We start from the raw sequence: 109,559 nt of genomic DNA, 5'->3' as shown, positions 1-109,559 counted from the left end.
GATACGTCGTGTGAGCAGGTCCGCTGGGCGGATCCTGCGAGCAAGTCGTACGAGGGGGAGTGGACTTGGGGGATGTACCGTTCCGGCGTGCTTGCCCGGCAGCCACCGGTGGTGACGCTCGGCGGCGTCGCGCCGGACGGCGTTCATCTCAGCGTGGCAGGGACGGCCCGCGGCCGCCACGTGAGGGCGTGAGGGGGGGCGCGGGACGGCGCGACGGCCGCGCGCCATGAGTGCGGACGAGGCCGGCCGGTGCGCCTCGGCGCCCGGGCCGGCGCCTTCGTGCCTGGGCCGGTAGCACCGTGTGCCTGTGCCTGCGCCTGTGCCTGTGCCTGGCGTCGCCGACCGGTCACTGTTGGTGGTGGTGCCACCGGGCGTCCAGCTCCGCCCACTCCTTCTCCCACTGGGCGTAGCGCCGGCGGTCCAGCAGCAGGATGCCGGCCTTCTCCGCGCCGAAGAACAGCAGTCCGGTACCGGAGGCGACCACGGTGCCGACCACGACGCTCTCGGCCAGGGTGTCCGCCGGGGTGCCGGGGTTCCGCACCAGCATCCCGTTCCGGTCCAGCCAGACGGACGTCCGGTCGCCGACGTGGACGCCGCTGGGCACGGTGGTCTCTCCCGTCCGCACGGTGTGGCCCGGGCCCGTCCAGCGCACGATGGTCCGCACCCGTCCACCGGCGCCGTTCCCGCTCTCGATGCTGATCTGGGTAGCGGGTTCCTTGGCGACCACGGCGGTGGCCGGGCGCCATTCGGCGCTCTCGCGGTGCGCCGCGGCGTCCACCGCACTGCCGGCCGCGACCCCTGCCGCAGGGGCAGCTACGGCGATGAGTACTCCCGTGGCCAGGACCAGCCAGGACTGGGCCACGTCCGTGCCCCGCCGGAGGGGACCGTGCCGCCATGGCGGACGGGGCTTCGCAAGAGGCATCACGCACCCCCTTCGCCTGCTCTACGAGCGTCCCACACCTGGGCGCCGGCTCCCACACCACAGCGGATCGCGGCAGTCGTCCGCCCTGCGGAAAGGGACGGAACGGCCGATCGTGGGAAGGGAACCGTACGGGGAGAGGAAGCCGTACGGGCGCGCCACCAGGCAAGCGGCGCCCGAGCAACGGGAGCCCGAGCGAGCGATCGGAGTGTCGAGAACATCCTGTCGAGTCTTCGAGTCTTCGAGTCTTCGAGTCTTCGAGTCTTCAGAAGTGGGATCCGTAGGGAAGCGTCGTGATCACCGCAGTGCGCCTGCCGAGGCGCCACGCCACGCGCTCGGCGAAGCCGGGGCCGTCACGGGAGCCGCCCAAGCCGCCGGCCGTGCCGCCGTCCCCTGCCTGGCGGCGCTGGCTGCTGCCGATCATCCTGCTGGTGGTGTTCATCCTGCTGCTCAGCCGGGCACACCAGCCGACGACCCACTCCCTCGCCTACAGCGCGTTCCTCGGCAAGGTGGACACCGGGAAGGTCAAGACGGTCGACATCGACGACAAGGGCGGCATCACCGGGAAGCTCAAGGACGGCCGGGAGTTCACCACCCGGATCCCCACCGCACTGGGCAACACCGGGCTGGAACAGGAGCTCCGCACCAAGAACGTCGACATCACCGCGTCCAGCAGCAGCGGGGGCGCCAGCTGGGTGGGACCGCTGGCCGCCCTGCTCCTGCCGCTGTTCCTCCTCGGCGCGCTGTTCCTATGGACCGGGCGGCAGGCCGCGCGCACCCTCAGCGGCGGGCTCAGCGGCATCGGCCGCTCCCGGGCCAAGATCATCGAGGCCGAGCGCCCGACCACCCGCTTCGACGACGTCGCCGGGTACGAGGGCGTCAAACAGGAGATCAGCGAGGTCGTGGACTTCCTGCGCCACCCGGAGCGGTATGCGGTGGTCGGCGCCAAGGGGCCGCGCGGGGTGCTCATGGTCGGGCCGCCCGGCACCGGCAAGACGCTGATCGCTCGGGCCGTCGCCGGTGAGGCCTCCGTACCGTTCCTGTCGGTGACCGGATCGGCCTTCGTGGAGATGTTCGTCGGCGTCGGTGCCTCCCGCGTCCGCGACCTCTTCGACGAGGCCCGCAAACGCGCGCCGTCGATCATCTTCATCGACGAGATCGACGCCGTCGGCAGCCGCCGCGGCGGTATCCGGCTGGGCGGCAACGACGAACGCGAGCAGACCCTCAACCAACTCCTGGCCGAGATGGACGGTTTCGACCAGAGCAGCGGCATCGTGGTGCTGGCCGCCACCAACCGCCCCGAGGCCCTCGACCCGGCGCTGCTGCGGCCCGGCCGCTTCGACCGGCACGTCACCGTCCCGCTGCCCAACCAGTCCGAACGGGCGGCGATCCTGGCCGTCCACGCCCGCGGCAAGAAATTCGCGCCCGACGTCGACTGGAACATCATCTCCCGCGCCACCCCCGGCTTCTCCGGCGCCGACCTCGCCAACCTCCTCAACGAGGCCGCGATCCACGCCGTCCGCGCCGGCGCCGCGGTCATCACCGCCGGGGACCTGGACAGTGCCCGGGACCGGGTGCTGCTGGGACGCCGCGAGACCTCCAACGCGCTGCTCCCGGAGGAGCGCCAGGCCGTCGCCGTCCACGAGTCGGGGCACGCCCTGGTGGCCGCGCTGTGCGAACACGCCGATCCGGTCGCCAAGGTGACGATCCTGCCCGCCGGTCCCGCGCTCGGCGCCACCGAGCAACTCCCGGAAGCCGAACGGCACCTCTACAGCGAGGGCTTTCTCACCGACCTGCTGACCGTCCGGCTCGGCGGCCGGGCCGCCGAACTCGTGGTCTTCGGCGAAGGCTCGACCGGCGCCGCGGACGACCTGGCCGGTGCCACCCAGATCGCCGGCCGCATGGTCCGCGACTTCGGCCTCTCTCCGGCCCTCGGTCCGGTCGGCTACGCGACCACCGGCACCGCACAACGGCTCGGCGAAGAGGCCCCCGGCGACTCTCTGCACCGCCCCTACTCCGAGCAGACCCAGCGCCTGATCGACGAGGAGGTCGCCCGCCTGGTCCGGCAGGCCGAACAGCGTGCCACCACCCTGCTCCGCGACCACCGCGCGGCCCTGGACCACCTCGCCGACCTGCTCACCACCCGCGAGACGGTCGACGGCTCGGTCGTCCTCGACGTCCTGCGGCAGCAGCCGGGGCTACCGCCCGCCGGTCACCCGGACTGACCTCCCGGGCCTCCCCGCGTTCCCCGGCCGGAGTGCGTGCTCATCCGAACGCCGTTGCCACGCCGGGCAGTTGCCGACCCGACCCGATCAGTCGCGTTCGGCGGCATGCTGCGTGCGGGCCCGCAGGAGCGCGGCGTCGAAGTCGCGCTGGGTGCCGTCGCACCAGTGCAGCAGATCGGCGAGGACGCACTGCAGGGTCTCGCCGGGGCTGCGGCGCCACCCCTCCGCGGACAGCGTGTACACCCGCAGGACCTCTTCGGCTCGTTGCACCGCTGTCTCGCGCCCATCCGCTCCGGTCATGGTCACCCTCTCGTTCGTCACCCAGAAAAAGTACAATGGATTGCAACTTTTTAGTAGAGTGCAACCAGGCAAGGGGCAATGACGGCAGGCGACCGGCCGCCCCGCAGGGCACCCACAGGAGGACAGGAACGATGGCGACGGCCTCGGGGGCGCTGCGGACGGTGACCGCCACGCAGTACGTCCAACCACTGCGGAGCGGCGGCTCCGTGCCAGGCATCGTCGAAGCCGACGACCTCGGGACGTACGTGGTCAAGTTCACCGGCTCGGCACAGGGCCGCAAGGCACTCGTCGCCGAGGTCATCGTGGGGGAACTGGCCCGCCGACTGGGGCTGCGCGTACCGGAGTTGGTCCTGGTGCGCTTCGATCCCGACGTGGCGCGGAACGAACCGCACGAGGAAGTGCAGGACCTGCTGCACGCCAGCGCCGGGCTCAACCTCGGCATGGACTACCTGCCGGGAGCCGTCGACTTCACCCCAGGCACCCTGGACGTCACCCCGTCCGAGGCCGCCGCCATCCTCTGGCTGGACGCCTTCACCGCCAACGTCGACCGGACCACGCACAGCCCCAACCTGGTCACCTGGCCGCCCGCCGGCCACCACCGGCCCCGCCTGTGGCTCATCGACCACGGCGCCGCGCTCGTCTTCCACCACCGCTGGCACACCGCGGCGGACGCGGTGGGAAAGGCGTACGACGTCCGGCACCACGCGCTCGGCCACGGCCGATCCGAACTGGCCGCGGCGGACGCCGCGTTCGGCCCACTGGTGACCGAGCGGCTGCTGCGCGAGGTCGTCTCCGCCGTGCCCGACGCCTGGCTCACCGGCGAACCCGGCTTCGCCTCCACCCAGGAGGTCCGCGACGCCTACGTCGCCCACCTCACCGCACGTGCACGGGACTCCGCCCGCTGGCTCCCGCCCGCGACGCCGTGACCGGAGCCCTGACGCTCACGCGACCACCGACCACCGACAAGCGGGCCTCCGGGCCGAACTGCGCCGTAGTGGCCGAGCGCTGGACCTGGCTGCGGATTTCGGCCGGGTGCTCTCTCCGCAAGTGGGGGACACTGCAAGGAGTTTGGGTCGGTGAGGTACCTCATTCAAGGCTCAGGGAATCGATTCTCCTTGAGCTGCGCGGGTGAATTGCCGAGCGTTCCTGGGCGCCGTGGGCAGAGGGGAGGTGCACATCCCTCGCGACACAAGGCAGGCCAGGATGAAGAACACCCGAATCTCCGTGATCGCGCTCCTCGTCGTCCTCGTGGTCGGTGCCGGAGTAGCCACCGCCCAAGAGGGCGGTCGCGGCACATCAGGCGCCAGACGTGCCCTCCAGGTGACCTACACCGAGATCGTCGGTCCCTCGGTATCGGTCCCGCCCGGAGAGGACCGCTCCACCGCAGCTTTCTGCCCGCCCGGCACATCTCCCACCGGGGGCGGCGGGGAGTTCGAAAGCAACCCCCTCCAGACCCATCTGTCCAGTACCGAAGCCGATATCAATTCCTGGACCGTAACGGGAGCCAACCTGGGGTCCGTCCCCGTCGATCTGCACGCCTTCGTCGTCTGCGCCACCGGCTAGGGCCCCGGCCGAGCCCGCACCGACCGAAGAGCGACCGGATGTTGACGGGCCGGGGCGGCTACGTGGCGTTCAGGGCAGTCCTGTCGATACGGTCGGGCTCCGCCGGTGGACGGGAGCGCCATGAGGATCGTCGTCATCAACCACGTCATCGCCAGCTATCGGCCCCACCGCCCGACCGGAACCCACCCCGGAAGACAGGGGATTCCGCGGTCCGCAGACTGCCGGCGACGTGTCCTCTCGGAGTCGGCCACCGCCAGAGGCAGCGCTCCAGTCATGCCCTGAGACGGTCCCGATGTCCCCGCCCGGCATCCGCATAGCGCAGCAACGCGCCCGTACCGCCACGGAGTTGGAGCAGCCAGGCCGGGACGAGGACCAGCTCCGCGCCCGTTCCCACGAGGGCGCGGGCGAGGGCGGCGTCCGCCTGTTCCCGGCGGACCGCCCGCACGCCGTACGACCGCAGTTCGCCCTCGGTCAGGGCGAGTTGGACCGGATCCGGCCCCACCCACAGGGGTAGCGATGCCGAGCGGTGGCGCTCGTTGAGGAACAGTGCCCTGACCTGGCCGCGCTGGAGCGCCGAGACGGTGTCCGGCAGTCCCTCGGTTGCCGCCCCACCGTGTGCCCGTTGAGTGAGGAAGGCCCCGACGAGGGCCTGGTCGTGCGCGGCCAGCCGCCCGCGGAACAGGCGGTCGAGCAGGTGCTCCAGCAGGCCCCGTCCGGGCCGCGGCGCGCCGCCGGCGTCGACCGCCGTGACCCGGTCGCGCAGTCGCGGGGGCAGCCGGCGGGTCAGGATGCCGCGTGCCCAGGTGTCACCGGTGAGGATCAGGGTCTCGGCGTCGAGCCGGTCCGCCTGCTCCGCCAGCCGCCGGCCGAGGCGGGCCGCCGCACGCGGCCAGTCGGCGATCGGGATCCGCTCGTCGAGGCGTTCGCCGGGCGTCACCTTCGTCAGCGGCCACCGGCCGGCCTCGGACTCGACGTGGACGGTTCCTTCGGCGTCCAGGAAGTGCCGTCCCGTGTAGTGCACATAGACGGCCAGGTACGGGATCTCCGGTGCGTGCTGGGCGATCAGCGGCATGGTGTCGGGCAGCGCCCCGAAACGGGCGGAATCCCGGCCCGGCGGTTCCGGAAGCTCGCCCTGGAGCACCAGGGTGCCGTGCGCGGTGAACAGGGCCTGGCCATGCGTCCCCGGTATCTCGGCGTCGCACCCCACCGTGCCGGCCACCGCCGTGATCGCACCGTCGTCGGCACCCTCGGTCACCAAGAGGTCCCGCAGCCGTCGCCACCGCAGCGCGAGGGCCGCATCCGGATCGCCGACGGCGCCGTCCCGCGAGGTGTCCACGTAGACGGACGCGAACGGGCCCGGTTGTCTGTAGAGCGGTTCGAGGAAGGTCAGTCGCATCGCCACCACCACGACGCCGCCAGCGCGGCACTCCCGCCCCTCACCTCCAGCATGCGCCCGCCCGGCCACCGCGAGCGAGAATCGAGAGGAGGGCATCCGTGCGCGTGCGGGCCCTCACCAGGGCCCGCACCCCGCCCCGAGCCGGAAGGTGAGCTCCCATGATGTATTGGTACGGCCACGATGGCGGTTGGGGATGGATCGCCGCCACGATCGGCATGATCCTGTTCTGGGCGTTGGTGATCACGGTCGGCATCCTGGTCTTCCGCGCCCTGACCCGCTCGGGCCGGTCCGGCGACGGCGAACAGAGCCACCGCCCCGCCAGTTGGAGCGCCGAGGCACCCCCGCCCGGCGGGCCGCCCGCCGCCGAACAGATCCTCGCCGAGCGCTACGCCCGCGGTGAGATCGAGGACGAGGAGTACCAGCGGCGACTGGACGTGCTCCGCTCCTCCGAGGGCGGCCCGGCTCGCCCCCACGCCGGTCCGGCCCAACCCCCGAGCGGCCCGCCGCCCCCGCAGGGCGGTGCGACGCAACCCCCGAGCGGTCCGGCGTATCCCCAGGGCGGTCCGCCGAGCCCGGGCACGCCACCGGGGCAGTGACCCAGCGCTTCCCCGTCGCCCGCTCCGCTCCTCAGTGCAGCTCCGCCTTGAGGATCACGATGATCAGGCCGAGCACGAGGTTGACGGCGCCCGAGGCCACCACCAGGCGGACCGAGGCACCGGCGCGGTGCGCGGCCCAGGTCGCCCAGCCGACCTGCTCGGTCACGGCGACGGCCAGCGCAAACCATGCGGTCGCCGCCAGGTCCAGCCCGAACAGCGGGCTGATCGCCACGGCGATTGCCGGTCCCACGGCTGCCTGCGCGATCGGCCACTCATGGCCGGCCACGTGCATGATCTGGGCCCAGGTCGGGTGGGGGTGCGCCTTGCAGGCCCGTGGCAGCGTGCGGACCATGGGGGTGAACGCGCGCGCGGCGCGGCACATCGGCCAGGGCCTCAGGCACCGCCCTTGGCGCCGCGGGGAACGGCGAAGGCGGTGAGCCGCGCGCAACCCGGCGCGAGACCGGCCCACCCGCCGGGCAGTGCCAGCACCGCGACCGCCGAGGTGGGGAACTTCTCACCGGCCCGCGCGAGCGCCTCGTCGTCACCTGCGCCGGCCAGCGAGAGGACCAGGTCCTGCACGCCCGGTTGGTGCCCGATCAACAGCACCGTCCGCCACCGTTCCGGGACCGCACGGACCACCTGGAGCAGTGCCTCCGCACCCGCCTGATAGACCCGCGGCTCGAAGACCACCTCAGGCGCCGCGGGCGCGGCAGGACGCGCAGCCGCCGGCCCGGACGCGCGAGCTGCCCGCGGGGCGTCCGCCGTACCGCCGGCGACGGCTGAGGCGGACGCACCGAGTTCCGCCGCGACCTTGTCCCACGTCTCGCGGGTGCGCTGGGCCGTCGAACAGATCACCAGGTCGGGGGCGCAGTGCTCCTGCCGCAGCCACCGCCCGGCCGCCAGGGCGTCCCGACGGCCCCGGCCCGCGAGCGGCCGTTCGTGATCGGGTACGTCCTCCGGCCAGGCCGACTTCGCGTGCCGGAGCACGATCAGGCGACGGGGGTGCACATCATCGGGAGCATTCATCGAAGAACCGACCTCAATCGAAGAGCCGACCGCATGTCACAGGACCACTGAGGATCACTGGATCACTCTCGGGCCGCCGGCGCCACCAGCAGGTCCGTCCGCCGTGCCGCGGACCGGCCCGCCGGAGTCCGCCGCGGAGGCATGCGGGGACGCTCTGCCGTCGTGTGTCACGTCTGCCCGCGGTGAAGTGGCCTGCCGCGCAAGGCGCTTGGGCGCCGGCGTGCGGCCCCTTTCACCTTCGTCGCTACCCCGTCGCACGACGTTCGTTCCCATGGCACCGGAGCGTCCCGCCGCTATGAGGCCGCCCGCCCGCGGACCGCAACTACGCGCGCCGGCGGGGAAAAACAGTGGCCCGGCCGCCTCCGCCCGGGAGAAGGTGCCTGCCGTTCCACGGCCGCCCGTGGGCCGGTCACGGGCGGCATCCAGGAGTTCCACGAGGAGAGGGGCACGGAAACGTGATGACTGGAGCGGCACCGACGGTGGGTGGCGAGGTGAGCGTCACGCTGACGAAAGCGGGGCGTACCAAGGTGCGCTACCCCTCGACCGTCGTGAGCGACGACGGCATACGCGCTGTGGTGCGGGCACGGTGGGCCAGGCCCACGGCCCGGGACTTCGGGTTCGTCCGTTTCGAGCCGGGCGACGTCTTCACCGAGCACTACTGGCGTGACCGCTGGTACGCGGTCAAGGAGGTGCGGGCCGCCGACGGCACGGTCAAGGGCTGGTACTGCGACGTGACGCGCCCTGCGCAGGTCGGTCCCGACGGCATCGTCGTCGAGGACCTGGACCTGGATCTGTGGCAGTCCGCGGACGGCAGACGCGTGCTCCGCCTGGACGAGGACGAGTTCGCGCAGAGCGGCATCGAGGAGCGCGACCCGGACGCGGCGGCCCAGGCATGGTCTGCCCTGGACACGCTCGAAGAACTCGCCCGTGCGGGGAACTTGCGCCACCTCTGCGCATGAGCAGCAGGGCCTGAGTCCTGCGTTCGCGCCGGCGCTGAAGCCTGTCCGGCGCCGGCCGCTGCCCCGTGTGCAGCCAGGCAACCGGCTCGACTTGCCGACCCGACCAGGTTGTGCCAGGCACCGTGCTGTCGTTGCCCGGGCCGGGGTGCGATTGCCGGGGCGGCAGGGCGGGATCAGAGTGGGAGGGAGGTGGAAGGCGTGGGCGCGTTCGCAACGGAGGCGTACCGCAATGACTGAGGCACTCTCCCGCCGGGAGCGCTTTCTCCTGGCACAGATCGAACAGGACCTGCGTGCGGAGGACGAGGTGTTGGACCACCGCCTGACGACGATGCGTTGGGACGCTCCGCCGCCGCAGGAACCACTGACCGCACAGCCCAACGGCCCCCCGGGCACCGGCACGCTGGGAGCCATGCTCCAGGGCCTGCTGGCCAAGGCCGCCACGGCCGTCACAGCCGTCGTGGTGTCGGCGTGCGGGTCGGTCTGGGGACTGGCACTTGCCTGCCTGGCCCGCATCGTCTGCCGGTGGTCGCGGCCCCGGAGCGTCCATGACTGGGGACCGGGCGACTGAACGCGCAGACACGCACGTGCGCCGTCGCCCGGTGATCGATCGTGCGGATACCGATGCCCGGCGATCGACTGCTGGTGATCGGGGCGGTGACCGGCGACCGATACGTGGTGTCCGGCGAGCAGCGGCTGGTGGGCGGGGTACGGCCCGGTCCGCAAGGCCACGGGAAAGGGAGCGACATGGAGATGTTTCCGACGCCGCCGTCGATCGAGGGGCTCACCGCGGTGGTGACAGGCGGGTCGCGGGGACTGGGCCTGCTCATGGCCCGCGAGCTGATGACCCGCGGTTGCGATGTCGTACTGCTCGCGCGTGATGGCGACGAGCTCCACCGGGCCGTCGGCCGGCTCACCCCGTGGAGCGCGGGGTCCGTGCGCTATGTCGTCTGCGACGTGCGGGACAAGGACGCGGTCCAGGAGCGCATCGACGAGATCGCCGCGGAGAACGAGCGCCTGGACATCGTCATCGCCAACGCCGGCATCATCCAGGTGGGACCGGCCGATTCCCTCGGCACGGAGGGGTTCCACGACGCGATGGACGCCATCTTCAACGGCACCCTCAACACCGCCTTCGCCGCCCTGCCCCATCTGCGACGGTCTCCCGCGGGCGGGAGACTGGCGCTGGTCGGCTCGGTGGGCGGACTGCTGGCGGTACCGCACCTGCTGCCGTACTCGTGCGCCAAGGCGGCGGTTGCCGCGCTGGCCGAAGGGCTGCATGCCGAGGAGTCGCCGCACGGTGTCACGGTGACCGGGATCCATCCCGGGCTGGTGCGGACGGGCTCGCACCTCCACGCCCGCTTCGGCGGCGACCGGCGGCGCGAGTACGCCTGGTTCCAGGCACTGGCCGGCGCGCCGGTGCTGTCCATGAACGCCGAACACGCGGCGGCACGCATCGTCTCCGCAGTGCAACGCCGAAGCCCCCGGATCGTCCTCACCCCGGTCGCCAAGCTCGGGGCACTGGCGCACGGCCTGGCGCCGGCCACCACGACCCGGGTGACCACGGCCGTGGGCCGGCTGCTGCCCAGCGGCGGCGGCCCCGGAACGGCCGAAGGGATCGAGGTCCAGGCGCAGGACCAGGCACCCACCCCCCGCTTCCGGGGCTGGCTGGGAGTGCTCAACGAACGGGCCGCCGACCGCTTCAACCAGCGCGGCCGCCACGACGGCACCGGAACCTGAAAGCCCACCGCCGACTCGTCGCGGCACGCCACGGCGACTCACCCCGACGCCCCGGCGCGTTGACGCGCTCACCTCACGGGACTGCGACAGCATGAGCGGCGTTCTCCCGGGCCCAGGGAGCGTCCGGGCGAGCGTCGTCGGCGAATCGGGGCGGAGTGGGGAGAGCGCGCGAGACCCGGTCGCAGCGACGGCTTCAAGGCCCTGCGGCCGGGTCTCCTTTCCAGCTTTGCATGCCTGGGCCGCCGCGACGACGAACGGACCGCGGCGCGGGCCGCAACAGCGGCGGCGACTCCACCGTGACCAGCCGGACACGGTTCGCGTCGGCTTCCCGACCCCTCACGGGCTTCACCGGCCAAGAGCCCGCCGCAGTTCCTCCTTGTTCATCGACGACCGGCCGTCGAGGTGGCGCCGCTTCGCCTCCTCGTACAACTGGTCCTTCGTCGGCCCCTCGGCGCCGCGGTGCGAGCGTGCGCCGCCGCGCTGCGAGGCGGACTTGGGGCCCTGGAGGGAGGCCCTGCTCGCCGTCCGGGACTCGCCGGCGCGGGCCCGTTCCTTGTTCACCGTCCGCGCGGCGATCTCCTTTGCACGCTCGGGGGACGCGCCCCGTCGCTCCGCGCTCTCCTTGATGTGCTCGTACTGGCGCTCGCGCTTCCTGCTCGAACCGGCGGGCATCACGACCTCCTCGCACTACCTGTGGTTGCACTGTCCTGGGCGGCGACATCGCCGGCGCCGATGGACGTCCGGGGCGCCGCCCTGCAACGGGCCGGCGCCGGTGTCGCTCGATGCGGTACGGGGCGACTGCGCCCCGCGCATGCCGGGCGTGCGCCGCCCGTATCAGTTCAGCGCCGATGAGGGGGCGGCGCTACCCCAAGCGGCCTGAGGAAGCGGTGGGGCGACCCCGGGGCCGGTCGGCGGGACGTGCGGGCATCCGCGGTTGTCCGACGCACAGGGCTGGACCGTCCGCAACGCGGGGCCGAACGCAGATGCGCGGCGACGGGCGCAGAGCGCCGCACGCGTCAACGAGGCGTCGACAGGACCTCGAAACCGCTCAGCTGCTCCGGCTGCTCGTCACGCACCTCCACGTGCGCCACCTCCGCGGCCGGCGGCCCCTGGTGTGCCCAGTCGACCATCCGCGCCACACCGTCCTCGGCGCCTTCGAAGACCGCCTCGACCTCCCCGCCGGGCAGGTTGCGCACCCACCCCGAGACGCCGTACCCAAGAGCGTTTTGGCGGCAGGAGTCCCTGAAGAAGACACCCTGCACCCGTCCCGACACGATCACGTGCTTCCGCACCATGGGCAGGACTGTAGAACAAGGGGCGCGGACCGGGGACGATCCCCGTCCCCGGCGCGCCCGCCCGGGCCAGGAGCCGCATGCGAGGGCGGTCCCGGCCCACGGCCCTTGGACGACGGTCCGTCAGGGCTGGGTGACGGCCCGCGTCACGTGCTTGCGGTACGTCGCGTCGAGATCGCGGACCTCGACGGAGGCGTGCACCGTCAGGCCCGCCACCGACGCCGTCGCCGTGTGGGTGCGCACCAGGTCCAGCGTCACCTCGCTCAGCGTGCTCTTGGCCTCCGCGGTACGGCCCGGCAGGATCGCGAAGTCGACGTGGATCAGGACCTGTTGGGGCTCGCCATGGGCGATGGCGATGTCGTCGATGCAACGGAACCGGGTCTTGCAGCTCTCGATGGTGATGCCGTCGACGGTCTTCGCGGCGAGCGCGTGCAGTTCGCGGGCGAAGCGTCGGCGGTCGAGGATCTCCCGCAGTGTGGCGTCGTAGTCGACGGTGATGTGCGGCATGTGGGGTCTCCTCCCCGGGGTGGAACGATGGGTGGATCGGGGCAGCCCAACGGTAACGGACCCCCGGTGTCGCTTTCGGGGTTCGGGCGGCGGCTGGGAAGGTGGGCCGATGCCCCCTACCGGTCGGCGGGGGAGGGGGCCGCGGGTGCCTCGGTCGCGGACGGTGCGGGTGTCCCGGCGGGCGCGGGTCTACCGGTCAGCCGCCGGAGCAGCGCCGGATTGGCGAGCATGATCGCGTTGCCGATGAGGATCAGCGCGACGCCCGCCAGATCCCGGGCCGTCCATGTGAACCTCTCGAAGACCGTGGACAGCAGCAGCGCCACGATGGGGAAGAGCACCATCGCGTACGCGGCGCGCTCGCCGCCGATCCTGCCGGGCAGCGTGAGATAGGCGCCGAAGCCCACCACCGACCCGAAGACCGCGAGAGAGAGCAGCGAACCGGTGTACGTCAGGGTGGGCCGGAACGGCGCCCCGTGGCCGAGGAACGCGGCGAACGGTGCCATCAACAGTGCCCCGTAGGCCATGGAGTAGCCGGTGCCCTGCACCACCGGGACGCCCACTGCCTGGGTCTTTCCGGAGACCACGTTGCCCAGGCAGAAGACCAGGGTGCCGAGCGTACTGCCCAGCCCGCGGGTGGGATTGTCGTGGCCGCAACGGCTTCCGAAGGGAGCGTGCGGGCTTCGACGAACCCCGGTATCAGTCCCGTTCGATGGTCGTCGGGTTGGGGAGCAGTGCCCATTGGTCGCCTTGTTGCGACAGGCGCATCAGCGTGAGTGCCTTCACCGGCAGTCTCTCGGTCCGTAGCGCGTGCAGGTCCGGGCTCGGGGGGAGATCCCGGGTGGCGGCCTCAAGGAGGGTGCCCAGCGTCGCGGCGTTCCCCGCCAGGGGGGCCAGCGCGCCTGTGATCAGGCAGCTGAGCACCTTGCGGCGGAGGACGGAGGGGTCGTCGTTGAGGAGTCGGCCGGTGAGCGGGGGCGCGGGGAGGCCGTGTCGGGCGAGTCGGGCCGGGCTGATCCGGATGTCGGCGAGGTCGCGGTAGACCAGTCGGCGGGGCCACCCGTCGGCGTCGAGGACCGCGAGGAGGTTCTGGCCGTGCGCTTCCAGGGCTATCCCCAGGGCGAGCAGGTCCAGGCAGACGCCGAGGGCCAGGCGCCCGAACTCGGTGCTCCGTGCCAGGCGTTCGCGAGGGGTGTGGGCCTGGAAGTACTGGGGCAGTTCGGCCACGGGGACCACCTGTTCCCCTGTCCCGGCGTACACATACGGTGACTGGCGCAGGACAGCGGCCAGGTCCGGTGTGCCCGCCCCCGCTGCGGCCAGTGTGCGTGCGATGTGCAGGCGGCCGTCCAGGCGGTCCGCGACGCGCTCGACGACCTCGCATGTGGCCAGGGCGCAGTCCACGGAGTAGGCGGACAGGTCCCGTACCGCGGAGGTGAGTTGTGTGCTCAGTGCGGTCTTGACGTGCGTCTGTGTGTCGAGGGCGAGGGTGCGGAGGGACAGCAGGGGATGGGCCTGCGGCCCGGGCAGCAGCGTCCGGCCGTTCAGTACGTGTGCGGCCTGCCATGGATGCACCGGGATCAGCGTGGCGTCTCCGTCCCGCAGTGGGGAAGGCCACGGGCCCCGCACCACCGCCCCCGTCACGGGCGCGAACCGCAAGGCCACCACCGGCCGGTGCTCGGGCGCGTAGGCCAGCTGCTCGGTGGCCGAGAAACCGGGTCGGGACCGGCAGCCGGGATGGTAGGGATGGCCGTCCGGCGACCGCTGTTCCCACTCCCAGGGCGCCACGGGCGGCCCGGCCGGACGAGGGGCCGTCCGGGACAGTGCCAGGGACGCGACGCTGTGGTCGAGCTCGGCGGCGAACCGCTCGCCGCCCGCCACGTGCAGCGCCGTCATCAGCCGGGCCGGATGGTCGTACGGGGTTCCGTCCAGTTGCAGGGCGGTGACCGCTGTTCCCGTCGCCCAGGGATCCGACGGCGGGCCGTGCAGCCGTCGCCCGTCCGCGAGGCGCAGGGTGACACCGTCGCTCCCGACGGCCCGGGTGGCGATCCAGGGCAGCGGTTCATGGACCAGCCCGCGCCACAGGCGGGCCAGCACCGCCGCCCGTGCTCCGGGAAGGGCGGCAAGGTACGCGGAGGTCAACTCGGGGCGAATGCTTGCCAGTTCCCTGGTGACATCCTGCTCGGCGGCTGTATGGCACACGCACGTGTCCTACCGCGCGCCAACCCGCCTCACACATACTGACGGGCGATGAACCCCTACGCCTGCGAAGCCGACGCACTGGCCGTGACGCCGCTGCTCAACTGCCTCCTGCGGGAAGCCGCCGTACTGGCCGGGGAACCGGTCGTCGCCGGCCGCGCCGTCCACCGCCTGTGCGCCACCGGCCGGATGCTGAGCGTCCGCACCGGCCACCGGCCCTCCGCACCCCGGCTCTGGACCGGCGGCGCCTGGCACCCCCTGCGCCATGCCGACCTCGTCGATCTCACCGTCCAGGAGATGCGTGCGGTCACCGGACGCGCCAACGCCGTTCTGGCCGCCGAGATGGCCGACAGCCGTAGGGCAGTTGAGGCCCTCCTTGCGGCGCGTGCCCGCCGCACCCCGCCCGAGAGCCTGTGGTTGCGCTCCGAACAGGCCCTGGTCATGGGCCACCCCTACCACCCCGCCCCCAAGGCCCGCAGCGGCGGCGGCCCGCCCGAGACCTGGTTGCGCTACACGCCCGAGACCCGTGCCCGTTTCCCCCTCGTCCTGCTCGGCATACGCGAGGACGCGGTGCTCGACGAGGGCGACACCCGCTGCCTGGACGCCCTGGGCCAGGCTCCTTTGGGCTTTCGGCTGCTGCCCGCCCACCCCTGGCAGCTCGATCTCACCCGGCACCTGCCCGCGGTGCGCGCCGCCTTCGCCGCGGGCCGTCTCGTCCGGCTGGGCCTCACCCCCTGGGCGGTCCAGGCCACGGCCTCGGTGCGCACGGTCCACGTGCCCGGGAGCCCCGAACGCCCCGGAGCGGTGGGGGACCTGTTCCTGAAGTTCAGCCTGGACGTGCAGATCACCAACGACATCCGGCGGATTCGGGGACACGAACTCAGCCAGGCGCGCCGCGTCGACCCGCAGGTCACCGCGGCCTTCCGGGATGTGGGCGGCCGTGCGGCATGGCTGAGTGAACGTGGGCATCGCACGGTTCGCGGTCTGGAGGAGACCTTCCCCGTCGTCGTGCGCGACGGCCTGGACGGTCATGTGGTCCCGGGAGCCACCGCCGTGCTGGTCGCCGCACTCACCGAGGGCTTCGACGGCAACCCCCTCGACCGCCTCACCGATCCGCTGCCGTGGTGGTCGGCCTATCTGGACTGTGTCGTGCCGCCGGTGTTGGACGCCTACGCCCGGCACGGCGTCGCGGTCGAGTGCCATGCGCAGAACACCCTTGTCGCCGTGGACTTGGACGGCACCCCCGTCCAGGCGGTCTTCCGGGACACCGAGGGCGCCAAGGTGCTCGCCGAGACACCCCGCGAAGCCGCCTGGCAGCGCCTGGTGTACTGCCTCGTCGTGAACAACCTGACCGAGATCGCGAACGCCCTCGTCCACCGCTTCCCCTGGGTTGCCGACGCGCTGTGGCTGGCGGCGCGGCAGAGGTTCCAGCAGTACGACAAGGAGCACGGCCTCCCGGAAGCCGGGGCGCTCCTCACCGCGGCGACGGTCCCCGGCAAGGCCAACCTGCTGTCCCGCTGGATCGACGCGGACGGTACCGATCCCCGCTATGTCTGTGTCCCCAACCCGCTGGCCTTGCCCCTCCGACTGCCAAAGACACCGCATGTCTCACGCCGCCGGTGACGCCGGTGCGACGGCCACCGCACGGGAACACCAGGGCAGTTCCCGTCGTACGCCGCGGCAGCAGGTCCGGTGACCGCTGCCCCGTCCCCTCCCACCCGCTCAGTCCCAGTCCCGCTCCAGTGCGTCCACGCTCGGTGTGGCTCGGCCGATCCGCAGCCGGGCCCGTGCCTTGTCCACCAGTGGGTACTTCTCCCGTTGGGCGCGCACCCTGCTGTTCAGTTCCTCGACCAGCCGCTCGGAACGCTTCTCCACGTCCAACTCGTCCAGGATCCGATCGATCTCGGCCAACAGCGCGCCGTGCAGCTGCCACTGGCGCGGATGCTTCTGCACCCCGTCCAGCAGCAGATGGGCCACCACCTCGCGACTGTCGCGGCTCGCGGCCAGCTCCTGCACCAGCCGCTCCTCCGCCTCCTGCGCGTTGGCGGTGACCTGGGTGGTGATGAGTACCGCGAAGCTCTCCACCGCCCGGGCCATGTGGGCGAAGAGCTCGTGCAGCGCGTCGGCGACCTCCGGCTCGAACAGCGGCTCGTCGGTCCGGGCCTTGGCCAGATCGGTCAGGGTGCGGCAGGTGGTGCGCAGTACCACCGCGGAGATCTCCAGGGCGTCCAGTCCGGTGCGCAGTACGACGCGGGAGAGCAGGCCCTCCTTGACGCGGGGGTTGAGCCGCAGGCTGTCCTCGGCCTGCCGCAGTTCCGCGTCCACCTGCACGATGTCGTGGTCCAGGCGCCGCGCCTCGTGCAGCCGTTCCGCCGCCTGTGCCACCGTCGTGTGGCCCTGCACCTGACGGCCCAGGCTCAGCAGCAGGTCGTGCATCCGTCCGGCGAGGCCCTCGATGGCCTCACTGGCGGGCTGCACCCACAGCGGCGGCACGAACAGCACGTTGAACAGCAGTCCCACGACGGCGCCGATGAGAGTCTCCAGCACCCGGTCCCAGGCCGTCGCCGCCACCCGTGTCGTGGTCACCCCCAGTACCAGCATCGCGCTGATCGCCACCTCCGGCACGAACTCGCCGGCCCGGACGAACCGTCCGATCACCAGCGACGCCAGGATGATCAGCCCCAGGCTCCACCAGGTCAGGCCCACCAGCGAGCTGAAACCGATGGCGATGACCACCCCCACCACCACCGAGTTCACCCTGCGCACGCTGGTGGTGAGTGTGGTGTAGAGGGTGACCTGGACGACGAGGAGTGCGGTGAGCGGTGCGGTCAAGGGCGCCGGCTCGCTGCTCAGCAGCAGGGCGACGACGTAGGAGATGACGGCGGCGATGGTGGAGCGCAGCGTCTGGGCGACCACCGGTTCGGTGTGCCGCCGGACGAGATCCAGCAAGGGGTCGGTAACGTCGCCCACTTTGTCCCCTTCTCCCGTTTTGCTCCGAAGGCAACATTAGGGCCTCGATCGGTATTCGCTTGCGCGGTCCGGCTGGCGTCCGCCGTCCTTCGTGACCTGGGTGGTGCGCCGTGCGCTGCAGCGTCGTGCACTCTCGCGCCGCCCGGCCCTGCTACGTCCCGCGTCGTCGGCGCCGTGTGTACGCCACCGATGGGTTGCCAGTTCCGCTTTGACGGTATTTCATGTATCTCGTCCCCCCTTCGCTTTGGTGCCCGGCAGGTTGATGAAGCCCTGGGGCCATGGCGACGGCGCCCCGACCCGGCCACCCTGGAAGGGCAGCGAGACGCCCGGCGGGACGCGTATCCCCGCCGCCGAATCCACCCGCGCCTCACACCGCTGCCCCGCACCCCTCAGGAGACCCGATGAAGTCCCTTCGCCTGCTCGGTATCGCGCTGCTCGGCCTCGCGCTGGCCACGGCCGTCGCGCGGCCGGTCGCTCCCACCGGCCAGCACGCCGAGGCCGCGGCCGTGGCCGCACACCACACCGTCAACGTCACGGGCGGGGACAGCGGCTGGGGCTAGCCCACGGATCGTGGCCGCCCCGAGACCGCCCACCCCGCGCCATCGGAGGAAAGGTGTCCGAGAAAAACCCCCTGCCCCCGGTTCTCCAGTCGTTCGTCGACGAGCTCGCGCTCTGCGTGGCCACACACGGGGACAAGGGGTCCGCCCTCTTGTGGACCGAGGCGGACGAACACCTCCTTCTCCTGTACCACGTATGGCTGTTGGACCGGATGTCGTCGATGCACGGCGTGCCCGTGTCCGGTGCGCCGGTCGCCGCCGGATCGGAGAGTGCGCGGCTCACCACCGCCCTCGGCCAGGTGCTCGGCCGCGCCGTGCGGGCGTACTACCACGTACTGCCCGCGGGCGGGGCCAGCGAACGGATCGGCTTCGGCGACGACGAAGCCACCCTGAGCGTGGCCGAGGGCGCCTGCCGGGTGCGTCTGTGGCCGATCACGGGCGAGGAGCAGGCGGCTCCGGACCTGCGGTTACGGGAGGGGCAGTCGCTCTTCGTGCCGGGCGGTCACGTCTACGCGGTGTCCGATGTGCACACGCCCACCGTCCTGATGGCGCTTGTCCTCGGCGAGCAGAACTGAGAGCTGGCCGGCGCGTGCCGGATGCGGCAGCCTGACGCGTCCGCCCTGCCGTGACGCGTCGTTCGGTTGCCGTGCCGGGCGCCATCTGCCCGCTTGACGCCGGTCCTCAGCTCCACCAGACGTGGAAGTCGGTGGGCAGCGACCTCAGCGCGGTCAACTCGGCCGCCAGGCCGGGCGCCGACGCCTCGATCCGTTCCCCGTCCACCAGCGGGGCGGAGCTGTAGATCTTGCGCAGCGAGAAGTCCCAACCTGGACGGTCCTTGGGGGCTCGTCCGGCGATGACGTGCAACCGGTGCGGTTCGTAGCGGATCATGGCGCTCTCCGCTCGCGTGGTGGCGCAGGAGTCGAACGCGGTCCACAGCTGCGGATCGGTGAGCCGGGCGAGTTCGGCCGGGGTGAGGGGGGTGTCGTCGAGCAGTTGGCGGGCCAGGCGGCGGACCACCGATACCGGGCCCACGTTGTCCCAGGAGGTGTGCAGCCGTGCCTCCGCGCAGACCAGGTCGACGAGCGTGGCGGCGGTGTCGCGGTCGGCCGACACCGCGCCGTCCTTGAGGTCGAGTCGGGCCAGTATGGCGGCGGGATCGGCGTCGAGACGGCCGGCGGCCCGGCCGCTGCGCACGTAGGAATCGAGATGGTCGAGATTCAGCAGGCCGGGGTGGCCGGTGAGCGGCGAGGGCGGCTGCCCGTCGAGGAGGGCGACGACGGCGCCGGCGTCGATGCCGTGCTTCTCCAGTACGGGCCGGACCGGGGCGGTCCGCACCGACTGCGCGCCGAGGGCGTGATGGTTGAGGCCGGCGGTGCCTTCGAAGGTGTGGCTCATCGGCAGGTGACCGATGTCGTGCAACAGCGCGGCGGCCCGGAGGAGTTCGTCCTCCGGGCGGAAGTGCGCGACCAGCGCGAGGACGCCGAGGGTGTGCTCAAGCCGGGAGTAGGACTGCAGGGTGCTGAGCGTCGAGGCCCCGCCGTGCGCGACGAAGTGCAGGCGCCGCAGCGGTCGGGTGCGCAGCAGGTCGACCTCCACGGGGTTCAGGCGGACGGAGATCCGCCACAGGGGGTCGGTGAACACCGGGGCCAGGCCCACGACATGGGTGGGGACGGGCGAGGCGGCGCCACCCCCGGAGTCCGGCAGCGATCTCTGATCCGTTCGGCTGTCCACCAGTTCACTTTAGGGTGGACGCAGGGCAGGCGGTCGCTGCGGTACAGCCCGGACGCCGGGGGCGGGCGGGTGGCTCAGGCGACGGCCTCGTCCGGGGCCGTTGCCTCCTGCGCGTTTTCCGGGGCGGTGTTGCGGTCTTCCGCCGTCGGGGGGTGCGGCCGCGGCTCGTCCGGGGAGAGCAACCCGCGGGCCGCCGCCGCCACTCCGGCCTGGAAGCGGCTCTCCGCCCCCAGCATCTGCATGATGTCGGCGATGTGCCGGCGCACCGTCCGCAGTGACATGCCCAGCCGTCGGGCGATCGTCTCGTCCTTCACCCCGGCCGCGAGCAGCCGCAGGATCGTCCGGTCGAGGTCCTTGGAGACGGATTCCAGGCCGTCGGCGGCGGCGTCGGAGAACGGCTGGGCCAGGGCCCAGGTCTGCTCGAAGAGGTCACACAGGAAGCGGACCACGGAGGGCTGCCGGATCGCTATCGCGCCCCAGGTGCCGCGGTGGTCGGGGAGGAAGGCCAGTTCCCGGTCGAAGATGATGGCCCGGCCGAAGAGTTGATGTGCGGTGCGGTATTCCGCGCCCATCGCGCCGACCGTCGCCACGTATGCCTGGCTGGGGCTGTTGAAGCGGGCGGTGTGGTGGTAGAGCGTGCGGATGGCGACGCCGCGCCGCAGCAGTTGGGTGTCCCGGGTCAGGGCCTCCTTGAGCACCTCGGGGCGCCGGGCCCCGCCGGGCTGGACGCTGAGCAGCTCCTCCCGGCACTCGTCGGCGGCCCGGTTCAGGGCCGCCCGCACCTCGGTGGGGCCGGGAATCGTGGACAGGTCCGCGCGTGCGCTCTCTAACCCGTTGCCGTAGTACTCGGCCAGCCGGGCGAACTGGTCGTGCACGGCACGTAGTTGAGTCTGCTGCTGATGGATGGATTCCTTCAGGCGGCCGGTGACGACGGCCGCCGCCAGGTGCGGATCGACGGCCCACAGCCGGCCGTCCTCCTCCGGGGCGGGCTGCACCAGTCCGAGGTCCACCAGCTTCTCCGCGGCCCGGTGGACCTGCGCCTCGGTCAGGTCCTCCTCCTGCGCCAACCGGGGTGCCGCCAGGCGGCCGTGCCGTGCCACCCACCGGTAGACGGCGATCTCCGCGGCGTCGAGCCGATGCCCGGTGGCGAGTACGCCATCACCGGTCTGCTGGCCCATTGCATGCTCCTCTTCCGTTGTCCCGCCGGCGCTATGGGACCCGCGGCCTCCCGCGCCCGTGCGCCCGTCCGTCCCCGGACCCGCGCCCGGCCCCACCGACATTTCGTGCGGAGCACCGGATCTTGACTATGCACAGCGTGGGTAATGCCTGTCCAAGACACGTTGAACATCACCCTCATAACCATTGGGCATGGGCGTGAGCTGGCCTCATGTCCGTGCGTCACGACGGGGCGGCGTCGGCCGGAGCCCGGACATGACGCGCGCCGTCCCTGGGCTCTGCGCGCTCCCGCGCTCCTGAATTCCTCAAACTTCCCTATTTCTCTTGCAGGTAGGGAAGGTTACGGTAATCGCATGAGCGATCGTTTCTACTCCGTGGAGCAGGTGGCGGCATGGCTGGAGCTGCATGTGCGCACCGTCCGCAACTACATCCGTGACGGGCGGCTCCCCGCGGTCCGGATCGGCAAGCAGTACCGCATCGCGCACGAGGACCTGGAGGCCTTCGCCGGCCGCCCGGTCCCCGCGCCCGACGGCGGGCCGGCCGAACGGCGGCGCCACAGCGAGGCGTCGAGCATCGTGGAGATCGAGGGCGTCGGTCCCGAGACGGCCGACCGCTTGAGCACGCTGCTGGTGGCCTCGGTCGCCGACCGCGGCCCGGGCGCCCGACCGCTGCGGATCGAGACGGTCTACGACAAGGACCGGGCCCGGATGAAGGTCGTCGTCCTGGGCGGACTGGCCGACACGGCCCGGCTGTTCGCCTACATCGAGGGGGTGCTCACATCATGAGTACGAGTACGAGTACGAGTACGAGTACGAGCGCGGGGACGGCGGCGGGGGCGAGTGCCCTCTACAAGTCCGAAGCCGGGGCGGCGCAGATCCTGGACCGCTACCGGGAGGTGTTGAGCGGCTGGCCGGTGCCGGCGGAGCAGGTGCGGGTGCCGACCCGGCACGGGGAGACCTTCGTCGTCGTCTCCGGGCCGGAAGACGCGCCGCCCGTGGTGCTGTTGCACGGCTCGGGAGCGAACGCGTCGATGTGGCGGGACGACGTCGCCTCGTGGTCCCGGCACTTCCGCACCTACGCCGTGGACGTCGTCGGCGAACCGGGCCTCAGCGCCCCCAACCGGCTGCCGCTCGCCTCCGATGCCCATGCGTGCTGGCTGGACGACGTGTTGGAAGGCCTCGGCGTCGGCGAGACGGCCGTGGTGGCGACCTCGCTCGGCGGGTGGCTGGCGCTGGACTACGCCAATCGCCGGCCGGAGCGGGTGACGCGGCTGGCGCTGCTGTGCCCCGGCGGCGTGGGCCGGCAGAAGACGGCGTGGATGTTCAAGGTGCTGCCGCTGCGGATGCTCGGGCGGAAGGGCATGCGGCGTTCGGCGCAGATCGGTACGGGCCTGGAGGCGCCCGAGTGGGCGGCCGTGCTCGACACCGTGGTCCTGACCTTCACGCACTTCCGGCCGCGTACGGAGCGGCTACCGGTCTTCTCCGACGAGGAGTTGGGACGGCTGGCCATGCCGGTGCTGGCGGTCGTCGGGGGCCGGGACGTCCTCTTCGACTCCGCGGGGACGGCGCGGCGCCTGCGGGCACAGGTGCCGCAGGCGACGGTGCACCTGCTGCCCGAGGAAGGGCACGCCCTGCCCGGCCAGACCGCAACCGTCCTGGAATTTCTGCGGAGTTGAGTGACCCGTCGGCGTGGGCCGGCCACCCCGCGCACGGGACTGGCGCGGCACACCCTGGGTACGGTTCCGCCGATGACCGTGCCGGTGCACTGGACGCTGCCGAGGCGGGTGGGCGACCGCAGCCCACCCGCCGCCGCTCGTGACGCCCACCGGACCGGCGCCACCACGCCGCGCCACCCCGACGCCCCGAGGAGCACGCATGAATCTCCGTGACGACGCCCGCGCCCTGACCGACGACCTGGTACGGCTGCGCCGCACCCTGCACCGCATCCCCGAGGTCGGCCTCCAACTGCCCCGCACCCAGGAGGCGGTACTGGCCGGACTGGACGGTCTGCCGCTCGAGGTGACCACCGGCGAGGGGCTCAGCTCGGTGACGGCGGTGCTGCGCGGCGGGGCTCCCGGGCCGGTCGTCCTGCTCCGCGGCGACATGGACGCCCTGCCGGTCGCCGAGCACACCGGCCTGGACTTCGCCGCCGACAACGGACGGATGCACGCCTGCGGCCACGACCTGCACACCACCATGCTCATCGGCGCCGCCAGACTGCTCGCCGCGCACCGCGAACGGCTCGCTGGCGACGTGGTCTTCATGTTCCAGCCCGGCGAGGAGGGCTTCGACGGCGCCCGGCATATGCTGACGGAGGGGCTGCTGGACGCGGCCGGTCGGCGGCCGGAGGCGGCGTACACCGTCCACGTGCTGTCCGCGGGGCTGCCCAGCGGCGTCTTCAAGACCCGCGGCGGCCCGGCGCTGGCCGCGGCCAGCACGCTGCGGGTGACCGTCCGGGGTGCCGGCGGACACGGGTCGATGCCGCACCGCGCCAAGGACCCGGTGCAGGCGGGCTGTGCGATGGTGACCGCGCTCCAGACCTGGATCACCCGCACCTTCGACGTCTTCGACCCGGTGGTCCTGACCGTCGGCACCTTCCACGCCGGCACCCAGAAGAACATCATCCCGGACACCGCGGCCTTCGAGGCGACCGTCCGCAGCTTCTCCGACGCCGCCCAGGCCCGGCTCAAGGACGGCACGGTGGAGGTGTGCCGGGGCATCGCCGCGGCGTACGGGGTCGAGGTGGACGCGGAGTTCGCCGAGCTGTACCCGGTGACCGTCAACGACCACACGGAGGCGGAGTTCGCGGCGCACACCGTCCGCGAGGCCCTCGGCGAGGAGCGCTTCGCCCCGCTGCCCCAGCCGCTGCACGGCTCGGAGGACTTCTCCCGGGTCCTGGACGAGGTCCCCGGCGCGATGCTCTTCCTCGGCGCCCCGCCGGCCGGCGCCGACCCCGAGCACAGCCCCAACAACCATTCCCCGCTCGCCGAGTTCGACGACGCGGTACTGGCGGACGGCACGGCGCTCTACGCGGAGCTGGCGGCCCGGCGGCTGGCACACCCCGCCCGGCCGTAGACGCGGCTACCCGCGGGGCTCGTGCCGAGCGGCGTGGGAGAGATGCGCGAGCACGCGGTCGGCCTCGTCCAGATGCGGCTCCCGGACGACGTAACGGGTGATGCCCCAGCGCCGCTCGTGGCCGGCCATGGCGGCCGCGATCTCCTGCACCGTTCCGACCCACGCATACGGCGAGGCCAACACCTCGGCCGTGGTGGTCTCGAAACGCTCGGCGATCCGATGTGCCGCACCCTGGGCGTCGTCGGTGATCTCCACTGTCTGGACCAGTGCCTCACGGCCGGGGGCGGCCACCCGGCCGGCGGCTCCTTCTTCGACGAGGGCCACCTGCCGGTCGATGTCCTCACCGCTCCACCGCGCCTCATGGCTGAACCCGTCGGGCAGCGTGCGCCCCAGTCCGCTCAGCGCCACGACGTCCGCATGCTCACCGGCCCACCGAAGCAGGGTCGAGTTGCCCCCGCCGAACGTGAAGGGCACCGGCTGCTGGATGGGCAGGGGAGCGGTGAGCCGGGCCTCGTACGCGCGCGCCTCGGGGCCGTCGAGAGTGACGGTCTCGCCCGCGAGGAGCGCACGGCTGGCCTCGGCCACGGCCACGAAGCGCCGCACGCGCCCGGCGACGTCGGGCCGCTCCCTTCCCAACATGGCCCATTCGGCCGGTGTGTGGCCTGCGCCCAGTCCCAGCCGCGCGCGTCCGCCGGAGAGCACGTCCAAGGTCGCGACGTCCGACGCGAGCAACAGCGGTTCGCGGACGCCGGCATGAGAGACATAGGTACCAAGACCGAGGCGCTCGGTGACCGCAGCGGCGGCGGCCAGAGCGACGAAGGGGGAGGCGACAGCGCCGGGATGATCGGCCGCGAGCAGCGCGTCGTATCCGGCCGCCTCCACACGAGAGGCCAACGCCGCCCAGGAAGCGGCATCGCGGGGCTTCGCCTGCACTGAAATGACGGGTATCGACATGGCCGCAAACTAGGCCCGCCAGAGGCCGGACGAAGGACGTTCCGCGGGAGGCGAACATCCCTCCGCCCCTGGCGTACCGACCAGCCGCAGCCCACAACGCCCGAACCGCCACGAAACCAAGGCTCCCACCGACGTCCATGACAATTGAGGGCTTCTTCCAACCTCTGCTCATGGCGCGTGCCGACTCTTGAAGCGGATGCCGTCCTGGTCCTCTGGTCTGCTGGGGGACGCCGCCTCGGAGCCCGGCACCCCACCCCGCCACCACCCCGGCATCCTCCACGTCAAGAACTCAGTAGCGAAGTCGAGCCATCGCAGGCGAACATGCACCGCATGACTGACCAACCCGCGCGGTGGACCGAGGCAACCGTCTACCCCGACATGTGGGCCGATCCGGACACGGACCCCCGCAACAGCAACGGCCCCAGTCCGGACGGGGAACTCGCCACACTGCACGACTGCCTGACGAACTACCGCATGACCCTGCGGATGAAGTGCGAGGGCCTGGACGCGGAGCAGTTGGCCCGCCGATCGGTTCCGCCGTCGACGATGTCACTGCTCGGCCTGATCCGGCACCTCGCCGAGACGGAACGGGACTGGCGCGACTGGATCAGCGACGGTGACCCGCAGCCGAAGCTGTACGGCAAGCGTGACGCCGACTTCGACGGAGCGGTCGCCGAACAGGCGGTGGTCGACGCCGCGTACGCCGATCTGGAGCGTGAGCAGGCCGCGACCGACGCCGCGCTGGCCGAGCACCCGGACCTGGGCGCGCGGGTGGGGAAGGACGGCATCGCGATTCGGGAGCTGATCGTGCACCGGATCGACGAGTACGCGCGCCACTGCGGGCATGCCGACCTGCTGCGCGAGTGCATCGACGGACGAGTGGGCCAGTAATCATCCCCCTCAGGCATGGACTTGGGATCCCGGCCCGACTCCGGCCGAAACCTCGGACGCGCCTGGACGCGATTCCACGGAACCGGTGCGGAGCCATGGCGGGCCCGCCAGGATGGGGCGGGTGACAGCTCCGACCCCAGACCTCTGGCACCACTACGGCCGCACCCGCGCCGCGCACGACCGCGCCGTCCCCGGGACCTTCTCCTGGAACTGGGCCCAGAACGGCGGCCCCGCCGCGGAAGTCCTCGGTGAGCTGGCGGGACGGGTCGTCGGCGACCTCGGTGCCGGGTCCGCCCGGCACGCCGCCCATCTGGCCGCCCACCACCAGCCCGCCAGGGTCGTCGCCCTCGACGCCTCACCGGCGCAGCACGCACTGGCCACCGACCTCTTCGGCCACCTCGCGCCGCGCCTGCGCCTGGTGGCGGCCGAAGCCGTGCCGTACTTGCACGGATCGGCCGACACCTACGACGTGCTGTACAGCGTCTTCGGCGCACTGGACTTCACCGACCCGCGCGAGCTGCTGCCGGCGGCAGCAGCCGCCCTGCGGCCCGGGGGCCGCCTGGTGTTCTCCACCCTCGCCCACTACCTCAACGGCGTGCCTGCCCAGGCCGACGTCGTACCCGCCGACATCCCGGCGCGGACACCGGAGGGAGCACCGACCACCATGCGCCGCTGGGTGCTCCAGGGACAGGTCTGGACGACGGCCCTGCACACGGCCGGGTTCACCCGGATCACCACCGACGTGCTGCCGTCCACCACCGAAGGTCCGCGCACCGCCGACACGCTACTGGTGACGGCGTTCCTGCGCTCCTGAGTGGCCGAAACCCCAGCACACGAACGGCCGTTGAAGTGCCATGGCGGCAGCAGCCAGTGCTGAGTAGTCGTCCGTAAGTGCGGCGCGGCCACCGTTGCTCCTGGCCACAAGCCAGGTTGCGCCAGCAGCAGCATCGCCCGGGGTATCTGGTCCGGTGTCCGGCCTTGCCCCGTCCCGTTTCCCGTTCGGAGCGCTCCTGGGCTCTTCTCGGCGTCGAGGTTCAGGCCCCTGTCGTCGGTCGCGGGGCTACGCTGACCCGATGATCGAGGACGGCGCCGCCGACAGGGGCAGTGTGACCACGGTGCGGCGGATCGGCGAGACGATCCGCCGGCCGGTCGGCGAGTGGACGCCTGCGGTGCATGCCTTGTTGACCCATCTGGAATCGGTGGGCTTCGCGCGGGCCCCGCGGGTCCACGGCACCGACGGCACCGACGAGGTGCTCTCGCTGCTGCACGGCGAACCGGCTTTCTCACCCTGGCCGTTGGCCCTGCGGTCGACCGTCGGAATCAGCGAACTGGGGTCCTGGCTGCGTGACTACCACGACGTCGTCCGGGACTTCCGGCCGCCGGCCGACGCACGGTGGCAGGGTCAGGAAGACGAGTGGCGGCCAGGCACGGTCATTCGGCACGGCGACCTGGGCCCGTGGAACTCCATCTGGAACGGCGACCACCTGTCCGGCTTCATCGACTGGGACTTCGCAGCGCCCGGCGAAGCCCTCGACGACCTCGCGCAGCTTGCCTGGTACGCCGTGCCGGTGCGGCCCGTCGAGCAGCAGCGAAGGGCACTGGGCGCCGGCGAGCACGCCTTGCGAAGTCGCCTCGACGCCCTGTGCGCGGCCTACGGGGCCCAACCGGCGGCAGTCCTCGACGCGTTGGATACCGTCCAGTCCCGCGAGGCTGCGCGCATCGAACGGCTCGGCCGGCGAGGCCGCCAGCCATGGGTGACGTTCCTCGCCCGCGGCGACGCGGCCGAGATGCTGGCCGAACAAGCCTGGCTCCGTTCGGAACGCGATGTTCTCCTCGGCGGTTCGGGCGGCTGAGCACGGCCGGTGGTGTCGGCGGCGTGCGGTGAGTCGGCGGGACTCCACTCGTCCTCGCAGGGATGATCCGCGCCGGTGCCCTGCCGCAGTGCGTGATCCTCAGGGGTTGCGCGTGGCGGGTGGTCGGGCGGGAGGCTGGTCGGATACCCGAGGGGAAGACGACCGACTGCTGTCGCGTCGGCTCGTGCGCTTGGGGCGGCCCAGGACGACTCCGGCCAGGATCAGGACCAGTCCGCCCAGTTGCTGCCCGGTCAGCACCTCCCCGGCGACCGCTGTGCCGAGCAGTACGCCCGTTACGGGGTTGAGCAGTCCGATCAGCCCGACTGTTCCCGCGGGCAGGTGCCGCAGCCCGGTGAACCAGGCGGTGAAGGCCAGTGCGGTGGCGATCAGGGCGACGTAGCCGAACGCGAGGACCGTCGGTGTGGAGAGTGGGGGCGGAGGGCCTTCCACTGCCGCCGCGACCGGGAGCAGGAACACACCCCCGGCGATGAGTTGCCAAGAGGTCGAGGCAAGAACATCGGCGCTACCGCTCCACCGCTTGGCCAGGATGTAGCCGAAGGACGACACCAGCATGGCGGCGGCCGAGGCGAGGACCCCCGGCACGCTCACCCCTTCCACCCCGGTGAGCACCATGAGGCAGACCCCGCCCAGTCCGATCGCGGCGCCGGCGAGGTGGGCGGCCCGGGGCCGCTCGGAGGCCAGGGGCCAGGCGATGAGCATCATCGTCAGTGGGGACATGGCCATGACGGTCGAGGCGACGCTCGTCGGAAGCAGTTGGGAGGCGGCGTAGACGAGTACGAAGAAGACGCTCATGTTGAGCAGTCCGAGCACCGCGGAGCGCCACCACCACGCACCGTGCGGCCGCTGCCGGCGCAGGGCCAGCAGGACCAGGCCGGCGGGCAGCGCCCGCAGGGCGGCCCCGTAGAGCGGGCGGTCGGCCGGCAGGAACTCGTGTGTGACGAAGTAGTTGGTTCCCCAGGCCACCGGCGCGATTGCGGTCAGCGCCACCCAGCGCATATTAGCTTCCATGGAAGCTAATATAACTTCCCCGGAAGCTATCATGGTGTCCATGGAGCACCGCCAACCACTGGACCGCGTGGCCCGCATTCAGGCCGACTGGCACCGCGAACGGCCCGACGTCGACGTCAGCCCGCAGGGAGTGATCGGCCGACTCCACCGCCTGGCTGGCCGGCTCACCGAGGAACTCTGTCTCGTCTACGGCCGCTACGGTCTCGGCGAGGGGGAGTTCGACGTCCTGTGCGCCCTGCGCCGCGCCGGCGAGCCCTACGAACGGGCGCCCGGCGAGCTCGCCGCGCACACCATGGTCACCACCGGCGCGATGACGAAGAGAATCGACCGCTTGGAGCGAGCCGGACTCGTCACTCGCCGCCGATCCGGCGACGACCAACGCGGCCGGATCGTGGCGCTCACCAAACCTGGGCGAGATCTGATCGACAGAGCCTTCACCGATCACATGCACAACGAACGCCACCTGTTGGACCTGCTGACGCCTGCCGAGGCCGAGTCGCTCGAGACGCTGCTCACCACCTGGCTCGCCCGCATGGAACATCCGCGCACCCCCGACGCCGAGTGATCTGCCGCCCTCCGGGCGAACCCTGATGGACTCCGCCATGGACATCCGACCGCGGCTGCAGCCCACGACCGGCCAGTTCACCGTCCCGATCGCCTGGGGGCGTTGCTCAGGGGGCACTTGTGAGGGGGCCGCCCCGGCGGGCGTTCGTGCGGGGAAAAGGCCCGCCGTGGCGAGCCGCTGAACTCCTGGCGGGCAGATCGGGATGTATGGAAGACGGTCCTGGGCCGCAATCCTCGGCCCGCCTACGCCTGTTCGGGGTAAAAGAACGACGCCTGATCGGTTAACGCCAGGCGGTGTCGGAAAGAGCGATAGCGTCCGCAGTCCTGACGTGGTAACGCTTTCTTCGGAGGAGCTGTGCGGAAATTCGCGATTCTAGCTGTGTCCGTTCTCGCGGCGGCCGGTTCTGTAACAGGATGCGCCTCCTCGTACAAGAATTCCTCCACCCAAGGGGATGCCGACCGGTCCGCATCGCGCTCCGGTGACGTCGCCGCCTCCCACGGTGAAACCCCCTCAGGGCCGGCTGCCAAGGTCCTCTTGAAGGGAGGGAAGAGCGGACACTGTATTCAACGGGCCGGTGAGCGGGCGCGTATGGCCGCCTGCGACAAGGAGAACGCTGACCAAAGACTCATGGTCGTGCCGTACTCCGGGTATCGCAAAATCCAGGTTGCCGGTAAGGACGTATGCATGGCCGCGGTCAGCGTTTTCAAGCGCGTGTCGGCGGTGCGCTTCAATAAATGCGCAAACGACGTCAGTCAGAAGTGGCAACGCACGGAAGCAAGAGCCTTGTGGAGTCGTAACGCGGCCGTGGTGGGTGGCAGTAAGTGGATCAAGGCCGGGCCCGCCTTCGTCGAGCTGGGACACGAAGCGCAGAGGTGGACAGGGGAGAAGTGGGGCTGATCCCCACGCATCTTCAGCCTCGCTGGGAGGCGACCAGGCTTCGGCGTGGCCGCGAGCCCGCGCTACTTGTGGCAGGGGCCCGGCCGAGGCGGTTGAACGCTGAGCCGCCCTTGCTTCCCGTGCGGCACGCCGTGGCCGAGGGCCCTCCCTGCAACCGTCCTCAGTGGTGCCAGGGCAGTTGAACCGGATGAGCGGGGATGCGTCCAGCCGCCAGTTCGGCCGCCAGCTCGGCCAGGCCGAAGGGATAGACGGTTTCGTCGGTGGCCGCCAGGTCGGCGAGGGGCCACCAGCGATACCCGGCGTGGTACTTGCTCTCGTCCGCGCCCTGCCCCGTCACATCGACCTGGTGGGTCGTGACACGAAGAGCGAAGAAGACGTCCCGGAAGATCCCTGCTGCCCATCCGACATCCGCGTATCCGGAGGTCTCCGCGACTGCCGGCCCCAGGGCCTCCGGCTCCACGGACAGGCCCGTCTCTTCGCGCAGCTCGCGGGCTGCCGCCTCGGCCAGGGTCTCCCCGTCCTCGACGCCACCGCCGGGCGTGCACCATCCGTGGCCGCTCTCGGGGGCGTCCGGATCCACGTGGAACTTCAGCATGAGCAGCCGGTCCAGCTCGTCGAGCAACAGAACGCGGGCGGAGACGCGGCGATAACTTTCCTGATCGGGCATGCCGGCAGCGTAATCGGGGCGAAGTCGTCAGGCTGTTGAGTTTCTCGGTCCGGGGAAGGGTCTTCTGGTTCGGCCTGGTCGTCGGGTTTCGTCGGTTCGTGCCCGCGGTGGTTGACGCCCTTGGGTCGGTGGTCCGCATGAGGCGGCCGGGATGCTTGCGCGGTTGTGCGGGGCCGGTCAGAGTGGCAGGGCGTGCTTGGTGTCCGATATTCCCGGTCTGTTGCTTTTGGTGGAGGCGTTCCGCATGGAGGAGTTCGAGCAGTGGGACATCGTCACCGGGGTGGGGCTGACCGCGCTCGGTGTCGCCGCCGGGCGGGCACTGGAGACCGAACGGCCCGACCGCCTGGTCAGCGACCCCTATGCCGAGGCTTTCGTGGCGGCGGCCGATCCGCCGATGCCGGTGCCGCGGCGGCTCGCCGACATCGCGGAACTCCCCGACGTCGCACGTGACATGTGGACCTCGCTGTCGTCGTACCTCGGTGTCCGCTCCCGGTTCTTCGACCGGTTCCTGACGACGGCGGCGGCCGGCGGTATTGCGCAGGTGGTGGTGGCCGCCGCCGGACTGGACACCCGGGCCTTCCGGCTGGACTGGCCGCCGGGCGTCGAGCTGTTCGAGATCGACCAGGCGCGGGTGCTGGAGTTCAAGGACGGTGTGCTCGGCGGACTCGGCGCCCGTCCCCGGTGCGCCCGGCACGTCGTCCCGGTCGATCTGCGGGACGACTGGCCGGTGGCGCTCCGGGACGCCGGATTCGACCGAGGGCGGGCGACCGTCTGGCTGGCCGAGGGGCTGCTGCCCTTCCTGCCCGCCGACGCCGAGCGGCTGCTCTTCGACCGCATCAGCCACCTGTCGGCGCCCGGCAGCCGGCTGGCCGTGGAACACCTGGCGCCGAGCGTCCGGCCGATCATCGAGGACCCGGAATACCGCGAGGCCGGGCGGCAACTCGGCGTCGACATCGTCGAGTTGTGGCACTTCGAGGGCAAGGAGGATCCCGGTCGGCCGCTCGCCGCCGCCGGTTGGGACGTGCGGTCGGTGACCGCGCCCGAGGTCGCGGTCCAGTACGGGCGGCAGCTCCACGGCCTGATGGGGCGCACCGTGGTGCACAGCCGCTTCGTCACCGCCGAGCGGTAGGGCCCGTCCGACGCGGTGGCGTGGACCGGCCCGTGGTCTCCGGTGCCGTGCGTCGCGACGGACCCGCTCGTCCCCGTACCAGGGGTACGGGGACGAGCGGGACCCCCAACGGGGCGGTGTGCAGTGCCAGATGTTCCCCGGCGGTGGCTGTCAGACCCGGGCGCCGGTGTCCCACCGGTCCCGGCGCGGTGCCGTGCGGCGGTTCGGGCGCGGTGCCGTACCGCCGCGCCGTTCCAGGACGACGGCCAGGGGGGTCGCGGTGAACACCGACGACCATGTGCCGACGACGATGCCGATCAGCAGCGCCAGGGCGAAGTCGGTGAGGGTGTCACCGCCCAGCGCGGCGAGTGCGGCCAGGATGAACACCGCTCCCATGCCGGTGTTGACGGTGCGTGGCACGGTGTGCAGCACCGCGAGGTTGGCGAGGTCGGGGAACGGGGTGCCGCGGGTGGTGCTGCGTAGTTCCCGGACACGGTCGAAGACCACCACCGTGTCGTTGACGGAGTAGCCGATCACGGTCAGCAGGGAGGCGAGGAAGACGCCGTCGACGGGTTTGCCGAGCCAGGCGAACACTCCGACGAGCACGATGACGTCGTGTGCCATGGCGACGACGGCCGAGAGGGCGAAGGCCCACCGGAAGCGCACAGCGAGATACACCAGCTGCGCGGCCAGGGCCAGGCCGAGGGCGAGCAGTGCGCCGTTGCGCAGTTCGCTGCCCAGGCTCGGGCCGATCAGTTCGTCCCGGACCTTCTCCGCTCCGTTGCCGAGCTTGTCGACGACGCGGTCCGCCGAGGCCAGTTGGTCGGCCGAGAGCCGTTCGGTGCGCACCGTCAGGCTGCGGTCGCCGGAGGTGGTGACCTGTGCCCGGTCGAGGCCGGCGGTGCCCAGTGCGCTGCGGGCGTGTTCGGCCTCGACCGGTCGGGAGGTGGTGTACTCGATCATGCGGCCGCCGGTGAACTCCACGCCGTAGTCGAGGCCGCGGACGGCGATGCCCGAGGCGGCGAGGAGCGTGGCGACGACGCTCAGCGCCAGCCAGCGGCGGCGGTGCCGCATCAGGTGGGGGCGGCGGTCGGTGAGCCAGGTGCGGACGCGGCCGAGGCCGGCCAGGCCGGTGAGGCGTGGGCGGCGGAGCACCGGGCCCCGGGTGACGGCGAACTCCGCCAGGACCCGGGTGATCAGCAGTGCGCTGATCATCGAAGCGCCCACTCCGACGCAGAGGGTGACGCCGAAGCCGCGTACCGGTCCGGAGGCGAAGGCGAACAGCAGCCCCGCGGCGAGCAGGGTGGTGACGTTGGAGTCGGCGATCGCGCTGAACGCGTTGCGGAAGCCGGCGGCCAGGGCGCTGCGCAGGGTGCGCGGACGTGCGCGGGGGCCGGCCGCGTACTCCTCTCTGGCGCGTTCAAAGACCAGCACGTTGGCGTCCACGGCCATGCCGATGGCCAGGACGAATCCGGCGAGGCCGGGGAGGGTGAGGGTGGCGCCCAGGGCCAGCAGTGCGGCGTAGGAGATCAGTGCGTAGCAGGCGAGGGCGAGTGTGGCGAGTGCGCCGAGCAGGCGGTAGACGACGGTGAGGAACACGGCCGTCAGGGCGATGCCGATGACTGCGGCCTGGGCGCTGGAGGTGATCGCGAGGGCGCCCAGGGTTGGGCCGACGGTGCGCTGTTCGACGACGTCCACCGGGACCGGCAGTGCGCCGCCGTTGATCAGCAGTGCCAGTTCCTGTGCCGTGTCCTGGTCGAAGCCGCCGGTGATCTGGGTGTTGCCGCCGGTGATGCCGATGCCGCAGGCGACGGACGATTCGACCGCCGGTGACGAGATGATCTTGCGGTCCAGGACGATGGCCGCGCGGCGGGCCGGATCGCCCGGTGCGGCGCAGGCCGCCTTGCCGGTCAGCTGGGCCCAGGCCCGTTCGCCGGTGTCGCGCAGTCCGAGTCCGACGGACCAGCCGGTGCCGCGCTCGGCGTCGAACTGGGCCTCGGCGCGGTGTACTTCGGCGCCGGTCAGGGCCGCGGGGCCGAGCCGAAGTGGGGTGCCGGAGTCGTCGGGGAGGACGGTGGCGCGGTCGGCGGGGGCGGTCTTGGCGTCGGGGGCGGTGCCCAGTACCGGGTGGACGGTGAGTTGGGCGGTGCGGCCGAGGACGGCTGCGGCCTCGTCGGGGTCGTGGACGCCGGGGAGTTCCACGACGATGCGGTGGTCGCCGGCGCGGGTGAGCTGCGGTTCGCTCACGCCGAGGGCGTCCACGCGGCGGCGGAGCACTTCCAGTGTGCGGTCGGTGGCGTCCCGGTCGGCGGTGGCGGTGGGGGAGTCGCGGGTTTCCAGGACGAGTTGGGTTCCGCCGCGCAGGTCGAGACCGAGCCGGATCGGCTGGGTCAGGGTGAGGAAGACGGACAGGGCAAGGATGGCGAGCGCGAGTAGCGCCCGCACCCTTGTGGCGCGGGTCAAGATGCCTCCAGCAGGCATGGGTGGGCCGCGGGTGCGGCCCGGTGGGATGGATGTGCGGTGGGGCTGGAGGCGGGGCGGGGCGCGGTCCCGGCACCGGCCGGCGTAGCTGAGCGAGTCGGCGGTGACGGTGGGGGGCGGAGCGTTGCGGGCTGTGCGGCGTGGTGGGCCCGCGGTGCGGAGGGTGGGGAGGGTGCCGGGTGGCGGGGTGTGGTGGGGGAGGTGGCGTGGTGTGGGGCAGGTGAGGTGGGGGAGGCCGTGGTCGGCGATGTCGTGGGGTGCGGTGGGGTGCGCCCGGGGCACGGTGAGCGGGGCGGCGGTGGCCGCCGTCGCGGCTGAGGTGAGCCCGGGGAGGACGAGGGCTATCGCGGCGAGGAGGGCGAGCAGCGCGGAGCGGCGCCGATTGGTGCCTGTCGCCACCGTCCTGTCTGCCCCTGCCCTGCGGGCGGCGACGGGAAGGTGACGGCAGAACTCAGCCATGTGAGCAGACACAGTACGCAAACCCTCCCTTACCGAAACTCTGCCATGCCCTCGCTTCCGGTGACCGGCCGGGCCCGTCCCCTCCCTACAGGCGACGTGGCCGGCTCGTATCCCGCGGCGGCTTCCCCAGGTCAACGCATCAAGCTGGCAAAGAAGTTGCAATACCGGGCAGTAGTCGACGGAAAGGTGGCCGAAAGATGTCGGTGCCGGAGGACTGGAGGGGACGCGGCCCCAGCAGCTGATCGAACTGCACGCGGATCGGCCGCCCGCCGCCCGCGTCTACGACGTCCTGCTCGGCGGCAAGACGAACTACCCGCGGACCGGGAGGCGGCCGACCGGACGCTCGCGGCGCTGCCGCGCGCCGCCACCCTCACACGCCAGAACCGCGCCTTCATGCACCGCGCTGCCCGCCATCGGGCGGCCGAGGCCGGCGTGCGCCAGTTCCTGGACATTGGCACCGGCATCCCGACCTCGCCCGACCTCCACGAGAGCGTGCAGTCGGACGGGAGCTGACGGACGCCCTGGCGCCCGGCAGCTGTCCGGCCCTGACCTACGTCAGCGAAGACTTCGAGCCGGACGCGCTCCAGGAGGTCTCGGACTCCTCCAAGGCCAAGGGCTCCCAAGTCGACGCGCACAGAAGGAACGAGGTGCTGCGCTTCTTCGACCGCTTCGACCGCTTCGACGGCTTCGACCTGGTCGATCCCGGCTGACGGTGGTCCACCGGTGGCGCCCGGACCCCGTGGAGCTGGGCGCCATCACCTGCTCCGACACGGACGTTCCGCTGTATGCCGGGGTCGGCCGCAAGGGCCGAGCTGCCCCGTGAACGCCGTTGCGTCGGCGGTCGGTTGGCGGGCCGGGTGTCAGTCGGCGGCCGGCAGTGCCGCCCACACCGCCTTGCCCGCGGCGGTCGGGGTGGTCCACCCCCATGACGAGCTGAGGCAGTCGATGATGTGCAGCCCGCGTCCGCTCTGGGCGAAGTGGTCGGCCTCCCGTATCACCGGGACGTCCGAGCTGTGGTCGCACACCGTGCACAGGACGAGGTCCCGGCAGCGCAGCAGCCCCAGCCAGAGGGGATGCGGGGTGGCGTCCCGGGGCTGTCCGGCGGGTCCGGTGAGCCCGTAGCGCAGGGCGTTGGACAACAGCTCGGTGACGACCAGCATGGCGTTGTCGGCGACGGGCTTGAGGTTCCAGCCGCTGAGGGTGGCGCCGGTGAACCGGCGTGCCTCCGAGGCTGCCTGGGCGTCCGCCACGAGGGCGCGGGCGGCCAGACCGTCGGGGCGGATGGCGCGGCCGTAGCCGAACGGGAGGAAGCGTGGGGCCTGGGCGAGCCAGTTGTTGAGCGACTGGCTGGGGAACGGGGCGGCAGTCGGTCCTGCCGTGCGGGTGATCATCACGAGCTCCGTGGCGCCTTTCAGACCTTCGTCACGAACGGGTGATCCACGACCACTATCCCTGGCCGCCGCTGGCGCTGCAAGTGCATCTGCAATTACATTCGAGTCAAACGTAATTGCATCGGTAAGTGCAGCCGCACGTGCGGCAGTTCCCGATGCCTGATGAGACGCCTGCGCGGCGAGCAAGGGAGTGGCGGGATGCAGCAGTTCGACAACGGTGTGTCCGCAGACCTGATCCAGGGTGCGGTCTGGAGGAAGAGTCAGCGCAGCGCCCCCGGCGGCGACTGCGTGGAGGTCGCGAAGCTCACCGACGGCGGCTTCGCCGTCCGCAACTCCCGCGACCCGCACGGGCCGGCGCTCGTCTACACCCGCGCCGAGATGGTCGCGTTCATCGGCGGCGCCAAAGACGGCGACTTCGACGCGATGGTGGGCTGAGTATGCCCCCGGGCGGGCTCGTCCCGGGGGCCCGCCCTGTGAGCCTGCCCACCCACCTCTCGTAAGTTGGCGCGTTTCTGTACCTGACGGCCGGTAAGTGGGACACTGGGTGTATCAACACTGTCGCTTACGGGAGTTGGGATGACCGCCATGATGCGGCCGGAAGGCGAGCTGTCGATAGCGCGCTACCTGCAGGAGCCGCAGGTGGGGCCCACCGCAGCGCGTATCGTGCTGGGCGCCCAGCTCCGGCGGCTGCGCACCGCCGCCGACATCTCACGCGAGGACGCGGGCCGCGCCATCCGCGGCTCACACGCCAAGATCACCCGGCTTGAACGGGGACAAGTCGGATTCAAGCGAGCGGATCTGGCCGATCTCCTGACGCTCTACCACGTGTTGGAACCGGAGCGCCGCGCCGAGTACTTCGAGCTGGCCGACCAGGCCAACTCGCCCGGCTGGTGGCACGAGTACAACGACGTCCTGGAGGACTGGTTCGAACTCCACCTCGGCCTGGAGGAAGCCGCCGCGCTGATCCGGACCTACCAGGTGCAGTTCCTGCCCGGACTGCTCCAGACCGAGGACTACGCCCGGGCCGTCACCCGCATCGGCTACCCCAACGCACCGCAGGAGAAGGTCGACCGCCTGGTCGCCCTGCGGATGAAGCGCCAGGAGCTGCTGACCCGACCCGAGGCCCCACGGCTGTGGGCGGTGGTGGACGAGGCCGTACTGCGCCGTCCCTTCGGTGGCACCGAGGTGATGCGCGCCCAGCTGCAACACCTCCTCAAGGCGACCGAGACGTTGAGCGTCACGCTGCAGATCGCACCGTTCAGCGTCGGCGCCAACGCCGCGGCCGGCGCCCCCTTCAGCATCCTCCGCTTCTCCGAACCCGAACTCCCCGACAAGGTCTACCTGGAACAGCTCACCAGCGCCCTGTACCTGGACAAGCAGGACTCGATCGACCAGTACTCGGCAGTGATGGACCGCTTGTGCACGGAGGCCAACACGCCGGCGCAGACGGCTGAGTTCCTGAAGGCGTTGCTCGACCAGATGGGCTGAGCCGGGCCGTCGGCCGTCGTGCCCCGCTACTTTCGGGCAGGACGGCCGGCGCGCCTGACGGAGGGCCGGGACAGCTGCCCGCACCGCTATGAGAGCGGTGCGGGCAGCTGTCCTTCGCGTAAGGGGCTGAGCGCCACGAGGCATGCCGTTCCTCCCATGGGTCATGGGGCGGGGGATGGGCACCGTGGACCACGAGAGTTGCGGTTCTGCCGTCTCCGCCGCGGGCCAGGGTCGGCAGATTTTTTGAAACCGGCACCGGCATACGCCGACCAACTGGCAAGGCCCGTAAAGGTCATGCCGGTAGCGGCAACCTGGGGGCGTCAGCGGTGATGCTACGTTTGGCGGTGCTGCCTTCCCGCTGGATCGTTGACGCCCGGGCAGGGGGAGCTCGTGGACGATTGGGGTTGGGATGCGTTTTGCTTTCTTCGGTTGGCTGTTACACCACATCAATGAATTCGGGTACAGCCACGGCGCCCTGCACGGAACGGTGGGGACGATAGCCCTGCTCCTGGCCGCAGGCGTACTCGGTGCTCTGCTCTACCGAATCGACGGTATCCGGCGCTTCCACTTCGCGGCGCCGACCATAGCGACCGTGCTTTTCGGCGCCGGGGTCGTGTGGCTCATGGTCAATTGACGGCCGGGTCATGCCGATGTGAGGGCGTCTCGGAGCACGGTCGTCCGGTGTCCTAAGTCGGCCCGGGGCCTTTACGTTTGCAGGTCGTGTGGGGTCGTTCCTTCGTCGAGTGCCCGTGAGGCGTCAGCGCGCGAAATCGGGCCTTTCCTGTGCGGGCAATGTCCGCATTGTTCGAAGCGGTGACAGGAAGTTGGGGACGGCGCTCAGCGTCATACCGGCTGCACCGATCCACAAGGTGCCTGACGCTCCGCATGCAGTGCCCAGGACTCCGCCCAGAAGTCCGCCGAGAGGTATGCCGCCCCAGGAGGCGAAGCGAGCCGTTGCGCTCACCCGGCCCAGCAGCCGATCCGGTGTCAGTGCCTGTTGGAAGCTTGACTGGGCCACCACGCGGACGACTCCGCCCAAGGAAAGGCCCGCGAGACCGGCCGCGGCCACGTACACACTCCAACCCGGTCGCGCCAACGGCATCAGGACGGTCAACGGGCAGGTGACCAGCGGCGCGAGACAGACGACCGGACCTTGCCCGACCCGCTTGGCGATCCTGGTCGCCAACAGTGCGCCCAGAAAGGCGCCACAGCCCATTCCCGACAGCACGAGGCCGACGCCGAAGGGCCGGAGGGCCATGTCCCGCTCCAGGAAGACCAGCAACATGGTCTGGTACATGACCAGGAAGAGGTTGAATATCGCGTCCGCCAGCATGATCGCCCGTAGGGCAGGGTGCTTGAGGACGAACGTCAGCCCTTCCTTGACCTCGCGCCCCAGTTGGGGATGTTCACTCGGTTGCGGTTTCGGCTCGCGCCTGCGGATGGTGGTGGTGAGCAGCCCTGACAGGGCCATCCCGGCCGAACTCGCCACAAGCGTTGCGGGCGCCCCGATCAAGCCGACCAGCGGCCCTGCAACCGTCGGCCCGCTGATGCTGGTCACCGAGCGTATCGCCGACAGTTTCGCGTTTCCTTCCACGAGATTGCCGCGTCCGACCACGTGCGGGAGATAGCTGACGTAGGCGACATCGAAGAAGACGGTCAGGATTCCATGGGCCAACGCGACCACGTAGAGCCACCAGATGGTGAGCAGGCCGGCGTGCCAGGCGATCGGTATCGTCAGGAGGGCCAGCGCGCGCACAAGATCAGTGCTGATCATCACCGACCGTTTCTGCATGCGATCCACCCACGCACCTGCCGGTAGCCCGACCAGGAGCGAGCCTGCCGTGGTCATCGCGGCCAGCAATCCGACCTGGAACTCGTCGGCGTTCAACGCTGCGAGGGCAACCAGGGGCAGGGCCAGAAAGAGGATGCGGTCGCCCAGCTGACCGAGCGCGGTGGCGGCAAACAGGCACCCGAAGTCCGGATCGCGCAGGAGTCCAAGCCGGGTGGGTGGTGACATGGGGGTCTCCTACTTCGGACAGGGAAGCCGTTCCACAGGCTTCTATGGATTCAGCGGATTCAGCGGCTACGGGCGATCGATTCCGAACTCGTAGACCATTTCCCGGCGGACGTCCGGGATGACGATGTCGGCTGTTTCCACCGGACGCCCGTCGGTGTCGTAGAGGGTCCGCTCGATGCGGAGTACCAGGTCCCCGATGCTGATCCCCAGGAGGTTCGCCTGGGCCTGAGTGGCACGACCCGGGCGCGGCACCTCGACCACGGTCTCGATGGCCACGCCGATGGAGCGCATGCGCTCGACCACCCCCTTGCCCGCCAGGGGACCCGTCTCGGGCAGCACGATGGGTGTTCCCGCCGTGATCGCCATCGGCTCCCAGGAGGTGGAAAGTTGGACGGGGTGCCCGTCGGTGAGGAACTCGTAGTGCGTGGTGACGCAGAGGTCTCCGGGGCTGATGGCGAGCCGCTCGGCGACCGCCTCGGGGGCGGGGATGCGCACCTGACTGTGGGCATCCCAGGCATCCGCCCTGCCCCGCTCCCGCGTGGCGGGGCAGGGGGACGAGCCTTCCCGGCGTTCGCGGTGCCGCGAGCGGACCAGTCTCAGGCGCTCGCGCGGGCTGCGGACGTAGGTGCCCGAGCCGGCGCGTCCTTCGAGGAGCCCGTCGATGATCAGACGGTCCATGGCCCTCTGCATGACGTTGCGCCCGACCCCGTACTCCTCGGCGAGGAGTGCCCGAGACGGCAGGCGCGCCCCGATCTCCCACTCTCCCGAGAGGATCCGTGCGCGCAGCACGTCGGCCACTGCGAGGTACGGCGCCTCTCGGGGCATGGGTGATCCTCCGGTGTTCTGTTCCGCGGCAGTTGGTCGTTCCCAGTGCGTTGGCAAGCTACTGCACCCGGTGAAAGCTGCTGGAGTAGCAATACGCTCGGCGGTCATGCCGTCTCGGGCGACGAGGCGGCGTTCTCGTTCCTGCTGGACGTCTCGTCGTGAGGGCGGAAGCGGTGTGTCGGGCACGTCACGTGAGGTGTGAGGGCGAGCAAGTGCGGGGCGGGCGCCGTCAGTTCTGCCCGATTACGGGCAGGAATGTGGACGTTCCGCGGGCGCAAACCTAGGGTGATCATTCGTGGTTGCGGCGGCGGTAATGGGGGCTTTTGCCCTGATGTGCCGATCGTCGCCGGACAGGCAACCCACACATCACCCGACGAGAAAGGGCACCTGTATGCGCTCCCTTCCCGCCAGTGCCGAGGCCGTGGTCTTCGACTGTGACGGCCTGCTGGTCGACACCGAAGCCTGTTGGACCGTCGTGGAAGCCGCTCTCTTCGCGGCGCATGGCCATCCCTTCGGTCCCGAACAGAAGGCCGTGGTCATCGGCCGCACCGTGGAGGCTGCCGGAGAGGCCATGGCCCGGTACTTCGGGCGTCCCGGGGCCGGTGCGGAACTCGCCGCCGAACTCCTCGAAGGGGCCCGCAAGGAGCTGGCCCGAGGTGCCGCAGCCCTTCCCGGGGCGGCGGAGCTGGTGCGTGCCTGCCGGGCGGCCGTCCCCGTCGCCGTGGCCAGCAACAGTCCCAGGGAACTGCTGGACGTGGCACTGTGGTCGGCCGGTCTCGCCGACTGCTTCACCCGGTCGTTCGCCGCCGACGAGGTGCGTTCCCCCAAGCCCGCACCGGAGCTCTACCTCACGGCGTGCGAGGCGCTCGGTGCGGACCCGGGGTCTTCCGTCGCGTTCGAGGATTCGGCGACGGGTGTCGCCGCGGCGCGTGCCGCCGGGCTCTATGTCGCGGTCGTGCCATCGCTGCCTGGGGCCGACCTCGACCACGACTGGCTGGGTGCGAGCCTGGCCGAACCCGAATTGCGGGGTTGGGCCGGAGGGTTGAGGCGTGGCGGTGTCTGCTGACCGCCCCCCTTCCGAGGGGGCTTCGTCGGGTGCTTGAGGCTGGTTGCCGTCCCCGGTGATCGGGGGCGGTGCGGATCGAGTATTGCAACGGTCGATCCAAAACGGCTAGGGTCGCGTCATGGCGCGACCACGGTTGTTCGACGAGGAGCGGGCCCTGGACGCGGCCATGCGCACGTTCTGGGAGAAGGGCTACGAGGCCACTTCCACCCAGGATCTGTGCGAGGCGACGGGGCTGGGGCGCAGCAGTGTCTACAACACGTTCAAGAGCAAGCACGACTTGTTCATGCGTGCGCTGGCCCACTACATCGACACCATGACGACCGCGCAGTTGGCCATCCTGGCGGACGCGCGGCTCAGTGCGGCGGACCGCATCCGTGCCCTGCTCGTCAGGATCGTGGAAAGTGACGCCGAATGTCGGGCGGGCGGGCGCAGCCTGGGCTGTCTGACGGTGAACACCACGGTCGAGCTGGCCGGCCGGGACGCCGGGGCGGCGGGGGTGCTTGAGCGCGACGCCGCCCGCCGGCTGGCGGCCCTGCGCGCGGTGGTCGAGGAGGGGCGGCGGGACGGCAGCATCACCTCGCCCCGGGATGCCGGGGCGCTGGCCCGCTTTGTCAACGCGGCCATCGCCGGTATGCGCGTCTCGGGCCAGGGTGGTGCCGACCGGGCCGCCCTGGAATCGATCGCCGAGGTCACCATGGACGCCCTGACCCGCTGACATGCGACGCCGCCCCGCGCGGCGTTCACGCATGCCCACGTTTTGAACTGATCAATACATAACCCGATCCAGGCACGCGCGGCACATCACGCCGGGCGGCGCCCCTCCCGAAGGAGACCGAACCGTGCCTCGTGCCGTATACGTCCTGGCACTCGGCATCTTCGCCATGGTGACCAGCGAATTCGCGGTCGCCGGGCTGATGCCGCAGATGGCTGACGGGCTGAACGCGACCATCCCGCAGATCGGCTACCTCATCACCGCCTTCGCGGTCGCCATGGCGGCCGGCGGACCGTTCCTGACCGTGGCACTGATGAAGTTCCCGCCGCGCACGGCCCTGTCGGTGCTGTTCGCCGTCTTCCTGGCGGGCAATGTGCTGGCCGCCACCGCGACCGGCTACGGCCTGATGATGGCCGCACGGATCATCACCGGCATCGCCTCCCAGGCATTCTTCGGCGTGAGCCTCTCGCTGTGCGCCCAACTCGCCCGCCCCGAGGTCCGCGGCCGCGCCGTCGCCGTCGCGCTGAACGGCCTGATGCTCGGCACCCTCCTCGGCCTGCCCCTCTCCACGCTCGTCGGCGAACGCCTCGGCTGGCGCGCGGCGTTCTGGACCGTCACCCTGATCACCGTGATCGCCGCACTGGCCACCCTGTTCGGCGTCCCGCGCATCGAGCGGGCCGAGGGCGTCGGCAGCTTCCGGGAGGAGGCCGGGGTCTTCAAGAAGCCCAAGCTGTGGCTGGTGCTGCCCACCAGCACGCTCATCATCGGCGCCACCTTCTCCGCCTTCAGCTACCTCAATCCCATCCTCACCGAGGTCACCGGCTTCTCCACCGGCAGCGTCCCCGTCCTGCTCATCGCCTACGGCGCCGCAACGGTCATCGGCAACAACATCGTGGGCCGCCTCGCCGACCGGCACAGCGTCCAGGTGCTCGCCGTCGGCCTCGTCCTCAACCTCGTCTTCCTCACCGGCTTCGCCGTCCTCGCCGACCTGCCCGCCCCGGCCGTCGTCTGCATGCTGGGCATCGGCCTGGTCGGCGTCACCATGAACCCGGCGATGGCGATCAGGGTCCAACGCGCCGGCAACGCGGGCCCGCTGGTCAACACCGTCCACACCTCGTTCATCACCCTCGGTGTCATCCTCGGCTCGTCCCTCGGCGCCGTCGCGATCGACACCTGGGGCCTGCGCGGCCCGCTGTGGCTCGGCGCGGTCATGGCCCTGGCCGGCTTGGCCACCGTCCTGCCCGACCTCCTCCGCCGCCCCGTCCCCGTGACGGTCCCTGCCCCCGTCCGGCCTGCCCCCGTCCGGCCTGCGCCGCAGGCGGCACCGGTCGACTGCTGACGCCCTGCTGAGACCGGACGCGGCGCGACCGACGGTGCCGCCTGACAACCGCGGGGCGAGGCAGCCGACTTGGCGCGGCGCCGCCCCGAGCGCGGTCGCGCCGCACCAGGATCGGCCCACTGTTCCCGCATCCTCCCCACCCCAGGTGACGTGGTGTTTTACAGTGGCTCAGTTCCGACGACTGGACCTGCGAGGTACTTGCGAACATGCCGACTTCCACGTTTGAGTTTCAGGTAGAGGCCCGTCAGCTGTTGCAGCTGATGATCCACTCGGTCTACTCGAACAAAGACGTCTTCCTGCGGGAGCTCGTCTCCAACGCCTCCGACGCGCTGGACAAGCTGCGCCTGGAGAAGCTGCGGGACGACGCGCTCGACGCCGATGTGTCCGAGCTGCACATCGAGATCGACGCCGACCAGGACGCCCGTACCCTGACCGTGCGGGACAACGGCATCGGGATGTCGTACGACGAGGTCGGGCAGCTCATCGGCACGATCGCCAACTCGGGCACCGCGAAGTTCCTCCAGGAGATGAAGGAGGCCCAGGACGCGGCCGGCGCGGAGGGGCTCATCGGCCAGTTCGGCGTCGGGTTCTACTCCGGCTTCATGGTGGCCGACGAGGTCACCGTGGTGACCCGGCGCGCCGGCGAGAGCCAGGGCACCCGCTGGGCCTCGCGCGGCGAGGGCACCTACACGCTGGAGACGGTCGACGACGCGCCCCAGGGCACGTCCGTCACGCTCCACCTCAAGCCCGCCGACCCGGAGAACCAACTCCACGACTACACCTCCCCGTGGAAGATCAAGGAGATCATCAAGCGGTACTCGGACTTCATCACCTGGCCCATCCGGATGGTGTCCGAGCCGCCTGCCGCAGCCGACGACAGCGACCAGGCACCCGAGCCCGAGACGCTCAACTCGATGAAGGCGCTGTGGGCGCGCTCCCGCGAGGAGGTGTCCGACGAGGAGTACCACGAGCTGTACAAGCACATCGGCCATGACTGGCGCGATCCGCTGGAGACCATCCGGCTCCAGGCGGAGGGCACCTTCGAGTACCAGGCGCTGCTGTTCCTCCCCGCCCACGCCCCCCACGACCTGTTCACACGGGACTTCCAGCGCGGTGTGCAGCTGTACGTCAAGCGCGTGTTCATCATGGACGACTGCGAGGCGCTGCTGCCGCCGTACCTGCGCTTCGTCAAGGGCGTCGTCGACGCGGCGGACCTCTCCCTCAACGTGTCCCGCGAGATCCTCCAGCAGGACCGCCAGATCGAGCGGATGCGGCGCCGCCTGACGAAGAAGGTCCTGTCCACGGTCAAGGAACTGATGACCAAGGACCAGGACCGCTACGCCACGTTCTGGCGGGAGTTCGGCACGGCCCTGAAGGAGGGACTGGTCACCGACTCCGAGAACCGCGAGACGATCCTCACCGTCGCGTCGTTCGCCAGCACCCACCACGACACCGAACCGACCACGCTCCAGCAGTACGTGGAACGGATGCGGGACGGACAGGACGACATCTACTACCTGACCGGCGAGTCCCGCCAGGCCATCGAGAACTCCCCGCACATGGAGGCGTTCCGGGACCGGGGCATCGAGGTGCTGCTGCTCACCGACCCCGTCGACGAGGTGTGGGTCGACGCCGTCGGCGAGTTCGACGGCAAGAAGCTGCGGTCCGTGGCCAAGGGCGAGATCGACCTCGACGCCAAGGACGAGGACACCTCCGACGACGAGCGGGAGAAGCAGACCGAGCAGTACGCCGAGCTGCTCGGCTGGATGAAGGAGCAACTGGACGGGGACATCAAGGAGGTGCGCCTGTCCTCCCGGCTCACCGTCTCCCCGGCCTGCATCGTCTCCGACGCACAGGACCTGACGGCGACCCTGGAGAACATGTACCGCGCGATGGGCCAGGAAGTTCCCCACGCCAAGCGCATCCTGGAGCTCAACCCCGAGCACCAGCTGGTCAAGGGCCTCAACCAGGCGTACAAGGAGCGCGAGGACCGCACGGAGCTCGCGGAGTCCGCCGAGCTCCTCCACAGCCTGGCGGTGCTCGCCGAGGGCGGCCAGCCCAAGGACCCGGCGCGGTTCGTCAAGCTGATGACGGACCGCCTGGAGCGCACCCTGTAAGCGGCTTCGCCGGGCGTCGGCGGCCTGTCCCTGGGACGGCGGCGCCGGTGGCGCCTTCGGGTTCGGTCTCTGACGTCGGTCTCCAAGACCTGGTGGTGTCTTGGAGGCCGACGTTGCTGTGTGGAGCGGGTGCTGTGGTGGGGGAGCCGGATGTGAAGTCCGCCGCGTGCCCCTCGGCTGCCTGGAAGCTGGGAGCGTCGTTCAGTCGCGCCACCTCGGCGAAGAGGCCGGTACCGGAAAACCGATTGCCGCTCCCGGGCCGAAACGGCTAGCTTCGCCGGGCCGTTGACCAGCCCGGCCGACGGCGCACCCCCGACGCCGTCACCTGCCGGGCCCACCGGCGATCACAGTGGGCGCAGACACCGCCCACCTCCTGCCCACCTGGAGGTGCCTTGTCCGTCCGCATGACCGCGCTGATCGACCCTGATGCCGGACCGTCCAGTCACCGCCTGGCATGGCTGGCATCCGGCGTCGACGGCGCCCCCGTCGAGTCGGCGTTCCTGCGCCTCTTCACCCGGCCCGGGCAGGACCACCTCGCCGAGTTGGAACTGCACGTCCATCCGGGGGAGCGGCGCAGGCACACCGGCTCCCTGCTCCTGCAGGCGGCGGTGGCCGCCGCGCGTGACGACGGCCGACGGTCTCTCATCACCCAGGCCCAGGCCCTTTGCGCCCGCCGGTGCGCGGTCACTACCGTCGCATCAGCGCGACAGACGCGTGATCTCGGGATGGGGAGGTTGATGAAGATGGCTGCCGTCGGCCCTCGTCAGCATGCCCTCATCCGGCCCGCGCGATAGCAGAGCGTGGCCCGGGTCGTTCCAACGACCAGGAGAGACACGTGTCTTCCGCTTCTTCCCCCGCCCACGCCGATGTGCTCACAGGCCGCCTCGTCCTTCGGACCTGGACACCGGGCGAGGCCGGCGCGGTCCGCGACGGCGCCCGGTCCAGGCACTGGGCGGACGACTTTCCCGCCGAAGGCGATCGTGTGGTCGCGGGCCTTCTCGACCAGCACCCCGCCTGGCTCGGCGCATACGGCCACCGACTGATCATCGAGCGCGAGAGCGCCTTGGTGGTGGGCTCGATCGGGCTGTTCTGGCCGCCCGACGAGGGCGTTCTAGGCAATCCCTCCGGGGCCCCGTCCCCGTGGCCACCGAGTACGGCGCCCGGGGCGCCGGCACATCCCGGGCCGCGGCCTGCTCTCCTCCTGTCCGGCCCTGCCGGGAGCCTGAACTCGCAGGGCGCACACACGAACCTCACTCAGAAAAGGATCTTCATCGATCATGCGTAGTACGTGGATCACCCGCGCTGAGACCAGCGCCGACATCCCCACCATCCGCGCGATCAACCTCGCCGCCTTTCCCACCGCGGAGGAGGCCGACCTCGTCGACGCCCTGCGCGCCGACCCGAGCGCCTGGCTGGACGGCCTGTCCCTCGTCGTGGCAGACCGGAACGGCAACCTCGTCGGTCACGCACTGCTGACCCGCTGCCACATCGGCGACATCCCGGCCCTGTGCCTGGGACCGGTCGCCGTCCGGCCCGAGCAGCAGAACCGCGGCGTCGGCTCGGCTGCCGTGCCGGCCGCCCTGACGGCCGCCAAGGCGGCGGGCGAGCGCTACGTCGTCGTCCTGGGGCATCCGACCTACTACCCCCGGTTCGGCTTCACGCGCGCCTCCGCCCATGGCATCGGCCTGACCATCGACGTCCCGGACGAGGCCCTGATGGCCCTCGCTCTCGACGCCGACCACCCGCTGCCCGGCGGCACCGTCCGCTACGCCGCACCGTTCGGCATCTGACCGTCCCCGCTGCGCGGGGGAAACCCCGCGCAGCGCTCCGCGTCACGCGCCTTCCGAACCGCCGCCTGGCGCCCGCACGTTGTCGCGAACAACCTCGGCACCGTCATCGCTGCCAGTCGGCGGCGTCGCCGTCGGGGGCCAGGCGCATCCAGGAGTGGAGGTACGCACGGTCCGTCCTGCCGGGTGGCAGGGCGGGTGCGAGGGCGCGCAGAACGCGGGCCGGGGCGTCCCCGGTGTAGTGCTCCAGCCGGGGTGTCGCCTTGAGCAGCAGGCGCCCGCCGGGGAGTTCGGTGACGGCGTGGAAGGCGCCGGAGGCGCGCAGGGCCTCGGGGCCGCCGACCCGGGCCGCCACCTCCGCCGAGCACAGGGTGCCCCACGCGTAGCCGCGCAGCGTGCGGTCGCTGTGCGGGACGGTGTCCTCGGGGGAGAGGTTCAGCATGCGTTCCAGGGCGGTGCCGAACGCCGGGTCCGCGTCGTCGGTGAGGTGCCCGTAGCCGGCGTTCAGCCGGACCGCCCAGTCACCGAGGAGGCCCAGCCACCGCTGCTGGACCTCCTCGGAGCCCGGCCAGGGCAGCAGCGCGGCCGGGGCCGAGGCGGCGAAGCGGGTCCATCCGGGGTGCTCGGGCGACCGGCGGAACTCGACGGACACGGCGTGCTCGTGGTCCACCGGGTGTCCGCGGGCGTCCAGCAGATGCATCAGGAGCAGGCACCTGTACGGCGCGGACGGCGTCGGGAGCGTCGACAGGAGCCGCTTCCAGGTCCGCCGCGAGTAGCGCGAGGGCCTCAACCCCGGTCCGTGCGGGGCGCGTTGCACCAGGAGTTGCGCGCACACCCCGTGCGGCCGGCCCCAGGACGCGTCCGGGTCGTTCTCGTCCGGTCCCTGCGCCGCGGGCTCGTCGGCGAGGCCGGCCTCGTACGCGGGGAACAGCTCCGCCCTGGCCTCGGTGAGCCAGGCGGCGGCCGACCGGGCGAAGCCCTCCGTCCGGTCGGTCCGGCAGTTCAGCTCCAGGGTCAGCTCACCGGTCATGCGCCCATTGCACCATCCCGCACCCGTCCGGTCAGAACACCGCCGCCAGGCCGCCGAGTACCGCGCCCCCGATGGCGTCCCCGATGCCGAGGGTCAGCGCGCCGATGACGACCGCGCCCACCACGACCCCTGCCCCGATGGCGACATCGCCCCAGTCCACGCCGGGCGCGTGCGGTGCCGGAGGGGGCTGTTGCGGTTGCGGTTTGGGCTTCGCCTCGGGGACGGGCTGCCGGACCGGCTGCGGCAGCGGCTCCGGTACGGGTGGCTTCCGCCGGGGGCGCTTGGGCCGTTTCTTGACGTAGACGATCGCGCCGTCGGTGTTGAAGTCCGGGGAGTAGACGTAGTGGAAGTCCCGGCCGTCCCTGGAGACATACGGCACCTGGCGCGTCCGCTCCATGGGATCCCCGGGCGCCGCGGACTGGCCGTACACCTTCCGGTACCAGGCCACGTAGTGGAGCACTTCGTCCTTGGCGAGCTGGTAGCCCTTGGCGACGCCCGAAAGGCCCGACTTCACCTCCCATATCAGGGCCCTGTTGTCGGTGTGGCGGTAGATGATGTCGACGTTGCCGTGGGTGCCCCTGTTCCCCGGCTTCACGGCCCCGGGGATCCTGAACTCGGGGTTGGACTGGACGCGGTTGCCCGCGCTGGGCCCGAACCGGCGCCTCATCTGGGTGGCGAGCTGGTTCCGGGCCGTGTCCCTGGCCAGGTTGTGCAGCGTCGTCTTGTCCCCGGTGGCGCCGGACGCGGCCCGGACCACGGCGGCCTGCACCGTGCCGCGTGCCTGGGTACGCGGTGAGGCGGCGGGCAGGGACGCGGGGACGCCCACCGCGGCGGTGGCGACCAGCAGTCCCAGCGGATCGGTGTGGTTCAGCGGGTCGTTGGCCGCGTAGGTGTAGGGGTGGTCCGCGTTGTCCGGGCCCATGTCCTGGACGGTGATCGGGTCGCGTGTGCCGAAGCGGCCCAGGCGGGTGTCGTACCACCGCGCCCTCAGATAGATCTCCGAACCGGTCGTCAGCTCGCCCCGGTAGCCGAAGCGCGGGAGCTCGGGGTCGGGGAGGTGGTGGCGGTGATCGCCGTGCCCGTGGTCGTGGTCGTCCTGGTGACGGTAGCGGTGCCGGTGGTCCTCGGGGGCGCCGAAGCTTGTGTACCGCTCCGCCTGTGCCCAGGCCCGGGTGCCGTGCGTGCGGATCGTCGACCCGGCGGAGTCCCGGTGGAAGGTCTCCGAGTCCTCCCTCCGGTTGGCGAACACCCGCCCGTAGCCGTAGGTGAAGTCCGCGTCGTAGCGGTCGGCGGGGCCGCCCCGTTCGGTGTCCGCGAGCGCCGGGTCGGCGCGCTGGGTGAGGATCTGCGGGATCCGGTCCCAACTCCACCGGTAGCGCACGGACGTGGTCCGCTCGGTCTCGTGCCGTTCGTCGACGTTGGCGAGGACGAGGAGGGTGAGCAGGCCGTCGCCGTTGTAGGTCGCCTCGGTCCGCTGGGCCGGCCGTACCCCGGTCCGCCGCACCTTCACCGCGCGTCCGAAACCGTCATAGGAGAGCGACCGCCGTTCGTCACCGGTGCGTTCCTCGGTGAGCCGGCCCGCGGAGTCGTAGGTGTAGTGGGTCCGCTGCCCGTGGGCCTCGGAGCGGATCAGCTGGTCGGCGTCGTCGTAGCGGTAGTGCGTGAGGTGTTCGCCGTGCCGGCGCAGCATGCGGTTGCCCACCGCGTCGTAGCGGAAGAAGAGGCGGTCGTGGTGGAGTTCGTGCCAGAAGCCGTTCTCCTCGCGCGGCAGGTGCGCCCACTCCGGCGGTGCGCCGTGGTCCCCGTGCTCCTCGTGGTGCCCGTCCTCGTCCTGATGCCCCCGCGGCGGCGCCCACGGCCAGTCGCGCCGGTGCCAGTGCCGCTGTCCGACCAGCTGCCCCAGGCGGTCGTAGCGGTAGGTGTGGAAGTGGTCGTCGTCGCGCCGGCTGAGGAGCCGGTCGTCCGGGTCGTAGGTGAACTCGCTGCGGTTGACCGGCCGTCCGTCGCGCACCGTCTCGAAGCGGGTGAGCTGCCCTTGGTCGTAGTGGTAGCGCCGGGCGTACCGTTCGGGGAACTGCTCGGTGAGCAGCCGTCCGTCGGGGTCGAGCGCATACGAGACGTGCCCGGCGCGCTCGTCGTGCAGTCCCACGAGCCTGCCGTTGAGGTTGTAGCGGTAGCGCACGTCCCGGCCGTCCGGATGGACGAGCCGCGTGCGCCGCCCGGTCCTGTCGTACTCGGCGGTGAAGACGGCTCCGTCGGGTCCGGTGACGCTCACGGTGTGCCCGGCCCGGTCGTAGACGTAGCGCGTGGTGCCGCTGCCGTCGGTCATGCTGGTGCAGCGTCCCAGCCTGTCGTGGGTGTAGGTGACTTTCGTGCCGTCGTCGGCCCGGTGTTCCACGCAGCGTTTCGCCGCGTCGTAGCGGAAGTGCTGGGCCTGGCCGTCCGGTTCGGTGACCTGGAGGAGGCTGCCGGCCTTGTCGTAGGCGCGGCGGGTGGTGCGGCCGAGCGGGTCGGTCTCGGTGATCAGCCGGCCGGCCTTGTCGTAGGTGTAGCGCGTGACGTTGCCGTTGGCGTCGGTGACGGAGATCAGCCGGCCGGCGCGGTCGTAGCCGTACTGGGTCTCGTCGCCCTCGCCGTTGACCACCGAGGTGAGGTTGCCGGTCGCGTCGTGGCGGAAGCAGGTGGTGATGCCGCTCGGCAGGGTCTCCGAGGTCTCCTCGCCGCGTTTGTCGTAGGTGTGCCGGGTCACCCAGCCGCGCGGGTCGACGGTGGCGACCTGATTGCCCGCCGCGTCGTACTCGGCACGGGTCGTCAGCCCGGCCGGAGTGGTCACCGCTGTGCGGCGGCCGAGGGCGTCGTAGGCATAGCGGGTGATCCCGCCCTCCGGGTCGACGACCTCGCGGACCAGGCCCCGCCCGTCGTGGCGCACGGTCAGCCGGTGGCCGTCCGGGTCGGTCGCGGCGGCCAGGCGGCCCGCGGCCGTCCACTCGTTGCTGCTCTCCGCGCCGTTGGGATCGGTGACCCTGACGGGCATCCCGGCCTTGTCGTAGGCGATGCGCCAGATGCCGCCCGGGGCGTCGGTGACCTGGGTGAGGCGACCGGCGGGGTCGTAGACGTTGCGGGTCTGTGCGCCGACGGCGTCGGTGACGGTGACGGGCAGGCCGCGCGCGTCGTACTCGACCCTGCTGGTGGCTCCGACAGGGTCCTTCTGCTCGGTGAGGTTGCCGTCGGCGTCGTAGCCGAACTCCGTGACCCCGCCTTCGGGATCGGTGATTTTGGTGATCCGGTCGAACGCGTCGTGCTCGTAGTGGGTCTCGGCGCCTTCGGGGTCGGTGATCCGGGTGAGGTTGGCGTCCTCGTCGTAGGCGTAGGCGGTGGTGTGGCCGGGGGCGTCGGTGACCGAGGCGCGGTTGCCCGCGTCGTCGTAGGTGTAGGTGGTGGTTCCGCCCGCGCCGTCGGTCTGCTCCAGGAGTTGTCCGCCCGGTGAATAGCGGTAGGCGGTACGGGTGTTGAGGGGGTCGTGGTGCTCGGTGATCCGTCCGTCGGCGTCGTGGGACCAGCGGGAGGTGTTTCCGTCGGGCGTGGTCAGTGCCGTCTGGTTGCCGCGCTCGTCGTAGGCGATGCGGGCGACCTGTCCGCCGGGGTCGGTGACGGTGATGAGGTTGCCGTGGCGGTCGTGCTCGTAGTGGGTGGTGAGGTGGTCGGGGTCGGTCTCGGAGGTGATGAGGCCGTTCTCCACGGTGCGTTCGGTGCGGGCGCCGCCGGGTTCGGTGACCGTGGTGGGGATGTGGCTGCCGCCGGTGTAGGTGTAGCGGGTGGGGTCGTCGGCGCCGGGTTCGGTTTCGGTCGTGACCCGGTCGTCGCCGTCGTAGCGGTAGCTGGTGACGGCGCCGGCGAAGTCGTGGGTCAGCAGGTTGTCGCGGGCGTCCCAGGTCTGGGTGAGCTCGCCGCCGGAGGGGGTGGTCGCGTGGATGAGGCGGCCGCGCTCGTCGTAGCCGAAGGCGGAGGTGTGTCCGGCCGGGTCCGTGACGGAGACCAGCCGGCCGTCGGTGTTCGCCCGGAAGACGGAGCGGGCGCCGGAGGGGCGGCGGGTGACGGTGGTGGTTCCCGTCGGATCGTCGTAGCCGAATTCGACGGTGCCTCCGGAGGCCGGCCGCTGACGGACCACCCGCCCCTGAGGGTCGTAGGTGTGGGTGAGGGTGGCGACGCCGTCGGCGTCGGTGACCTTCGCCAGCAGTCCCTCGGGCGTGTACGCGAGGCGGGTCACGCCACCGCCCGGAGCGGTCACGGTCGTGAGGACACCGCCGTCGCCGTGCGCGTAGGTGATCGTGCGGCCGTCGTCCGAGGTGACGGAGGCGAGGTACCCCTCCGCGTTGTAGGAGAGGGCGAGATGCCGGCCCAAGGAGTGCGAAACGCGCAGCAGCCTGCCCTCGTCGTCGTAGGCGAGGCCGACGCGGCGGTCTTCACGAGTGAGCTGCGCCAACCGCCCCGACGCGGTGTAGTGCCACCGCTCACCGGAGTTGTACCGCAGGGTGCGGCTGCCGTCCTCGGCCTGGATCAGATCGGCGGCGAGGTCCTGCGGGCGGATGAACCGGCCGCGTTCGTCCCGTGTGAAGACCAGCGTCCGGCCGTCGTCGTCGTGGAAGGCCACGGCGCCCTCCGGCCGGTCGGTCAGACGTGAGCTGAACGCGGCGGTCCAGCCGTGCCCGAGTGGACTCCCCACGGGGCCACGTGAGTTGTACGTCCGCCGCCAGTCCAGCAGGCCGAGCAGGGCCCCGGGAAACGCGAGGTCGACCGTCTCCTGGGTGTGGTTCCCGATGGCGGTGCTGACGCCCGATCCGGCGAATCCATAGCCGGGGTGTCTGCCGAGCAACTCGGCCAGGGGGCGGGTGACTTGGGCGGGCTCCGTCGGCTCTTCGGGATTCGGCATGAAGCTACTCCACCGTTGTGGGGCTCGGCTCGGCGGGCAGGCCCGCCCCGCAGCCTGAAGATGCGGTGGGCGCCCCCGTTCTCGTCCTCCTCTGCCCTATCACGGCCCTCTCGGGCCCGCCCAGGGGTGCGTCCAAGCGACCGTTGCGCCGGCGAAAGGTCTCGGCCATCGCCGATCGGTCATACTCGGTCGCGATAGGCGGAAATGGGGGCGTAGTGCATCGCCGCGCTGCTGAAGAGGTCCGTCACCCGCCCTCGGCCGCCTCGCGGGTCTCGTCCGACTACACGCTCAACCGGCTGGTCAGGAGGCCAAGTTGACTGATCGGGACGCTGAGTACTGCAACGGTGTTTGTCGTGACGGTTGGGCAGGCTGGTCGTTGACGTGAGTATGGGTGGGGACCTCGCTGATATCAGGGTGTGGGCCGGACGGATCACTCCCACGCTCCGTTGTCGGCTGCGGACATCACCCGGGCCCGCCCCGTCGTCATCCGTACGCACAATTCCGGGTCTGCGGGGAGGCCGGTGAGGTGGGGGAGAACGGAGTGAAGCCGGCCGAGGTCCTCATCATCGCGCGCCGCAGTGAATCGCTCCAGGACCCCCGGCGCGTCCAGTGCGGCCCGCAGCCGCTCGCGCAGCCCGTTCACGTAGGCGGCCTGGGCCTCAGGGCTGGCGTGCAGGGGCAGGTCGGCACGCACCTGCTCGCCCCGAACCAGGGCCCGCCTCGAAATCGGCGGTCTCTCCTGGATCGACCAACACCCTGCCGGCAACCCTCCGGCCAACCCACCTTCCCTCGATCCCTGAAATGACTTTTCCCTGTCGAACATTTAACGTGCATCCGGAGAGTGGACTTCGTTCACTGGTCGGTGAATTTTGGGATCTTTGGTGAAAGTCAATCGCTTTTCGTTCATTCCTGGATCGCGAAGGTGTAGGAAAGTAGTCCCGGAGTGTCTGTCGACGTAGAATCCGCTCTCTGATCTACCCTTGTTTTGGCAGGTCCCTGCGGGGAATTTGAGGTCAATCCACCATTCTCCTCCTGGGTGGGTTCGAGTGATTCGCCATTCGCCGCTGACCTCAGCTGATCCGCCTGTCGCAAGTAGCAGGTCCTGACAGCTGACTCCGGAGATGTCGACTCTGCCGTTAGGGGTAAACTTGCTGAGCCCTCCGCCCGTGCTGCGCCAGGTCCCGATCACTTCCTCATTGCGTACACGCTTGGCGTGGTTGTCGTCTTCGGTATCTGAGCACCCCGAGAGCGATGCCGCCAGGAAGACGCCGAGAAGAGTCGTGCGTACTGTTTTAGCGGATTTCAATTGACTCGCTCCAGGAGATGTTAAGTGGTGTCCTCTGTTGGCCGGATGGGAAGATTTCCCGCGCAAGGTCAAATGCCGCCTTCAGGGCGCCGTTTGGCTTTCCGGAGGCGTATCCGTCGCTCGTCGGATCGCGCATTCCTGACTCGCGGCGCAGGTTATCGGACACGGCAAATCGCACTCGGGCGCTACTGGCTCCAGGACTGAAGGCTTCCACCTTCGCCTGCAACGCGTACGAGCCAAGGACAGTAGACGACTGATTGTAATTACGCCCGTTACTCATCCGATGTTCGAACTCACGTTCACCTGATATCGCTATGGCGTCTTCCAGGATTTGAGCGAACTTGTCCGCCTGTCCAAGGTCCGACATTCTCCGGTCGTACGGTTTTGAGTCACCGATAGTCATATTCTTGAGATCCTTGGTCCCCAGTAGCCATCTCCCATAGTCCAGCCATCGTTGCCACGGCCGCGCCGTCGGCGTCGACGAGTCGGTAGGGCTCGTACCGGTCGCCGGTCGCCGGTCTCCGCCAGCCGACCCCACCGAGGAACGGTCAACCTCGGCAGATCCCGCTCGGGCACACGATCGTTCATCACGACCGCAGAACGTACTGGGCGACAAACTCACCTGTGCCCTGAACTGCACAATCAACCTGTTTCGTTCAGTCAACGGGGCGTCAGATGATCGCTCCTGCGACCTGACCCGGCCCAACGGGCACGGCTTGCCGAGATCCGCGACAACTTGATCGCCCGAATCGCCGAAGCCGAAACGGAAGGCTGGCTCGGCGAGGTCGAAGGTCTCCAGGTCAGCCTGGCTGGCGCCGAGGAGAAGTTCCGCCAGCTTGATCGGGGTCAGGGGCAGCATACGGCTGTGGACCTCGGCATCCCCACCACGCGTGGTGATCGATGAACCCGCGAAGGTCGGCTGCCGCATGGCCCTCAACCAAGATCGAGAACGAGTTCAAAGGAGCGTGTATCAAACGCCCTTCAGAACACGATCAAGTGCCGCCCGGCCTACAGGTCCCCAGTTCGGCTTGCCGCCCGGAAGGCCCCGATCTCCGTTCTGTCCCATGAGCATCAGGAAGAGGCACTTCAGAGCAGCCAGCCCGCGGGCGCGCCGGATCGCTGCCTTGTCTGCATGCGCGTATGTGTCGAAGAACCGTGAGGCCGCGCCCGCGGGTAGCAGCACCCATGCGGCGGCGAGGTCCCACGCCGGGTCGCCGGCGAACATGTCGCCGAAGTCGACGATGCCTGAGAGCGTTCCGTCCGAGACGACGACGTTCGCGGGATGGAGGTCGCCGTGCACCCACACCGGCGGGCCCTGCCACGCGTTGGCCGCAACAGCGTCGTCCCAGACGGCCCGGACGTCGGCAGCGACGTCGTCGGGGGCAACGGCCTGGAAGAAGTTCTCGAAGCCGTCCGTGCAGTTCCGGGGATGGGCACCGCGGTCCGTGGCGATCGGCGCCTCGGCGGGCGCCTCCACATGGAGCGCCCGGAGGAAACCCGCCAGTGTGTCGGCCGCGTGGGCGCCGCGGCTGATCGAGCCGTGGTCCAGCGGCTCGCCGGGAACCCACGTCATAACGGTCCAGTGCTTGGGGAAGCGCTCGGACGGTTCGCCGAATCGCACTGGGGTCGGCACCGGGAGCGGCAGGCGCGGGGCCAGGACGGGTAGCCACCGCCGCTCCTTGAGCTGGAGTTCAGGGGTGGGGTCCATGCGCTGCATCCGCACGGCCAACTCGTCCCCGAGGCGCCACATTTGGTTGCCCCAGCCGCCCGCCACCTCGCGGATGGCCAGCCCCGCAAGGTCTGGATGTTGCTCCTGCAGCAGGTCACGGACCAGGTCTGCGGTGATCTCGATCTCGGTGTCGGTCATGTGAAGTCACAGTACTGAGGCGGCAGGCGGAGCGGCTCTCGCTCTCCGGAACGTCTCGCTGTGATTCCTCTGGCATCACCAATTCGGTTCCGGCCTTGGGGCACAGTGGTACAGCGGTTAACCCTAAGCCGGTGGAGGGTGTCCCGGGCTGGGTAGGGTCCGGGCTGTGAATGAAGATCAGGAGATCCGCGCCCGCGCCGTGGACCTGGCCGCTCGCACGCTGGCGATGCTGTATCCGAACGACGAGTTGGCCAACCACCCGGCTGCCATCACGGACGACCTGCTGTCGTTGGCGCCGTAGGTGGCCTACTACATCAGGTCCGGCGAGTTCGACCGCCAGTCGCTGCTGAGGCACTGTCCCGCGCGCTCCAGCGCGGCCCTCATCTGTGGCCCCGAAACCCGCACCGGCCCGCGCCGCAGCCGGTCCAGCTCCGAGACCCGTGCCCCAGCCGGCATCGCCAGCAGCTCGTACAGTACGGCCCGCTGACCGGGCGTCAGCAGGCCGTGCAGCATCTCCCACAGCCGCTGGTTCGCCGCCTCCCGCACCCACGCCACCAGCCGGGCGAACCGGCTCACCCCCGGCAGCAGCACCCGCCGCTCTCGCAGCCAGCCCACCGCCGCGTCGAACAACGCCTTCGGTCCGTCCCCGGTCGTCCAGGCCCGCGAGTATAGCCACCCCACCAGCTCTTCCCGGACCTCGGCGAAGTCCCGCCAGCCGCCGTCCTGCTGGATCTCCCCGGCGTGCGAGCGGGCCGTGCCGTCGCGATCGCCGTACTCCGCCAGCACCGAGGCGTCCTCGATGTCCAGCTGCTCGGCCAGGTATTCCGCCACCTCTGCCGGCACCTGCCGCGGGTCCGGCATGAACCGTCCCAGGAAGCGCACCGTCGTCAGCTGCACCGCGAAGTCCAGCCGGTTGTGCGCCCGCCGCTTCGCCTGCACCTTCTCCCGGTCCGTGTCGTCCAGGAAGAAGAACCGCTCCAGCTCCGCCCGCGTCGGGGCGCCGTGGAATGCTTCGTACCGGGAGGCCTGCTCATTCGTCAGGAGCGCGACCGCCACCACGGCTCTCCGAAGATCGACAACATCGACCCGCGAAGGTTCGGGCCCGCGATCAACCCTGGTCAACGGCCTCCGGTAACCCGCCCGGCCTTAGCGCACGATCTGGCACGAATGTTCCTCAAGCCCCGTGCTCTCGCGGTCCGATCGGCCCGCGGGCCCGCGGGCCTGGGGAGCCGACGGGGCGAGGGGGCGCACAGCCGAGCCCGCGTTCGCGGTCAGCCTCCGTGGGCGGTGAGGGTGTAGCCCTCCGGGCCCTCGAAGGAGAACATCGGCCCGAAGGGGCTGTTCGCCATCGGGGTGAGGATCTTGATCCCGGCGGCGGCGAGTTGGTCGTGGAGCTGGTGAGCGTCGGAGGTCTGGAACCAGAGCACCGTGCCGAGGCCGGGCCGTGCGGCGTCGTCGAGGTCGATGCCCGGGAGGAGCGCGCGGACGGCGAACGGGGTCGGCTTGGTGTCGAACACGACCGCGTGCGGCGGTGAGACCGCCGCGCGGCGCAGGCCCAGATGCTGTTCGCAGAACGCCGCAGCCGCTTCCACATCGCGGACTTGCAGGGCGACGAAGTCGGGGCCGTCGATGGCGACAGGCATGGGTGTTTCCTCCATCTACATGTCAGGACTTTGACATGGGTGAAGGTAGGGGAGCCCGCGCGGCTATGTCAAAATGCTGACATGCAGGAGAAGACACCTACCGGGTCGCCAGACCCCACGGCGGACGTCACCCAGCACGTGGGGTACCTGATCAAACGGGCCCAGGCCGCCCTGCGCGGCGCCATGGACAAGGTGCTGCGCGCGCACGGGCTCACCGTGCCGCAATACGCCACTCTCGAACTCCTGGCCCTGCACCCCGGCATGTCCAACTCCGACCTCGCCCGGGCGACCTTCGTCACCCGGCAGTCCGGGAACGTCGTCCTGCGGGGTCTGCAGGAAGCGGGGCTGATCACCCGCCCCGCCACCGCCAACTACGGCCGCGCCCGCCCCACCCGCCTCACGGAGGAGGGTCACCGGCGCCTGGCCGAGGTCCAGGCCGCCGTCTACGCCATCGAACAGCGCATGGTCGAGGCGATCCCGTCGCAGCGCCTGCCCGCCCTCCTCGCCGACCTCGACTGCCTGGCGGCGGCCCTGGAGGAATGACCCGTCGACGGGCGGTGACGCAAGCCGTTGCGCTTGACCGAGGATCAGCTGTGGCGCCCGGTGACAGTGGTGAGCACCTGTTCCAGTCGCGTCGGGCTGGCCGCTCCGCGCGTGCGCCAGGCGATGAAGCCGTCCGGCCGTACCAGGAGGGCCTCGTCGTCGGCGAGATTCAGCGAGGACGCCACCTGTTCGTCCAGCAGGACCGTGTCGAGATCCATCCCCAGTGAGACGGCGACCGCGCGCGTCGCCCCGTGCCAGTCTCCGCCGGTCGGACCGGCCAGCACGGCGAAGCGGGATCGATTGAGGTCGAGGGTGGAGGCGGTCCCGTCGGCCAGCCATCGGTGGGGGAGCCGTGATCCCGGTGCCCCGTCGAGACTCGCCGCGAGGTCCTCGGTGGAAGGGAGTTCGACGACCGGATCGATCACCGCCGAGGAGGCGTAGCGGTATCCCATGGTGACCAGCGGAGCGTTCCAGGCACCGGCGGCACGGCGCTCCGCAACGGCCGTCGGGTCCCAGTGCATCCTCGGGTTTCCCCAACGTGCCAGGGCCTGACGGGTCACCAGTTCGGCGATCGCGTGGCGCTCCTGGTGGTAGCTGTCCAGCAGGCGGTTGCCTGCCTGGCCGGCCAGTGTCATGGCCAGTTTCCATGCCAGGTTGTGCGCGTCGGCGATGCCGGTGTTGAGGCCGAACGCGCCGAGCGGCGTGACGGCCCGCGCGGCGTCGCCGACCAGGAACGCCCGTCCGCGCCGGAACGCATCCGCCATCCGCGCGGTTGCCCGCCACGGCAGCACGCTGACGATCTCCACCGGCACGTCCGCCCCGATCGCCGTGCGGACCGCCTGCGCGCAGCGTTCCTCGGAGACGTCGTCCCATGGGTCAGGCAGGACGTGCAGGACCCAGCGCCGGTCGCCTACGGACAGCAGGACGCCCCTCGCGTCGGGGTGGTTGATCTGCGTCATCGGCGGCATCGGGCCGAAGCGGTCTTCGAGGTCGGCGTCGAACAGGATGTTCAGGGTGATGTCGCCTATCTCGCCCGGCCCGGTGGTGGTGATCCCGAGCGCGTCGCGCACGAGGCTGTTCACCCCGTCGGCGCCCACCAGGTAGTCGGCGTGGACGACACGTCCGTCGGACAGCGTCACCGACACCTGGTCCGCGTCCTGCTCCACCCCTGTCACCTCGACGCCGAATTCGACGGTCGCGCCGCGCTCGCGAGCGGCGGGAATGAGTACGGCGTCGATGCGGTGCTGCGGATAGTGGCCCCGTGGGGTTTCCGGCGAGAGGGCGAAGAAGGCGTCCCGCCCCGCAGGGGGCGGCGCCTGGCTGCGGTCGATCTCGGCGACCGTGCGTGCTTCGGCCCGCCACAGGGCGGTTGACGGGACGGCGGCCCCGGCCATCTCCTCGCGCAGCCCCACCTCGCGGAAGAACTCCAGCGTGCGCAGGGAGATCCCGAGCGCGCGAGGGTGGTTCGACGGTTTGGTCCGGCGCTCGACGACGAGTGACCGCACTCCGTGATGGCCGAGGAAGACGGCGGTGGCTAACCCGACCGTGCCGCCTCCGGCGATCACGACTGGAATCTCGGACATGGCAGTCCTCCTTCGGATTGGGAACAGTGTTCCCGACTTTGGGAACACTGTACTCCAGGCGTACGCTGTGCCGATGCCCTCTCGACCCCAGCCCGCGACCCTGATCTGGATGCGCGACCGCGAGCGGAACACCCGCCAGGCCCTCAGCGACGAGAAGATCGTGCGCTGCGCGATCCAACTCGCCGACGCCGAGGGCATCGACGCACTCTCGATGCGGCGCATCGCGGCCGAGTTGGGCACCGGTACCACCTCGCTGTACCGCCACATCGCCGGCAAGGACGAGCTGATCGAGCTGATGGTCGACGCGGTGTCCGGCGAGCAGCCGCTGCCGCAGCGGCCGGGCCGGGACTGGCGCGCCGAACTCGCCGACACGGCCCGCGGTTTCCGCGCCGCGCTGCTGCGCCACCCCTGGCTGGCCCAGCAGGCATCCCGCCGCCCGGCGCTCGGCCCCCGCGTCATCGCACGGTCCGATCACGCACTGGGGGTGGCGGGCAAGGCGACCGATGACGCCACCCTCGCCGGGATGATGGTCACCGCCGTCAACACCTACGTCCTGGGTTCGGTCTCCACGGAGTTGGCCGAGCTGGAGGCGCAGCGCAGTACGGGCATGACCGAGGACGAGTGGCGGTCGTCGGTCGGGGCCTATGTCCGGCAGGTGGTCGACTCCGGCCGCTACCCGCACTTCAACCGCCGGATCCTGGAAGCGGACGACCCCGGCGCCGAGGCCCGTTTCGAGTTCGGCCTCGACTGCCTGCTCACCGGCTTCGCGGCCGCACTGGAGCGCGGATAGCCGTTCGCAGCGACGTGGCTGACGCCTCGTCGCCCCGGCATGGTGCCTGTGCGCCCCGCGCTGAATTGGGTTGCGACGGGGCCTGCGGGCCGGTGAGGTACCTCCATGGAAGGTGCCGCCGAGCAGGCGCAACGGGCAGAGGCAGGAACAGGCCGCGCGATCACGGGCCGTACGGCGTCATGGCAGGGACCGGCGGTGCTCGTGGCCCTGATGCTGGCCGCCTTCACCTTCAACACCGCGGAGAACCTGCCGGTCGGCCTCCTGGAACTCATCTCCAAAAGCCTCCGGGTGTCACTGTCGGCCGTCGGCCTCCTGGTCACCGGTTACGGACTGACGGTCGCGGTCGCGTCGTTGCCACTCGCGCACCTCACCCGGGCCGTGCCCCGACGCCATGTGCTCACCGCCCTGTTGACCGTGCTCGTCGTGTCCAGTCTGGTGGCGGCGCTGGCAACCTCCTACGGGCTGCTGCTCGCGGCACGGCTGCTGACCGCGCTCGCCCAGACACTGTTCTGGGCCGTGATGGGGCCTGTCGCGGTGGGCCTGTTCGCGCGCGAGGTCCGCGGGCGGGTGGTGGGGGCGCTGTCCGTCGCCGGCTCACTCGCCCTCGTGCTCGGCGTTCCCGCCGGCACCTGGCTGGGCCGGCAGAGCGACTGGCAGGTGCCCCTCGCCATGCTGGCGGTTCTGGGACTCTTCTCCCTGGTCACGATCGCCGTTCTGCTGCCGACCTCGCCCGCGGAAGAAGAGCCCGCGGCCTATGGAAGCGGCCCCGACATCCGCCGGTTCGGGACGGTGCTGGCCACCGGAACCCTGTCCGCCACCGGGGCGTTCACGGGATACACCTACCTCGTGACGTTCCTCGGCGACGTGAGCGGGTTCTCGCCGAGCGCCGTCAGCGCCCTCTTCGTGGCGTTCGGAGTCGCTTGTCTGGCCGGGGTGAGCATCACCGGGGCGGTGCTGGACCGCTTTCCGCGCGCAGCGCTGACCACCGCCGTGGCCACGCAGGCGGCCGGCATGCTCGGCCTGTACGCGGCGGGCGCCCACCCGGTGGCGGCCGTGGTGTTCCTGGCGCTGATGGGCGGTGCACTGGGGCCGGTGTTCATGGCCACACAGAACGAGATGCTGAGGTGCGCACCCGGCCGCACGGACCTCGCACTCGCGGCCAACTCCGGTTGCTACAACGTCGGTATCGCGGCGGGCGCCGCGATCGGGGGAGTGATCCTGCCGCTGGCCGACGTGCGGGGCACCTTCCTCGCCGGCGGGCTGCTGACCGCCGGGGCATGCGCGGTGCTGATGGGTGGGCGGCTGCTGTGGCGCGGCCGTGGGCACGTCGCATAGCGCCGGCTGCGGCGTCGGCAACCCGCAGGGGCCGACGAAACGTCCACGGACCGAGCACAGTCGGCGCATCCGGGAGCGCGCCACCCGCACCCGTCGGCGACGGCGGCCTGGACCCGGCTGTCCGTCACTCGTCCCGACGCTGCCCCGTGCGCACAGCCGACGATCACGAGGTGGGCTGGGGGGAGACGGAGGGCGGCAGGTCGTTTCCGGGGGCGTGCCCGGGGCAGCATCGCCTGGTGGGCGACGTGATCTTGGGAGACGACAGCGCCGGCGAGGGCGGGACCATCCGCCCCGGTGAACCGGTGGGCGAGCGGGGGATTCCGGCGTTGCCACGGGCTGTGGCCGGCGTCGCCGCCGAGGCCGCGCGGTGCCTGGGGAAGGCGGTGGAGTTCGCCGTGCAGACCCAAAACGGTGACGGGGCCTGGTACGTCCCGTCCGAGCCGCGCATACTCGAAAACGCCGCCGTGGCCTGCTCCCTGGCGGGCGTGGAGCAGGCACGGGCTGCGCGCGAGCGGGCGGTCCGCTGGCTGGAGCATGCCGCCCCGCAGCAGCACGACGCGTTCGTCGCCGCCGCCGACCGCTGGCTCGTCGGCCTGCACCGTACGCCCGTCCCGGCCGCCTTCACCGCCCCGCCGTCGTGCGAAGGGCCGTACGCCCGGCGGGCGTTGTACCTCGACGCACTGGCCTGCGCGGCGGGCGCCCCCGGCGCGGACGCCCGTCGATTACTCGATCAGGCCCGTACCGCACTGGGCGCCGACCGCGGGCGCGGAGTCAAGCCGTGGCAGCGGGCGATGCTGCTTGCCTTCGAGGCCATCGCCTGCTCCGCCCTCGGCCTGCCGCTGCCCGCGTCCACCCTTCCCGAGCTGGCGCGGGCGCAGTCGCCGGACGGCTCGTTCTTCGGGATGCCGCTGGTCACGGGAGTGCTGCAGCTCGCCCTGACCCGGGTGGCCCCCGACCGCCGGATGACCCTCCGGTGCCGCGAGAGCCTGCTTGCGGCGCAGCATCCGGACGGTACGTGGCGCTTCTGCGTGAGCGAGATCTGGGACACCGGTCTGATGGTCCGCGCGCTCCGTGGGCACCCCCGCTTCGACACCGCCGCACTGCCTGCCGCCTCGGACTTCCTCGCCGCCGCCCAACGCCAGGACGGTGGTTGGGCCTGTACCGCCGTCCTCGACTCCGACAACGACACCACCGGCAACACCCTCCTCGCGCTGGCGGGCACCGGCCCGGCGGACCGGGTCCGCGCCGCCGCCACCCGCTACGCGCAGCGGCACCAGACACCCGAGGGCCTGTGGAACACCTGGGACTCCAGCGACGACAGTCCGGTCCCCGATGTCGTCGCCCACATGGTCGCCGGCATCCGCGCCGCCGAACTCCCCGGCATCGAACTCGCCCGTGCCGAACGATGGTTGTCCGCCCGCGCCACCGGCGACGGCTGGATATCCGACTGGTACATACCGCCCGCCTACGGCGCCGCCGAGATCGGCACGGCCGTCGACGCGCCGCCGGGAAGGAGCGCCGCGGCACGAGCGCTGCTGGCCTCCCAGCGGCCGGACGGCGGCTGGCCGCGCATCCCCGGCGAGCCGTACTCCAGCCCGACGGCCACCGGCCTGGCCCTCACCGCCCTGACCGCCCACCCCGCCGAAGACGTCGGCACGACCGACGCCGCCGTCGCCCACGGGCTCGGCTTCCTGGCCGACACCCAGAACGGCGACGGCACTTGGAGCGACCGTCCCGTCATGTACGGCCCGCGGCCCTTCCTGACCGTCTCCGGCGCCCAGGTCCACGCCCTCGTCGCCCGCGGACTGCGCGACGCGCTGGCGGCCGCCGGACACTCGGGCGGTGTGCGCCCATGACCGACCGACTCGCCGACGCCTGCGCCCTGGTGGCCGCCGCACAGCCCGCGGCGTGCATCTTCGACTTCGACGGCACCCTGGTCGATACCGGCACCCTCAACACCGACGCCGCCCGCGCGACCCTCACCGACCTCGGCCTGACGATCCCCGAACTGTGGCTGCGCGAGGCTCCGCTGGCCGACCTCACGGCCCTGCGCCGCCGGCTGCGGGCTGATCTGGGCGTGCCGCTGCCCTGCACGGACGCGGAGTTCGTGGACCGGGCCCGAGCCCACTGGCTCGCCCGGGCCGGCCTGGTCCGGCCGGTGGCCCACGTCGCGGCACTCGCACGGCACTTGGCATCGGTGTCCGTGCCCTTGGCCGTGGCCTCGGCCAACGACGGCCAGGTCGTCCGTGCCAGCCTCACCGCGGTCGGCCTCACCGACCTCTTCGACACCGTCATCGCCCGCGAACACGTCACCCGCCTCAAGCCGGCCCCCGAGGTCTACCGACTCGCCGCCGCGAGACTATCCGTCGCGCCCCACCGCTGCCTGGCGTTCGAGAACACCGACCAGGGCATCGCCGCCGCACATGCGGCCGGCGTCCCCGTCATCGACGTGCGCCACCGGGCCTGGACCGTGGACGAACCCTCAGGCGGCGGACGGGCCGGCGGCCCGATCGCCTGAGGCCGCACCGCGCGCCGCCGCCTGCGCCTGCGCATACGCAGGCGGCACCGCCGAAGCGATTCCCCTCACCGCATCGAGTCCAGGACGAGACGCAGATCGTCCAGCGTGGTCGACGGGTTGACCAGGGCGAGCCGGGTGCAGATCCGGCCCCGGTGACGCGTCGGGGTCACGAACGCCTGCTGCGTGTCCAGCAGGTGGCCGCTCCAGCGGGCGTAGTCGTCGGGGCGCCACCCGATGCGCTCGAAGGTCAGCACCGTCAGGTCGGGTTCGACCAGCAGGTCGAGGTGGTCTGCGCGCCGGATCAGGTCGGCGCCGGCCCGCGCGGTGGCCAGGCTGCGTTCGACGGCCTCGCGATAGGCGTCGGCACCGTGCGCCGCGAGGGAGAACCACAGCGGCAGCCCGCGGGCCCGGCGGGTGAGGTGGACGGCGTAATCGGAGGGGTTCCACTCGCCGTCGGCGGTGACGGCCTCAAGATAGCCGGCGTGCTGGGTGTGGGCCGTACGCGCCAGGCTCGGGTCGCGGTAGAGCAGCGCGCACGAGTCGAAGGGGCCGAAGAGCCACTTATGAGGGTCGACGATGAAGGAGTCGGCCTGCTCGATGCCGTCGTAGAGGTGGCGGACGGCCGGGGCGGCCAGGCCGGCGCCGCCGTAGGCGCCGTCGACGTGCAGCCACCAGCCGTTGTCGCGGGCGACCGCACCGATGCCGGCGATGTCGTCGACGATGCCGAGGTTGGTCGACCCGGCCGTGGCTACGACCGCGAAGACGCCGGCACGTCGATCCGGTGGGAGGCGGTCGACGGCGTCCCGCAGCGCGGTGCCGGTCATCCGGCCGCGCTCGTCACCCGGTACGAGGACGACGTCCACGTCCATGACCACGCGCAGGGCATAGGCGACCGAGGAGTGGGTCTCCTCGGTCACGCAGACCGCCCAGCGTCGCGGCAGGCCGGAGCGGTGCCTCCGGGCCGATTCGCGGGCGGCGACCAGGGCGGAGAGGTTGCCGAGGGTGCCGCCCTGGACGAAGGTGCCGCCTGCTGTGTCCGGCAGGCCGGCCAGGTCGGCGACCCAGCGCAGTGCCTGGTTCTCGGCGAAGGCGGCGCCCGCGCCTTCGAGCCACGAGCCGCCGTACACGCTCGACGCGCTGACGAGCATGTCGAACGCGGCCGCCAGCTTGGTCGGGGCGCCCGGTATGAAGGAGAGATAGCGCGGATGATCGACCGCGATGCACGCCGGCGCCAGCACCTCGGCCCACAGCCGCACCGCCTCGGGACCGCCCAGCCCCGCGGCCGTGATCGTCTTTCCCGCGACGGACTCCAACTGCTCCCAGGCAGCCGTGCCGCTCAACGGCGGCTCCGCGGCCAACCGTTCCACACACAGCTGCGCCAACTTCCGGACCGTCTCCTCGACGGCAGGGGTGTACTCATGCACGGGACATCCTCAAGGGCACGATCGGGTCCCCGCGTTCCGGCGCACAGGCCGAGCCTCCCCATCGGCGAGGTGCTCCGGTCTGCGCCGCCCCCGCGAGGTGCGGCTGACTGACGGATGCGGTGCGGCATCCGAGCCCCGGGCGTACGACCGAACGGACGGGCACTCGGCGCGCCCGCGCCTCAACTTTCCCGGGGCACCCAGACATTCCGCCATGCACCGAACGACCCCGTCCAGCGCGCATGCGCGGACGCAGCATCCGCGATCCACGGATGATCCACTTATGCTGGGCGCATGGATCTGCGCTGGATGCGCGTACTGGTCGAGCTGGCCGACCACGGCACGCTGCGGGCCGCCGCGGACGTCACCGGCTACAGCACCTCCGCCGTCTCCCAGCAACTCGCCGCCCTGCAACGCTCCCTGGGCGCCGTACTCGTCGAGCCCGTCGGCCGCACGCTCGCGCTCACCCCCGCCGGCCGCGCCTTCCTGCCCCACGCACGGACCCTCCTCGCCACGCTCGACACCGCCCGCGGCGACCTCACCTCCCAAGGCCCCCTGACCGGCCGGGTCCGCCTCGCCGGCCACGCCACCAGCCTCGCCCGCCACGTGATCCCGGCCGTCACCACCCTGCGGAAGCACCACCCCGGTCTGACCGTCACCATGGCGGAACGCGAACCCGCCGAGGTGCGGGAACTGCTCGACCGGGACGAGATCGACATCGGCGTCGTCTACGACCTCAGCCTCGTCCCGCGCACCATGCCCACCACCGCGTACCACCAGGTGCCGATGGAGCTCGCGGTCGCCGCCGGGGACGACCGGCCGGCCGAGGAGATCTTCGCCGACCCCGCGACGGACTGGATCACCAACTCCCGTTCCAGCGACGACGATCGACTGATCCGCCACGTCACCGCCCGCTACGACATCAGCCCACGGATCGCCCACCACGTCGACAGCCTCGACCTGGTCGTCCACCTCATCGCCGCCGGCCTCGGCACCGCCCTGGTCGCCGCCGACGGCCCACGCCGCCCCGACGTGCGCTACCTGTCCCTGGAGGGCCTCGCCGGCACCCGGCGCAGCTACGCCCTGACCCGCCCCGGCCGCGAGACATGGCACGCCAACACCGCCGTCATCAACACCCTCACCGCCGCAGCCCGCAACGCGGCACCACCCCCGACGGCAGGCAACTGCACCTGACGCCCCGCCCCCGGTCGCCGCTCACCACTCGCCGCCACGAGCAGGGGACTGAGCGCCATCCCCACCATCGACCGGCTCACCTTCAACGTCTCCAGCATCGAGACCGGTACTGATTCCCTTCCCACCGCCTTGCCGGCACCCGTGCGCGAGCGGAAGCATCAGACACGCTCAGCTGAAACCGCCCCGTCCGCTGGACGACCGGCCGCCCCACGGTTGGCAGTTCCACCCGCTCACCCAGCCAAGGTGCCTTGATGGAAGTACATCCGCCAGCCCGTCTCCGTCAGACGCCACAAGGAGCTTCGCCATGCCCGACGGCCCTGGCCGTCGGCGAAGTACGTCAGATGGACGACGCCTGGAGCAAGGGCGACTCCAGACATCTCGCTGACCTCGACCGGAGACTCCGCGGACACCGAGCCGTCACTGGTCACCGTGACGATCGAATCGACATCCCACCGGCGTCCGGAAGCCCCGATCTCGGTGAACTCCGGATCCAGAAGCTCCAGGACACGGGCCGGCGACGCCCGCACCTCGGGGTCGAGAAGCCGCATCTCCCCATCGATGGCCGCTCGCACGGCCCGCTCACTCTCCTCCGCCATGCGGGAACCCTACTGCCGGGCCGCCTCCTTGTGCTGCTCGGCGACTTCTACTGCGAACTGCTCACCCTCACGCCGTCCGCCCAGGTGACGCGGGAGTGGGGCGACCGTTACCGATCCGATTGGAGCCCTGTGTGACCACGGCAATCGACCTGCGCCACTACGGCCATGAGGACCTCCCCGACATCCGGCAGACTCTCCTCGACGTCCACGCCGACGCCTACGCCGACCGGATCCACGAGGAGTTCGTACAGCGATTCCCTTGGTTCGTTGGCCACTGGGGCGGACGTGAGGGGTTCGCGTGCGTCGTTGCGTATGAGGGGAATGAGCCGATCGGCTTCACCTACGGGGCGCCAGGCGAACCGGGCCGTGAGTGGTGGCGCGAGTGCCTGGCCGAGCCGCCGGCAGACCCGTCCACGTTTTCCGTCTCCGAGCTGATGGTCCGCCCGAAGTGGCGCAAGAAGGGCTGGGGAGAACGCCTCCACGCCGCCCTCCTCGGTGACCGACCGGAAGCCCTGGCCGTGCTCACCGTCGACACCAAACGGCCCCGGCTGCAAGCGCTGTACGAGAGCTGGGGGTACCGCAAGGTCGGCGAGCGCCAGCCCTTCCCCGACTCCCCGCTGTACGCGGTGATGCTCCGCCCCCTGCGCTGACCGGCGCGACCGCGGCGGCCCGTCCCACCCGGGGCGGACCGCCGCCCTCACGCCAGATTGATCAGGGCTGGCCGGCACGCCAGGCGCCGACACAGTGGAGCTTCGCGGAAAGCCCGAGGAGCGGGCGTCGGACCGGCCCGGTCCGACCGCGCGGGTGGAGTTCCTGAACCACTGCCGAGCCCTGCACCCGAGCCCGAGTACGGTTATGTCGCCCCCGAGGAACGGGCCGAGTTCGAGGAGCACTTCGACAAACGCAACGCTGAACTCGGCAACTGCGCTCGCCCGCTCGCCCCTACGGATCACCCTGCCGGCACGAACACGCCCGCCTCTCCGAACCGGCGACAGTCAGCTGAACGGCCGGGAGTGGAGAGCGCGATTCTTGGCTCGTGTCAGCGCCAGGAACTACTGTCGCCGGCATGGTCGAACACGATGCCCTCAGCGCCACCCGCGATGCCTACGACGCTGTCGCTCCCGAGTATGCGCAGCTGTTCCGCGCCGAGCTGCACGACAGGCCCCTGGATCGTGCGATGTTGGGCGCCTTCGCCGAGGCGGTGAGCGCGAGCGGCGACGGCCAGGTCGCGGACCTGGGATGTGGGCCTGGTCATATCACGTTCTACCTGGACGAGTTGGGGCTGGCGGTGTTCGGCGTCGATGCCTCTCCTGCGATGGTCGAGTCGGCTCGACAGGCCTATCCGGGTCTGCAGTTCGACGTGGGCTCGATGGCCGCGTTGAACATCGCCGACGGCGAGCTGGGCGGCGTACTCTCACGTTGGTCCATCATCCACACTCCGCCGCAAGAACTCCCCGCCGTCTTGGGGGAGTTCCACCGTGTGCTGGCGCCTGGCGGCCACCTCCTGATCGGCTTTTCCGCCAGCGATGATCCGTCTCACCCGACGCAGGTCTTCGATCACGCAGTCGCGCCGGCCTATCGGTGGTCGCCGGATCACCTCGCCGCGATGCTGCGCAAGTCCGGGTTGGCCGAGGTGGCCCGGATGGTTCGCGAGCCTCAGCCCACCGACCGACGGCAGTTCCAGGAGGTCCAACTGCTCGCCCGCAAAGCCTAAGGGGCGTCCCATAAATGATCTAGGGCGGGCTCGATGACCTGCGTTTTCGTCGTCATCCTGCGAGGGTCAGGTTGTGCAGGCGGGCGATGCCGAGCATGGCGTGGTGGACACCGTCGCCTTTGAGGCGGCAGTCGCGGAGGATCTTCCAGCTCTTCATGCGGGCGAAGGCATGCTCGACGCGGGCATGGACTTTGCGGTGGGAGGTGTTGTGTTCCTCTTTCCAGGCCGGGACTCCGGACTGGCCGCGTTCGCGGCGGTGCGGGATGACCAGGCCGGTTCCTCGGTAGCCGCCGTCCGCAATGACGGTGGTCTTGCCGACAGTGGCCTTGGCGCCGGACAGCTCCCACGCTGTGCAGTCGTTGCGGTTGCCGGGCAGAGGCCGGCCGACGGCGACGACGAGCCGGGTGTCGGCGTCGATGACGACCTGGCGGTTGGTGGAGTACCGGTATTTCTTCGACTGCTCGGCGACGGTGTGGTCGCGTGTGGGGACCAGGATGCCGTCGACGATCAGCACGGTGTCCTTGCGGAACCGCTTGCGTTGCTGGAGCGCGAGCGAGGGGCCGAGGCGGTCGACGATGCGGTCGGCAGCCGACTTCGACACCCCGAACAAGGGAGCGGGTTGACGCAGGGTGAGGTTAGTGCGCCAGCACGCGGCGACCAGCAGGACCCGGTCCTCCAGCGGCAGGCCCCAGGGCCGGCTTGCGGACCGGGTCCGCACCCTCGCGACGCACGGCGGTGATCAGCTTGCCGAACCGCCGCGGGCTCAGTCCGGTGAACGGGGCTATCCAGGGTGGCTCCGAAGCCGTGATCACGCCACACACAGCAAGATCATCTCACCCGTGACCAGCAGTTACAGGACAGCCCTTAGCCAGCCACACGAACTGGCCGTTCACCCCTCAGGCGTGCTCAGTCTTCGTCACCCTGGCCCATCTCGTCGTCATCGTCGTCATCATCATCCGCAGAGATGACCTGCTTGGAATGGGTCGAGGGAGCGATGTGCGAAACGGCAGCAGCCGCACCTGCTCCATGGAGTACGGCTGTCGTGACCAGGGCGGCGGCAGCAATTGCAGTGCGAATGCGCATGGAAATCTCCAAGGGTCGAAGCGGAACTACGTGCTGGAAACGTCCCCTGGCGGATGTCCTTCGATCCGTTCACGTAGGACAGTTAACCCAATCAGGCCCCGTTGCTTCACCTAACTGTCCGGCCGGGGCACCTGGGGCCGGACTGCACACCGAATCCTGACAACACCGAGGAAAGGTTCCGCATGGAGACCACCCCCACCACCTCCGAGCCGGCCGACCTTCCAGCCGGCGACGGGCAGCCCCGGCCGAGGCCGCGAACGGCCTGAGGAGCCGGCCCGGCCGGAGGAGCAGGGCGACGGCCAGGAGCTGGACGCCGACGCGCCGCGCGTGGAGCTGACGGCCGTACGGGCGGAGGCTGCCCGGTACCGCACCAAGGCGCGGGAGACGGCGGAGTCCCTGAAGGCGGCCCGTTCGCCGGAAGAGTTCCAAGCCGTGGCGGACCGGGCCACGGAGCTGCACCGGGAGCGCCTGGCCCGCCGCTACCACCTGCCGGACGCCCTGGCCGTCCGGATCACCGGGGTCGACGAGGGCGCCCACAACCTCGCCACCGGCCCGGACTCCCGCCCCGACCTGCTCCTGCGCCGCCGCGTCACGGCCCCAGGGCAGCCGGATGCGGCACAGCGCGAGATGCTGGCTCGGTTGAACGCGGGCGCCGCAGCTGTGCCGCACCTGCTCGATTCGGGCGAACGGTCCTTCGGCTTCTACCGCGGACCGCTCACCGCCGAACCGGCTCAACGACTGCCAGCCCCGGCCGACGGGCGCAGCCGCCTGGAATCGGCGGGGGAGGGACTGATCTACCTGGAGCTGCACGGCGTGTTCGACGCTGGCTACGCCGCAGCGTTCAGCCTGGGTCGCCAACTCTGCCTGGCAGATGCGGAGTTCCGTACCGCCTTGCTGGAATTCCGCAAGGCCGCCCGATCCGCGGCCCGGCGCCTCGCCACGCACGCCTCCGTCACGGGCCGAACCGCAACATCGCAGGACCCGCGCGGCCGCCAGGCGCGCGACGGGTTCGACCGACTGCTCACCGATGCAGGCGGCAGCCGGTTCCGCGCCACGTTGCAGGCCACGGGCGTGCAGAGGACGGCACGACGTGGCCCGCGGACCCGCGCCCAGGCGGCGCCGACGGTGGACGCTGCCGCGCTGCGCTCAACCCTGACCGATGCCGGGACCCTGGCCGTGCTGCGCGATGCGGTTGGCGACGAACTGGAGCCGATCGCCGCGTGGTTGGCACGCCTGCCCCTGCTGGAGATGATTCCCTTCACCCACCTCGTGCCGGATCCCGCGATGTTGCCGGTCGAGTCGTTGCGCTTCGCCTACACCGACCCGGCCTGGGTGCGGGCCGCGGTGGACGGCGCGCTGAGCGTCGGGGTCGGCCACGCGCTCGACGCGGATCTCAACGCACTGGCCGCCGAGGTCGCCGCGCCGCCGCCGTGCGCACTGCTGATGCGCTCGGACCTGGTCCCGCACTGGCCCAAGATCATCATGACCGCGTTTCTCGGCGAGCGTGTCGTCGAGCCGGTCCGCCGCATGGTCTACGGGCACGACGTACTGATGCTGCTCTACCCGTAGGTGATCGACACCTTCACCCTGGCCGAACCGCCCCAGGGCCTGCACTTCGGATTCAGCGACATCGGCACCGTCGAGCTGCGGCAGATCTCCGGGCCGGAGGTGGGAGCGCCGCTGGGCGAGTTCCCCGAGGAACCGACCGACGACCGGTTCGCACGGTTCCTGCGCCCGGGTGGGCACAACGTGCTGAACGTGGCCGGGTCGGGGGACGCGTTGCTGGCCGCCTTGGGAGAGGCACACGGTGACGTGGAGCTGAGTTCGGCGCAGTTCGCCCTGCAGATGATCAAGGCCCCCCAGTTCCAGGAGTTCGTGCGCCCGTGACGACCGCAGAGCAACGAGGCAGGACGATGAATCCGCTCACCACCTTGGTGGTTCCCGTGGAAGTGGCGGCCCTGGCCGTCAACGACCAGACCCGGATCACTGACGGCAGCTTCATCTGGCAGCGCTGGCAGGCCGACTTCGAGGAAAGCTCTGTGAGTTGAGCCTGCGGCGGCGGTTCGAGCAGGCCGTCGCGGTGATCGACGCGTACGGGGGAGCGGACGGGCCACTGGCCCTGGTGGGTTTCAGCATGAGCGGCCGGACGGTGGCCGATCTCGTCCGGCACTACGGGGATCGGGTGGCGGCGCTGGGGCAGTGTGCGCCCGCCGTGTACAGCGCCGAGGCGTGGGACGTGCCCTTCGAGGACGGGAACGGCCGGTTCAGCAGGATCATTCGGCAGCCGGACAGCTGGCGTGAGGCGCCCGCGCTTGAGGTGCTGCGGGCGTACGAGGGCCGGGCGGGCACCGACGCGGTGATCCCGCCCGCGGCGACCGAGTCCATACAGAACGCGCTGGCCGCGCGTGCCCAGTACACCCGGTTCGGCCTTCCGGAAGCGCAGCACCAGCTGGGGACGTGGTTCCGCGAACACGGCGACGACCGGCGGGAGTCCATGGAGGCGGTGCTGACCGGGCTCGACGGCCAGGGCCTGCGGCCACTGCGCGACCGGAAGCCCCCGAGGGCACCGAAGACGAAGAGGGCTTCCGGGGCGACGTGAGGGGTCAGGAGGCCGGCGTGGCCGAGGGCCATACGCCGAACCACTGTTCGGCGCCGTAGGCATGGAACCGCTCCACCTCGGTGAACCCCAGCTTTGCCGCCAGGCGCATCGAGCGTTCGTTGGCAGTCTGGGTGTACAGCACCACCGACTTGCCGGGATGCGCGTCGGCGAACCAGTCGAGTGCCGCTGCGCACGCCTCGGCGCCGTACCCACGTCCCCACACCTCCGGCACGAAGAGGTAGCCGAGCTCGGCCTCCCCGACATCCCGGCGGGCGTTCTCCGGACTCCCCGCGTCGTGCCGAACGAGCTTGATCATGCCGATCAACGCTCCGTCGAGATCGATCACGAAATGGCCAGGCCGATGTCCGGGTGTCTGGGGTATCTCGCGTTCGAGCTCATCTCGCGGGCGAGGGCCACCGAGGTAGGTATGCACCTCCGGTGAGGCGAGCAGCTCGATTGATGCCGCACGGTCTCGGGCTTCGGGCTCGCGGAGCACGAGCCGCTCGGTCCTGATCGGGGCAGACGGCCAAGCGACGGGTCCAAGCTCAGTCATGGCGGGCAACCTATCGCACGCCCACCGTGGGACACTCTCGTCGCCGCAACCCCGAAGAGATCGTGTCCACAGGGGAGTTGGCATCGTGCGCGTGATGTCGGCCATCTCTGCCCAGGGAGTCTCGTGTCAGACGTATCCATTCGCCTCGCAGGCATTGCCGACCGTCCGATAGTGGAACGGCTGTGGCTGATGTTCCGTCATGACCTGTCGGAGTTCCATGGTCTGCTGCCCAACGCCGACGGAACCTTCCGCAACGATCGACTCCACGCGGCCTTCTCTGATCCCGACTGGGCGCCGTACCTCCTGATGGTCGGTGACAGCCCTGCCGGCTTCGCGTTCGTACGCGGTGTGAGCGCCTCGACGCGCGTGCTGAACAGCTTTTTCGTGGTGCGGGGTGCACGGAGAACGGGGATCGGGCTGCGCGCTGTTCAGGAGATCGCGGTCAGGCACCCGGGTTCGTGGGAGGTTGCGTTTCAGGACGCCAACGCGGGTGCGGTGAACTTCTGGCGTCGCGTCGCCACGGAGATCGCCGGAGACGCATGGACGGAGGAACGCAGAAGGGTGCCAGGTCGGCCGGACCTGCCCCCTGACGTCTGGATCTCCTTCAGCACTCCCACGGGGACTTGCGACTGAGCACCGGAGCAGGGCAGCCGCCGAACACACTCGGCGGCACCGGCCAAGCCGGCCTGGCCTGGGCAACGCCATGGGGCACCGATCTGCCCCCCCGCATGCGGTTCACGTCGCCCTCGATTCCCCCGAGAAATGGCGGCAGTTGGCTACGCGAGCCGACCCGTGTCACCTCCGGCCCTGCGGGGCCTGCCGGAATGTCCGGTGACGCCGGCCCAGTCTGGGAGGCATGGTCTGGGCGAGTCCGCGCCCGGCGGCGATCAGGGGGCGTTGGACGCCCGCACCGAAGGTGAGGCGCCGAAAACCAGTGGAACAGCGCCGCTGTGCGTGATTACCGTGCTGCGGACCCAAGTTGTCCAGTCGAGGACGTGCCGTTGTACACCCTGTGAGACCTCCCGAGCGCTGATTCGTCGCGCGTCGCGCCTGTGCGCCGCGCTGCTTTTTGCTGCGGACTTCTCACTGAAACCGGTGTACTTCTGTGCTCACCAACTGGGTGGTCATGCCCACCTGCCTGCCTCTCGTGCTGCGTCGTTGCCACACGTGCGCGTCCGAACGCTTCCGGGCGAGCGGCAAATTCCGTGTCAACGCGAACCACAAGCTCATCGACGCCTGGCTCCTCATACTCTGCACCGCGTGCGGGGAGACGGCGAAGCTCACGGTCTTCGAGCGGATGCATGTGCGCTCCATACGGCCTGAGCTGCTGAACCGACTGCACGACAACGACCTCGGACTGGCAGCCGAGTTGCTCCAGGATTCGGTCGTGCGGCGCCGCAATCGCATCGCCCTCGACTGGGACAACGCCTGGCGCCTCGATACCGGTGGCACGGAACATCCGGACCGCGAGGTGATCGACGTTTCGGTCCGTTTCGCGGCGCGGATCCCCGTCCGGCCGGTGCGGCTGATCGCGGAAGGCTGCGGTCTGTCGCGGGCCGAGGTCGAGAGACTGATCACGAAGGGGAAGCTCGTGTCGGCGGTCCGGCTGAGCGGCAAGCTCTCCGGTGACTTCACCTTCACGCTCAAGCGCTGAGCCCTCGTCGGGGCCAGGGCCGGTCCGGCAAGATCCGCCGGACCGGCCCTGCCTGGTTCATCGCGGACTGCGGACTGCGGACTGCGGACTGCGGGCTGAGGCCCGGCCTTCGCCGTCCGTCGTAGGAACAGAACAGGCCGCCTCCACTGGTCCCGCGTTCACCGGCACCGCACGTCCTCGGCAAAGCCGAAGATCACTGCGGAACCGCGTCACGACGACGGGGTGTGGCTGCGGCCCGTGGCCCCTTCGCGTCCGAGAGGTGGTTGCAGGGCCTTGCGCTCGACTGGTCAAGCGCAAGGCCCACTGCCAACCAGAACCCCTACTGCGCCGGCCCGTTGCGGCGGTTGGAGCTGCGGCCGCCGGTGCCGGCGGCGCCGCCGTTGGCCCCGCCGGTCGACCCCCGGCGGCCGGAGCCGCGGGAGTTCTTGCCGGAGGTGGAACCGGCCGACGCGCCGGCCGCGGTCCGGCGGTCGGAACCGCGTCCGCCCGTGGCACCGGCACTGCCCGTACCCCGGCCGGATCCCGCCCGACGGGCAGAACCGCGGCCGCCGGTTGCGGACGTGCCGCCCGTCGCAGCCGTCCCGGCCGCCGGCCGGCGCTCCGAGCCGCGGCCGCCGGTCTTGGCGGCGGCAGCCGTCGCCGTTCCCGCCCCGCCACCGCCGCCGCTGCGGCGTCGGCGGCTGGACCGCCGGCCGGACTCGCTGCCGGACTTCTGGTTCGGGCGGGACGGTGTCGCCGGCTGGGGGACCTCGATGGTGACGGGCACGCCGGAAGGCTCGCGGGCGCCGGTGAGGGTGGTCAGCTCCTCGTCGCTCGACTTGATGCGGGCCGTACGGGGGCGGATGCCCGCGTCCGACATGAGCCGGTTGACCTCCCGCTTCTGTTCCGGCAGGACCAGCGTGACCACGCTGCCGGAGCCGCCGGCGCGGGCCGTGCGGCCGCCCCGGTGGAGGTAGTCCTTGTGGTCGCCGGGGGGATCGACGTTCACCACGAGGTCGAGGTCGTCGACGTGTATGCCCCGGGCCGCGACGTTCGTCGCCACCAGTGCGGTGACCTGGCCGTTCTTGAACTGCTCCAGGGTGCGGTTGCGCTGCGGCTGGGAGCGGCCGCCGTGCAGTGCCGCCGCGCGGACCCCGACGGACAGGAGCCGCTTGGTGAGCCGGTCGGCGGACCGCTTGGTGTCGAGGAAGAGGATGACCTGGCCGTCACGGGCCGCGATGCGCGTGGTGATGGCCTTCTTGTCGGTCTCGTCCTGGACGTGGAGCAGGTGGTGCTCCATGGTGGTCACCGCGCCGGCGGACGGGTCCACCGAGTGCACCACGGGGTCGGTCAGGAACCGCTGCACCAGACGGTCGATGTTGCGGTCGAGGGTGGCCGAGAAGAGCATGCGCTGACCGTCGGTCCGCACCTGCTGGATCAGCTTGGTGATCTGCGGCAGGAAGCCCATGTCGGTCATCTGGTCGGCTTCGTCCAGCACCGTGATGCGCACGTCGCCGAGGACGCAGTCCCCGCGTTCGACGAGGTCGTTGAGCCTGCCGGGGGTCGCCACGAGCACCTCGGCGCCGCGGCGGAGCGTACCGGCCTGCTTGGTGATGGACAGCCCGCCGACGACGGTGGCCAGCCGGAGGTTCACCGCCGTCGCGTAGGGGGTCAGCGCGTCCGTCACCTGCTGGGCGAGTTCGCGGGTGGGCACCAGCACCATGGCGAGGGGAGCCTTGGGCTCCGCGCGCAGTCCGGCGGTGCGGGCCAGGAGAGCCAGTCCGAACGCGAGGGTCTTGCCGGAACCGGTGCGACCCCGTCCCAGCAGGTCACGGCCGGCGAGCGAGTTGGGCAGCGTGGCGGCCTGGATGGGGAAGGGGGAGGTCACACCCTGCGCGGTGAGGGTCTTCAGCAGTCCCGCGGGCATGTCCAGGTCGGCGAAGTCCTCGACGGCGGGAAGTGCGGGTGTCGTGTTTTCCGGAAGCCGGAATTCCCTCGGGGACGAGGTGGAAGGGGTGGACGACGAGGCGCGCCGGTTGGACTTCTGGGGCCTGCGGGGCATGCAGATTTCTGCCTTTCTGTAAACAGCACAAACCGGGGTCCGCACCATGACGGTGCGGACCCCGGTGCGCGGACACGCGTCCGGCAATCAGGCGGCGACGATGTTCTCCGCCTGCGGGCCCTTCTGGCCCTGCGTGACGTCGAAGGAGACCCGCTGGCCCTCCTGCAGCTCACGGAAGCCCTGGGACTGAATGTTCGAGTAGTGCGCGAAGACGTCGGGGCCGCCGCCGTCCTGCTGAATGAAACCGAAACCCTTTTCGGCGTTGAACCACTTCACAGTGCCCTGTGCCATGACTTTCTCCTTCTGTAGGCAGAGGCCCCATCCGGAGATGCCGGAAAACAAATAACGCGCCTGACGAAGCATTCCCGTCAGGCGCACATAGGTTCATGGGTACCACAACTGCAACTCCGAAACCGTAGCACAGCTCAGGGGCCCGTGGTGGATCAACGACCTGCGCCGGGGCTCCGCAGAGCCTCTCGAAACGATCGCCTACGTTCGTCAGACCGGCGGCGACTCCGCGTGATGGCCGCGGGCAACGCCCTCGTCGACAGCTGCGGACGCGGACGTGGTGGCCGGCGACCCGGTCCGGGGCCGTCTGCCGGTCGTGACGATCCGGCCCGGGCGGGTGGCCGGCCCTCCAGCAACATCGCCGGTCTCTGTCTGCACGGGGATCGTGGCCGTGCGTGAGGGAATCCTCGACCATGCCGCGTCGATGTCCCCGGCCGGTAGCGCGCGGCTGTCTCAGCGGCGCATCGCCTCGATCACGCCGGCGAACTCGGCGTCGCCGTGGCCCGCGGTGATCGCTCGGTCCACGAGGCCCTTGATCGCGTGGAGCATGTCGGTGTCGATGTCGTGGCTCTGGGCGGCCTTGATGAGGTGGGCGAGCGCCGATGTGTGAATCGTGAGGACATCCGCGTCTTTGGAGTACTGCCCCGCGTCGATGTCCCCGGCCGTTCTCGCGGCGACGGACGGGAACTGGCCGAGAATGGCGTCCAGGTGCGGTGCGAGGTCCTCGGCCGGTATGCCTTCCCCGTCGGCCAGAGCGAAGTCGTGGACCATCCCGGCCAGGCCGGCGTAGTAGAGGCTCAGCAGTGCCACGTCGTAGGCCGTGGCCGTGCCGGCGTCGGGGCCGAGGCTCAGAGGTCCCGGTGCGAGGTCGCGGCCAGTGAGCCGAGGAGTGCGAGGGCCTCGCTGCTCGGTGAGGCGGGTTCGGCGTGGTAGACGACGAGTTCCTGGCCCGGGGCGGCGCGGACGTCGAAGGTCTGCATGGTCAGCGTCAGCGGTCCGACGTCGTGGTGCACGAAGCGTTTGCACTCCAGTGCCTTGCCCCGGGCGTCGTGGCGGGTCCACAGGTCGGTGAACTCGGGGCTGTCGTCGAGCAGTTCGGTCAGCACCTGCCGCACCCGCGGGTGGTCCGGGGCTGCTCCGTGGTTGAGTCGGAAGCCGGCGACGGAGTTGTGCGCGACCTCGCGCCAGTCGCGGTAGAAGGTGCGGGCGGCCGGGTCGGTGAACACGACGTGCATGAGGTTGCGCGAGTGGGCCCAGCCGCGGAAGAGGGCGTCGGCGATCGCGTTCGAGGCCAGGACGTCGTATGCGCGGTTGTAGACGATGGCCGGGTTGTGCGGCCAGGCGTCCATCAGGGCCAGCAGGCTCGGCTCGACCCGGTCCACCACGGCGGCGGCCCGGGACCGCGGGCCGAGGCCGGCGAGCCGGAAGAGGTGCAGGCGGCCGTCCTCGTCCAGCCGCAGGGCGGCGGCCAGGGCGTCGAGCACCTGCGCGGAGGGATTGCGCTCGCGCCCCTGCTCCAGGCGTACGTAGTAGTCGGCGCTGACTCCCGCGAGCAGGGCCACCTCCTCGCGCCGCAGCCCGGGCACCCGGCGGTGCCCCGTGACGGGGAGATTCGCCTGGGCCGGGGTGACGCCGGCGCGCCGGGTGGTGAGGTAGGCGCCGAGTTCTGAACGTGCCATGCCGCCATGCTAGATGCGGGCCCTCCCGCCTTCCTGGGTGCGCTGCACCCAGGAGGAGGCCGCCCTTCCTGCGGTGCTGCGGCCGGGCCAGTTTTGAGGGCATGACCACACAGCAACCAGGACGCGACGGGTCGGCCGGTCGCAAGGTCGTCCTTGTCACCGGCGCCAGCAGCGGCATCGGCGCGGCCGTCGCCGCGCGGCTCGTGGTCGACGGGCACCAGGTGGTGGCCGGGGCCCGCCGCACCGATCGGCTGCGGGCGCTGGCGGAGAGCACGGCCGAGGCGGCCGGCTGCTCCGGCGGCGGGCTGGAACCGGTCCGGCTGGACGTGACGGACCGCGCGGACGTCGCCGACTTCGTGCGGGCGGCCCGCGACCGTCACGGCCGGGTCGACGTGCTCGTCAACAACGCCGGCGTCATGCCCCTGTCGCGCCTGGACTCCCTGCTCGTCGACGAGTGGGACCGGATGCTCGACGTCAACGTCCGTGGCCTGCTGCACGGCATCGCCGCCGCGCTGCCGGTGTTCACCGCGCAGGGCTCGGGGCACTTCGTCACGATCGCGAGCACCGGTGCCCACGAGGTCGTGCCCACCGGCGCCGTCTACTGCGGCACCAAACACGCGGCCAGGGCGATCACCGAGGGCCTGCGCCAGGAGTCCGCCCCCTTCATCCGGGTCACGACCGTCTCGCCCGGCGTCGTCAGTTCCGAACTCGCCGACACCATCACCGATCCCGGCGCCGCCGAGGCCATGCGCGCCTACCGCGCCCATGCGATCGGGCCCGAAGTCATCGCCGGCGCCGTCTCCTACGCCCTCGCGCAGCCGCCCGACACCGACGTCAACGAGATCGTCGTCCGCCCCGTCCACCAGCGCTGACACCCATCGCAACGACCGGAGAGCCCAAGTCCATGACCATGACCACGACCCCGCACCGTCCTGCCGTCCCCGCCGCCTGGGACCTCACCGGGCGGGTCGCCGTCGTGACCGGAGCCGCCCGCGGCATCGGCCACGCCGCCGCCACGCTCCTGCGCGCCCGCGGCGCCCGCCTGGTCGTCACCGACCGGTCCGAGGCCGTCGAGGAACTCGCCGCGCAGGACCCCGACAACATCGCCGCGCTCGTCGGGGACGTCGCCGACGAGGAACTCGCCCGGGCCACAGCGGCCTTGGCGACCAGCCGCTTCGGCTCGCTCGACATCCTGGTCAACAACGCCGGCCGCACCCTGAACAAGCCGGTCACCGAGACATCCGTCGAGGACTTCGACGACATCCTGCGCGTCAACGCCCGCGGCAACTTCGTCCAGGCCCGCGAGGCGTTCCGCGTGATGGAGGCCGGTGGCGGCGGCGTGATCGTCTCGATCGCGTCCGTCTCGTCGCTCGTCGCCTTCGCCACGCAGACCGCCTACGCCGCGTCGAAGGGCGCCCTGGCCCAGATCACCCGGGTGTTGGCCATCGAGGGCGGCCCCAAGGGGATCCGTTCCAACGCCGTGCTCCCCGGGGTCATCGACACCGACATCATGGAAGGCGTCGTCGGCAACGGTCGCGAGATGCTCGCCTCGTTCGGCCCGGCCCATCCCGTCGGACGGATCGGGCGCCCCGACGAGGTCGCCGAAGCCGTCGCCTTTCTCGCCTCCGACGCGGCCTCCTTCGTCACCGGCGCGCTGCTGACCGTCGACGGGGGCTGGACCGCCCAGTGACGACCGGCCGACCGCGCCGCCCCCGTCGACGGGGCGAGGGCGGCGGCGGGCCGGTCCGGGGCAGGCATCTTCGCGCGGAGGTGTGGCCGGGGCGGTCCGAGCGGCAGGTGCGGGGTGGTTCAGGGGGAGAGGAGGGGGCCGAAGGTCTGCCGTGCGATGTCCTCGGCGGGTGCCTGGTCGACGGCGCGGCCGGGTACCTCGGGGTGGGACTCGGCCCAGGCGTGCGCGGAGGCGGCCGAGGTGAAGAAGTTCAGCGCGTCGCAGCATGCCGTGGCCGCGGGGCCGCCGCCGGGGCGTTGCCCGACGAACACCACCGCGTCCCCGGGCTCCCAAGTGGTGGTCCCGCCCCGGGTGGTGACGGTGACGGGCTCGCCGGTGACCGGGTCCGTGGAGGAGATCACCGCGTCCGCGTTCAGCATCGCGGGGATGCCGAGTGCGTCGATCGCGCACATCGACCACACCTGCGCACCGCCGTCGATCCGTACGCGGTGGCGGGTGGGCACGGCGGAGAAGGGGTAGGCGGCGCGGATCGTGCCGCTTTCGTCCAGGGTGAGGAAGTCCTCGGCGGCGAGTTCGGCGAGGACCTCCCGGGCCTCTCGGCCCGCCTGCGCGGCGACCGGTTCGAGCGCGTCGGGACCCGGGGCCGCCCCGGTGTCGGCGAAGTGCCGCAGGACCGCCTGGTGTACCGACCGCAGGCCCCGTTCGGCCGGTGCGCGGCGTCCTCGGCCGTCCCGGCCGACGACATCGAGGGCGTTCACCTCGCAGCAGCCCCCTGATACGACAGCCGCAGCCTCCGGCCGGCCCCCGGTGGCAAGTGCCTCGCGCAGCGCGGCCACGCTCGGGGCGCCGGCCACCGTGCCGTCCGCCTCCCGGTACAGCCGGCACGACACGCTCGGCACCGCACCGGCCGGTGCGAACGGGTCCACGCCGTCCACCAGGATCGTCGGCGAGCCGGTCATGCCGCGCGCGGCGGCCTGCTCCTGCTCGTGGATCTCCACCAGTTCCACTTCCGCCGGCCGGCCCGCCAGCGCCGCGGCGACCCGCTCCAGGGCCAGTGGGGCGTTGGGACACTCCGGAACGGTCAGTACCGTGATGTGCATCCTGCTCGTCCTTCCGACTCGTCGATCTGCTCGGAACGCTAGACCTTCCAGTGCACTGGAAGGTCAAGTCGTAGCCTGGAGGCATGCGCATCGGTGATCTCGCGGAGGCCAGCGGGCTGACCGCCAAGACTCTCCGCTTCTACGAGCAGGCCGGCCTGCTGCCCGCCCCGCCCCGCACGACCGGCGGCTACCGCGACTACCCCGATCACACCGTCGCCCGGCTCGCGTTCATCCGCGGCGCCCAGGGCGCCAGCCTCAGCCTCGCGGAGATCCGTTCCGTCCTCGTGCTGCGTGACGGCGGCCAGGCACCCTGCGCGCACGTCACCACGTTGATCGATCAGCGCCTCGGGGACATCGAGCGCCGTCTGGCGGAGCTGACCAAGACCCGTGAGGAGCTGCGCGGTCTGGCCCGGCGGGCCGCCGCCACCGACCCGGCCGGCTGCGCCGAGGACGACATCTGCACCATCCTCGTCCCGCCCGGCGCCTCGCACCCGTGATCTGTGGGGGAGTCCTTCGAGGGGCCCGGAGTCGATGGCACTCCAGCAGGGCAACGTGCGCTCCACGAAGGTGACTTGGGGTCGCGGTGGGGGGACTCAACGAGGTGCGGAAGTCCCGGCGTCCGGCGCCGGGGCCGCGCCTGCCGCGCCCTCGGTGGCGGCGATCGTCCGGCGCAGCAGGCTGCGCGCGGCCTGAAGGTCGGCGGCACGTCGGTCGAGGACGTTCAGCTGGTCGCGGAGGCTGGTGAGGACGCCGGGACAGGGGCGCAGCGTCGCCTCGTCGAAGGCGCAGGGCAGGACCTGGCGGATGACGCGGGTGGGGAGGCCGGCGGCGAGCAGGGCGCGGATGCGCCGCACCGTCTCCACCGTCCCCTCGTCGTAGTCGCGGTAGCCGTTGGCGCGGCGTTCTGAGTGGATCAGCCCCATGCGCTCGTAGTAGCGCAGCAGCCGCTCGCTGACTCCGGTACGACGCGACAGCTCCCCGATCAGCACCGATCCGCTCCCTCCGGTTTGACCTTCCCATGGTGTCAGGGAGCAACAGTGCACGGGTCGGCCGCATTCCGGGCCGCTCGTCGAGAGGGAGCGAAACTTGATCATCGATGCACACAGTCACGTCCACGACCCCGTCGAGGCGCATGTGGGGCTGCTGGACGAGGCCGGGGTCGACCGCGCCGTGCTGTTCGCCACCCGCCCACACCCGGAGCGGGCCGGTGACCTCGCCTCGCTGCGCCGGGAGATGGCGATCCTGGACGAGGCCATCGGGGGGCGGGCCGGCACCGTCGAGGGATATCGCGGCGCGTGGCGGGAGTTGGACGCCGCGCTCGCCGCGTGGCCGGAGCGGTTCATCGGCTTTCTGTCCGTACCGCTGGATCTGGCGCCGGAAGAGATCGCCGCGACGGTGGAACGCGAGGTCGTGGGGCGCGGGCTGCACGGGATCGGCGAGTTGACGCCGCCCCCGGGAGGGGCGGGGATGATCGAACCGGTGCTTCAGGCGGCGGCCGATCATGGTGGGCTGCCTGTGGTCGTGCACGGATTCGCCCCGACCACGGCGGACGATCTGAGGACGCTGTCGGTGCTTGCCGGCAGGTATCCGGCGGTCCCGTTGGTGGTCAGCCAGCTCGGCGGGCTGAACTGGATGCAGGCCGTCGAATTGGTGCGGGACACCCCGAACATGTACCTGGAGCTGTCCACGGCCAACATCGTCTTCGCCGTCCGGTTGGCCGTCAAGGAGATCCCGGAGCGGACCCTGTTCGGCTCGGACGCCCCCTACGGCGACCCGGTCCTCACCCGGGCGATGGTGGAGCGGGTCACCAGCCCGGGTGAGGTGCGCGACCGGGTGCTCGGCGGGACGATGGCCGCATTGGTCGGGCTCGGCTGACGCGGGCCGCACGCCCCAGGCACGCCCCGGACGGAGCGAGGCCGGTGAACGGCCCGGTGCTCAGGCCTTCTTGACCACGCTGGACTTGAGCTGCATGGCCCCGAAGCCGTCGATCTTGCAGTCGATGTCGTGGCCGTCCACGCCGTCGATCAGCCGGATGTTCCGCACCTTGGTGCCGGCCTTGATCCCCGAGGGGCTTCCCTTGACCTTGAGTGCCTTGACGACGATCACGGCGTCGCCGTCGTGCAGCACGTTGCCGACGGAGTCCTTGACGACCTGCTCACCGGCAGTGTCACCTTCCGTCGCGCTCTCCGCGGGGACCCATTCGTGGCCGCACTCGGGGCACACCACAAGGGCGTTCAATTCGTAGGTGTACTCGCAGGAACACTTCGGGCAAGGAGGGAGATTCTCGGTCATTTCCCCAGGCTAACCGGTGCCCGTCCCGGCGTACCAACGGCCGCCTGGACGGGTACGGTGGCTCGCCTGCTGACGCCGCCCTGGGGCAGAGGCGTGCCGTGAGCCGTCGGCGTCCTTCCGTGCGATGGCTCGCACTTATAGACTTGCAGAGTTTATTAATTCATGAGTTGCTGTGAACGCCAAATGTGCGCGTGTGGAGGGCTGAGTGGGCGGGTTCGCCGAGATGGTGCTGGAGCGAGTGCGTCAGGCACGGATCGCTGTCGCGGAGGCGCGCGCGGACGAGGACGCATACGCGGTGGCCGTGGCCGAGGACGAACTGGACGACGCGCTGCGGATCGCCCGTGGCCTCGGACTGGAGGACGAAGGCGAAGAGCCGGCTTGAGCGCGCGGGCAGCGGCATGCCCGTCGCGCCACCGACGCCCTCTTCGAGGGTGTCCGCGCGGCCCTCGTTCTGGGACCACACCGTTGGAGCGGACCGGCCGTCCGCTCCAACGGCCCATGGGGGAGGCGTGGTTCAGCGGCAGAGGGCCGCGTCCACGACGCTTTCGACGTGCTGTGTGGCTGCCTCGTCGGTCGGGATGCTGGTCACCGCGATGTTGGCGGCGCGGCCGTCTTCGGTGACGCCGCCCCGGGTCTCGTATCCTGGGATGTCGCCGCCGTGGCCCCAGTAGACACCGCCGCACGACAGCGGCCTGCTGATGAGCCCCAGGCCGTAGCCGGCGCCGCTGTCCCCTATGGGGACGGTGGTGCGCATCTGGGCGAGCTGGGCCGCCGGGAGGAGGCGGCCGGCCAGGAGCGCGCTGAAGAACTGGTCGAGGTCGGAGTTGGTGGAGATGATCTGGCCTGCGGCCCAGCCCGCGGAGGGGTCCAATTCCGTGAAGTCGCGCAGCGGTTGGCCCGCCGCTTCCCTGTGGTAGCCCTTGGGGTGGGGCTCTTTGATGGTCCTGTCACCGGGGGCGGGGAAGTAGGTGTGGCGCAGCTTGATGCGTTGGATGATGCGCCGGTCCATCTCCTCGGCGAGGGACCGGCCGGTGACCTTCTCGACGATCAGGCCGGCCAGCACGTAGTTGGTGTTGCTGTACGCGAACTTCGCGCCGGGGGCGAAGTCGGCCTTGTGCTGGAGGGCGATGCCCAGGAGCTCGCGGGGTGCGAAGTACCGGTGCTTGAGGACGGCGTCCTTGATGTAGGCCGAGTAGTCGGGGAGTCCGCTGGTGTGCTGGAGGAGCTGACGGATGGTGATGTGGCGTCCGTCGATCCCGTCCCCGCGGACCAGGCCCGGCAGATAGGTGTCGACCGGTTCGTCGAGGCCGATCTTCCCCTCGCCGACCAGTTGCAGCACGACCACCGCGGTGAACGTCTTGGTGTTGCTGCCGATCCGCACCTGGCCGTCCCTGGGCACCTTCGAACCGGTGGCCAGGTCGCCGACCCCCGCGGTGTAGGTACGGGTGCGGCCGTCGCGGTCCTTGACGCTCGCCAACGCGGCGGGCAGGCCATCGGAATGCACCAGCGTGTCCAGGCCCTGCTGGACGCTGTCCGGCTTGGTGGCAGCAGACGCGGCGGGCGGCGCCAGGGCGCCCATGGTCAGGATGCCGATGGCCGCGGCGGCCGCGGCCGGCACGGCTCGTCGCCGACCGCCCTGCTGCCACCGGGAAGAACGACGCCTCTGCCATTTCTGCTCATGCATAAGTCAACTCCTGTGGATTCATGGGGAAAACAGTGGTGTGGGCCGAGCCTCGGCGAGGCCGGCCGCTCGGGCGGTGCGCCGCGGCCGGGACAGTGCCGGTTGCGTCGCCGGCCGCCGGTCAGCCCTTGGTGAACTGCTGGTGGACGCACTGCGTGTACTGCCGGATGCTGTCGGGCCGGTAGCACGGCTGCGTGTTGTTGGCGTACCAGGCCATGAAGAGGGCGACCAGGACGGACACCGCGATCGCGATGAGCGAGGCCACCATGCCGGTGAGGGACATGCCCCAGCCGGTGCCGTTCCGTTTGGCCGTCCTCAGGGCGAAGACGCCCAGGATCAGGCCGATGACGCCGAACAGGCCGCCGACGAGGACCACCGAGGTGGTCAAGCCGATGAGGCCGAGCGTCATGGTGGCCACGGCCGGGCCGTTCCTACGGACCGGAGACTGCATGCCGTAGTCGGCGCGGGAACGGGGGTCTGCCCCAGCGGTCCACGTCGATGCCGCCTGAGTCGGCGTCGGCGTCGTCCGAGCTGACCCGGCCTCCGTCGGCGCCATGTGCTGCGGTGACGTCTCTGTCCCCTGGGTGTGCATCAGCCGTCCTCTCGTCAACTGGGCTGGGCACGATCATCGGTTCCGGGGGCTGGGGTACACATCGCGGGAAGGCGGGAAATGCTGCTCCCTCGATCGGGGGAGGCCGCCGGTGAGCTGCAGCAGCTAAAGGCTGTCCCAACCGTCCCCGGTGAACACGCCGACGCCTACCCCTGCCCGAGCGCATGACGCACGCCGCGCGGCGGTGGACCCCGTGCTTCCGGGGGTCGACCAGGCCGTCTCCACCGCACGGCGCCCCAACTCGGGCGGGTACTTCGTCTGGGCAGCCCTCACAGAGGCTCCCTTCTCATGGCCTGTCAGGCCATGTCCGGCAACCTTCCGCATCTCAGCGGAGCCTCACTTCTCCGCCTGGCACAACCGTCAACCAGGCGGCGGACACCACTGACACTGCGCGGCGGACCGCGTATTTAACGGCGGGAGGAAGTGCGCGGTACCGGGCCGCTCCAGCCCGGCCTAACTTGTCGCTGACAACCCACCGCACTTCAACGGAGAACCACATGAACGACCCCGGACAGTTCGAGCAGCTCTCGGTCCACCTCGATGACCTGGACCCCATGGGGGTGCTGCACAACTCCCGCTACGCCGCCCTCGCCGAGCGCGCGATCAACGCGTACTGGGCTCGGCTCGGCTGGTCCCCGGACGCCACGGTGTCGACGTTCCCCGACTTCTTCATGGCCGTCCGCGAGGTCAAGGTGGTCTTCCACCAGCCGATCACGGGAATGTGCGCGCCGGTCGTCCACTTCTGGATCGAGCGCGTGGGCACGACCAGCTGCGTGCACGGCTTCCGTATCCTCTCTGCCGACCGGTCGGTGGTGCACGCGGACGGCCATCGGGTGATCGTCAACCTTGATCCCAAGACCCTGCGTCCTGCCCCCTTCAGCAAGGAGTTGCGAGCCGCCGCCGGGCTCGGGCCGCACGCCGTTGAGAGCGCGGCGTGACAGAGCCTGTTCGGGACGACGGCAGGTACGGCCCATCGAGGGCCTCCGCCCGTCAGGACCTCCACCCGTCGGCCCGCATCGCGGGCACCAGCTCCGCGCGCCCCGCGATGCCCAACTTGCGGTAGGTACGCGTCAGATGCTGCTCGACCGTGCGCGGCGCCAGATGCAACCGGTCACAGATCCCCGCGTTCGTCAGCCCGCGGGCCGCCAGGTCGGCCACCGCCCGCTCACCGCGGGTCAAAGCGGTGACCGGCCTGGTGCCCGGCCGTCGCCCGTGGGCGCGCAGCGCTTCGCGGACCGCGGGGACGACCGACCCCCACCCGTTCTGCTCGGCGATCCGCAGTGACTCGGTCAGCGCGTCCGGTTCGTCGAGCGCCAGCAACGCCCACATCAGCGCCGCCCGGGCAGGGGTGCCCCGGGTGACGTCGACGGCCTCGCGTACCAGCGCCAAGTCCCCGTGGACGATGCCGGCCGTGCTCAGCGCGAGGCCCAGCGTGTGCGGGGCGCCCCAGCGGCGGGCCGGCCGCAGTTCCGCGTCGGCCAGCCGGTGCGCCTGCGCCGGGTCGCCCATCCTGTGCGCGGCCAGTGCTCCGATGGGCCGCCACGGTGCGATCAGCGGGTTGGCCACGGTCTTGGGCAGCAGCCGTCCACACATGAGCGCATCCGCGAGAGCCTCCTCCCACCGGTGCTGCGCCAGCCGCAGGGCGGCTCGCGTGACTGCCGCGATGAATTGGTCCGCCGCGCGGAGTTCACCGAGGGCCAGTGCCCCCAGCGCCGCTTCCGCCTCGTCGAGACGGCCGGCCGCGAGCAGTGCGCCCGCGACGTACCCGTTCGAGTACGGCAACGGTTTTCCGCTCCCGAGGGCGACCCCGGACGCCTCGAAGTCCCGGGCGGCGGACAGCGCGGCGTCGGTGTGACCGGTCAGCAACGCGCACGCGTACCGTACCCAGGCCGCGCCCCGCAGCACTTTCGGCCAGCCGCGGCGAGCCGCCAGCTGCTCCGCCCTCGCCGCCCAGGCCAGGGCCTCCTCGAAACGTTCGGCCACCAGCAGCCCCTGGACCGCCCCGAGATGGACGGACATGTCGGCCGCCTCGGGTTCACCGGAACCCCAGAAGAGCTCCAGCGCGTGCGTCGCCTGTGCGGCAGCGGCATCGGCATCGGCATCCGACATGATCTCCCCGGCGAGCTGGGCACGGGCCGCGGCAACGATCGCCCGACCGTGCGGGTGGCTGCCGGCCACAGCCTCCACCTGGTCGAGGAGCGCACGTACCGGGCTGTCGGACAACCAGCCCGTGCCCATCGACCGGGCGATCAGTGGCATGGCGGCGGCCAGATCATGCCCGGCCACCTCGTCGATGACGTTGCCCACAAGCTTCGTCCCGGCGATGAACCCCTCGGTGTTCAACGTGGCAAGGAGCAGATCGGAAGCCACCTGGGCGTAGAGATCCCCGCTGGTCAGGGGCAGCAACTCAGCCAGTATCTCCCGCGAGGCAGAGGCATCGTCGAAGACCAGGGCGGCACCGAGCCTGCCACGCAGCCGCAACCGCAGGTCGTCGGAGAGGCGGGGGGCGCTCAGCGCGTGCCGCAGCAAGGTGGCGGCCGATTCGAACGCGCCCATCCGGTGGGCGCTCTCCGCCGCTTCGCCCAGCACGTCGACCTGCCAACCCTCGCGGGGCGGCCCGGCCTGGAGCAGGTGGGCAGCGATCCGCTCGAGCTTGAGGAAGTGGCGGTGGCAGAGCTCCGCTGCCTTCGCATGCCAGGCACGGGCGCGCAGAGGATTGAGCGTGGCAGCCACCGCCGAAGCGACGATGGAGTGCACGAACACGACCCCGTCCTGTTCGTACTTCACCACGCGGCCGCGGAGCAGCGCGTCCAGGGCCGACATGGCTTGTTCCATCCCCAGCCCAGCTACCTCGACGGCCAGTTCCAGACGACCGTGATCACCGGTCACCGTCAGTGCCTGCGTCAGCTCCAGGGCGCCGCTCACGGTCCGCAGGCGGGACGCCGTGCGGTCGACGACAGCACGCGACGTCACCGTTGCCAGATACGGGATGCCGTCCCCGGTCGGGCGTACACCCTGTTCCCGGAGCACGGCCAGTGCCTCGTTGACCAGGAACGGATTGCCGCCGCTCGCCGCGTGGCAGGCTCGCGCGAATCCGTCGTCCACCTCGTCGTCGAAAACCTTCCCGGCCAGTTCCGCGACGTCGGCCGCTTCCAGGGGCGCCACCCATACCTGGCGCGCACGTGCGGTCAGTTCGGCGACGAGCGGCTCGCTGGTCGTACCGTCCAGGCGCTGCCCGGCCAGCACGGTGACCGCCAGTGTGCCGATCCGGGTCGCGACGTAGTTGAGGAAGCGCAACGAGGCGGCGTCGACCCATTGGAGGTCGTCGACGGCCAGCAGGACAGGCCCAGCCTCGGCGATCTCCCCGATTCTGGCGAAGAGTGCCTGAATCGCCTCGAACGGAGCCTCGGTACTCGTCTTCAGCATGGCTCCGTCGAGCTCCGGGAGCAGCTGCCGCGCGACACCGAAGGCGAACTCACGCTCCAGCGCACTGGCGTTGGCCCGCAAAACGTGGACCCCTGCGGCACGGCCGAGCTCACCGGCGTGCCGCAGCAACGTTGTCTTACCGATGCCCGCCTCGCCCGACAGAATGATCACCCTGCCATGGCCCCCGGCCAACTCCCCCATGGCGTCGGCCAGTACCTGGAGCTCTGAGGCTCGCCCCAAGGGCGTTTCCCCCATGCCCAGCATCCCCCGAACCTCCCCATTTGATCTCGCAACCGGCCAACCCTAACCCAGTGGGATACGGCTCCTTCCTTGGACCGACCACGCTGGACCGCCCAGCACGCGGTGAGGTGATGTGCGGAATAACGGGTCTCTCTCCCCGTTCCTCCCGCTCCCTTTCAGTGCCGTCCCGATCAGGCAGGAAGCCCACCGTGCGCAGCGCCCTCAGAATCTCCCGTTTCGTGACCGCTTTCGCCGGCGTGGGCCTCCATGTTGTCCTCTTCGGCGACAGGATCTCTGGATGCCACGGCCTGGACAGGCCAAGCCGGCGACGGATGAACGGCTGTCGGATCGGATCGCGATCGGGCTGCTGACGCGGACGTTTCAGGCGCGGGAGCGGGCAGCAGCGCCGGCCTCCTTCGACTGCAAGAGTCAGCCCGGGCGCGATCTCTCTGTCCCCTGGGTGTGCATCAGCCGTCCTCTCGTCAACTGGGCTGGGCGCGACCATGGGTTCCGGGGGCTGGGGTGCACCTCGTGGGAAGGCGGGAGATGCTGCTCCCTCGATCGGGGGAGGCCGCCGGTGAGCCGCCCGGTCATACTGGCGCTCATGATCAGGGGAATCCGGCCGTTGCTGCGCGGCTCCACGTATGCGGGTGTGCTGTTCGCCTCGTGCGGCGCGTTGGCGAGCCTTCCGCTGCTGCCGTTCGCCATGCTGCCGGCGCTGCTGTGGCGGTCCGCGCCCTATGGGGTGCAGGCCGTGCTGACCTTGCTGGTCTGGGCGGCACTGATCGGTGCGGTCGGACTGGCCCGCACCACGCGGCGGGTGCTGATCGCCTCCGCCCGTCGACTGCTGAGGGTGCCGTTGCCGGATCCTGCGGCCGGCCGCCGGTTCGCGAGCTCACCCGGCACGGGGCCGACTCCTACGGCACCGGCCCCCGCCGCGCCATCCGGCGCCGACCGCCTGCGCACTCCGCTCTGGCTGCTGCTGCACGTGGCACTGGGATGGATGGGGACGCTGGTGGGCGGTGTGCTGCTTCTCGCGGGCCTGACGCTGCCGGGGGGCTGGCTCGACAGCGAGGCGGGGCTGAGTCTGTTCGGCTGGTCGGTGCGGGTGGCGGGGGGCGGGTGGAGCTGGATGGTGGGGCTCGGCTGCCTGCTGCTGGCCGCGATGGTGTGCGTGGTGGTGACGAAGGCCCTGCGGTGGCTGGCGCCGAGGCTGCTGGGGCTGTCGGCGGCCGAGCGGCTCGCGCTGGCGGCCGAGCGGGAGCTGCTGCTGGCCGAACGCAACCGCCTGGCCCAGGAGTTGCACGACTCGATCGGGCACACGTTGACGGCGGCCACGATCCAGGCGGCGGTGGCAGGCGAGGTGCTCTCCGCCGACCCGGTGGCGGCCCGGACCGCCCTGCGCAGCATCGAGGAGTCGACCCGCGCCGCACTGGAGGACCTGGACTACGTGCTGGGCGTGCTGCGCGAGGAGGAGGCGGGGACGGCGCCGATCCGGACCCTGGCCGACCTGCCTGAACTGCTGGACCGGTTGCGGCATGCGGGCGCGGTGGTGGAGCCGGACCTGTCGGGCGAGTTGGCGCAGGTACAGGGGACACTTTCCCGGGCGGCGTACCGGATTCTGCAGGAGGGGCTGACGAACGCGTTGCGGCACGGGTCAGGCGGTCCGATCGAGGTCCGGGTGGCGGCGGCACCGGACGCACTGGAGCTCCGGGTGGTCAACCGGACCGGGACGGGCACCGGCAAGGGTGCCTTCCCGACGTCCGGGCACGGCCTGCCTGGCTTGGCCGAGCGCGTGCGGCTGCTGCACGGTGAGATCGAGGCGGGCCCGGACGGGCCCCAGCACTGGCGGTTGGCGGTCCGGCTGCCGGTGCGGGGGTCGGCGTGATCGGCTCCGAGGCGAGCGAAGCCGCCGCCACCAGCCCCACCAGCCCCACCGGCACCTCCGTCACACTCCTGATCGCGGACGACGACGAGGTGACCCGCAGCGGTCTGCGCATGTTGCTCGCGGCCCAGCCGGGGATCGCGGTGGTCGGGGAGGCCGCCGACGGCGTCGAGGCGGTCGAGCAGGCGCGGCTGCTGCGGCCGGACGTGGTCCTGATGGATGTGCGGATGCCGCGTCTCAACGGGATCGACGCCACCCGGCAGTTGCTGGCCGAGTCGGCCGAACCGCCGAAGGTCGTGGTGATCACCACCTTCGAGAACGACGGTTATGTCACCGCCGCGCTCAGCGCGGGGGCCAGCGGATTCGTGCTCAAGCGGCGTCCGGTACGGCAGATCGCGGAGGCGGTGCGGGTGGTGGCGGCCGGGGAGGCGATCCTCTTCCCCGCGGCGCTGCGCCGGATGGTCGCCGCCCGCCCGCTGGGTTCCGCGGAGGCGTTGCCGAAGGCGGCGCTGACGGGGCGGGAGGAGGAGGTGTTGCGGTTGATGGCCACCGGCCTGTCCAACCCGGAGATCGCGGCTGCGCTCACGGTGACTCTGGAGACGGTGAAGACGCATGTCGGGAACGTGCTGACCAAGCTCGGCGCGCAGAACCGCACCCACGCGGTGGTGATCGCGTACGAGTCCGGCCTGGTGGTGCCGGCGTTCGCCGGCTGATCCGGCCTGAGGTCGTCGTCGGGTGCACCGGGGGCAGACCAGCGGCCCCGGGAAGAGCCCGGGGCCGCTCGCTTCTGCCTGCTGACGGGGCGTCCGAGCAGCGGGCGGAGACTGGAAACGGAGCCCTCGTAGGCCACCGTGCCCGTGCCCAGCCCTACTCAGCAGTGGTTGGGGACGCCTCCTGTGTCGTTTCCCTTGAGGAGGCCGGCCCAGATGAACCTGCCGTCCGTGAGCTTGACCCACTTGTTGTTGGTGATCCCGTTGCGGGTGAGCTGCTCGCCTTCGAGCCAGCAGGCCGCGGAGAAGTGCTGCCCCTTCGCGACGGTCCCGACGGGGGGCGAGGACGTGTTGGCCTGCGCGCGGATGTTTCCTTGGACCCAGGCCGTCACACCGGTGTCGGCCCAGGCCGAGGGTGCCGCGGTGACGGCCAGTCCTGCGATCCCCGCGATGGCCAGCAGACCACCGGCCAGGCGGGCGGTAACTCGCGTCATAACTACCTCCGAGATGTCATCGATCGCCTTGCGCATGGTTCTCCCTTACGCGCCGTGAGGTCACGGCTTCGGCCTGCCGCGCCGCCGGCGGAAGGGGCTTCGACGAGCGGCAAGCTCTCCGCCGGTCACCTCGTACACGACTGGGAAGGGACGGCTGTATGACACCCGGCGCCAGATTCTTTTCTGATGCCCCATCAGTTATGGATTTCGGAGAATGGTCAGGAGAGGCGCACTCCCCGTCCCGTTCGGTCCGGGCGAGGCCGCCCCGGCCACGGGCCGCGTCCTGGACGGCGCCGTAGCGGGCGGTACGGCAGTGGCGCCGGCGGGCTCAGTCCTCTGGCAGCAGAGTGTGCAGTGGACGGGCAACTGCCTGCGCGGTGGGCCGGGTGAGGTGCAGGGCGGTGTGAAAGTGGCCGTCGGTCTCCTTGCCGCGAGGGTCGTCACCGGCCGCGGACACCGCGGCGATGGCGTACCGCTGTTCGTCGACGTCGGTGAAGCGCCGTTGCGGGTAGGTGCGGGAGGCGTCCTTCTCCGTGGTCAGGCCCAACAAGGCCAGACCGTCGGCGATGTGCTGGTAGGAGCCGGTACGCAACACGAAGGTGGCTATCCAGGGTGGGTCCTGCCTGCCTTCCAGCAGCGGGCGGAAGGTGCGGGTGGACAGGAAGCTCGCCCCGCCGGTCACGGTGATCAGGCGGGTGCCACGGGTGGCCCGGTACAACGCCGGGCTGGGCGCGGCGACTTCCAGATTCTCGACGAACCCCGCATCGAGCAGACCGGCCGCGCGACCGTAGGCGATGGCCGACGAGGCGATGTCAAGGCCGATGACGGGTACGGCGTCCGGACGGCGGCGCGCCGCATAGTACGTGCGGTCCGACTCGATGAGTTCGGCGGTCGTCAGGCGGGCGATCTGCGGTGAGGTGTAGTGCTCGTACAACTCCTCCAGCGTTACATGGTGGTTGAGCAAGGCGGCGTTGATGCCGTACGAGCAGCAGATGTCCAGGAGCGTGGCCCGCGGCCCGCCCTCCTGCTCGTCGGCCGGACGTTGGGGAACGCCGGAGAGGCCGGCAAGAGGCAGGAGGCTGCGGAAGACACCCTGGGCGTGATGCGGTGTCTGATACCCCAGCGTCCCCAGAGCGCCGAAGTACGCCCGCGGGTCCGGCTGGTCGTAGATGTCGTCGAAGTGGGTCATCTGCGTGGGGGTACCCGATGCGTACTGGTCGCGAGCCGTGGTCATCAGAGCGCCTCCTTGATACGGATGAGGCAGGCATAGCGCACTGCGTCGTCGGTTGGGAAGGCCGCCTGAGCCTCCACCCTGCGGACACGAGCCTCCGCTCAGATGCCCTGCATCCAGGAACCCATCGGATACGGGCAAGGCGCCTGGCATCCAGCCCCACCGGCGAAGAGAGCACTGCTGGAACTGCTCAAGTGCCAGGCCCGGTCAGTTCCGAACGTCGCCGACGGGCCGGCTTCGACGGCTGGTGGGGCGCCACCGTTCGCTGCCGCCGCCTCTGCCGCTGCCGCGATGCGTCAGAGGGGTCTCCCACCGATCGGCGGGAGTCCCCGGCGGCCGCGGCACGCGACCGCCAAGGGGCACACCTCCGGAACGCGATGGGGAACTTCCCCTGGGACACGACGATTTGCCGGCCCGCGCCTTCAGGTCGTCCGCACGGATTCACCCAGGGCAGAACGCCGCGCCCTTCCCCCCGCGCCCCGGATCCCTAGGCTGAGGGGGTGAGCACTCATGCGCCGAACGAAGCCCGCGTCATCCCCCTGCGCCCGCAGACCTCGCCGCCCGGTTCCGGTGGGGCGACCCGCGCCCCGCAGCGGCCGGCGGGAGCCCCGCAGACACCCGCGCCGAAGGAGCCTCTGTGGCGCAACCTCGTCGGTGATGCGCTGCGGCGCGAACGGCTCGCCCAGGAGCGCACGTTGAAGGACGTCGCGGAGGCGGCCCGGATCTCGATGCCGTACCTGTCGGAGTTGGAGCGCGGACGCAAGGAGGCCTCCTCCGAGGTGCTCGCGGCCGCCGCCCAGGCCCTCGGGCTCGGCCTCGCCGACCTGCTCTCGCTCACCCAGGACGAGTTGGCCCGGTACGGCCGGAGCCGGGTCGGCCGGGGCCGCACGTCGCCCACGGCGCAGTACGGCGGGCTCTGCCTCGCTGCCTGACCGAACGGGGGCCGGTACGGCGGGGCGCATCACCGCCGTACCGGCCTCGCCGGCATTCGGCCACGGCCGCGGGGTCAGACGAAGGCGAGCCGCCGGCTCAACACCTCGTCGGCGAGCCCGTAGGCGACGGCCTCCTCGGCGGTGAGCACCTTCTCCCGGTCCATGTCGGCGCGCAGCTTCGCCACGTCGTGCTGTGTGTGCCGGGACAGGACCTGCTCCACCTGTGAGCGGATGCGGGCCATCTCCTTGGCCGCGAGGCTGAGGTCGGAGACCGTCCCCTGGCGGCCGCCGCTGGCCGGCTGGCCGAGCAGCACCCGCGCGTGTTGGAGCACGAACCGTCGCCCGGGATCTCCGCCGGCCAGCAGCACCGCCGCCGTCGACGCCGCCTGACCGACGCAGAACGTGGAGATCGGCGCCTGCACGAACGTCATCGTGTCGTAGATCGCCATCAGTGAAGTGAACGATCCGCCGGGCGAGTTGAGATAGATCGATATCTCGCGCTCGGGGCTCGCCGACTCCAGATGCAGGAGTTGCGCGATGACCACGTTGGCGACCCCGTCGTCGATCTCGGTGCCGAGGAAGATGATCCTCTCGTTGAGCAGCCGGCTGAAGACGTCGTAGGACCGCTCGCCCTGCGCGGTCCGCTCGATGACGTAGGGAACCGTGTACGACCCCATGTCACAACCCCATCCGTCGGCGCGAGGCGGCCGGGCGGATGTCGGCGAGCGACTCCACCACCCGGTCCACCATTCCGTACTCCCTGGCCTGCTCGGCGGTGAACCAGCGGTCCCGGTCGCCGTCCCGCGCGATCGTCTCCTGGCTCTGCCCGGTGTGCTCGGCGGTGATCCGCTCGATGGCCTTCTTGGTGAACTCCAGGTTCTCCGCCTGGATTTCGATGTCCGCGGCGGAGCCGCCGATGCCCGCTGAGGGCTGGTGCATCATGATCCGCGCGTTCGGCAGCGCGAACCGCTTGCCGGGCGCCCCCACGGTGAGCAGGAACTGGCCCATGCTGGCGGCGAACCCCATCGCCAGCGTCGAGACGTCGTTGGGGATGAGCTTCAGTGTGTCGTAGATGGCCAGGCCCGCGGTGACCGATCCGCCGGGGCTGTTGATGTAGAGGCTGATGTCGGTGCGCGGGTCCTCCGCCGACAGCAGCAGCAACTGCGCGCACACCCGGTTGGCCGACACGTCGTCGACCTGGGTGCCGAGGAGGACGATCCGCTGGGCGAGGAGCTGTGCCGCGAGATGGTCGTCGAAGCGGCTGGGCGGTGTGTCGCCCTCCTCCGCGCGGAGCGGGAGCGTGGCAAGTGGAGTCATCTGGTCTCCTCGTCGAGGTGGGATGGCGTCGACTCCACTCTCGACCTCGGGAGGTCCCCGGATGGGGTTTCTCTGCCCGCGGCAGATTCGCCACGGGCAGAGTGAGGGCTCGGCCTCTCCAACCGCCAGGTCGGCGAGTCCAGTTCGCTGTCGGCGCCGGCCCGCGAGCCGCTCCGCGGTCAGCGCCCGTGCCGTTCCGACGACGTAGCAACGAATCCCGCACTGGCGGACTTCGAGAAGAAGGTGAAAGCCGCCTTCAGCGGAAAGCTGTCGCTCTCCACGAAGCGCATCCCCGGCTGCTCCCTCCAGTTGCATGTCAAGAACCAACAGGGTGACGACATCACGCTCGGACAGGCCAGGCGCGAGGACTTCTTCCGGATAAAGTGGCAACTCGTCGACACCACTTTCTACGACAGTCACGGCCCGGAATTCACCGCCGGTGACCAGATGTACGTCAACTTCCATGACAACGGCGAGGTGAACGGCAAACTCGGCTGCAACGACTTCACCGCCAAGGCCACGTTCACCGGTACCCACCTCTGCTTCAACGATGCGGTTCTGACGACGCGGCGCACCTGCAGTGACAAGATCATGAAAGAGGAGGCGAGCGTCCTCGCGGTTCTGAAGAAGTCACTCGACTACGCGTACTGGGCGGAACCGGATGCCCTCAGCATGTCCCTTCAGGAGGACTTGGCATTTCCCGCGAAGGAAACCGGGTTCACCTTCCGCGGGATACCGCCCCGGTAGGTGGGATGCGGCCGGTGGTCGGCGGTCGGCCGCGTCGGCGGCCGGTCGCTGCGGGCCGTGGTCGACCAGGCAGTCGACATGCGCGAACTGCCACCGCCCTCAAGCGGCCCGCCGGCCCGCTCGGCGCGGTCCGGGTGACCATTCCCGGCCGCGCGACTCTATTCCGGGCCAAACGCACTTAAATCGACCCGTATTGAAGCCGTCTCCCATTATTCTTCTTGCGTGCCAAGGCCTTTGGGTGATCTGGAAGACGTGGTGATGACGCGGGTCTGGGAGTGGAATCGACCGGTCACCGTTCGAGAAGTTCTGGAGGATCTCCAGAAGGAACGGTCGATCGCCTACACCACGGTCATGACCGTATTGGACAACCTCCATCAGAAGGGCTGGGTCCGCCGCGAAAGGGAAGGCCGCGCCTATCGGTACAAGGCGGTCTCCACTCGCGCCGCCTATTCGGCCGCGCTGATGAACGAAGCGTGGTCCGCCAGCGACAACCCCGCGGCCGCACTGGTGGCCTTCTTCGGCATGATGTCGCCGGAACAACGGCAAGCCCTGCGCGACGCCCTGCGGATGGTGCAGATCGACGAGCAGGCCGAAGCGGAGGACGATCGGGCCGAAGCCGGGGGAGAACGGGCGGCGCCCCAGGCAGGCTTGGGGGAGCAGACCCCGGGTGGAGCGCCACCAGAGACGGACGAGAGGAAGCGCCGGCCCTGACCTGGCCAACGGCCTGCTTGTGGCCCTTCCGGAGCCCGACACACCAGGCCGCACCGGGGGCTGTATCGCAAGGCCGTCCCCGTTGCCGGTCATCGGACGGGCGGGTGACAGGCCGTCCCGGCGGGGGAGTCCCACTCGTCGTCACCGCCGGTGTGTCAGACTCCGTCTCCGCGGACCGGCGCTTACGCGGCCTCTTCACGGGCCGCGCCAGGAGGCCAGACGACCTCCACCGGGATACCGCGGGTGCGGGCGTATGCCACCAGGTGGGCGGTGGCGTCGCGACCGTCGGACGGCGAACCGTCCCAGACGGCCAGCAACCGCCCACAGGTGCTGATCAGGTGTTCGTCCGCACTGACGCAGGCGTTCCGGTTCAGCGGGTCGTAGGGCAGCAGTTGTACCTGCTCGGCCAGGGTCAGCAGCTCGCCGGTCGCCACCTGGTCGCCGGGCGGCACGATGGCCGGGACCGAGTCCTGCGCGGGGAGGAGCAGGACCAGTCGCCGCCCCACGTCGCGCAGCACCCGTCCGAACACCACGGGGAGCCCGGCGCCGGTGCGTACCAGTCCCGTCGCGCCCTTCGAGAGGCTCTGCACACGCTCCCGCAGCGCGGTCTCCACCAACTCCAGTGTGTCTGGGGTCAGGTTGGCGTGTCCCACCACCGCGATCATCCGTCCACTCGCTTCCCCGCCCTATGGCGCGCTTGGCTCGTTCCCGTGCTGCAGTTGCGTTCCGCACAGGACCGCCCGCCCACTGACGACCTGGGAGAGTGCGGGTCGGGCGGCCCGGAGGACCAGTCAACACAGTCCGCTCGCCCCTCGGCAGGGGCTGAACGGCCCCTGCCGCCGCGGCGACACGAGGCATCGAGACCGACCGTGCCGTCGACACGAAGCTGCCCACCCGAGCCCGTCCGCGGCACACGGCCCGGAGGCTCGGTACCGGGGCCGCGCGGCCTGTGGGCAGCGGCCGCCACCTGCACACCGAGCGGCATGTGCCACAGTGACCGTATGACGTGGAACGGCGACGAATACCAGGCACGGTTCGACCGCATCGCCTCCGAAGGCGGGGATGTGCATGGCGAGGCGGCGCTGGTCCGCTCCTTCGGGCCCGCCACCGTTCTCGACGCGGGGTGCGGCACCGGACGGGTGGCCATCGAACTGGCCCGCCATGGGATCGCCGTGCAGGCCGTGGACGTCGACGCGTCGATGCTCGCCACCGCACGCCGCCTGGCGCCCGGGATCGGCTGGCATCAGCGCGATCTGGTCGGCCTTGATCTGGGGACGACGTTCGATGTGGTGGTCATGGCGGGCAACGTCCCGCTGTTCACCCCGCCGGGGACGGAAGCGGCCCTGGTGGCCGGGGTGGCCGGTCACGTCCGTCCCGGCGGACACCTCATCGCGGGATTCTCCCTGGATCGCGGCTACACACTGGACGACTACGACGCCCACTGCGCTGCCGCGGGTCTGGTGCTGGAGAACCGGTACGCGACCTGGGACCAAGAGCCCTACGAGGGCGGAAAGTACGCCGTTTCCGTGCACCGCAAGCCCTGAGAATCCGCCCGTCGGCGAGGCGGTGTCTCACGTCAGTGTGGGCCGCGGCGTAGCGGTCCAGGTCGTGGCGGGTGAGGGCTCATGAGGCCCGCCCCCTACGGCTTCGCCTGTTCACCGCCGCCGCCCGGCTCGTCACCACCGGCCGCGACCGCGTCCTACGCTTCGCCCATCACCGGCTCTGGGCCCACGACTTCACGATGTGAGGGGTGCGGACCCGCCCGGGGCCCGCACCCCTCATCGCCGTCGATCGACCCGCTGGGTTACTTGTCGATGATGCCGTACACGGGGATCGGCTTCGCGAGCGATCCGTCCTTCGGGCCGATGGAGGCGGTGCCGTCTTCCTTCACCCCGGCGTCGGCATCCTCGTCGGGGGCGACGCCCAGGTTGTAGCAGAGATAGCCGTGGTCGGTCGCATTGGAGTTGATGCGAACCTCGCGACTGAAGGTCAACGTCTTTCCGTCATCGGAGATGTGCAGCGTGTCGGGGTCGATGCGTCCTTCCTCGTGCGTCTCCTGTTTGACGGGGTCGTAGTAGTAGGTGTCCGCGAACTTCACCCACTTCCACCCGGTGGGGGTCACGAAGGTGTGAGCCACATCCTTCTCATCGACCTTGGCGCCGTGGTTCGGGACGGGGTGCAGATCGAGTGTGAAGCTGTACAGCCCACCGTCGCCGTAGTGGCCGACCGCGGCGTTTTCCTGTAGGAGCGCGAGTTTCGCAGTCATGGAATCCTTGCCCTTCTCTCCGGAACTGCCGTCATGAGACGTGGGGTTACGCGGAACTTCCCGGGGAACCCGGGACGGCGAGGAGGCTCGGCCCTTTACGGGGCCGACGCGCACATGCGGCGTTGCTGTCCACCGGTCCCAGTGCACTCTCCGCCGGGGGTGGGGGGCTCGTGTGAGACGGCACATCGGTTGCCGCTCACGTGCTGCCGGGCAGAAGCGCGCCTGCGGCAGCCCCCGGTCCCCTCATTCAGGTGTCCGCCGCTCCAGTCTCACATTCACCGGCTGGGTGCGCACATCCAGCCATCGATGGGGGCTGACCAGCAGAAACGGCTCGCAGTCCGAGGGAAAGCCCGGCTGCGGCGCCGCCGCGCGACCAGGTCCACGGTGGCTGTCAGGGCACGGTGATGACGATCTTGCCTCGTGCGCGGCCGGTGGCGCTGACGTCGTGAGCCGTGGCGGTCTCCTTCAGCGGGAACACGGCGTGCAGCGGGACGGTGAGGCGGCCGTGGTCGGCGAGATCGGCCGCCCATGGCAGTCCTGCCCAGCCCGGCGACACTCCTGCCGGGGAGCGGGAGAACCGCACGCCGTGTCGGTCGGCGTCGAAGTCCGCGAAGGTCACCACGCGGTGCGGGTCGCCGACGAGGGCCACCAGCTCGGCAAGAGAGCCCTTGCCGGCCGCGTCCAGAACCACGTCGACGCCGTGCGGGGCCAGGGGGGCAAGGCGATCGGCCAGCCCTGCCCCGTAGGTGACCGGGATGACGCCGAGCCGGTCGAGGAAGCCGTGGTTGGTTGCGCTCGCGGTGCCGATCACGGTGAGGCCGCGGGCCTGGGCGAGTTGTGCGGCAATGGTGCCGACGCCTCCGGCGGCACCCTCGATCAGCAGGGTCATGCCCTCGGCGGCTTCCAGGGCCGTCAGTCCACGTGTGGCTGCGTCGATGTTGCCCGCGGCGCCTCCCGCTTCCTCGAAGGACCATGACTGGGGCTTGGGTGCCCAGGCTTCCAGCACGGCGTACTGGGCCGCGGCGCCTCCGTGATCCGCGACGGGGACGAGGCCGAAGACCGCATCTCCCACCGCGGTGCCGGTCACCCCCTCTCCCACCTCGTCGACGATTCCCGCGGCATCCATGCCGGGTATGTGGGGGAAGTCCACGGTGGCGATGTCCCGCAGCATCCCTGAACGCAGATACCAGTCAGCGGGGGTGACGCCGGTGGCACGTACCGCGATGCGGACCTGACCGGGCCCGGCGTGCGGCGCTTCGACCTCCTCCAAGCGGAGCACTTCGGAACCGCCGTAGCGGTGGTACTGCATGGCAAACATGGACAACCTCCGTAAATTCAGCAGTAGTTCGGCGGGAGAGCTTGCGGCCGCGTGCCTCTGCGGCACTGTCAGATTCCTGCCTGTTCTCGGGCGGTGAAGAAATTGATCATCTGTTGGGGTGTGGGGTTGTGGGCGACCACGGCGGCGGCCGCGGCGCCGCGGGGGAACATCGCCTGCTCGTATGCGGTGAGGGCGGTCTCGACGTCGTCGGGGTGTGCGGCGAGGGCCTTGCCGAGTTCGGCGCCGTCCTGCATGGCCAGGCCGGCGCCTTCACCGTTGGGGGTGGCGAGGTGGGCGGCGTCGCCGAGCAGGGTCACGCCCGGCACCCGGTCCCAGCGGTGCCCGACCGGCAGGGCGTGGAGGGGGCGCAGGACCGGTGCGGTGTCGCCGGCGGTGATCAGGGCGGTGAGTTCCGGTGCCCAGCCGTCGTACTCGTCGGCGATCCGCGCGGCGGCCGCGGCGGCATCGGTGAAATCGATGGTGGCGAACCAGTCCTGCGGTTTGGTCAGGGTGATGTAGGCGTGGAGGGTGCCGCCCTTCTCCCGGTGCGCCACGAGCCATTTGCCGTTCTCGTCCGGGTCGAGCGCGACGAGCGTCCCGCCGCCGACCGCTTTCGCGGTGGCCGGGTGCCGGGCGCCGGCGTCGCGCAGGCAGGTCTCGACGAAGGACCGGCCGACGTATGCGGGTGTGGCGTCGGACAGCAGCGGGCGGACTCGTGACCACGCGCCGTCCGCGCCGACCAGCAGGTTCGTGACGACGGCGGCGCCGTCTGCGAAGGCCACCTCGTGGCGGCCCGCGCCGAGAGCGTGGACGGCGGTGGCCCGGTGGCCCCATCGGACGGTGCCGTCGGGGAGTGCGTCCAGCAGGATCTGCCGCAGCTCGCCGCGCTGCACTTCGGGGCTTGTGCCGGTGCCGTCGTCGGCCTGGTCGAAGAGGACGGTTCCGTTGCGGTCCAGGAGCCGTATCGCCTGGCGGCCTTCCAGGACGAGGGCGCGGAACTCGTCCATCAAGCCGGCGGCCTGGAGGGCGAGTTGGCCGTTGCGGTCGTGGATGTCCAGCATCCCGCCCTGCGAACGCGCCGTCGGGGAGGAATCCGACTCGTAGACCGTGACCGGGATGCCGTGGAGGTGCAGGACGCGGGCCAGTACGAGGCCGCCGAGTCCGGCGCCGATGATCGTGACAGGAGTGCGCATGGGGCTCCTTGCGTGACGCGCGCCTGCCGGGTGGGCCGGGCAGGCGCGCTGGAAGGAAGGCAGGCGGCTTGCCGGGCCGCGGCGCCTGCTCAGGAATCGGCTCGGACGACGATGACCCGGCGTCCGCGCGTGTGACCGGCCCGGCTGTCGATGTGTGCCGCCGCGGCTTCGGCGAGTGGGTACGCCTTCTCGACCGGGATGTGGAGCTTTCCCCGCGCGAGGAGGTCGACGGCCTCGGCGAGGGCTTGCGGCACGTTCCCGGTCACGCCGGAGTACCGGGCACCGAACTCCGGCGCGCCGAGGTCGGCGATGGAGACCACCCGCTGCGGATCCCCGGTCAGTTCGACGAGTTCGCGGATGACGCCCGCCCCTGCCAGGTCGAGGGCCGCGTCGACCCGACCGAGCCGCCGTACCCGCTCGACCCAGCCCTCGCCGTACGTCGTGGCGAGGGCGCCCAGGCCGCGCAGGTAGTCCTGGTTCGCGGCCCCGGCCGTGCCGATCACCGTGATGCCGCGGTCGCGGGCGATCTGCAGCACCGCCGACCCGACACCCCCGGAGGCGCCGCTGACCAGCAGCGTCTGCCCCGGCTGCACACCGGCCTGGCGCATGATGCGCAGCGCGGTCTCCACCACGGAGGGGTAACCGGCCGCCTCCTCGAACGACAACCCCTCGGGCACCGGGGCCCAGGCCGCCAGCACGGCGAACTCGGCATACGTACTCGACCCTCGCCCGAGCACGCGGTCGCCGACCTCGACCCCTTCGACACCCGCACCGATCTCGTCCACCACCCCGGCCGCGTCCTGCCCGACCCCGGCGGGCAGCTCGACCGGGCGGGTCTTCTGGAACTGGCCTTCGCGGATCCGCCAGTCGACGGGGTTGACTCCCGCCGCCCGTACGGCGATGCGTATCTGGCCGGGGCCCGCGTGGGGCTCCTCGGCGTCGGCGAGGTGCAGGACGTCAGGACCGCCGAACTCGGCGTAGCTCACCTTCTTCATGCCGCCGACCGTAACACTAACCATTAGCTTTCCGGAACGGTTACGGATTTGCATTTGGTAGTGTCAGGCCATGACCGAGCCCACCGGACGCCGCGAACGCAAGAAGGCCGCGACCCGCCAGAAGATCGCCGACACCGCCCTGCGGCTCTTCCTGGAACGCGGGTACGACGCGGTGGGCATCCGTGACATCGCCGCCGAGGCCGACGTGGCCGTCACCACGCTCTTCTCCCACTTCGCCTCGAAGGAGGCCCTGGTCTTCGAGCAGGACCAGGACTTCGAGCGACGCCTCATCCGGGCGGCCACCGACCGGGCCCCCGGCGAGCCGCTCGTCCCCGCACTGCGCCGCGAGACCCAGGACCTGGTGCGCCACTGCACGGCGGACAGCAGCGCCCCGATCTGGCAGATGATCGACGCAACCCCCGCCCTGCGGGAGTACGAGGAGTCGATGCGGTTGCGTCACGCGGAATCCCTGGCCACCGCCATCGCCGCCGACCTCGGCCTGCCACCGGCCACCACCGCGTGCCGGGCGATCGCGCGGTTCGTGATCGACGCCTACGCGGTGGCCCGCGAGGCGGACGACCCGCAGGCCGCCGTGGACGAGATCTTCCGGATGATCGAGGCGGCCTGGGAAGCCGCCTGACCTTCTGCGAGCAGCGGCCAGGGCCCGGCCGGCCGCAGCCGACGGCGCGTAAAACGCATCAGTGCCCCGTGGTGCGGCTCAGGAAGGCGGCGCTACGCGGAAGTTGGCGATCCACTGTCGGCGGTGTGACGTCAGCAGCCGCAGTGGGTGTCGTGATCTCACCGTCCAGGAGCCGGTGGGCGCTCTCCGACGCCGCCAGGCCGTGTCTCTCGACGCCGACGGGCATGAAGGGCCTCGGCGCGGCTTTGTAAACTCCAGGCATGGCATTTCTGAGCACCCCGCACTACTGCTTCCTGTGAGAGGAAGGCGCTGAGGGCGATGTCGAACGACGTCGCCCTCCTTGGTGTGCCTGCCGCGCGAACCACCTTCCTGGCACTGCCCGTTCCTTCCTGAGGCAGTGACCTTCTGAGCGCGCGTACAGGCACGGTCTCTTCCCTTCAGCCCTGCCCGGAGTGCCTCGTGCCCGTGTTGCTTCCCCCTGCCCTGAAACTGTTCCTCGACGTGCTGCGCTGCCCGACGTGCCGCACCCGCCGTCTGCGCCCTGACCGCGGCGCACTGCGCTGTCCGGCGGGCCACACCTTCGACATCGCCCGCCACGGCTACGCCAGCCTGCTGACCGGCGCCCGCGCCACCAGCGGCGACGACGCGGCCATGGTCCAGGCCCGGGACCGCTTCCTGGCCACCGGCAGGTACGCGCCCATCCGCCAGGCCGTGGCCCGGCTGGCGGCCGACTCCGTGCCTGAGCGGGGCACGGTCGTGGACGTCGGGTGCGGTACGGGCTACTACCTGGCCGGTGTTCTCGGCCAGTTGCCCGGCGCCCGTGGTCTGGGCCTGGACACATCGGGGCGCGCGGTGCGCTCGGCGGCCCGAGCCCATGACCGAGCCGCCGCGGCGACCTGGGATGTCTTCCGTCCCTTCCCACTGGCCGGTGAGGTGGCCGATGTGGTGTTGGACGTCTTCGCGCCGCGCAATCCAGCCGAGTTCCACCGCATACTCCGGCCGTCCGGTCGGCTGATCGTGGTCCGTCCCACTGAGCGGCACCTGGCCGAGCTGCGCGGCCGGGTGCCTGGGATGGTCGCCATCGACCCCGCCAAGGAACAGCGCTTGCACCGGGCGATGGACCCCTGCTTCTCGTCCGTCGTCACCGAACTGGTGGAGTATCCCGTGGAGTTGGTCGGGCCGGAGGCGCTGGACCTGGTGGGGATGACGCCGAGCGCACGCCACGTGAGCCGTGCGGATCCGAGGAGCGATGGCCCCCTATCCGACCGGGTCACTGTCTCTGTGCTGGTCACCGCCTACCAGCCTCGGTGATCACGACAGGGTGCCTGCGCCTGTTGATCGACGAGAGGGGTGGGTCGAGGGCCGCAGGCACCCGACATCCGGTCGGAATTGCCTTGGGGTGAAGGCCGGTTGCGCGCGGCTACCGCATCTCCTTCGACACCGAGGCGCAGGCAGAGCCCGTCGCCGCCGTCGCGTACGTACCGGCCACCTCCCTGCGCTTCGGGGAGGACCTATCGTCGTGCGGCAGTCTGCCGCAGGTGGCGACTCACCTCGCCGACGAGGCGGATGTCGACGTGCCGCTCGACGAAACGCCACTGCCCGTCGCGGCGTTCGAAGCGGTCGCGGTACCGACCGGCGGCGATGGGCTGCAGCGGCAGGTCGGGCAGTGCCTGCAGCACGGTGACGTAGGAACGTGCGACCGCCGTGCCGGTCTGTTCCTCGACCTCGATGGCGATATTGGAGGTGACGTGCTGGGTTCGTGGCGTGCCGTCGGCGTAGACGATCAGGGTGTCCTGGAACATCTTCTCGATTGCTTCCCTGCCGCTCACCGGCGTGCCGCTACCGACGAACGTGGCGTCCCCCAGCAGGAGACCGAGCCCTGCGAAATCGCCGTCGTCCACGAGCTCTGCGTAACGTGCGAGCAGGTTCTCGACAGCTCGGTAGCTCGCTACCAAGTCGGCGGGCACGGCGGAGGATGGCGACACTGGCTGTCTCCCAGCATGAGGGGCGATCATCGGATTGTGCTGCCCATGATGGCAACGAGGCTGTGAGCGCGCCGCTTGTGATCGGCGATCACGATCTATAGCCGGAGTACTGAACGGCGACGGGGCGCGAGATCGGCCCACTGATTCCCAACTGTCGTCGGGTCGGGGGCTGTTCGTCGTTCCGCGACACTGGGCGGAGATGAGTCGTACGCCCTCAGGACTCTCTGACACGCGGAGACTCTTCAGCAGTCGCGGTCCGCGGGCAGCCACGAATTCCTTGACGCCGGGCCGGTCCTGATCCTGTCAAGGAGCGAGTTCGGCTTGGCGAAGGGTGTGGAAGGCGGCGGGGGTTGCCCATCCGCGCAGCGTGGCGTGCATCGTCGAGTGGAATGCGGCCTCGGTCGTGGCGGCGTCGAGGGCCCCGGCCAGTTCGAGCGTCACGAGCCCGTGCAGGGTGGCCCAGATCGACAGGGCGATCGACGTTGCTTCGCCGTCGAGGACGGACGCCGTCAAGGCGCGGTCGATCGCCGCGAGGAGCGGACGGATCGGGTCACTGGCGCCGGCCTCTCCTGACGGGTCGAAGGACTGCACACCGCCGAACAGCACGGTGTACAGGTGGCGGTGTCCGCGTCCCCAACTGCGGTAGGCGACGGCGAGCGCGTAGAGGTCGGTGAGCGGGTCCGCGGAGGACCGCACCGCCGACAGTTCCTGGAACAGGCCGGCGACGGCCCTGTCGCGCACCGCACCGATCAGCCCGTCCTTGCCGCCGAAGAGGGAGTACACCGCCGTCGTCGACGCCTCGGCAGCAGCGGCCACGGCGCGGACCGTGACCGACTCCCGCGGACGGGTGGCGAGCATCTCGGTCGCGCACACCACAAGCCGCTCTTTGACGGTCTCGTCGTTTGTTCTCGGCCTACCCACGGCCAGCAGCTTACCCGCTCTGATAACGTCGTTTTGAAACAACGTTCCGAAACTGTCGGAGGTCCGCCGTGCCCACGTCCGCCATACGACTCGTCCGCCTCACCGGACGTTTACTGCTGGCCCTTGCCGCCGTCGCCACGCTGGGCGTCGTCTTTCTCGCGCTGATCGTCCTCACGGACGGGGCGGGCTCGGGGCTCGCCGCATGGTTGACGACGCTTGGAGTCGGGGCTGTTCTCGCGATGTGGCGGGGGCGGCGCCGCACTTGGCCGGCGCGGCTGGTGTCGTTCCTGCCGGTGGTTGTCGCGGCGGCACTGACGGCGGCGGTCTGCGTCCCGACTGTGCCGACGGCCCGGCGCTACCCGCCCGCCCTGCCGTTCGTGGCCACGCAGCACTGGAGCCTGGCCACCGGCAGCCGGGTAGCGGTGTACCACTACCCGCCCGCGAACGCAGGCGCCCGACATCCCCTCCCGTTCGTGTACCTCAACGGCGGACCGGTCCGTGGCATCTCGGTGCTCGACCACCGTTTCCTGCAACTCCTGGCACGCCAGGGCTACGACGTCTACACCTACGAACAGGCCGGTGGCGGACGAAGCGGCCTGCTCCCCATGGGCCAGTACACGATCTCCAGATCGGTCCGCGACCTCGCCGCCTTCGTCGACCGCCTGGGCAAGGGCAAGGTCGACATCCTCGGATTCTCCTCGGGCGGGGCGGTGCTCACCCGAGCCCTGGCCGATCCGGGCGTCGCCGCACACGTGCACCGGGCGATCATCGCCGAGCCCGGTCCCATGGACGGCCCCACCGCGCGCATCGCCGGGCACCAGGGACGAAAGTCCGCAAAGGGCCTCGCGCCGGACATGACCGGACCGCGATCGACGCAAGTCCCCCGGTACGCCGTGGCGTTCGGTCTCATGCGACTCGGGCTCCTCACCCCCGAGAACGGA

114 protein-coding genes and 3 pseudogenes (1 of these 117 cut by a window edge) are annotated in these 109,559 nt (G+C 70.8%); 63 read left to right on the top strand and 54 right to left on the bottom strand.

Annotation, left to right across the window (positions count from 1 at the left end; translation table 11 throughout):
• Positions 1-346: 346 nt before the first annotated feature.
• Positions 347-922: a hypothetical protein gene (locus ACIQE0_RS11665; RefSeq protein WP_366336022.1), complete on the bottom strand. Its 576-nt coding sequence runs from the start codon at positions 920-922 to the stop codon at positions 347-349.
• 290 nt (positions 923-1,212) lie between these two features.
• Between ACIQE0_RS11665 and ftsH the strand changes: the two genes are divergently transcribed.
• Complete coding sequence (gene ftsH / locus ACIQE0_RS11660) at positions 1,213-3,144, top strand: ATP-dependent zinc metalloprotease FtsH (protein ID WP_402330899.1); 1,932 nt, start codon at positions 1,213-1,215, stop codon at positions 3,142-3,144.
• Between the two features lie 87 nt (positions 3,145-3,231).
• On the opposite strand, the gene ACIQE0_RS11655 is transcribed toward ftsH, so the two are convergent.
• Positions 3,232-3,465 (bottom strand): hypothetical protein, encoded by a 234-nt coding sequence (locus tag ACIQE0_RS11655; protein ID WP_366336026.1) that lies wholly within the window; start codon positions 3,463-3,465, stop codon positions 3,232-3,234.
• A gap of 110 nt (positions 3,466-3,575) precedes the next feature.
• Between ACIQE0_RS11655 and ACIQE0_RS11650 the strand changes: the two genes are divergently transcribed.
• On the top strand, positions 3,576-4,370 hold the full coding sequence (locus ACIQE0_RS11650) for a HipA family kinase (protein WP_402330897.1): 795 nt from the start codon (positions 3,576-3,578) through the stop codon (positions 4,368-4,370).
• A 277-nt stretch (positions 4,371-4,647) separates the two neighbouring features.
• A complete protein-coding gene (locus ACIQE0_RS11645; protein ID WP_366336030.1) occupies positions 4,648-5,007 on the top strand; it encodes a hypothetical protein in 360 nt (119 codons plus the stop codon).
• A 271-nt stretch (positions 5,008-5,278) separates the two neighbouring features.
• On the opposite strand, the gene ACIQE0_RS11640 is transcribed toward ACIQE0_RS11645, so the two are convergent.
• Positions 5,279-6,403, bottom strand: coding sequence for a hypothetical protein (locus ACIQE0_RS11640; protein ID WP_402330895.1), 1,125 nt, complete (start codon positions 6,401-6,403; stop codon positions 5,279-5,281).
• A 158-nt stretch (positions 6,404-6,561) separates the two neighbouring features.
• Here ACIQE0_RS11640 and ACIQE0_RS11635 point away from each other — a divergent pair, with 158 nt between their 5' ends.
• Positions 6,562-6,999, top strand: a complete 438-nt coding sequence (locus tag ACIQE0_RS11635) for an SHOCT domain-containing protein (RefSeq protein WP_402330893.1) — start codon at positions 6,562-6,564, stop codon at positions 6,997-6,999.
• A gap of 31 nt (positions 7,000-7,030) precedes the next feature.
• Here ACIQE0_RS11635 and ACIQE0_RS11630 read toward each other — a convergent pair whose 3' ends face one another.
• Together ACIQE0_RS11630 and ACIQE0_RS11625 are read right to left on the bottom strand one after the other, a co-directional pair.
• Positions 7,031-7,381, bottom strand: a complete 351-nt coding sequence (locus tag ACIQE0_RS11630; protein ID WP_402330891.1) for a hypothetical protein — start codon at positions 7,379-7,381, stop codon at positions 7,031-7,033.
• 11 nt (positions 7,382-7,392) lie between these two features.
• Positions 7,393-8,025 (bottom strand): SixA phosphatase family protein, encoded by a 633-nt coding sequence (locus tag ACIQE0_RS11625; protein ID WP_402330889.1) that lies wholly within the window; start codon positions 8,023-8,025, stop codon positions 7,393-7,395.
• Positions 8,026-8,483: 458 nt separating this feature from the next.
• Between ACIQE0_RS11625 and ACIQE0_RS11620 the strand changes: the two genes are divergently transcribed.
• The 3 genes from ACIQE0_RS11620 (at position 8,484) to ACIQE0_RS11610 (ending at position 10,721) form a co-directional block, all read left to right on the top strand.
• Positions 8,484-8,984 (top strand): DUF402 domain-containing protein, encoded by a 501-nt coding sequence (locus ACIQE0_RS11620; RefSeq protein ID WP_402330887.1) that lies wholly within the window; start codon positions 8,484-8,486, stop codon positions 8,982-8,984.
• Positions 8,985-9,213: 229 nt separating this feature from the next.
• The gene (locus tag ACIQE0_RS11615) at positions 9,214-9,552 is read left to right on the top strand and encodes a hypothetical protein (protein WP_402330885.1); all 339 of its coding nucleotides are present in this window, start codon (positions 9,214-9,216) and stop codon (positions 9,550-9,552) included.
• Between the two features lie 176 nt (positions 9,553-9,728).
• A complete protein-coding gene (locus ACIQE0_RS11610; RefSeq protein ID WP_402331068.1) occupies positions 9,729-10,721 on the top strand; it encodes an SDR family NAD(P)-dependent oxidoreductase in 993 nt (330 codons plus the stop codon).
• Positions 10,722-11,066: 345 nt separating this feature from the next.
• Here the strand turns inward: ACIQE0_RS11610 and ACIQE0_RS11605 are convergent, their stop codons facing one another.
• The 5 genes from ACIQE0_RS11605 to ACIQE0_RS11585 all read right to left on the bottom strand — a co-directional run bounded on the left by ACIQE0_RS11605 (position 11,067) and on the right by ACIQE0_RS11585 (position 14,716).
• Complete coding sequence (locus tag ACIQE0_RS11605) at positions 11,067-11,393, bottom strand: plasmid stabilization protein (protein WP_402330883.1); 327 nt, start codon at positions 11,391-11,393, stop codon at positions 11,067-11,069.
• Positions 11,394-11,737: 344 nt separating this feature from the next.
• Complete coding sequence (locus ACIQE0_RS11600) at positions 11,738-12,016, bottom strand: acylphosphatase (RefSeq protein ID WP_366336048.1); 279 nt, start codon at positions 12,014-12,016, stop codon at positions 11,738-11,740.
• A gap of 120 nt (positions 12,017-12,136) precedes the next feature.
• A complete protein-coding gene (locus ACIQE0_RS11595) occupies positions 12,137-12,520 on the bottom strand; it encodes a 5-carboxymethyl-2-hydroxymuconate Delta-isomerase (protein WP_402330881.1) in 384 nt (127 codons plus the stop codon).
• 116 nt (positions 12,521-12,636) lie between these two features.
• Entirely contained in the window at positions 12,637-13,104 is a 468-nt protein-coding gene (locus ACIQE0_RS11590; protein ID WP_402330879.1) for an EamA family transporter, read from the bottom strand.
• Between the two features lie 112 nt (positions 13,105-13,216).
• Positions 13,217-14,716, bottom strand: a complete 1,500-nt coding sequence (locus tag ACIQE0_RS11585; protein WP_402330877.1) for an IucA/IucC family protein — start codon at positions 14,714-14,716, stop codon at positions 13,217-13,219.
• Positions 14,717-14,764: 48 nt separating this feature from the next.
• Between ACIQE0_RS11585 and ACIQE0_RS11580 the strand changes: the two genes are divergently transcribed.
• On the top strand, positions 14,765-16,336 hold the full coding sequence (locus ACIQE0_RS11580) for an IucA/IucC family protein (protein ID WP_402330875.1): 1,572 nt from the start codon (positions 14,765-14,767) through the stop codon (positions 16,334-16,336).
• A gap of 99 nt (positions 16,337-16,435) precedes the next feature.
• Here ACIQE0_RS11580 and ACIQE0_RS11575 read toward each other — a convergent pair whose 3' ends face one another.
• Entirely contained in the window at positions 16,436-17,683 is a 1,248-nt protein-coding gene (locus tag ACIQE0_RS11575; protein ID WP_402330873.1) for an aromatic acid exporter family protein, read from the bottom strand.
• Between the two features lie 401 nt (positions 17,684-18,084).
• On the opposite strand from ACIQE0_RS11575, the gene ACIQE0_RS11570 reads away from it, so the two are divergent.
• On the top strand, positions 18,085-18,243 hold the full coding sequence (locus ACIQE0_RS11570; protein ID WP_402330871.1) for a hypothetical protein: 159 nt from the start codon (positions 18,085-18,087) through the stop codon (positions 18,241-18,243).
• Positions 18,244-18,296: 53 nt separating this feature from the next.
• Positions 18,297-18,815, top strand: a complete 519-nt coding sequence (locus ACIQE0_RS11565) for a hypothetical protein (protein ID WP_366336061.1) — start codon at positions 18,297-18,299, stop codon at positions 18,813-18,815.
• 106 nt (positions 18,816-18,921) lie between these two features.
• Here the strand turns inward: ACIQE0_RS11565 and ACIQE0_RS11560 are convergent, their stop codons facing one another.
• Positions 18,922-19,971 carry an HD domain-containing protein gene (locus tag ACIQE0_RS11560; protein WP_402330869.1) on the bottom strand — a complete coding sequence of 350 codons (1,050 nt, stop codon included), beginning with the start codon at positions 19,969-19,971 and terminating at the stop codon, positions 18,922-18,924.
• 74 nt (positions 19,972-20,045) lie between these two features.
• Positions 20,046-21,149: a LuxR C-terminal-related transcriptional regulator gene (locus tag ACIQE0_RS11555; RefSeq protein WP_402330867.1), complete on the bottom strand. Its 1,104-nt coding sequence runs from the start codon at positions 21,147-21,149 to the stop codon at positions 20,046-20,048.
• A gap of 351 nt (positions 21,150-21,500) precedes the next feature.
• Here ACIQE0_RS11555 and ACIQE0_RS11550 point away from each other — a divergent pair, with 351 nt between their 5' ends.
• The 3 genes from ACIQE0_RS11550 (at position 21,501) to ACIQE0_RS11540 (ending at position 24,221) form a co-directional block, all read left to right on the top strand.
• Entirely contained in the window at positions 21,501-21,932 is a 432-nt protein-coding gene (locus tag ACIQE0_RS11550; protein ID WP_402330865.1) for a helix-turn-helix domain-containing protein, read from the top strand.
• Complete coding sequence (locus ACIQE0_RS11545; RefSeq protein ID WP_402330863.1) at positions 21,929-22,822, top strand: alpha/beta fold hydrolase; 894 nt, start codon at positions 21,929-21,931, stop codon at positions 22,820-22,822. Before ACIQE0_RS11550 ends, ACIQE0_RS11545 begins: the two co-directional genes overlap by 4 nt.
• Before the next feature lie 199 nt (positions 22,823-23,021).
• Positions 23,022-24,221 (top strand): M20 family metallopeptidase, encoded by a 1,200-nt coding sequence (locus ACIQE0_RS11540; RefSeq protein WP_402330861.1) that lies wholly within the window; start codon positions 23,022-23,024, stop codon positions 24,219-24,221.
• A 6-nt stretch (positions 24,222-24,227) separates the two neighbouring features.
• Here ACIQE0_RS11540 and ACIQE0_RS11535 read toward each other — a convergent pair whose 3' ends face one another.
• Positions 24,228-25,175 carry an LLM class flavin-dependent oxidoreductase gene (locus ACIQE0_RS11535; RefSeq protein ID WP_402330859.1) on the bottom strand — a complete coding sequence of 316 codons (948 nt, stop codon included), beginning with the start codon at positions 25,173-25,175 and terminating at the stop codon, positions 24,228-24,230.
• A 321-nt stretch (positions 25,176-25,496) separates the two neighbouring features.
• Here ACIQE0_RS11535 and ACIQE0_RS11530 point away from each other — a divergent pair, with 321 nt between their 5' ends.
• The 3 genes from ACIQE0_RS11530 (at position 25,497) to ACIQE0_RS11520 (ending at position 27,919) form a co-directional block, all read left to right on the top strand.
• Positions 25,497-26,066: a DinB family protein gene (locus ACIQE0_RS11530; protein ID WP_402330857.1), complete on the top strand. Its 570-nt coding sequence runs from the start codon at positions 25,497-25,499 to the stop codon at positions 26,064-26,066.
• 121 nt (positions 26,067-26,187) lie between these two features.
• Positions 26,188-26,880 carry a class I SAM-dependent methyltransferase gene (locus ACIQE0_RS11525; protein WP_402330855.1) on the top strand — a complete coding sequence of 231 codons (693 nt, stop codon included), beginning with the start codon at positions 26,188-26,190 and terminating at the stop codon, positions 26,878-26,880.
• Positions 26,881-27,139: 259 nt separating this feature from the next.
• Positions 27,140-27,919, top strand: a complete 780-nt coding sequence (locus ACIQE0_RS11520) for a phosphotransferase (RefSeq protein ID WP_402330853.1) — start codon at positions 27,140-27,142, stop codon at positions 27,917-27,919.
• 99 nt (positions 27,920-28,018) lie between these two features.
• Here ACIQE0_RS11520 and ACIQE0_RS11515 read toward each other — a convergent pair whose 3' ends face one another.
• Positions 28,019-28,936 carry an EamA family transporter gene (locus ACIQE0_RS11515; protein ID WP_402331066.1) on the bottom strand — a complete coding sequence of 306 codons (918 nt, stop codon included), beginning with the start codon at positions 28,934-28,936 and terminating at the stop codon, positions 28,019-28,021.
• A 52-nt stretch (positions 28,937-28,988) separates the two neighbouring features.
• On the opposite strand from ACIQE0_RS11515, the gene ACIQE0_RS11510 reads away from it, so the two are divergent.
• Both ACIQE0_RS11510 and ACIQE0_RS11505 read left to right on the top strand, forming a co-directional pair.
• Positions 28,989-29,513: a MarR family winged helix-turn-helix transcriptional regulator gene (locus ACIQE0_RS11510; protein ID WP_402330852.1), complete on the top strand. Its 525-nt coding sequence runs from the start codon at positions 28,989-28,991 to the stop codon at positions 29,511-29,513.
• A 378-nt stretch (positions 29,514-29,891) separates the two neighbouring features.
• On the top strand, positions 29,892-30,410 hold the full coding sequence (locus ACIQE0_RS11505; RefSeq protein ID WP_402330850.1) for a hypothetical protein: 519 nt from the start codon (positions 29,892-29,894) through the stop codon (positions 30,408-30,410).
• 160 nt (positions 30,411-30,570) lie between these two features.
• Here the strand turns inward: ACIQE0_RS11505 and ACIQE0_RS11500 are convergent, their stop codons facing one another.
• Positions 30,571-31,077 carry an NUDIX hydrolase gene (locus ACIQE0_RS11500; protein WP_402330849.1) on the bottom strand — a complete coding sequence of 169 codons (507 nt, stop codon included), beginning with the start codon at positions 31,075-31,077 and terminating at the stop codon, positions 30,571-30,573.
• A gap of 199 nt (positions 31,078-31,276) precedes the next feature.
• On the opposite strand from ACIQE0_RS11500, the gene ACIQE0_RS11495 reads away from it, so the two are divergent.
• Positions 31,277-32,206: an SAM-dependent methyltransferase gene (locus ACIQE0_RS11495; RefSeq protein ID WP_402330847.1), complete on the top strand. Its 930-nt coding sequence runs from the start codon at positions 31,277-31,279 to the stop codon at positions 32,204-32,206.
• A 150-nt stretch (positions 32,207-32,356) separates the two neighbouring features.
• Here ACIQE0_RS11495 and secD read toward each other — a convergent pair whose 3' ends face one another.
• Positions 32,357-34,666: a protein translocase subunit SecD gene (secD, locus tag ACIQE0_RS11490; RefSeq protein ID WP_402331064.1), complete on the bottom strand. Its 2,310-nt coding sequence runs from the start codon at positions 34,664-34,666 to the stop codon at positions 32,357-32,359.
• Between the two features lie 504 nt (positions 34,667-35,170).
• On the opposite strand from secD, the gene ACIQE0_RS11485 reads away from it, so the two are divergent.
• Complete coding sequence (locus ACIQE0_RS11485; RefSeq protein WP_402330845.1) at positions 35,171-35,638, top strand: SAM-dependent methyltransferase; 468 nt, start codon at positions 35,171-35,173, stop codon at positions 35,636-35,638.
• Positions 35,635-35,835 carry an SAM-dependent methyltransferase gene (locus tag ACIQE0_RS11480; RefSeq protein WP_402331062.1) on the top strand — a complete coding sequence of 67 codons (201 nt, stop codon included), beginning with the start codon at positions 35,635-35,637 and terminating at the stop codon, positions 35,833-35,835. The genes ACIQE0_RS11485 and ACIQE0_RS11480 overlap by 4 nt, the downstream gene beginning before the upstream one ends.
• Before the next feature lie 150 nt (positions 35,836-35,985).
• Here the strand turns inward: ACIQE0_RS11480 and ACIQE0_RS11475 are convergent, their stop codons facing one another.
• Positions 35,986-36,516, bottom strand: coding sequence for an ATP-binding protein (locus ACIQE0_RS11475; RefSeq protein ID WP_366335533.1), 531 nt, complete (start codon positions 36,514-36,516; stop codon positions 35,986-35,988).
• Positions 36,517-36,714: 198 nt separating this feature from the next.
• On the opposite strand from ACIQE0_RS11475, the gene ACIQE0_RS11470 reads away from it, so the two are divergent.
• The 3 genes from ACIQE0_RS11470 (at position 36,715) to ACIQE0_RS11460 (ending at position 38,638) form a co-directional block, all read left to right on the top strand.
• Positions 36,715-36,951 carry a DUF397 domain-containing protein gene (locus ACIQE0_RS11470; protein ID WP_366335535.1) on the top strand — a complete coding sequence of 79 codons (237 nt, stop codon included), beginning with the start codon at positions 36,715-36,717 and terminating at the stop codon, positions 36,949-36,951.
• 141 nt (positions 36,952-37,092) lie between these two features.
• Positions 37,093-38,004, top strand: a complete 912-nt coding sequence (locus ACIQE0_RS11465; RefSeq protein ID WP_402330842.1) for a helix-turn-helix domain-containing protein — start codon at positions 37,093-37,095, stop codon at positions 38,002-38,004.
• 409 nt (positions 38,005-38,413) lie between these two features.
• Positions 38,414-38,638, top strand: coding sequence for a hypothetical protein (locus ACIQE0_RS11460; RefSeq protein ID WP_366335538.1), 225 nt, complete (start codon positions 38,414-38,416; stop codon positions 38,636-38,638).
• 123 nt (positions 38,639-38,761) lie between these two features.
• Here the strand turns inward: ACIQE0_RS11460 and ACIQE0_RS11455 are convergent, their stop codons facing one another.
• Positions 38,762-40,021 carry an MFS transporter gene (locus tag ACIQE0_RS11455; RefSeq protein WP_402330840.1) on the bottom strand — a complete coding sequence of 420 codons (1,260 nt, stop codon included), beginning with the start codon at positions 40,019-40,021 and terminating at the stop codon, positions 38,762-38,764.
• 66 nt (positions 40,022-40,087) lie between these two features.
• Positions 40,088-40,846, bottom strand: coding sequence for a GntR family transcriptional regulator (locus ACIQE0_RS11450; protein ID WP_402330838.1), 759 nt, complete (start codon positions 40,844-40,846; stop codon positions 40,088-40,090).
• Between the two features lie 391 nt (positions 40,847-41,237).
• On the opposite strand from ACIQE0_RS11450, the gene ACIQE0_RS11445 reads away from it, so the two are divergent.
• The 7 genes and pseudogenes from ACIQE0_RS11445 to ACIQE0_RS11415 all read left to right on the top strand — a co-directional run bounded on the left by ACIQE0_RS11445 (position 41,238) and on the right by ACIQE0_RS11415 (position 47,870).
• Entirely contained in the window at positions 41,238-41,912 is a 675-nt protein-coding gene (locus ACIQE0_RS11445) for an HAD family hydrolase (RefSeq protein ID WP_402330836.1), read from the top strand.
• A 118-nt stretch (positions 41,913-42,030) separates the two neighbouring features.
• Entirely contained in the window at positions 42,031-42,627 is a 597-nt protein-coding gene (locus tag ACIQE0_RS11440; protein ID WP_366335544.1) for a helix-turn-helix domain-containing protein, read from the top strand.
• Positions 42,628-42,751: 124 nt separating this feature from the next.
• Positions 42,752-43,963: an MFS transporter gene (locus ACIQE0_RS11435; protein ID WP_402330834.1), complete on the top strand. Its 1,212-nt coding sequence runs from the start codon at positions 42,752-42,754 to the stop codon at positions 43,961-43,963.
• Between the two features lie 206 nt (positions 43,964-44,169).
• Complete coding sequence (gene htpG / locus ACIQE0_RS11430) at positions 44,170-46,080, top strand: molecular chaperone HtpG (protein ID WP_402330832.1); 1,911 nt, start codon at positions 44,170-44,172, stop codon at positions 46,078-46,080.
• A gap of 392 nt (positions 46,081-46,472) precedes the next feature.
• The gene (locus tag ACIQE0_RS11425; RefSeq protein WP_402330830.1) at positions 46,473-46,874 is read left to right on the top strand and encodes a GNAT family N-acetyltransferase; all 402 of its coding nucleotides are present in this window, start codon (positions 46,473-46,475) and stop codon (positions 46,872-46,874) included.
• A gap of 41 nt (positions 46,875-46,915) precedes the next feature.
• Positions 46,916-47,194: pseudogene (locus tag ACIQE0_RS11420) on the top strand (GNAT family N-acetyltransferase); the annotation flags it as partial.
• Between the two features lie 163 nt (positions 47,195-47,357).
• The gene (locus ACIQE0_RS11415) at positions 47,358-47,870 is read left to right on the top strand and encodes a GNAT family N-acetyltransferase (protein WP_402330827.1); all 513 of its coding nucleotides are present in this window, start codon (positions 47,358-47,360) and stop codon (positions 47,868-47,870) included.
• 103 nt (positions 47,871-47,973) lie between these two features.
• Here ACIQE0_RS11415 and ACIQE0_RS11410 read toward each other — a convergent pair whose 3' ends face one another.
• From ACIQE0_RS11410 to ACIQE0_RS11395, 4 genes are all read right to left on the bottom strand, one after another.
• Positions 47,974-48,897, bottom strand: coding sequence for a hypothetical protein (locus ACIQE0_RS11410; protein ID WP_402330825.1), 924 nt, complete (start codon positions 48,895-48,897; stop codon positions 47,974-47,976).
• A gap of 31 nt (positions 48,898-48,928) precedes the next feature.
• Positions 48,929-53,827 carry a DUF6531 domain-containing protein gene (locus tag ACIQE0_RS11405; RefSeq protein ID WP_402330824.1) on the bottom strand — a complete coding sequence of 1,633 codons (4,899 nt, stop codon included), beginning with the start codon at positions 53,825-53,827 and terminating at the stop codon, positions 48,929-48,931.
• Positions 53,828-54,257: 430 nt separating this feature from the next.
• Positions 54,258-54,521 (bottom strand): hypothetical protein, encoded by a 264-nt coding sequence (locus tag ACIQE0_RS11400; RefSeq protein WP_366335558.1) that lies wholly within the window; start codon positions 54,519-54,521, stop codon positions 54,258-54,260.
• A 598-nt stretch (positions 54,522-55,119) separates the two neighbouring features.
• Complete coding sequence (locus ACIQE0_RS11395) at positions 55,120-55,536, bottom strand: hypothetical protein (RefSeq protein ID WP_402330822.1); 417 nt, start codon at positions 55,534-55,536, stop codon at positions 55,120-55,122.
• Positions 55,537-55,869: 333 nt separating this feature from the next.
• On the opposite strand from ACIQE0_RS11395, the gene ACIQE0_RS11390 reads away from it, so the two are divergent.
• Positions 55,870-56,037 carry a hypothetical protein gene (locus tag ACIQE0_RS11390; RefSeq protein ID WP_366335562.1) on the top strand — a complete coding sequence of 56 codons (168 nt, stop codon included), beginning with the start codon at positions 55,870-55,872 and terminating at the stop codon, positions 56,035-56,037.
• A gap of 66 nt (positions 56,038-56,103) precedes the next feature.
• Here ACIQE0_RS11390 and ACIQE0_RS11385 read toward each other — a convergent pair whose 3' ends face one another.
• Complete coding sequence (locus ACIQE0_RS11385; protein ID WP_402330820.1) at positions 56,104-57,000, bottom strand: aminoglycoside phosphotransferase family protein; 897 nt, start codon at positions 56,998-57,000, stop codon at positions 56,104-56,106.
• Between the two features lie 166 nt (positions 57,001-57,166).
• On the opposite strand from ACIQE0_RS11385, the gene ACIQE0_RS11380 reads away from it, so the two are divergent.
• Positions 57,167-57,301 carry a hypothetical protein gene (locus ACIQE0_RS11380; protein WP_402330818.1) on the top strand — a complete coding sequence of 45 codons (135 nt, stop codon included), beginning with the start codon at positions 57,167-57,169 and terminating at the stop codon, positions 57,299-57,301.
• Positions 57,302-57,360: 59 nt separating this feature from the next.
• Here the strand turns inward: ACIQE0_RS11380 and ACIQE0_RS11375 are convergent.
• Positions 57,361-58,056, bottom strand: a pseudogene (locus ACIQE0_RS11375) (DUF4158 domain-containing protein); the annotation flags it as partial.
• Positions 58,057-58,271: 215 nt separating this feature from the next.
• Positions 58,272-58,643 (bottom strand): VOC family protein, encoded by a 372-nt coding sequence (locus ACIQE0_RS11370; RefSeq protein ID WP_402330816.1) that lies wholly within the window; start codon positions 58,641-58,643, stop codon positions 58,272-58,274.
• Between the two features lie 81 nt (positions 58,644-58,724).
• Between ACIQE0_RS11370 and ACIQE0_RS11365 the strand changes: the two genes are divergently transcribed.
• Positions 58,725-59,186 (top strand): MarR family winged helix-turn-helix transcriptional regulator, encoded by a 462-nt coding sequence (locus ACIQE0_RS11365; RefSeq protein WP_402330815.1) that lies wholly within the window; start codon positions 58,725-58,727, stop codon positions 59,184-59,186.
• A 44-nt stretch (positions 59,187-59,230) separates the two neighbouring features.
• Here the strand turns inward: ACIQE0_RS11365 and ACIQE0_RS11360 are convergent, their stop codons facing one another.
• Positions 59,231-60,769 carry an FAD-dependent monooxygenase gene (locus ACIQE0_RS11360; protein WP_402330813.1) on the bottom strand — a complete coding sequence of 513 codons (1,539 nt, stop codon included), beginning with the start codon at positions 60,767-60,769 and terminating at the stop codon, positions 59,231-59,233.
• A gap of 73 nt (positions 60,770-60,842) precedes the next feature.
• On the opposite strand from ACIQE0_RS11360, the gene ACIQE0_RS11355 reads away from it, so the two are divergent.
• The 4 genes from ACIQE0_RS11355 to ACIQE0_RS11340 all read left to right on the top strand — a co-directional run bounded on the left by ACIQE0_RS11355 (position 60,843) and on the right by ACIQE0_RS11340 (position 65,412).
• A complete protein-coding gene (locus ACIQE0_RS11355; RefSeq protein WP_366335573.1) occupies positions 60,843-61,559 on the top strand; it encodes a TetR/AcrR family transcriptional regulator in 717 nt (238 codons plus the stop codon).
• A gap of 210 nt (positions 61,560-61,769) precedes the next feature.
• Entirely contained in the window at positions 61,770-62,894 is a 1,125-nt protein-coding gene (locus tag ACIQE0_RS11350) for an MFS transporter (RefSeq protein ID WP_402331060.1), read from the top strand.
• 236 nt (positions 62,895-63,130) lie between these two features.
• The gene (locus ACIQE0_RS11345) at positions 63,131-64,750 is read left to right on the top strand and encodes a prenyltransferase/squalene oxidase repeat-containing protein (RefSeq protein WP_402330811.1); all 1,620 of its coding nucleotides are present in this window, start codon (positions 63,131-63,133) and stop codon (positions 64,748-64,750) included.
• A complete protein-coding gene (locus ACIQE0_RS11340) occupies positions 64,747-65,412 on the top strand; it encodes an HAD family hydrolase (RefSeq protein ID WP_402330809.1) in 666 nt (221 codons plus the stop codon). Before ACIQE0_RS11345 ends, ACIQE0_RS11340 begins: the two co-directional genes overlap by 4 nt.
• Positions 65,413-65,477: 65 nt before the next feature.
• Here the strand turns inward: ACIQE0_RS11340 and ACIQE0_RS11335 are convergent, their stop codons facing one another.
• Complete coding sequence (locus ACIQE0_RS11335) at positions 65,478-66,836, bottom strand: pyridoxal phosphate-dependent decarboxylase family protein (protein WP_402330807.1); 1,359 nt, start codon at positions 66,834-66,836, stop codon at positions 65,478-65,480.
• A gap of 291 nt (positions 66,837-67,127) precedes the next feature.
• On the opposite strand from ACIQE0_RS11335, the gene ACIQE0_RS11330 reads away from it, so the two are divergent.
• Entirely contained in the window at positions 67,128-68,027 is a 900-nt protein-coding gene (locus ACIQE0_RS11330) for a LysR family transcriptional regulator (RefSeq protein ID WP_366335583.1), read from the top strand.
• Between the two features lie 230 nt (positions 68,028-68,257).
• Here the strand turns inward: ACIQE0_RS11330 and ACIQE0_RS11325 are convergent, their stop codons facing one another.
• Positions 68,258-68,623, bottom strand: a complete 366-nt coding sequence (locus tag ACIQE0_RS11325; RefSeq protein ID WP_402330805.1) for a DUF4440 domain-containing protein — start codon at positions 68,621-68,623, stop codon at positions 68,258-68,260.
• A 131-nt stretch (positions 68,624-68,754) separates the two neighbouring features.
• On the opposite strand from ACIQE0_RS11325, the gene ACIQE0_RS11320 reads away from it, so the two are divergent.
• Both ACIQE0_RS11320 and ACIQE0_RS11315 read left to right on the top strand, forming a co-directional pair.
• Positions 68,755-69,273, top strand: a complete 519-nt coding sequence (locus ACIQE0_RS11320) for a GNAT family N-acetyltransferase (protein ID WP_402330803.1) — start codon at positions 68,755-68,757, stop codon at positions 69,271-69,273.
• A 416-nt stretch (positions 69,274-69,689) separates the two neighbouring features.
• Positions 69,690-70,337, top strand: coding sequence for a class I SAM-dependent methyltransferase (locus tag ACIQE0_RS11315; RefSeq protein ID WP_402330802.1), 648 nt, complete (start codon positions 69,690-69,692; stop codon positions 70,335-70,337).
• A gap of 52 nt (positions 70,338-70,389) precedes the next feature.
• On the opposite strand, the pseudogene ACIQE0_RS11310 reads toward ACIQE0_RS11315, so the two are convergent.
• Both ACIQE0_RS11310 and ACIQE0_RS11305 read right to left on the bottom strand, forming a co-directional pair.
• Positions 70,390-71,158, bottom strand: a pseudogene (locus ACIQE0_RS11310) (transposase).
• An 85-nt stretch (positions 71,159-71,243) separates the two neighbouring features.
• The gene (locus tag ACIQE0_RS11305) at positions 71,244-71,420 is read right to left on the bottom strand and encodes a hypothetical protein (protein WP_402330800.1); all 177 of its coding nucleotides are present in this window, start codon (positions 71,418-71,420) and stop codon (positions 71,244-71,246) included.
• 327 nt (positions 71,421-71,747) lie between these two features.
• Here ACIQE0_RS11305 and ACIQE0_RS11300 point away from each other — a divergent pair, with 327 nt between their 5' ends.
• The 4 genes from ACIQE0_RS11300 to ACIQE0_RS11285 are packed head-to-tail and all read left to right on the top strand — an operon-like array spanning position 71,748 to position 74,019.
• Positions 71,748-72,989, top strand: coding sequence for a hypothetical protein (locus ACIQE0_RS11300; protein ID WP_402330798.1), 1,242 nt, complete (start codon positions 71,748-71,750; stop codon positions 72,987-72,989).
• The gene (locus ACIQE0_RS11295) at positions 72,990-73,307 is read left to right on the top strand and encodes a hypothetical protein (RefSeq protein WP_402330797.1); all 318 of its coding nucleotides are present in this window, start codon (positions 72,990-72,992) and stop codon (positions 73,305-73,307) included.
• Complete coding sequence (locus tag ACIQE0_RS11290) at positions 73,304-73,468, top strand: hypothetical protein (RefSeq protein ID WP_402330795.1); 165 nt, start codon at positions 73,304-73,306, stop codon at positions 73,466-73,468. The genes ACIQE0_RS11295 and ACIQE0_RS11290 overlap by 4 nt, the downstream gene beginning before the upstream one ends.
• Entirely contained in the window at positions 73,465-74,019 is a 555-nt protein-coding gene (locus tag ACIQE0_RS11285; protein WP_402330793.1) for an alpha/beta fold hydrolase, read from the top strand. Before ACIQE0_RS11290 ends, ACIQE0_RS11285 begins: the two co-directional genes overlap by 4 nt.
• A 4-nt stretch (positions 74,020-74,023) precedes the next feature.
• On the opposite strand, the gene ACIQE0_RS11280 is transcribed toward ACIQE0_RS11285, so the two are convergent.
• Positions 74,024-74,572, bottom strand: a complete 549-nt coding sequence (locus ACIQE0_RS11280) for a GNAT family N-acetyltransferase (RefSeq protein WP_402330791.1) — start codon at positions 74,570-74,572, stop codon at positions 74,024-74,026.
• Positions 74,573-74,695: 123 nt separating this feature from the next.
• On the opposite strand from ACIQE0_RS11280, the gene ACIQE0_RS11275 reads away from it, so the two are divergent.
• Both ACIQE0_RS11275 and ACIQE0_RS11270 read left to right on the top strand, forming a co-directional pair.
• On the top strand, positions 74,696-75,205 hold the full coding sequence (locus ACIQE0_RS11275; protein WP_402330789.1) for a GNAT family N-acetyltransferase: 510 nt from the start codon (positions 74,696-74,698) through the stop codon (positions 75,203-75,205).
• A 472-nt stretch (positions 75,206-75,677) separates the two neighbouring features.
• Complete coding sequence (locus tag ACIQE0_RS11270) at positions 75,678-76,226, top strand: DUF1062 domain-containing protein (protein ID WP_402330787.1); 549 nt, start codon at positions 75,678-75,680, stop codon at positions 76,224-76,226.
• Positions 76,227-76,545: 319 nt separating this feature from the next.
• On the opposite strand, the gene ACIQE0_RS11265 is transcribed toward ACIQE0_RS11270, so the two are convergent.
• The 4 genes from ACIQE0_RS11265 to ACIQE0_RS11250 all read right to left on the bottom strand — a co-directional run bounded on the left by ACIQE0_RS11265 (position 76,546) and on the right by ACIQE0_RS11250 (position 80,234).
• Entirely contained in the window at positions 76,546-78,267 is a 1,722-nt protein-coding gene (locus tag ACIQE0_RS11265) for a DEAD/DEAH box helicase (protein ID WP_402330785.1), read from the bottom strand.
• A gap of 87 nt (positions 78,268-78,354) precedes the next feature.
• Complete coding sequence (locus tag ACIQE0_RS11260; RefSeq protein WP_366335613.1) at positions 78,355-78,558, bottom strand: cold-shock protein; 204 nt, start codon at positions 78,556-78,558, stop codon at positions 78,355-78,357.
• A 450-nt stretch (positions 78,559-79,008) separates the two neighbouring features.
• Positions 79,009-79,407 (bottom strand): hypothetical protein, encoded by a 399-nt coding sequence (locus ACIQE0_RS11255; RefSeq protein WP_402331058.1) that lies wholly within the window; start codon positions 79,405-79,407, stop codon positions 79,009-79,011.
• The gene (locus ACIQE0_RS11250) at positions 79,404-80,234 is read right to left on the bottom strand and encodes a helix-turn-helix domain-containing protein (RefSeq protein WP_402330783.1); all 831 of its coding nucleotides are present in this window, start codon (positions 80,232-80,234) and stop codon (positions 79,404-79,406) included. Before ACIQE0_RS11250 ends, ACIQE0_RS11255 begins: the two co-directional genes overlap by 4 nt.
• A gap of 101 nt (positions 80,235-80,335) precedes the next feature.
• Here ACIQE0_RS11250 and ACIQE0_RS11245 point away from each other — a divergent pair, with 101 nt between their 5' ends.
• On the top strand, positions 80,336-81,106 hold the full coding sequence (locus ACIQE0_RS11245) for an SDR family oxidoreductase (RefSeq protein ID WP_402330781.1): 771 nt from the start codon (positions 80,336-80,338) through the stop codon (positions 81,104-81,106).
• 32 nt (positions 81,107-81,138) lie between these two features.
• The gene (locus ACIQE0_RS11240; protein WP_402330779.1) at positions 81,139-81,924 is read left to right on the top strand and encodes an SDR family NAD(P)-dependent oxidoreductase; all 786 of its coding nucleotides are present in this window, start codon (positions 81,139-81,141) and stop codon (positions 81,922-81,924) included.
• Between the two features lie 119 nt (positions 81,925-82,043).
• On the opposite strand, the gene merB is transcribed toward ACIQE0_RS11240, so the two are convergent.
• Positions 82,044-83,024 carry an organomercurial lyase gene (merB, locus tag ACIQE0_RS11235; protein WP_402330777.1) on the bottom strand — a complete coding sequence of 327 codons (981 nt, stop codon included), beginning with the start codon at positions 83,022-83,024 and terminating at the stop codon, positions 82,044-82,046.
• 83 nt (positions 83,025-83,107) lie between these two features.
• Here merB and ACIQE0_RS11230 point away from each other — a divergent pair, with 83 nt between their 5' ends.
• A complete protein-coding gene (locus tag ACIQE0_RS11230; protein ID WP_402330775.1) occupies positions 83,108-83,521 on the top strand; it encodes a heavy metal-responsive transcriptional regulator in 414 nt (137 codons plus the stop codon).
• A gap of 96 nt (positions 83,522-83,617) precedes the next feature.
• On the opposite strand, the gene ACIQE0_RS11225 is transcribed toward ACIQE0_RS11230, so the two are convergent.
• Positions 83,618-84,013, bottom strand: coding sequence for a MerR family transcriptional regulator (locus tag ACIQE0_RS11225; protein WP_402330773.1), 396 nt, complete (start codon positions 84,011-84,013; stop codon positions 83,618-83,620).
• Between the two features lie 97 nt (positions 84,014-84,110).
• Here ACIQE0_RS11225 and ACIQE0_RS11220 point away from each other — a divergent pair, with 97 nt between their 5' ends.
• Positions 84,111-84,899, top strand: a complete 789-nt coding sequence (locus tag ACIQE0_RS11220; protein WP_402330771.1) for an amidohydrolase family protein — start codon at positions 84,111-84,113, stop codon at positions 84,897-84,899.
• 60 nt (positions 84,900-84,959) lie between these two features.
• Here ACIQE0_RS11220 and ACIQE0_RS11215 read toward each other — a convergent pair whose 3' ends face one another.
• Complete coding sequence (locus ACIQE0_RS11215; RefSeq protein WP_402330769.1) at positions 84,960-85,316, bottom strand: zinc ribbon domain-containing protein YjdM; 357 nt, start codon at positions 85,314-85,316, stop codon at positions 84,960-84,962.
• A gap of 205 nt (positions 85,317-85,521) precedes the next feature.
• Between ACIQE0_RS11215 and ACIQE0_RS11210 the strand changes: the two genes are divergently transcribed.
• A complete protein-coding gene (locus ACIQE0_RS11210) occupies positions 85,522-85,698 on the top strand; it encodes a hypothetical protein (protein WP_366335631.1) in 177 nt (58 codons plus the stop codon).
• 132 nt (positions 85,699-85,830) lie between these two features.
• On the opposite strand, the gene ACIQE0_RS11205 is transcribed toward ACIQE0_RS11210, so the two are convergent.
• A complete protein-coding gene (locus ACIQE0_RS11205; protein WP_402330767.1) occupies positions 85,831-87,000 on the bottom strand; it encodes a serine hydrolase domain-containing protein in 1,170 nt (389 codons plus the stop codon).
• A gap of 118 nt (positions 87,001-87,118) precedes the next feature.
• On the bottom strand, positions 87,119-87,406 hold the full coding sequence (locus ACIQE0_RS11200) for a DUF4190 domain-containing protein (RefSeq protein WP_366335725.1): 288 nt from the start codon (positions 87,404-87,406) through the stop codon (positions 87,119-87,121).
• Between the two features lie 698 nt (positions 87,407-88,104).
• Between ACIQE0_RS11200 and ACIQE0_RS11195 the strand changes: the two genes are divergently transcribed.
• Positions 88,105-88,545, top strand: a complete 441-nt coding sequence (locus ACIQE0_RS11195) for a thioesterase family protein (RefSeq protein ID WP_366335635.1) — start codon at positions 88,105-88,107, stop codon at positions 88,543-88,545.
• Between the two features lie 52 nt (positions 88,546-88,597).
• On the opposite strand, the gene ACIQE0_RS11190 is transcribed toward ACIQE0_RS11195, so the two are convergent.
• Positions 88,598-91,273 (bottom strand): ATP-binding protein, encoded by a 2,676-nt coding sequence (locus ACIQE0_RS11190; RefSeq protein WP_402330765.1) that lies wholly within the window; start codon positions 91,271-91,273, stop codon positions 88,598-88,600.
• A 604-nt stretch (positions 91,274-91,877) separates the two neighbouring features.
• On the opposite strand from ACIQE0_RS11190, the gene ACIQE0_RS11185 reads away from it, so the two are divergent.
• Positions 91,878-93,161 (top strand): sensor histidine kinase, encoded by a 1,284-nt coding sequence (locus ACIQE0_RS11185; protein WP_402330763.1) that lies wholly within the window; start codon positions 91,878-91,880, stop codon positions 93,159-93,161.
• Entirely contained in the window at positions 93,158-93,871 is a 714-nt protein-coding gene (locus ACIQE0_RS11180) for a response regulator (RefSeq protein WP_402330761.1), read from the top strand. The genes ACIQE0_RS11185 and ACIQE0_RS11180 overlap by 4 nt, the downstream gene beginning before the upstream one ends.
• Positions 93,872-94,029: 158 nt before the next feature.
• On the opposite strand, the gene ACIQE0_RS11175 is transcribed toward ACIQE0_RS11180, so the two are convergent.
• Positions 94,030-94,362: an SH3 domain-containing protein gene (locus ACIQE0_RS11175; protein WP_366335643.1), complete on the bottom strand. Its 333-nt coding sequence runs from the start codon at positions 94,360-94,362 to the stop codon at positions 94,030-94,032.
• A 328-nt stretch (positions 94,363-94,690) separates the two neighbouring features.
• A complete protein-coding gene (locus ACIQE0_RS11170) occupies positions 94,691-95,596 on the bottom strand; it encodes a hypothetical protein (protein ID WP_402330759.1) in 906 nt (301 codons plus the stop codon).
• Positions 95,597-96,093: 497 nt separating this feature from the next.
• Here ACIQE0_RS11170 and ACIQE0_RS11165 point away from each other — a divergent pair, with 497 nt between their 5' ends.
• A complete protein-coding gene (locus ACIQE0_RS11165; RefSeq protein ID WP_402330757.1) occupies positions 96,094-96,525 on the top strand; it encodes a helix-turn-helix domain-containing protein in 432 nt (143 codons plus the stop codon).
• 74 nt (positions 96,526-96,599) lie between these two features.
• Here ACIQE0_RS11165 and ACIQE0_RS11160 read toward each other — a convergent pair whose 3' ends face one another.
• Together ACIQE0_RS11160 and ACIQE0_RS11155 are read right to left on the bottom strand one after the other, a co-directional pair.
• On the bottom strand, positions 96,600-97,202 hold the full coding sequence (locus tag ACIQE0_RS11160) for a ClpP family protease (protein ID WP_402330755.1): 603 nt from the start codon (positions 97,200-97,202) through the stop codon (positions 96,600-96,602).
• A 1-nt stretch (position 97,203) separates the two neighbouring features.
• On the bottom strand, positions 97,204-97,842 hold the full coding sequence (locus ACIQE0_RS11155) for an ATP-dependent Clp protease proteolytic subunit (RefSeq protein WP_366335651.1): 639 nt from the start codon (positions 97,840-97,842) through the stop codon (positions 97,204-97,206).
• Between the two features lie 243 nt (positions 97,843-98,085).
• Here ACIQE0_RS11155 and ACIQE0_RS11150 point away from each other — a divergent pair, with 243 nt between their 5' ends.
• Positions 98,086-98,589 carry an META domain-containing protein gene (locus ACIQE0_RS11150; RefSeq protein ID WP_402330753.1) on the top strand — a complete coding sequence of 168 codons (504 nt, stop codon included), beginning with the start codon at positions 98,086-98,088 and terminating at the stop codon, positions 98,587-98,589.
• Positions 98,590-98,847: 258 nt separating this feature from the next.
• Positions 98,848-99,300: a BlaI/MecI/CopY family transcriptional regulator gene (locus ACIQE0_RS11145; RefSeq protein WP_366335727.1), complete on the top strand. Its 453-nt coding sequence runs from the start codon at positions 98,848-98,850 to the stop codon at positions 99,298-99,300.
• A 182-nt stretch (positions 99,301-99,482) separates the two neighbouring features.
• Here the strand turns inward: ACIQE0_RS11145 and ACIQE0_RS11140 are convergent, their stop codons facing one another.
• A complete protein-coding gene (locus ACIQE0_RS11140) occupies positions 99,483-99,965 on the bottom strand; it encodes a hypothetical protein (protein WP_366335655.1) in 483 nt (160 codons plus the stop codon).
• Positions 99,966-100,301: 336 nt separating this feature from the next.
• Between ACIQE0_RS11140 and ACIQE0_RS11135 the strand changes: the two genes are divergently transcribed.
• Together ACIQE0_RS11135 and ACIQE0_RS11130 are read left to right on the top strand one after the other, a co-directional pair.
• Positions 100,302-100,844, top strand: coding sequence for a class I SAM-dependent DNA methyltransferase (locus tag ACIQE0_RS11135; protein ID WP_402330751.1), 543 nt, complete (start codon positions 100,302-100,304; stop codon positions 100,842-100,844).
• Between the two features lie 71 nt (positions 100,845-100,915).
• Complete coding sequence (locus tag ACIQE0_RS11130; RefSeq protein WP_402330749.1) at positions 100,916-101,047, top strand: hypothetical protein; 132 nt, start codon at positions 100,916-100,918, stop codon at positions 101,045-101,047.
• A gap of 57 nt (positions 101,048-101,104) precedes the next feature.
• On the opposite strand, the gene ACIQE0_RS11125 is transcribed toward ACIQE0_RS11130, so the two are convergent.
• From ACIQE0_RS11125 to ACIQE0_RS11110, 4 genes are all read right to left on the bottom strand, one after another.
• Positions 101,105-101,566, bottom strand: coding sequence for a hypothetical protein (locus tag ACIQE0_RS11125; RefSeq protein ID WP_402330747.1), 462 nt, complete (start codon positions 101,564-101,566; stop codon positions 101,105-101,107).
• A gap of 391 nt (positions 101,567-101,957) precedes the next feature.
• Positions 101,958-102,884 carry an NADP-dependent oxidoreductase gene (locus ACIQE0_RS11120; RefSeq protein WP_402330746.1) on the bottom strand — a complete coding sequence of 309 codons (927 nt, stop codon included), beginning with the start codon at positions 102,882-102,884 and terminating at the stop codon, positions 101,958-101,960.
• A gap of 68 nt (positions 102,885-102,952) precedes the next feature.
• Positions 102,953-104,077: an FAD-dependent oxidoreductase gene (locus tag ACIQE0_RS11115; RefSeq protein ID WP_402330744.1), complete on the bottom strand. Its 1,125-nt coding sequence runs from the start codon at positions 104,075-104,077 to the stop codon at positions 102,953-102,955.
• A gap of 89 nt (positions 104,078-104,166) precedes the next feature.
• The gene (locus tag ACIQE0_RS11110) at positions 104,167-105,072 is read right to left on the bottom strand and encodes an NADP-dependent oxidoreductase (RefSeq protein ID WP_402330742.1); all 906 of its coding nucleotides are present in this window, start codon (positions 105,070-105,072) and stop codon (positions 104,167-104,169) included.
• Between the two features lie 70 nt (positions 105,073-105,142).
• Between ACIQE0_RS11110 and ACIQE0_RS11105 the strand changes: the two genes are divergently transcribed.
• Entirely contained in the window at positions 105,143-105,712 is a 570-nt protein-coding gene (locus ACIQE0_RS11105; RefSeq protein WP_402330740.1) for a TetR/AcrR family transcriptional regulator, read from the top strand.
• A 459-nt stretch (positions 105,713-106,171) separates the two neighbouring features.
• Entirely contained in the window at positions 106,172-107,023 is an 852-nt protein-coding gene (locus ACIQE0_RS11100; RefSeq protein ID WP_402330738.1) for a putative RNA methyltransferase, read from the top strand.
• 200 nt (positions 107,024-107,223) lie between these two features.
• On the opposite strand, the gene ACIQE0_RS11095 is transcribed toward ACIQE0_RS11100, so the two are convergent.
• On the bottom strand, positions 107,224-107,697 hold the full coding sequence (locus ACIQE0_RS11095; RefSeq protein WP_402330736.1) for a nuclear transport factor 2 family protein: 474 nt from the start codon (positions 107,695-107,697) through the stop codon (positions 107,224-107,226).
• 303 nt (positions 107,698-108,000) lie between these two features.
• Positions 108,001-108,618, bottom strand: a complete 618-nt coding sequence (locus ACIQE0_RS11090) for a TetR/AcrR family transcriptional regulator (RefSeq protein WP_402330734.1) — start codon at positions 108,616-108,618, stop codon at positions 108,001-108,003.
• Between the two features lie 68 nt (positions 108,619-108,686).
• Between ACIQE0_RS11090 and ACIQE0_RS11085 the strand changes: the two genes are divergently transcribed.
• Positions 108,687-109,559, top strand: partial view of an alpha/beta fold hydrolase gene (locus ACIQE0_RS11085; protein ID WP_402330732.1) — the 5' portion only. It continues 462 nt past the right edge of the window; only the first 873 of its 1,335 coding nucleotides appear in the window; its start codon is at positions 108,687-108,689; its stop codon lies beyond the right edge, outside the window.

It is taken from the genome of Streptomyces sp. NPDC093097, assembly GCF_044754325.1.
In the GTDB taxonomy this organism is placed as follows: Bacteria; Actinomycetota; Actinomycetes; order Streptomycetales; family Streptomycetaceae; genus Streptomyces.
The sequence above is the reverse complement of the archived record's forward strand: the minus strand, read 5'-3'. Positions and strand labels throughout refer to the sequence as shown.

Bases quoted from the DNA above. Each gene is read 5' to 3' on its own strand.
- ACIQE0_RS11665 (WP_366336022.1), bottom strand. From the start codon at position 922: ATGCCTCTTGCGAAGCCCCGTCCGCCATGGCGGCACGGTCCCCTCCGG.
- ACIQE0_RS11650 (WP_402330897.1), top strand. From the start codon at position 3,576: ATGGCGACGGCCTCGGGGGCGCTGCGGACGGTGACCGCCACGCAGTAC.
- ACIQE0_RS11645 (WP_366336030.1), top strand. From the start codon at position 4,648: ATGAAGAACACCCGAATCTCCGTGATCGCGCTCCTCGTCGTCCTCGTG.
- ACIQE0_RS11640 (WP_402330895.1), bottom strand. From the start codon at position 6,403: ATGCGACTGACCTTCCTCGAACCGCTCTACAGACAACCGGGCCCGTTC.
- ACIQE0_RS11635 (WP_402330893.1), top strand. From the start codon at position 6,562: ATGATGTATTGGTACGGCCACGATGGCGGTTGGGGATGGATCGCCGCC.
- ACIQE0_RS11630 (WP_402330891.1), bottom strand. From the start codon at position 7,381: ATGTGCCGCGCCGCGCGCGCGTTCACCCCCATGGTCCGCACGCTGCCA.
- ACIQE0_RS11625 (WP_402330889.1), bottom strand. From the start codon at position 8,025: ATGAATGCTCCCGATGATGTGCACCCCCGTCGCCTGATCGTGCTCCGG.
- ACIQE0_RS11620 (WP_402330887.1), top strand. From the start codon at position 8,484: ATGACTGGAGCGGCACCGACGGTGGGTGGCGAGGTGAGCGTCACGCTG.
- ACIQE0_RS11615 (WP_402330885.1), top strand. From the start codon at position 9,214: ATGACTGAGGCACTCTCCCGCCGGGAGCGCTTTCTCCTGGCACAGATC.
- ACIQE0_RS11610 (WP_402331068.1), top strand. From the start codon at position 9,729: ATGGAGATGTTTCCGACGCCGCCGTCGATCGAGGGGCTCACCGCGGTG.
- ACIQE0_RS11605 (WP_402330883.1), bottom strand. From the start codon at position 11,393: ATGCCCGCCGGTTCGAGCAGGAAGCGCGAGCGCCAGTACGAGCACATC.
- ACIQE0_RS11600 (WP_366336048.1), bottom strand. From the start codon at position 12,016: ATGGTGCGGAAGCACGTGATCGTGTCGGGACGGGTGCAGGGTGTCTTC.
- ACIQE0_RS11595 (WP_402330881.1), bottom strand. From the start codon at position 12,520: ATGCCGCACATCACCGTCGACTACGACGCCACACTGCGGGAGATCCTC.
- ACIQE0_RS11580 (WP_402330875.1), top strand. From the start codon at position 14,765: ATGAACCCCTACGCCTGCGAAGCCGACGCACTGGCCGTGACGCCGCTG.
- ACIQE0_RS11570 (WP_402330871.1), top strand. From the start codon at position 18,085: ATGAAGTCCCTTCGCCTGCTCGGTATCGCGCTGCTCGGCCTCGCGCTG.
- ACIQE0_RS11555 (WP_402330867.1), bottom strand. From the start codon at position 21,149: ATGGGCCAGCAGACCGGTGATGGCGTACTCGCCACCGGGCATCGGCTC.
- ACIQE0_RS11550 (WP_402330865.1), top strand. From the start codon at position 21,501: ATGAGCGATCGTTTCTACTCCGTGGAGCAGGTGGCGGCATGGCTGGAG.
- ACIQE0_RS11545 (WP_402330863.1), top strand. From the start codon at position 21,929: ATGAGTACGAGTACGAGTACGAGTACGAGTACGAGCGCGGGGACGGCG.
- ACIQE0_RS11540 (WP_402330861.1), top strand. From the start codon at position 23,022: ATGAATCTCCGTGACGACGCCCGCGCCCTGACCGACGACCTGGTACGG.
- ACIQE0_RS11535 (WP_402330859.1), bottom strand. From the start codon at position 25,175: ATGTCGATACCCGTCATTTCAGTGCAGGCGAAGCCCCGCGATGCCGCT.
- ACIQE0_RS11530 (WP_402330857.1), top strand. From the start codon at position 25,497: ATGCACCGCATGACTGACCAACCCGCGCGGTGGACCGAGGCAACCGTC.
- ACIQE0_RS11520 (WP_402330853.1), top strand. From the start codon at position 27,140: ATGATCGAGGACGGCGCCGCCGACAGGGGCAGTGTGACCACGGTGCGG.
- ACIQE0_RS11515 (WP_402331066.1), bottom strand. From the start codon at position 28,936: ATGCGCTGGGTGGCGCTGACCGCAATCGCGCCGGTGGCCTGGGGAACC.
- ACIQE0_RS11510 (WP_402330852.1), top strand. From the start codon at position 28,989: ATGGAGCACCGCCAACCACTGGACCGCGTGGCCCGCATTCAGGCCGAC.
- ACIQE0_RS11500 (WP_402330849.1), bottom strand. From the start codon at position 31,077: ATGCCCGATCAGGAAAGTTATCGCCGCGTCTCCGCCCGCGTTCTGTTG.
- secD (WP_402331064.1), bottom strand. From the start codon at position 34,666: ATGCCTGCTGGAGGCATCTTGACCCGCGCCACAAGGGTGCGGGCGCTA.
- ACIQE0_RS11485 (WP_402330845.1), top strand. From the start codon at position 35,171: ATGCCCTCGCTTCCGGTGACCGGCCGGGCCCGTCCCCTCCCTACAGGC.
- ACIQE0_RS11475 (WP_366335533.1), bottom strand. From the start codon at position 36,516: ATGATCACCCGCACGGCAGGACCGACTGCCGCCCCGTTCCCCAGCCAG.
- ACIQE0_RS11470 (WP_366335535.1), top strand. From the start codon at position 36,715: ATGCAGCAGTTCGACAACGGTGTGTCCGCAGACCTGATCCAGGGTGCG.
- ACIQE0_RS11465 (WP_402330842.1), top strand. From the start codon at position 37,093: ATGACCGCCATGATGCGGCCGGAAGGCGAGCTGTCGATAGCGCGCTAC.
- ACIQE0_RS11460 (WP_366335538.1), top strand. From the start codon at position 38,414: ATGCGTTTTGCTTTCTTCGGTTGGCTGTTACACCACATCAATGAATTC.
- ACIQE0_RS11455 (WP_402330840.1), bottom strand. From the start codon at position 40,021: ATGTCACCACCCACCCGGCTTGGACTCCTGCGCGATCCGGACTTCGGG.
- ACIQE0_RS11450 (WP_402330838.1), bottom strand. From the start codon at position 40,846: ATGCCCCGAGAGGCGCCGTACCTCGCAGTGGCCGACGTGCTGCGCGCA.
- ACIQE0_RS11445 (WP_402330836.1), top strand. From the start codon at position 41,238: ATGCGCTCCCTTCCCGCCAGTGCCGAGGCCGTGGTCTTCGACTGTGAC.
- ACIQE0_RS11440 (WP_366335544.1), top strand. From the start codon at position 42,031: ATGGCGCGACCACGGTTGTTCGACGAGGAGCGGGCCCTGGACGCGGCC.
- htpG (WP_402330832.1), top strand. From the start codon at position 44,170: ATGCCGACTTCCACGTTTGAGTTTCAGGTAGAGGCCCGTCAGCTGTTG.
- ACIQE0_RS11415 (WP_402330827.1), top strand. From the start codon at position 47,358: ATGCGTAGTACGTGGATCACCCGCGCTGAGACCAGCGCCGACATCCCC.
- ACIQE0_RS11410 (WP_402330825.1), bottom strand. From the start codon at position 48,897: ATGACCGGTGAGCTGACCCTGGAGCTGAACTGCCGGACCGACCGGACG.
- ACIQE0_RS11405 (WP_402330824.1), bottom strand. From the start codon at position 53,827: ATGCCGAATCCCGAAGAGCCGACGGAGCCCGCCCAAGTCACCCGCCCC.
- ACIQE0_RS11395 (WP_402330822.1), bottom strand. From the start codon at position 55,536: ATGACTATCGGTGACTCAAAACCGTACGACCGGAGAATGTCGGACCTT.
- ACIQE0_RS11385 (WP_402330820.1), bottom strand. From the start codon at position 57,000: ATGACCGACACCGAGATCGAGATCACCGCAGACCTGGTCCGTGACCTG.
- ACIQE0_RS11370 (WP_402330816.1), bottom strand. From the start codon at position 58,643: ATGCCTGTCGCCATCGACGGCCCCGACTTCGTCGCCCTGCAAGTCCGC.
- ACIQE0_RS11365 (WP_402330815.1), top strand. From the start codon at position 58,725: ATGCAGGAGAAGACACCTACCGGGTCGCCAGACCCCACGGCGGACGTC.
- ACIQE0_RS11360 (WP_402330813.1), bottom strand. From the start codon at position 60,769: ATGTCCGAGATTCCAGTCGTGATCGCCGGAGGCGGCACGGTCGGGTTA.
- ACIQE0_RS11355 (WP_366335573.1), top strand. From the start codon at position 60,843: ATGCCCTCTCGACCCCAGCCCGCGACCCTGATCTGGATGCGCGACCGC.
- ACIQE0_RS11350 (WP_402331060.1), top strand. From the start codon at position 61,770: ATGCTGGCCGCCTTCACCTTCAACACCGCGGAGAACCTGCCGGTCGGC.
- ACIQE0_RS11340 (WP_402330809.1), top strand. From the start codon at position 64,747: ATGACCGACCGACTCGCCGACGCCTGCGCCCTGGTGGCCGCCGCACAG.
- ACIQE0_RS11330 (WP_366335583.1), top strand. From the start codon at position 67,128: ATGGATCTGCGCTGGATGCGCGTACTGGTCGAGCTGGCCGACCACGGC.
- ACIQE0_RS11325 (WP_402330805.1), bottom strand. From the start codon at position 68,623: ATGGCGGAGGAGAGTGAGCGGGCCGTGCGAGCGGCCATCGATGGGGAG.
- ACIQE0_RS11315 (WP_402330802.1), top strand. From the start codon at position 69,690: ATGGTCGAACACGATGCCCTCAGCGCCACCCGCGATGCCTACGACGCT.
- ACIQE0_RS11305 (WP_402330800.1), bottom strand. From the start codon at position 71,420: ATGCGCATTCGCACTGCAATTGCTGCCGCCGCCCTGGTCACGACAGCC.
- ACIQE0_RS11280 (WP_402330791.1), bottom strand. From the start codon at position 74,572: ATGACTGAGCTTGGACCCGTCGCTTGGCCGTCTGCCCCGATCAGGACC.
- ACIQE0_RS11265 (WP_402330785.1), bottom strand. From the start codon at position 78,267: ATGCCCCGCAGGCCCCAGAAGTCCAACCGGCGCGCCTCGTCGTCCACC.
- ACIQE0_RS11260 (WP_366335613.1), bottom strand. From the start codon at position 78,558: ATGGCACAGGGCACTGTGAAGTGGTTCAACGCCGAAAAGGGTTTCGGT.
- ACIQE0_RS11250 (WP_402330783.1), bottom strand. From the start codon at position 80,234: ATGGCACGTTCAGAACTCGGCGCCTACCTCACCACCCGGCGCGCCGGC.
- ACIQE0_RS11245 (WP_402330781.1), top strand. From the start codon at position 80,336: ATGACCACACAGCAACCAGGACGCGACGGGTCGGCCGGTCGCAAGGTC.
- ACIQE0_RS11240 (WP_402330779.1), top strand. From the start codon at position 81,139: ATGACCATGACCACGACCCCGCACCGTCCTGCCGTCCCCGCCGCCTGG.
- merB (WP_402330777.1), bottom strand. From the start codon at position 83,024: ATGCACATCACGGTACTGACCGTTCCGGAGTGTCCCAACGCCCCACTG.
- ACIQE0_RS11230 (WP_402330775.1), top strand. From the start codon at position 83,108: ATGCGCATCGGTGATCTCGCGGAGGCCAGCGGGCTGACCGCCAAGACT.
- ACIQE0_RS11215 (WP_402330769.1), bottom strand. From the start codon at position 85,316: ATGACCGAGAATCTCCCTCCTTGCCCGAAGTGTTCCTGCGAGTACACC.
- ACIQE0_RS11205 (WP_402330767.1), bottom strand. From the start codon at position 87,000: ATGCATGAGCAGAAATGGCAGAGGCGTCGTTCTTCCCGGTGGCAGCAG.
- ACIQE0_RS11200 (WP_366335725.1), bottom strand. From the start codon at position 87,406: ATGACGCTCGGCCTCATCGGCTTGACCACCTCGGTGGTCCTCGTCGGC.
- ACIQE0_RS11195 (WP_366335635.1), top strand. From the start codon at position 88,105: ATGAACGACCCCGGACAGTTCGAGCAGCTCTCGGTCCACCTCGATGAC.
- ACIQE0_RS11185 (WP_402330763.1), top strand. From the start codon at position 91,878: ATGATCAGGGGAATCCGGCCGTTGCTGCGCGGCTCCACGTATGCGGGT.
- ACIQE0_RS11175 (WP_366335643.1), bottom strand. From the start codon at position 94,362: ATGACGCGAGTTACCGCCCGCCTGGCCGGTGGTCTGCTGGCCATCGCG.
- ACIQE0_RS11170 (WP_402330759.1), bottom strand. From the start codon at position 95,596: ATGACCACGGCTCGCGACCAGTACGCATCGGGTACCCCCACGCAGATG.
- ACIQE0_RS11160 (WP_402330755.1), bottom strand. From the start codon at position 97,202: ATGGGGTCGTACACGGTTCCCTACGTCATCGAGCGGACCGCGCAGGGC.
- ACIQE0_RS11155 (WP_366335651.1), bottom strand. From the start codon at position 97,842: ATGACTCCACTTGCCACGCTCCCGCTCCGCGCGGAGGAGGGCGACACA.
- ACIQE0_RS11145 (WP_366335727.1), top strand. From the start codon at position 98,848: ATGACGCGGGTCTGGGAGTGGAATCGACCGGTCACCGTTCGAGAAGTT.
- ACIQE0_RS11140 (WP_366335655.1), bottom strand. From the start codon at position 99,965: ATGATCGCGGTGGTGGGACACGCCAACCTGACCCCAGACACACTGGAG.
- ACIQE0_RS11135 (WP_402330751.1), top strand. From the start codon at position 100,302: ATGACGTGGAACGGCGACGAATACCAGGCACGGTTCGACCGCATCGCC.
- ACIQE0_RS11125 (WP_402330747.1), bottom strand. From the start codon at position 101,566: ATGACTGCGAAACTCGCGCTCCTACAGGAAAACGCCGCGGTCGGCCAC.
- ACIQE0_RS11120 (WP_402330746.1), bottom strand. From the start codon at position 102,884: ATGTTTGCCATGCAGTACCACCGCTACGGCGGTTCCGAAGTGCTCCGC.
- ACIQE0_RS11115 (WP_402330744.1), bottom strand. From the start codon at position 104,077: ATGCGCACTCCTGTCACGATCATCGGCGCCGGACTCGGCGGCCTCGTA.
- ACIQE0_RS11110 (WP_402330742.1), bottom strand. From the start codon at position 105,072: ATGAAGAAGGTGAGCTACGCCGAGTTCGGCGGTCCTGACGTCCTGCAC.
- ACIQE0_RS11105 (WP_402330740.1), top strand. From the start codon at position 105,143: ATGACCGAGCCCACCGGACGCCGCGAACGCAAGAAGGCCGCGACCCGC.